This window comes from Brachybacterium sp. AOP24-D1-21, assembly GCF_052378665.1.
In the GTDB taxonomy this organism is placed as follows: domain Bacteria; phylum Actinomycetota; class Actinomycetes; order Actinomycetales; family Dermabacteraceae; genus Brachybacterium.
This window is the reverse complement of sequence record NZ_JBQSXX010000001.1, coordinates 2,091,214-2,204,623: the sequence shown is the minus strand read 5'-3', so window position 1 is coordinate 2,204,623 and position 113,410 is coordinate 2,091,214. Positions and strand designations below refer to the sequence as shown.

Genomic DNA, 113,410 nt, shown 5'->3' with positions numbered 1-113,410 from the left:
CCGTCCCCCGTTGACTTCTCCGAGTGCTCCGCGTGCTCGCCGTGACCGTCGCTCGCCGCCGCAGACCCGGTCTCACCCGTCGCAGCGGGCAGACTGGGGCTGACGGCCTGGGTGGTGAACCCGAACGCCTCCCGGACCGTGCCGATGTTCCCCCCGCCGTACTGGGACCAGGTGATTCCGGTGGCGGCGAGGAACAGAGCGCCCAGCAGCACCCAGATGCCGGCGGAGGAGTGCAGGGAGAGGGTCCGGCGATACCCGCGGGCCCGCAGCTTCGGCCGCACCAGGTCCCGCCGTCGACGGGAGCGCCGAGCGCGCCGGATCCACAGACCCAGCCCGGCCACGGCGATCACGCCGAGCCAGGAGGCGGAGAGCTCGCTGTAGAGGCGACCGGTGTCCCCCAGATGCAGATTCCGGTGGAGGTGGTCGATCCAGCCGCGCAGCGGGAGAGCACCGCTGGTGCCGTACACGGTGAGGTCACCGCGCACCTCGCCGGTCGCCGGATCGAGGAAGACGGCGCGGGTCTCGCCCTCGGCGAGCGTGTCGTCGCTGTACATCACGCGCGTGGTGCCCCCGGGCTGGGGGGCCGGCCGCACCGCGGTCGGCTGCGCGTCCACGTCGAGGTATGTCTGCGCTGCCTCCACCTGCGTTGCCAGCGGAAGCGGCGCCTCGTCGGACGGGGCGGTCAGGGCCTCGGCGTAGACGACCTTCTCGAGCTGGGGGCTCACGGCGTAGAGCGCGCCGCTGGCCGCGGAGATCAGCAGGAACGGGCCCACCAGGATCGCCGCGTAGAAATGCAGGCGCAACAGGAGCGGGCCGAGCCAGCCCTGCGATGATCGGGAGGCGGTCACGATCTGCTCTCAGTTCTCGATGAGCCGTGCGAAGATCACGGTGTTGTCCAGGTGGTGCTCATCCGCATCGAGGTCGCCGCTGCAGGTGATCAGCCGCAGCTCCGGCCCGTCGGTCTTCCCGTAGACGGCGACCGTGGGGAACTCGTCCTTGGGGTACCGGGCCAGGTCGTAGACCTCGAAGGTCGCGACGGTCCCGTCCTCCCGGTCCACCTCGATGCGGTCACCGCTGTCCAGGGCCCCGAGCTCGAAGAAGACCGAGGGGTCGCCGCGCCAGGTCACGTGGCCCTCGATGACGGCGGGCCCGGTCTCGCCCGGGGTGGGCGAGCCGTCGAACCAGGCGGCGAGATCTGCCTGCTCGCCGCGGGGGGCGAGCAGCTCCCCGTCGTCGCCGAGCCCGATCGGGAAGACCTGCTCGTCGACACCGATCGCGTCGATGTGCAGCCCCGTCGGCTCAGAGGCCGAGAGCGGTTCCGCTGCCGTCTCCTCGGGCGCGGCCGTGGCCGGCTGCTGCGAGGGTTCGGCCGCCTCGGTGGACGGCACGACCGACGGCTCGCCGCCCCCGTCGTCCGACGGCTCTGTGCCGCCGTCCGACATCGGGGCGCTCGTGCTCCGCGCGGGCTGCGGCGGGGCGCCGACCTGGCTGGTCAGCGCGAACACCAGCAGTGCGGCGCCCAGCAGGGCGAGGACCGCCAGAACGACGGCCGCCGTGCGACGGCCGCCGTTCCGACGGATTGCTCCGTGAGAGGTCATCTCACTTCTGGGTCCGGCGACGACGCAGTGCGAAGGCACCGGCGGCCGCAGCGGTCAGCAGACCGCCGCCGGCGAGCATGGCGCCGGACTGCTCGATGCCTGCGGTGGTGCCGTCACCGGTCTCGGCACCGCCCTCGGGCCACTGCTCCATCTGGGCCAGGTCGAGCGTGCCGCAGGCGGCGGGATCGGTGGCCTCAGAGGGCAGGCTCGGATCCAGGTCCGACATCTGGTCACCGTCGTAGGTGCCGTTGCCGTTGTGGTCCACGCCGTGCAGCACCACGGAGCCGTCGCCCTTCTCGAGGCTCGCGGCGACGTCGTCGCTGACCTCGAAGGTGCGCTCATAGCTCGCGTCCCCGACCGGGAAGCGATCCACGGCCAGAGCGCTGTCGGGGCTGGTGTCGCCGTCGTTCGTCAGCGAGACCTGCACGCCGCCGTAGGAATCGGCCGCATCGGTGGTGCGGATCGCTCCGTCGGCGCCGGTGCCCTCCATGCCCGGGTCCGGGCACTCGTTCGCCCCGCCGATGTGGATGTGCTGGGCGTGGGGTGCCTCGGCGAGCATGCCGGCGCTGTCGAGCTTCACGGTGACCTCGTTGCCCTCGAGCGTGATCCACGCCGTGCCGGAGGCCCCGGAGTCGTTCAGCTCGCTGAGATGGGCCTCGAGAGTGGTGGCTCCCTGTCCGCCGTCATGGTCGTCGGCGAGCGCGGCACCGGAGGCGCCGAGCGTGCCGAGGGCCATCGTGGCCGCGAAGAGGGGGAGCAGTCGCTTCGTCGTTGTACGCATCGTGACTCCTTCGTCGGACGCCGGACGACCCTTCGGCCGTCGTGGGCGGCGATCCAGAAGGGGTTCGGAGCGCGGCCGGGATCGGATGGGAGGCAATTCTCGACCCGGTGCGGGGAATCGCGCCCCGCCGGGTCACGGCCTCTCGAACCGGGTCGCCGCGATCAGCCGGGCCACTGCCTGCTCGCTTCCCGTGATCCGGAGCCCGGCCAGCTCCGTCACCGGCCGGCCCCCGAGTATCCAGGCCTTCCATTCGGCCGTCGTGGCGTGCACCTCCGCGGCCGGGGCGGGCGGCTCGGGCACCTTCTCGACCACCGACCGCTCAGCGCTCACGAGGGCCGAGTAGGTCACCGCCTCCGCGCCCTCCCGTCGGGAGTCGCGGAGGTGGAGGCTCACGCGCACTCCCTCCTTCTCGGCGTCGTGGTCCGCTCGCCCCTCCGGGCGGGCATGCGCCCGCATGGCCAGGACCAGCGTGTCCGGGCTCATGTCAGCCTCCCAGGGCAGATCCGGGGAGCCGACGGCCCAGGCCGAGAGCGCGGCGTTGACCGCCTCGAGCCGCCGACCCCACTCGGTGAGCTCGTAGACGTCCACCCGGGCCGGCGCGGGCAGAGTGCGCCGGGTCGCGATGCCCCGCGCCTCGAGCTCCCGCAGCCGGGTGGAGAGCACGGCAGGGCCGATGCCGGCGACATCGCGCTGCAGCTCGGCGAAGCGCTTGGGCCCCAGCAGCAGCTCACGGACCACGATGAGGGTCCACCGCTCCCCGATCAGGTCAAGGGCATGGGCCGAGGCGCAGCCGTCGTTGTAGGAGCTGTAGGAGCGTCGCGCAGTCACAGCACGGATCCTACCGCCGTCAGTACTTGCTCCATAGTTCATCTTCTTCTAGTGTACGTGGTACTTCTCTTATGAAAGTCAGGTGCCATGATGGAGTCAGGACCCGCTGACGTCTGGCCGCTGGTGCACACGGAACGCCGGCGCCTCGTCGAGGATCTCGCGAACCTCCCCCGCTCCGCCTGGGACACCGCCTCGCTGTGCGAGGACTGGTCCGTGCACGACGTCCTCGCGCACCTGCTGGAGAGCGCCATGACCACGCGGCTCCAGTTCGTCGCCGGCATGGTGCGGGCCCGGGGCGACTTCCACCGCGCCAACCGGGACGGCATCGAGCGCTGGCAGCGCGCCGACCCGCAGCAGACCCTCGCCGAGTACGGCCGGGCCGAGCGCGCCACCAGGACTCCCCCTGCCCATCCGGCGACCCGCCTGGTGGAGGTGTACGTCCACGGCGAGGACATCCGACGGCCGCTGAGCCTCCCGGGGCGCTATCCGCGCGAGGGGATCCATGCGGCGCTGGCCCATCAGCTGCGCACCAAGGTCTCCTTCGAGGGCGGCAGGGAGCGCGCCGAGGGTCTGCGCCGAGGAATGATCAGAACCTGTGGATGACTCCCGGCGAGGGGGCGTGCAAGGGGCGCACCTTCCCGAGGATGATCCGCAAGGAACGAACTCTCTGATCAAGGACCGGCGTTGGCGCGCTGGTTCGGGAAGGTACGCCCGATGCTCAAGATAGTCCCCGACTCCGACGAGGCCAATCAGAACGGGGCGAATCCGTCCGGCGAGTCGGTGCTCGACGCGCTTGCCCGTGACGGGGCGCGGCAGATGCTCGCGGCGGCGCTGCAGGCCGAGGTCGCCGCCTACGTCGATGCCGCGGCCGACGAGGTCGACGCCGACGGCCACCGGCTGGTGGTCCGCAACGGTCACCACGAACCGCGCGAGGTGACCACCGCGGCGGGCGCGGTGCCGGTCCGTGCTCCGCGGGTCAACGACAAGCGCACCGACGAGGCCGGGGAGCGACGTCGGTTCGCCTCGGCGATCCTGCCCGCCTGGGCCCGCAAGTCGCCGCAGGTGGCGGAGGTGCTGCCGCTGTTGTACCTGCACGGGCTGTCCAGCAACGATTTCGCCCCCGCGCTGGAGCAGTTCCTGGGCACCAGCGCAGGCCTGTCGCCCGCGACGATCACCCGGCTGACCGGCCAGTGGCAGGACGAGGCGACGGCGTTCAACACCCGGTCCTTGGCCGGCACGGACTACGTCTATGTCTGGGTCGATGGGATCCACCTCACCGTGCGGCTGTCTCAGGACAGGGTCTGCCTGCTGGTGATGATCGGGGTGCGTGCCGATGGCCGCAAGGAGCTGATCGCCCTGGCCGACGGGTTCCGCGAGTCCGCGGAGTCGTGGGCCGATCTGCTGCGTGACTGCAAGCGCCGCGGGATGGCCGCCCCGGTGCTCGCGATCGGCGACGGCGCGCTGGGGTTCTGGTCTGCGGTCCGCGACGTCTTCCCCACCACTCGCGAGCAGCGGTGCTGGTTCCACAAGATCGGAAACGTCCTGTCCGCGCTGCCGAAGTCCGCCCAGCCCGGGGCGAAGAAGGCCCTGGCCGAGATCTGGCAGGCCGAGGACCGTGCCCATGCCGAGACGGCCGCGAAGAACTTCGCCGACGAGTACGGGGCCAAGTGGCCCAAGGCCGTCGCGAAGATCACCGACGACCTCGCCGTGCTGCTGGAGTTCTACGACTACCCCGCCGAGCACTGGATGCACCTGCGCACCACCAACCCGATCGAGTCCACGTTCGCCACCGTGCGGTTGCGCCAGCGCGTGACCAAGGGTCCCGGCTCCCGCGCCGCCGGCGTCGCGATGGCATTCAAGCTGATCGAGTCCGCTCAGACCCGCTGGCGGGCCGTGAACGCTCCCCACCTGGTCGCCCTCGTCCGAGCCGGCGCTACCTTCGAGAAAGGCCGCCTCGTCGAACGCCCCGACGACCAGACCGATCATCGGCCAGGAGACCGCCAACAGGCGGCTTGATGCACCGAGCTATAGGGCTGGACATGCAGGCTCGAGGTGCGAAGTCACCCGTTGTCTTACCTACCGTCCGGTAGCCAGTGTCTCAACCGCCACGCTTTGGCATAGATCACGTTGTTCGTTATCCAAGTAGGTGCGCGCGAGCTCGCGGAATGGGGCTCGCACGCATCGCGCAAGAAACCGTCAACCGGAGGAATCATGGATCGGCGAAAGTTCTTCACCGCAACGTTCGTCGGGGCCGCCGCCGCAGAGATCGGCGAAGAAGCGGTCACAGTGCTCCAAGACATTCTCGGAGTGGGCGGCGTCGTCTCCGCCTGCTCTCTCTGACCCGTTCGTTGACCCGAAGGAATCCACTTTGATGGCAGATAACAGCGATGTCAGCGACTTCATTCCCCCGGCGTTCTCCTTCGCCCTCACGGGGCATCTTGCGACTGGGGCGGTCAAGGTTGTCGCAATTGCACTGCTGCTATGGGGGCTGGGTCTGACTGGGTGGACTGCAAGCTTTCCTGCTGGAACGGCGATCATCACGGCTGTGGTCGTGATGGTCGCCGTCGAGCTTGCCACGACCGGCGTGGAGCGAATCTTCGTTCTCCGTCACCGGCACCCGGACCCCGGAAGCGTCCCGATGACGGCGATTGTCGCCGTACTTCCGTTGCCGATCAGCTTCCTCATCGGACTGCTCTTCGGGCCGGCGTCCTCCGGGGCTCTGATCACGAGGGCTGTCACCACCGTGGTCTACTGGGCCGCCCTTGTCGTGCTAGAGCGCCCGTGGGTCGAAGGAGACACCCAAGCCGACATCCGCAAGAAGTACGAGCAGACGAACGCGATGACTGGGGAACAATTCCGGTCCGAGTGACCGGCGCTGACAGCGCCGGCCAGCAACTCCTCGGTCGAGTAGCGGAACACCGATGCGCAGGTCTTGGCAATTTCTCCGCCCGCAGAACGGAGAGCAGGCCCTTCGCGAGTTCTAGACCTCGGCGACCCTCACCCGCTGCACCCCGTCTCCCGAACTGTCCGGAGATCGCCATGTTTGCCGTTCACCATCCGGTAGCCATCTGGCCTCGGGCTTTCATCGTTGAGGTGTCCGAGGGTCGGGTCGTAATGGGTGAAGGTGCTCCTGAGCTGGAAGAATAGGGCTTGTCTAGAGTCCAGTTCATCGCAGTCCAAGGAGCACCTTCAGGGTGAATACTACCGGGTTGTATCCACGTCCTCGTGTTGACGTCGCGCCGGTGCCCGCCGTTGGTCAAGCCGGCGGGATCCTGCTGACGCAGACGCTGCGGGCGACGGGCCTGGCTAACGAGCTGTCCAGAGCGCTGGCGCCGTGGAGGAAGCAGTTCTCGCGGCATGATCCGGGGAAGATCCTCACCGATCTTGCGCTCATGCTCGCGGTCGGCGGGGACTGCCTGGCTGACGTCGCGACGCTGCGGGCGGAACCAGATGTGTATGGGCCCGTGGCCTCAGACCCAACGATCTCCCGCCTGCTCACCGCCCTCGCGGCCGACGTCGACACGGTCGAGAACGCGATCAGCACGGCCCGCCGGAAAGCCCGCAAGAACGCCTGGGCCCTGGCCGGGAACCACGCCCCCAATGCGAACGCAACGGCGAAGAATCCACTGGTCATCGACCTGGACGCATCACTGGTGACGTCTCACAGCGAGAAGGAGTTCGCCAGGCCTACGTTCAAGAAGGGCTTCGGATTCCATCCGCTGCTGGCGTTCGTCGACCACGGCACCGGCGGGAGCGGGGAGATGCTGACCTGCCTCCTGCGCCCCGGTAACGCCGGTTCGAACACCGCAGCGGACCACAAGAGAGTGATCGCCGATGCGCTGGCTCAGGTGGGGATGGGTTCGCGGCCGGGGCGGAAGGTGCTGGTCCGGATCGATGGTGCCGGCGGCACGAAGAAGACGTTGCAGGAGCTGGTAAAGCGGCGGGTCTCGTACTCGGTCGGGTTCACCCTGCCCGCGAACACGCCGGAGCTGTTCCGCTTGATCCCGAAGGACGTGTGGGAGCCGGCCTACAACTCCGACGGCGAGGTCCGGGAAGGTGCGGACGTTGCTGAACTGACCGGACTGCTCGATCTCGACGAAGACTGGCCGGAGGGGATGCGCGTCATCGTCCGTCGCGAGCGACCCCATCCTGGGGCGCAGCTGCGGTTCGATGATGTCGAGGGATACCGGCTCACCGCGTTCGCGACGAACACCATGAAGGGTCAGCTCGCGGACCTCGAGGTTCGACATCGTCGGCGTGCTCGTTGCGAGGATCGGATCCGGGTCGCGAAGGACATGGGCCTGCGGAACCTGCCCCTGACCTCTTTTGCGCAGAACCGGATCTGGTGCCAGATCGTGGCGTTGGCCAGCGAGATCACCGCCTGGATGGGGCTGCTCGGCTACGCCGACCAGCCCGCTCGGCGGTGGGAGCCCAAGCGTTTGCGCCACCGCTTGTTCCAGATCCCCGCGGCTATCGCTCGGCATGCCCGGCAGCGGGTCCTGCATCTCTCGGACCGGTCACTCTGGGCCGGGATCATCCTGGCAGGCCACGCCCGCCTCGCCCAGCTTCCCGACCCGGCCGGATAGCTTCCGGCCCGTCGTTGACCGCACTCCTTGAGGATCTCTGGAACTGGACACCCCGACCACCGCGACCGACACGCGGCGGAGCGTCACACCCTCATGCCAGAATCAACGCACGTACACCGGCAACGCCGCCGGACACCGCCGCTCAGCAGCACCGTGAAAGATCGAGGCTGGGCCAACGTTGTTGACATGTATCACACAATCACATATTGTGGAAGCGTGCAAAAAGGACGGACTTACCAGCGGGGGCGGCAATCTATGTTGTCACAACCACCCGAGGAAGCCTAACGTGAGGAGGGGTGACGGATACAGCGGTCCGAACAAGATTGTCTTTGAGTGTGCTAGCGTGGTTAACGATTATCGTATTGATGTTGGCGCTAGCGCCATCGCGGGCTGACGCGGAAACTACCGAGCACAGTTATACGCGCGACGGACTGACAGCAACCTGGAACTCAAGCGATTTTTCGGATCTAACTGTTACGGACACCCCCGCTACGGCCGACTCCTCTGCCAGCAGTAAAGATAGCTACGTTGGTAATGCAATTATCGATGCATGGGAGTATTCTACATCTGCGCTTCAAGGTAGCGACCACAAGATAACCCCCTACGCACCCCCTAATGGGTGCAGCTATTCGCCGGACAGTTGGGGGGCAGCGAATTTTCGGCCCACATGTGATTCGCACGATATTTGTTACTCGAGCACCTCGGACCTTTCTCGTAAGCTTTGTGACCAGCGACTTCGTTATGGCCTTAGGGCCGCCTGTGATGCCGCATACCCGGACGGGAATCAGCAAGAGACGGCATGTTTGGGGGCAGCCAACACCTATTATCGCGCCGTACGCATATTTGGTAGAAGTCACTACGAGGGTACTGGAGACCCTGCTTGAATGGGGTGGGCATGAAGGCTGCGACCAACGCTGGTTTGGTAATTCTTATTTTCGGGCTCGTCCTGGCACTCGTATCATGCCTTTTCAATATGGTCACATCGGCCGACGGTGGCGGAGCCAACATAGGCGCGGGTATAGGCTTCATTCTGGGTCTCGCGTTAACTGTGGTTGGAGTGCTTTGCATTGGTGGTAGCGCAATTGCTTCCAAGGCGAGGCGGAAATAAGTGCTACCTCGTGCCTTCTCGTGATCGTCGGCGCACCATGCGGAGTCGCCCCTATCTCTGGATTTACTCTGAGGCAACCGCGCGGGTGTTTCGGAAAGAAGAAGTAATTGGTTCATGAGCACTCCAGCAACTTCAAAGAGCTCCTCTAGCGTGAAGGCTATAATGCCGGCTGGCAACCATGGGGGCGAATCGACGTCGCGGAGGCCCCGCAACGCGGGCGAGGGCTGACAGAAGCGGTTAGCACTACCGAGGACAATCTGCAGATGGCGAGCGCCCTGCTGCTGTGGCGCAGGGCGCTGGCGCGGCATCACCCGGGCAGGCTCTTCACGGCCATGACAGTGGCACTCGGCGCCAACCGTCTCGCGGAGGTCTCCTCTCTGCGGGCCGGGATTGAGGCGTATAACCCGGTCGGCTCCGACACGACGCGCTCCCGACCGCTGACAGTGCTGGCAGGCGATGTGGATGCAGCGAAGGGGCCGATCGGTGCGGCCCGTTAAGCTGCGCGGACGACGGTTTTGTGCCTGGCTGGGAAGCGTGCGACGAGAGCGGCCCATCGACCGTCGATCTGGATGCGACGCTGGTGACCGCGATCTGTAGGAAGCACGAGCAGATGAAGAGCCTGCTGTTGCTCCGGTAGCTGAGCCCCAATCCACAGGTCTTGACAATTCCTCCCACAGCTACTAGTTCTAGTACAGAAGGTCTGTGGATGGAGGCATGGGGCGAGTTGTCCCTGCTCGCGAACGCGACCCCGATAGCCTCGCGGGGTGACCTCCCCTCGCCGCTCCACCGCCCGTCGACGCCGCAGGTCCCCGCGCCGCTCGGGGACGCGGACCGTGCAACGGGAGCTGCCCTTCGTCGGCCCCGGCGAGCGCATCTGGGTGCTGGACGTCCCGTACGGCACGCAGGTCGAGGGCGCCTCCTGGCATCCGGCCGTGAAGATGCACCTGCATGTGGGCCGCCATCTCCCCGAGCACCTCCAGCCCTACGCCCCCGGCCCCCACACCTTGGGCCGCTTCCTCGAGAACCAGCTCAACCCGAGTGACCCCGCGCCCGTCCCCGAGCCGGCCGAGGATCTCGAACCGCGCCGCCTCCAGTACGAGGCGGCCGACGCGATCGCCGAGCGCGCTGCGGCCGGCGGGCGGCAGTTCCTGCTGGCGGACGAGCCGGGCGTGGGCAAGACGATCTCCGCCGTGCTCGGCGCGAGCGCGGTGGGCGACCTCCGCGGTGCGCAGCGAGTACTGGTGGTCGCCGACCGGCCCGCCGCGATCACCATCGGGCACTGGTGCCGCACCATCACAGCGCTCGGCGATGACGGGCTGGAATGGGTGGTGATCACCTGGGACCGTCTGGAGAAGGTGAAGGACTACGACTGGGAGGTGATCATCGCCGACGAGGCCCACGCCCTGCGGCGCACGAGCACCAAGCGGTGGAAGCTCTGGGCGAAGCTCTCCGCGCACAGCTCACCGCACCAGAAGGCGCCGTTCGTCATCGCAACCACCGCCACGCCCGGGCACACCCCGCTCGAGCTGCCCTATCTCGCCCCCGCCTACGCCCAGCGGTACGACGAGCCGATGACGCAGTGGACCTCCGTGAAGCAGCCCGGCGCCGACTTCGCCACCGCCCTTCAGCGCCACGGGATCGGGGTGGAGAAGGGTCGCTACGGCGCCACCTGGACCACCGACGCGACCCGTCGGGCGGAGGATCTGGCGCTGGTGCGGGGCTGGCTCGAGGAGGCGCAGCCACCTGCGATGCTGCATCGCGCGGCACCGTGGGGTCCGGTGCCGATTTCCGGGATGCCGGTGTCGCTCACCCCCGCCGAGCGGGCGGCCTATGACGCCGAATGGGGCGAGTTCTGCCGCGAGATGGATATCGCCCGCCGCGGTCGGAACACCGCCAAGGGGCGCGCGGCGCTGCTGCGGTTCCGGCAGAAGGCCGGGCTGATCCGGGTGGATTCGACCGTGGCGTGGATCGCCCAGCAGGTCGAGGCCGAGCGGCAGGTGGCGTGCTCGGTCGAGTTCGTGGGCACCGCCGCGGAGCCGATCGTCGAGCGGCTGCAGGACTCGGGCCTGCAGGTCGCGACGACCTTCGGGCGGGACCGCTTCGACGTCGAGGCGGAGCGCCTGCGGTTCCAGACCGGGGAGGCGAAGGTGTGCGTGTTCACCACGGTCGCCTCGATCAGTCTGCACGCCGGCGAGACCCTCGAGAACGGTCGCCAGGCGAGCACCGAGCCGCGCATGGGCCTGTTCCACCAGGCCCGCTTCTCCGGCATCGCGGGCCGGCAGGTCACGGGCCGCACCCACCGCGACCACCAGGTCTCCCCCTGGCACATCGCCTATGCCCAGGGCACCGTCGAGGAGCAGGTCAGCAAGGTGATGGTGGAACGGATCGCTGCCGCCTCCGACACCGTGGGCGGCGATACCGCCGGCCTCACCGACGTGGCCCAGCTGCTCGGGGCGAACTGGCTGCCGGCGGCGAGCCTGACCGAGAGCGGCGCCTGAGCGGCACGCTCCGGCCACGGTGCTCGCGCCCTTCAGTCCTCGACGAGCCTCAACCCTCTGAACCGGTTCACCGCGGCGTGGACCTCGAGGGGTCGCGGCCGGGCGAGGTGGCCCGGGTGCCCTCGGTGCGGCGACAGGCTCTCCAGGCCTTCGGCGTCGAGGCGGTCGCACAGCGCGGTGATCGCCGCATCGAGCGTGGGGCGGGAGCCGTCCGGCCCGGGGCGCTCCAGCAGCTCGGCCAGGCGGTCCAGGGCGTGGGCGATCGCGGTGGTCTGCGCGGCATCGACCAGCTGCGAGACGGCCGCCAGGTCGATGTGCTCGCGCCCGAAGCGGATGGTGTCGTGTCCGCGGGCTGAGGCGGGCTTGGTCTTGCCCGTCGGCCGCAGAGAACCCGCGGCTGGGATCCGGGCTCGCGTCGGTCCGAAGACGGCGGTCTCGGGCTGCCCGGTGGGGTCGGCGAGCTCGCGGGCACGTGCGGTGACGTCGCGCGGCACATACTCCTGCAGCGCGATCACATGATCTGCGACGTCGAAGAACGCCCCGGACCCGCCCGCGACCAGCACGGTGGAGACCCCGCGCTCGGTGTGCAGCGGGCGGATCCGCTCCACGAACGGAGTGATGGGTTCGTGCTGGGCCGGGATCAGGGCTCGCATGCGGTCATCGCGGATCATGAAGTTGGTGGCCGAGGTGTCCTCGTCGATCAGCAGTGCAGAGGCGCCGGCATCCACCGCTTCGACGAGGGAGGCAGCCTGAGAGGTCGACCCCGAGGCGTTGGTGGTCGCGAAGCGCGTGGTGTCCGTGCCCGAGGGCAGGCCCGAGATGAACGGCGAGATATCGACCCCGGCCACGGCGCGACCGTCCTCGGCACGGACGGAGGCGACATCGTCGCGGGTGATCACCCACTCGCGGCCATCACCCTCCCGATGCGCGTAGACGCCCCGCTCGAGCGCCCGCAGCACCGTCGACTTGCCGTGGTAGCCGCCGCCGACGATGACGGTGATCCCCTCGGAAACGCCCATCCCGCTCACCCGGCGACCGCTGGGCAGGTCGAAGGAGGCGTGCAACGACTCGGGGCTGCGGAACGGGACGGCGCCCTGCTCGAGGGGCCGGTCGGAGTCCCCGGATCGCCGCGGGAGGATCGCACCCTCGCCCACGAAGGCCACCAGACCGCGGCCGCTCAGCTGCTCCCGCAATGCCTCCTGGTCCCGGTGGAGGGTGACGTGCGCTCGCAGGGCCTCGGCGTCGAGGCTCGCATGGCGCAGAGCCACCTCGGCGATCCTCGGCAGGTCCTCGGTGAGCAGCCGAGTCGCCTGGCGACCCCGGATCCGCCGACCGGCGGCGGGGAGCTGGACGGCGAGGCGCGCTTCGACCCCCTCGGCCGTGATCGCCACGCTGGTGCGTTCGAGGATCTCCTGCTGCGGGGTCCCGATGCTGACGCCTTCGCCGACCGTGCCCACAGCGGTCGCGACGGCGCGGGCCAGGTAGTCAGTCGTCGCGACGCATCCCGGGCGGTCGGTCAGGAGATCGTCCGGGAGGTCGGCGGTGTCGCGATCGATGACCAGGCGCATCAGGGAGGGCGGGGCGAAGGGATCCACCTGCACGTGGTCGATGATGAGGCGGCACGCGCCGAGGTCGTAGCTGCCCTTGAGCTGTTTGTAGGACCCGTAGCCGCGGCCGTCGATCGACTCCAGGATCCTGGTCAGGGTGTTCGCCTGCATCTGCGCCGTGATCCTTCCGCTCGGGTGTTCGGAGGCCTGCCTCGAGCAGGGCATCTGGCCAGCGTGTCACACGGGACCGGTCACGTACCATCGCGAGAATGGAACGGAATCGAGCTCGCGCCGGCATCGCCTGCCTCCTCCTCACGTCCACGTTTCTGCTGGGCGGCTGCACCAAGTTCGTCAAGGAGTCGTGCAGCGGCTCGGACCACACACAGGAGTGCACCGCCTCATTCGGGGAGTCCGACGGGAAGTGGAGCACCGAGCGCGAGGCCAACCACTGGCACTCCACCGTGGAGATCAGCGGCACCTTCACCATCGAATCGGGCAGCGGCACCCTCACCCTCGTCGGCGAGGACACCAGCGAGACGTTCGAGCTCAGCCCCGATGCGCCCGTCGTGATCGAGGACCTCACCCTGCCACTGAAGGCGCCGTACTCGAACGACGGCGAGAACGATCCCTTCTTCATCCTCCGGACGGAGACCGACTCGACCATCACGGACTTCGCGGCGGACTACACCTTCACGACCTCCTGAGGCCGGCGGGATGACGCCGCGGGAGTATCGACGCCGGCGAGGATGAGCCGACGGATGCGATAGAAGCTGCGCCCCCTGGCGGTCAGGCCCTCAGACCAGCAACCGCAGCAGCACCACGGGAAGACGCACCGCGAACGTCAGCACCAGCCAGATCAGGTCGCCGAGTTCCAGCGCCATGGTCAGCACGTTGCCTGTGGCGGACTGATCCGGCCGGGCGTGCCGGCTGCGTCGGCGTCGACTCATGGAGGCTCCATTCCTCGCAGCGCGGCAGCGCCACCTTCTCCAGTTTCCGTAGGTCGCATTCTACGCAGGGACCCGAGAAAGCCGCGGGAGACGGATGTGTTCAGGACACCTGACCTGCCTGAGCATTCAGCCTTCGAGGTCAGCTTTCAATCGGGCGAGGGTGCGCCGGATGTTGCCCGCCTGGAACTCGTCGAAGGTGCGGCCCCCGGTGACCAGCTTGTCGAAGCGCGCCGCCACGGCATCCGGCCACCGGGTGCGGTCATCCTGCCAGGTCTCGGTGACGCGGGTGCGCCCCTCGTCGGCCGGTTCGAAGGTGTAGGTCCAGGTCGCGATCCCTCCGCGCAGCACGGGCCGACGAACGCCGATCCGGTGGACGCGGAACGCGAACCGTTCACCGGGCTCCGCAGCGATCACGGTGCAGGCGGTGGACCAGCGGCCGGGGCCCCGACGATTGCGGCCCACGAACTCGTCCCCGACCGTCAGCGGGCCGTGGCCCGGCTCGGTCGTGCCCTGGTTCTCCGGGCTCCAGCGCCCCATCTGCGAGGGGTCGGCGACCTCGCGATAGATCGTCATCGGGTCGGCGGCGACCTCGACGCTGTCGGAGACGTGCAGGGGGCGGGACATCACGCCAGGATGTCACAGGGGGACGGGGCGCGTGGTGCTGCACCGCGGAGCCCCTGCCCGGTCACCACGGGCTGGGCTTGTAATCCTTCACGAAGCAGCCGTACAGATCCTCGCCGGCTTCACCGCGCACGATCGGGTCGTAGACGCGCGCCGCACCGTCCACGAGATCGAGCGGGGCGTGCCAGCCCTCCGCCGCGATGCGCAGCTTGTCCTGGTGGGGTCGCTCGTCGGTGATCCAGCCGGTGTCCACCGCCGTCATCAGGATCCGGTCGGTCTCGAACGCCTCCCCCGCGCTGGTGCGGGTGAGCATGTTCAGCGCGGCCTTGGCCATGTTCGTGTGCGGGTGGCCGGCGCCCTTGTAGCGGCGGGAGAACTGCCCCTCCATCGCCGAGACGTTCACGATGTAAGCACGGCGTGCCCCGGCCTGCACTGCGGCACGCATCGAGGGTCGCAGCCTGCTGATCAGCAGGAACGGTGCGGTCTCGTTGCACAGCTGCACCTCGAGCATCTCGAGGGCATCCACCTGGTCCACCGTCTGGGTCCAGGAGTTGGTGGTCTGCAGATCAGGGAGCAGGCCGCCGGCGTCGACTGCGGTGCCGGCGAGGTGCTCCTGCAGGCTCGCCGTGCCGGCGCGCAGCGCGAGCGCCGTCATCGAGGCGGCGGACTGTGCGGCCTGAGCGTGCTCGAGCGATTCGCCGTCATGGTGCGGCACGGACCGGTTCTGCAGCACGCCGGCGATCGCGGCGGGGTGCGCCTGGGAGATGCGATCGAATGCCGTCATCTCCGGCAGCGCACGATCGGTGGGCAGGGGGGCATCTTCCTGCTCGACCAGCGCCGAGTAGGCGCTCGGTGAACGACGCACCGTCTGGGCGGCGTTGTTGATGAGGATGTCCAGCGGTCCCGCGACGGCGACATCGTCGGCGAGCGCGATCACCTGGGTGGGATCGCGCAGGTCGATCCCGACGATCTTCAGCCGGTCGATCCACTCCGCCGAATCCTCCCTCTGGGCGAAGCGGCGCGCGGCGTCCTTGGGGAAGCGGGTGGTGATGGTGGTGTGCGCACCGTCGCGCAGCAGGCGCAGCGCGATGTACATACCGATCTTGGAGCGGCCGCCGGTGAGCAGGGCCCGCTTGCCGGTGAGGTCGGTGCGCTGGTCCCGCTTGGCGTGAGACAGCACCGCGCAGTCCGGGCACAGCCAGTGGTAGAAGGCATCCACCAGCGTGTAGTCGCTCTTGCAGATGTAGCAACCGCGGGACTTGTTCAGCTCGCCCGCAAAGGCACCCTGCGCGTGGGAGACCAGCGGGATCCCCTTGGTCTCATCGTCGATGCGCAGCGGGGACCCGGTGGCGGTCGCGGCGATCACGGCGCGGTCCGCCTTGCGCTGCGCCCACGTCTTCTCCCCGCGCTGGGACTTCGCGAGCTTCTTCTCGAAGTTGCGGGAGGCCCGTTTGAGGGCGACCAGATCCTCGCTGTCCCCGGCGAGCGTCGGCGCGCGTTGCAGCACCCGCAGCGCGGTGGCGATGTCTTCCGCGGTCAGCTCGGGCCCCTCGCGGCCATCGAGAGGGGACGAGGACGGGGCGGAATCTGAGGAGTCGTGCACCGATCGAGTCTATGGCGGCGGGGCCCGTGGGCGGGCGGGGAATCGGTCACGTACGGAGGCGACAGCCGAGCCGCAGAACTCGTAAGGTGGATCACATGAGCACTCCTCCTTCGATGTGCCCCGGGCGCGCCGCCATCTGCATCGCACATCTTTGACGGTCGGCATCATCCTGCTGGTCATCACCGGGCTGCTGCTCGCTCTGCCGGCGGTTTTCGCACAGTCCTCCAGCGGTGTCGTCGGCGGCATGGTGGGGGTCCTGGTCTTCACGGTGGTCCTCTGGATCCCCGGGCTCGTCCTGGCGATCGTCGGGATCCTCGGCGAGGTGAAGGCGCGACGGATCAATCGTGAGGACTGGGCGACCGCCACAGCGCTCGCGGAGCACATGGATGGGCTCCTCGCGCAGCCCGCCGCTCGCGCGTACTCCTCCGGGGCCGTCATCCAGCTGGACCCGCGCCGGGTGCTCGAGGTGGAGCGCCACTTCGATGAGAAGACCGCTGGCGAGGCCCGCGGGACCCTGATGCATCAGTTCAGCATGTTCGGGCAGTCGTTCGGGGTGGGGTATGCCGCCGGCGGGCGCACCTCTGTCGGCGCAGGCGTGCATTCCGGCGCGATCAAGGGGATGTCCGACGTGCATCTCGCCCTCGCCTCGACCACCCGGCACGACCTCATGGGCGATGCGCTCTTCGCCCTGTTCGAGACCCAGGACAGCATCGGCGCCGCGGACACCCTGCGCGTCACGGCGCTGTCGAACGGGGCCGTGCTCGAATGGATCCACGCACTGGTGACGCAGACCGCTCAGAGATTCGGCACGGACACCCACTCCGGGGCCACCATCCAGCAGTACGCACAGCGCCTCGCCACGCATTACGGACCGGCCGACGTCTCCTACCTCTCCGACCGCCTGCATCTCGCGCTCGCCCAGGAGAAGAGAGGCGAGCATGCTCCGATGATCCGCGTGGACGGGGTCCCCTCGGGCCGCGGGGCGATCGTCGCGACCAGCGCGAGGATCGGTGCCGCCGATGATCTGCGGGTGTTCCCGACCGCCTTCCCGGAGATGTGGGGCACGACCGTCGGAGGAGCCCTGGCAGCGGCGGCACCCTCCACGCAGATCGCGAGCTGACAGGGGCGTTCGGGGGAAGCGTCGGATGGTGCTCGTCGGCCGAGGCGGACCCACCGCTCACCTCGGTCGCGCTCACCGCGGTCGCTCGTCGTCGGTCGCGAATCCTTCGCGCGCCGTGCGCTCCTCAAGCGTCTCGAGCTCCTGGAAGAACGTCACCTGCCACCCGGACGGGCCCTGCACCCTCGCGTTGAGCGTGCGGAACGGGGTGCGGGTGGGCGGCGCCAGGAGCGCGGCGCCGTGCTCCTCGGAGGTGGCGACGGCCTGCGCGGTGTCCGGGACCTCGAGGGCGATGCGGAGAGTCGGGCCCTGCGTGCTCGGCGCGTTCTCGACCTCGTCGATCGCCCGAGCGTGCGCGGGGCTCGCGAGTTCGAGGGTGGCGGTCCCGGCGTGCAGGATCGCCACCCGGTCCTCGCCCTCGGTGGCGAAGGCGGGCTGCTCGGGCATGCCGAGCACGTCGCGGTAGAACCGCAGCGCTTCATCGAAGTCGTCGGTCTCGATGATCAGTCGCAGCTGGCTGGGAGTGTTCGTCGTCATGGTGCCCATCCTCGACGCTGACATGCGTGTCAGGGGCAAGTCCCAGGCGGTGCCGCAGCAGTCCGAGCTCCCTCAGCTCCCGATCGATCGCCTGCCTCTCGCCGCGCAGGCGGCGCTCCGCTGCGGCGAGCGCGTCCCCGAGCAGGGCGCCGTCCACCGCGGGAGCGCTCATCGCGGGCAGCAGCTCCTGGATCACGGCGCTGCAGAATCCGGCGGCGAACAGCTCCTGGATCTGCCGCACGGCGGCCTCGTGGGCAGGGGTGTACACGCGCTGACCGGACGGGGTGCGTTCGGGAGCCAGCAGCCCCTGCTGCTCGTAGTAGCGCAGCGAACGGGGACTGGCCCCGGTGCGCGCGGAGAGCTCTCCGATCCTCACTCGATGCTCACCGTCCCGCTCGCGCCGTCGATCGAGATCAGCTGCCCGGTGCGGATCTGCGTGGTCGCGCCCTGCACGCAGATCACGGCGGGGATGCCGTACTCGCGGGCGAAGGTGGGACCGTGGGCCATGGCCGCACCGGTCTCGGTGACGAGCCCCGCCGCCGTGAGGAACAGCGGGGTCCAGCCGGGATCCGTCGTGGGGGCGACCAGGATCTCGCCGGGATCGATGCGCGCCCCGCGGGGATCGGTGATCACCCGGGCGCGCCCGGTCGCCCGGCCCGGGGCGGCGCCGGCGCCCCGGAACCCGTCGGCGGGATCGGAGGCGGGGAGGGGGAACAGGCTGGTGATGGCCCGGGACTGCAGCAGCCAGAGGACGCCGTCGGCGTCGTAGGCCCATTCGATGTCCTGCGGCGCTCCGACGTGCTCCTGGATCCGGCGGCCGACGCTCCGCAGCTCGGTGAGCTGGGCACGGTCCAAGCAGCCCTCCACATCCGGCCCGATCACCTCGCCCAGCACGTAGTGGTCGGCATCGACGGTGCCGTCGACCACCGCCGCCCCCGACCCCGGAGCGGCGTCCACGACCATCTCGCCGCGGGTGCCGGTGAGCGGGTTCGCGGTGAACAGGACGCCCGCGGCCCGCGGCGCGATCATGGTCTGGACCACGACGGCCATTCGCGAACCGTCGATGCCGTGCGCCGCGCGGTAGGCGAGGGCCCGCTCCGAATCGAGCGACGCCCAGCAGGTCTCGATCGCGGCGAGCAGGTCCTCCAGGCCCGTGACGTCCAGGAGCGTGTCCTGCTGACCGGCGAAGCTGGCCCCGGGGAGGTCCTCCGCGGTGGCGCTGGAGCGGACGGCCACGGGCACGTCCTCCCCCAGCGCGGCATAGGCCGCCTCGACCTCCTCGCGCGGGATGCGACCGGCCCCGAAGGCGTCGGTGGTCAGGCAGAACCCTGCGGGGACCCGCTCCCCGGCGGCGATCAGCACGGCCAGCCCGGCGGCCTTCCCCCCGATCCGCTCGAGATCCGCCGGGTCCAGCTCGGTCAGCGGGATCACCGTCATCGCAGCACCTCTCTCCACGCGTTCCATGCGTCAGGGCCTCGGCCTCGGCGCGCATCGTCACGGCGCGGGCCTCTGCCTGACGACGCCGATCGTACGCTTCGGCGTCCTCCTCGGCCTGCTCGGCCTCCGCGCGGGCCGACGGCCGGTGCATGCTGGACGACTCCTTCCCCATGTGACAACATTGTTGTCATGATGGATCGTGGAGAGCTCGTCGACCAGGTCCTGGGCCTGGTCCGTCCCGTAGTGCTGAACTCCTCCCGGGTGGTCGAGTCCCGGGTTCGGGAGGAGGGCTGGACGGTAGGGATGCGCGCGGTGGCGCTCGAGCTGTCACGGCGAGGCCCGGAGACCGTGCCCGCGATCGGCGCGGCCATGGATCTTCCCCGCCAGGCGGTGCAGCGCCATGCGGACGAGCTGATCGCACGAGGGCATGCGGTCAGCACCACCAATCCACACCACCGGCGCTCCGTCCTGATCGAGCTGACGGAGCCGGGCAGGCGCGCGCTCGCACGCGCCCGGGATGCCGAGCGCGCCGCCATGTCCACGCTGGCCCCCGACTGCAGCGAGTCCGAGCTGCGCACGGCGCTCACCGTGCTCGCGACCCTCGATCGTGACATCCGGGCCCTGGCCCGCTCCGGAACTCGGCGCGGACAGGAGTGACCGTGCGCTCCAGACAGGACATATTCATCGCCACCACCAGGAACCGTCTGCACCTCGCCGACGTCCTGGACGGGCTGAGCGAGGACCAATGGAACCGGGACTCCCTGTGCGATGGCTGGACCGTGCGCCACGTCGCGGCGCACCTGCTGCAGCACGCCTTCGTCGGCTTCCCCCGGTTCTTCGCCGTCTCCCTGCGCTACCGGGGCAGCACGGACGCCACCATCGACCACTTCGCGCGTCGACTGGCCCGGCTGGACACCTCGACCCTGGTCCGCACGCTGCGTCAGCACGCCGAGGATCAGGTCGATCCGCCCCGCGTGGGCCCCTGGGGCCCCTTCGCGGAGACCTGCATCCACCTGCGGGACATCTCCCGCCCCCTGGACCTCGAGGCGGACGTCCCCTCGGAGGACTGGGCACACCTGCTCGGTCAGCTGACCGCGCCCGGTGCCCCTCCGGCGCTGGTCCGCCCCGGCCGCGGCGCGGGGCTCGCCTTCGTCGCAACGGACACGGGCTCGCGCCATGGTCAGGGGCCGCTGGTGAGCGGAACCGCCGAGGCCCTGTGCATGGCATTGGCCGGACGTCGATCCGCGCTGTCCGACCTCTCCGGGCCCGGCGTCGAGGTGCTCCGAGGCCGGTGAGACCCGGGACGATCAGATCGACGAGAGCGTGAGAGCCTGCTCGGTGCGCCCTCCGGGGCGAGCTCACCGGCGCCCCGTTCACACGCCGCCATGCACGAGACACCATCGCGGCGCCGGACTACTCTCAACCGGAACGGCCCGCCTGCCCGACCGACCACGGAGTACGACCATGCCCCAGAACCTCCTCACCGAGCGCCTCGACGCCGGCCCCGTCATCTGCGCGGAGGGCTTCCTGTTCGAGCTCGAGCGCCGCGGCTACCTGACCGCCGGAGAATTCGTCCCCGAGGTAGCCCTCGAGCATCCGGAGGCCCTGCGGTCCCTGCACGTGGACTTCCAGCGCGCCGGCTCCGACATCGTCGAGGCGTTCACCTACAACGGCCACCGCGAGAAGATGCGAGTGATCGGCAAGGAGGAGCTGCTGGAGCCGCTGAACCGCTCCGCGCTGCGCATCGCCCGTGAGGTCGCCGACGCGGTGCCCGGGAACCTGATGGCCGGCAACATCTCGAACTCGAACATCTGGGACCCGGCGGACCCCGCCCGGCAGTCCGAGGTGCGCGGCATGTTCGAGGAGATGGTCGGCTGGGCCGTCGAGGAGGGCGCGGACCTCATCATCGGCGAGACCTTCTACTACGCCGGCGAGGCGCTCGCGGCTCTCGAGGTGGCGAAGGCCTCCGGACTGCCCGTGGTGCTCACGCTCGCGCCGATGGCATTCCAGGAGATGGCCGACGGGGCAGGGATCGTCGAGACGGCCCAACGCCTGGAGCAGGGCGGGGCCGACGTAGTCGGGCTGAACTGCTTCCGGGGCCCGGCGACCCTGATGCCGTGGCTGCGGCAGATCCGCGAGGCGGTCTCCTGCCACGTGGGGGCGCTGCCGATCCCCTACCGGACCACGCAGGAGGAGCCGACGTTCTTCAACCTCTCGGACGCCGCAGCGACCGTGCCCTCCCCGCACGGACGCACCTTCCCCACGGCCCTGGACCCCCTGCTCGCGAATCGCTACGAGATCCGAGCCTTCGCCGAGGAGGCCTACGCACTGGGCGTGAACTACCTGGGCGTGTGCTGCGGCGCCGCCCCGATCCACATCCGCGAAGTCGCCGAGGCCGTGGGCCGCACCCCGGAAGCCAGCCGGTTCTCCGAGAACATGGCGAACCATTTCATGTACGGCAGCAATGAGCGGCTTCCCGAGCACGTGGTGGGGCTCGGCGGGCGAGCCTGACCGGGGGCGGCGTGTGCGCGTCGGGGCCCGCCGTCGGGCTCTCGGCGGGCCCGCCCTGCTGCCGGCGCCGCCGGGCGGGTCCTACGCCCCCGCTGCTCGCGCGGCCCGACGGTAGAGCTCGCGCAGATCGCTCCCGGGCTCCCGGATCCACGCCTGCCCCGCGACGTCAAGACAGGCGATGGCACTGGCGACGATGGCGTCAGCAGCGGGCGGCCGTGCGTCGCCGCCGCCCGCCTCGAGCCGGCGCTGGATGTTCGGCACCATGAGCTCCTGCCACTGGAGGTGCTTCTCGATGCTGCGGGCACGGAGCGACGGCGTCCCGTACAGCATCTCCGCTTCCTTCCTCATGGCCTCATCGCCCGGAGCCTGCTCGGCGACCCGCCAGAAAGCCTCCTCGATCGCCTCCCAGGGCGGCACGTCCAGAGGGACCGCCTCGAGTGCCTCCTGCACCTTCGCGCCTTCCCCGGCGAGGTCCCCCAGAACCACATCTTCCTTCGTCCCGAAGTACCGGAAGAAGGAGCGTCTCGAGATGCCTGCGGCGGCAACGATCTGATCGATCGTGGTGTTCTCGAACCCCTGCTGCAGGAACAGCCCCATCGCCGTCCGCGCGATCTCGGCATGGGCGGCTCGCCGCGCCCGCGTCCACAATCTGTCGTCCTTCATGCCCGCATCGTATCCTCCGTGCCCCGTTGACACTCAGTGCCACCTAGACATAGCGTGCCTCATATCGTTCGCGCACCCGCTGTCGCCGGAGGAGGCACGATGCCGTCGCACCGGAACCTGCAGAACCACACCGTCGCCGTCACCGGGGCGAGCTCGGGGATCGGCGCCGCCTTCGCGCATGCCCTCGCCGGGCGCGGCGCGGGTCTGGTCCTCATCGCGCGACGACGCGACCGCCTCGAACAGCTCGCCGGCACGCTGCGGGCGGAGCACGGCGCAGCTGTCACGGTCGTGCCGCTGGACCTCGCCTCCCCCGACGCAGTGACCGAGCTCCGCAGCGCGCTCGATGCCGCCGGAGTCGCGGTCACCTCGCTGATCAACAACGCCGGATTCGGCAGCTTCGGCGAGTTCCTCCACGACGACCCCGCGCGCCTAAACGAGATGATCGCGGTGGACATCACCGCTCCGGTGCAGCTCAGCCGCGCTTTCCTGCCCGACATCATCGCGGCGGAGGGGTTCCTCATCAACGTCGCCAGCATGGCCGCCTACGCGCCGACGCCTCGCATGGCCGTCTACGGCGGGGCGAAGGCTTTCGTGCTGAGCTGGACAGAGGCGTTGTGGGCGGAGACCCGCCACACCGGAGCGACCGTCTTCGCGCTCTCCCCCGGCGCCACCAGCACGGAGTTCAACGCCGTCGTCGGCACGGACGACGCGACGGCGGGCGCCTCGATGCGCACGGCCGAGGATTTGGTCGCGACCGCCATGGCGCATCTCGAGCACCGCTCACCCGGGCCGAGCACGATCGATGGCCGCCAGAACCGTCTCGCCGCCCTTGCCGGTCGCGTCCTGAGCCGGCGCACCCTCGCCGTGATGACGCACCGGCTCACTGCTGCCTCCGACTGAGCTGTGGCGCGGACCCGAGATGATCGGCGCCGCTGCGGCTCGTCGGCCCGGGCGAGCGCCTGTGGGTGCTCGTCGTAGATCGACCGAATCCCTCCACTTTGGCACCCGTGAAGCTCAGTGGACCGCGGTGACTACTGCCCCCGCCCCGCAGCCGTCCGGATCACCTCGGGATCGATCCGCCGCACCGCCTCCCCTGTCAGGCCGCGCGCGGCGACGTGGTCGCTGTGCAGCGCCTCGATCCTCTCGGCGAAGTTCCGGGCCCAGCGGCCGTTGGAGCGATCGTGCTCGGGAAGGTTTTGGTACGCCTCGGCCGCGGCCTCCTCGAGCAGATCGCCGTCGAACTCCCAGCGCGGGGCGAGGGTCGCCGAGACGATGCGCGCCACCTCCTGCGGGGAGAAGTCGGGGAACTCGATGACCAGCGGGATGCGTGAGCGCAGTCCCGGGTTCGCGGCGAGGAACTCGTCCATCGGCTCGGTGTATCCGGCGAAGATCGCCACGAATCGGTCGCGGTCGCTCTCCAGCCGGGTCATGAGGGTCTCGACGGCGAGCTTGCCGAAGTCGTTCGGTGTGGCCTCGACGGTGAGCTGGTACGCCTCGTCCACGAACAGCACCCCGCCCATCGCCTCGTCCACGGCGGCGGCGGTGCGCTGCTCGGTGTGCCCGATCCACGAGCCCACCAGGCTGCTGCGCTCCACCACCTTGACTTGCGGGGTGGAGAGGACCCCGAGGTTGTGGAACAGCTGCGCGATGAGCCGGGCGACCGTCGTCTTGCCGGTGCCCGGGTTGCCGGAGAACACCATGTGGTAGCTGGGCCGCTGGGTGTCGCCGTCGAGCTCGAGGCGCTGCCGGTCCAGCGCGACCCGGTTGACGAGGCTGCGCACCCAGGTCTTCACCGGGGCGAGGCCCACCATCTGGTCGAGCTCCTCCAGCAGCGCCTCCACGGTGCGCTCCTTGTGCTCGCTGCTGCCGCCACCGATCGCGGCGAGGTCCTCGTCGCGGATGTGAGTGAGGTCCTCCACCGCGGAGCTCGGCGCGGCCATCACGCGGCGCACCATCTCCTTGACCAGGCTCTCGTTGAGGTTCCGCACCCAGCGACCGTTGCTGCGATCGGTGCTGCGCCCGTAGAGCGCGGTGACGGTGCGGCGGTAACGCTCCTCATCGACCACGTAGTCGTTGGAGAGCAGGTCGCGGTACCCGATCTCCGCGATCTGCCGCGGCGAGTAGTCCTCGAAGTCGAACCGGTTGGGGACACGGGACTGCAGGCCGGGGTTCATCCGCAGGAAGTCCTGCATCCGATCCGCATATCCAGCGAAAATCACCACCACGCCGTCGCGATTGTTCTCCATGAAGGTGATCAGCGCATCGACCGCCTCCTGGGCGAACTCGTTGTTCTTCTCCTGGTACAGCGAGTAGGCCTCGTCGATGAACAGCACGCCGCCGCGGGCGGATTCGAGCACGTCCACCGTCTTCTTCGCCGAGGCGCCGATCCGGTCGCTGACCAGGTCACGCCGCCCCACCTCCACGAAAGTGTCGGAGCTGATCGCCCCTGACTCGTGCAGCACCCGGCCCAGCAAGCGGGCGACGGTGGTCTTCCCGGTCCCCGGATTGCCCAGGAACAGGGAGTGCATGCTCATCCCCGTGGTGCGCAGTCCGCTCTGCGCCCGGATCTGGTTGAACCGGACCATCTGGGTGAAGCCCTGAATCTGCTCCTTCACCGTCTCCAGGCCGGTGAGTGCCAGGATCTCGGCGAGCGCGTCCGGCGGCGCCGCGTCGGTCTCGCCGCTGTCGGCGTCGGCCGGGACGGGGTCCCCCGCGCCGACGGAGGCGGGTGCCGGCCCGGCAGGTTCGAGCGCCCCCTCCCCCGCGGCGGCCTCCGCCGTCTCGACGGAGGCCGCGGCCTGGGGCGCGGCCGTGGTGACGCTGCCCTGCGGGGCCGCGGCGGCGGGTTCGTCATCGAGGTATTCGACACCGCGGCCGGTGACCGTGGCCTCCCCGCCGTCCTCGCGCACCACATAGGTGCTCGCTCCCGGCGGTGTGCGGAGCTCGTCGATGCGCAGCTCGGCGGCGCTGGAGTACATCTCGAGCTGCTCGAACTCGGCATCGACCCTCCCCAGATGGACGGTGGCGCCGCCGAGCGCGACCACCTGGCGCTTCTCGTCCTCGTTGTCGTGGAGCGTCACGTCGCCGGTGACATCCGCACCGCTGCCGGCCAGGACCATCAGGGCATCGCAGTTCGTGAGCCGCGCGGTGCCACCGCCGACGACGCGCAACCAACCGAGCGCGCTGTCATCGGCCACGAGATCCGCGCCGTCGACGTCGACCACCCCGCGCTGCTGATCGGACGCCGCCGCCACGGTGCAGCCGGTGAACGTGGCGGAGGCACCCCTGCCCAGGTAGACGGCAGCCAGTTCGGTCCCGTCGGAGGGTTCGAGGAGGACATCCTCGAGGGTGAGGGTGCTCCCCTGCGCGGCCTGGACCGCGTTCGAGGTCGCACGGGCCCGCAGCGTGAGGCCGGAGATCGAGGCCTCGGCATCCTCGTAGGTGGCGAGGCAGCCGTGCAGCACCGTCCGGTCGGAGCCGCTGCCGCGCAGATGCATGCGGATCGACAGCATGGCGCCGACATCGTCGAGGTAGTACTCGCCCGGATCGAGCACGATCGTGTCGCCGGCCTTGACCTTCGGCTGGATCTCCCGCATGAAGGCTCGGGCGGCCGAAAGCGGCCAGTGGACCTCCTTGGGGACGGGAGGGGCATCGGGGTCATGGATCCGCACCGAGGGGCTGTCGCTGCGCACGAGCCCGGCGCCCTTGGCGATGACGAGGTACTCCTCCCCTGCCGGCAGGATCGCCTCGCCGATCTCCAGCGAGCTCTCCTCGCACAGCGCCTCCCACTCCCCACGAGGTGCGTCGAGCCTGCCGATCCGGCACACCGTCTCGCCCTCGAGCACCAGGGAGCGCTTGCCCGGCCCGGGCGCCACCTTGAGAACGTCCGCATCGATCCGGGAGCGGCTCGACGCGATGATCGAGCTGGCCGCCGTGTGGGAGAGCGTCGCAGTGCTGGCGGTGGCCCAGACGTGCCCGAGCGTGGACTGCTCCGCCGTGAACGTGGACCCCGTCTGCAGGGTGATGGTCTGCGCTCCGGGAGCGCCGCGCACCTCGCACTCTCGCAGGCTGAGCAGGCCGCTCTTGCAGTAGAGCGCCGGGTACTTGCCGGCCGGATCGCCGACGATGATGCAGCGATCGAGCGTGGCCCGCGCACCCGGCTTCGGCATGTGCACGGCGTTCGAGAAGTGCGGCGCGCGCAGGGTGAGGTCGCGGAACGCCGCGTTCCCGGTGACATCGACACGGGTCTGGAGCACCACCTCCGACGGGTCGCTGCCGACGCCCTGGAAGGTCAGGTGGTAGATCGGGATCGTCTCGATCACGTACTCCCCCGGGGCGAGCTGGATCTTGTCCCCCGGCTTCGCGAGGTGCAGCGCCTCGCCCAGGGTCTTCCCGAACATCCCCGACTTCACCTTGATCGTCGCCATCGTCGACGTCCTCCCCCTGGTCGTTTCCGGCACGGGGTCGCACCACTTCCCGTCGACGCCGGCATCGCGTCACCGACGGGTCAAGGCGGTCCCTCCGAGGGCCACCCTAGAGCCGGATGTCGACGCGTGGCGGGGTCTGATCGGATCGCAAGCCAACGGGGTCGCCGCGCCCGCACGCTCTCCCGGTCACAGCTGGCCCTGCTCCTTCGACCCGGCCGGGATCAGGGCCATGCGGGTGACCAGCGTGGGCTTGTCGAGCAGATCCTCGACGTCACCTCGCAGGATGGCCTCCGCCGCGCCGCCGGCGTGGGCACCGGGCTTCTCGCGCAGCTCCGGGCCGATGTCGCTGACCACCACGCCGACGCCCGCAAGCTCCTCGGTGATGGGCCGGGCTGCGAGTCCACCCGATGGATGACATCCAGGGTCGCGAGGCCCGCGAACACCCCACGGGGTCTGGGCTCAGGCACCTCCAGCCGCCTCCCTCCGCTCATCTCCGATACCCGGAGTCCAGATCACTCCGGGTGCTCGTGCCCGGCCAACGCGTCCAGGGCGAGCGTGGAGTGCGCATAGGCTCGTGGGCGACGGCCACCGCGATGAGCTGTTTCGTCTTCCCCGGGAGGGCGCCTTCCTCGAAGACCGCCTTGCTGAACGCCTCGAATGCGTCGTCGATCTTTGGGGCCAGGCGAGGCCCGTCACTGCGGCCGACTATCGTGCGGGGCAGGGCAGTCCTGGTGCTGCCTCGTCCGCTGAATCCGCCCTGGAAGGACGACGCCATGCAGAGTCCCGAGGATGCGGTCCGTGCGACCGCGGCCGAGATCCCATCCGGCAACGTGATGACCTACGGAGACATCGCCGTGGAGACCGGCCTGCACCCACGCCAGGTGGGACAGATCGTCGCCCGAATCGCCGAGGAGATCCCCTGGTGGCGCGTCGTCCGCGCCGACGGAACACCCGCCGCGTGTCACGGCGGCACAGCTCCTTCGCTGCTGGCGCAGGAGCACGTCCCGTTCGTGGGCGACAAGGTGGACCTGCGCAGACTGCGCACTCCGCGCTCGAACTAGTCCTGATCCGGCGGCGCAGCGTCGTGCTGGCTGAACCCGCTGGATCAAGCTCACCCTGTGTTGAACGCTCACCGGCCGGTCGCCACCCTCACGCCCACCGCTTCCGCGGCGACGACTCCCCCACCCCGGCGTTGAACATGTTCAGCGGGTCGAGCTGCTGGAAGTGCTCGATCATCGGTTCGGGCGCCGGGTAGATGCGCCCGAAGTTGTGCTCGGCCGGCACGGCGGCGCCGCGGCTCTCGAGCAGCGCCGTCATCGTCTTCTTCAGCGCCACCGGGTCCACGCCCTTCCTGGCCACGTGGTCCTGGTGCAGCACGTGGCAGAAGAAGTGCCCGAAGTAGACGCTCTCGAGCAGCTGATCCGCGATCTCCGGGGGCAGCACCTCGAGCCAGTCCTGGTCATCCCGGCGCAGCGCGACGTCGAAGGTGACCATGGCCGAGGCCTCCGCGCGGTGCATGACGAAGAAGCGACTGGCGGCGCTGGCCACGCCGAAGCGGATCAGCGTGGCGCTCTCGGCCTCGCCGGCGTCGCACTCGAAGAACCCGCCCTCATGCTCGGGAGCGGCGAAGAACTCGGTGAGCAGCTGCTCGGTCGCCGCCTTCTGGTTGCCGCTGACCACCAGCAGCAGATGATGCTCGAAGCGGTCGCGGTACTGGACGAGCCGCGCCGGGATCTTCTCCGGCACCAGCGAGAAGAGCTTCTGGGAGATCGCATCGGCGACCGACGACCCCAGGCCCGGCACCTTCGCGAACACGCCGTTCGCCCAGCCCTTCAGGGCGAACATGCGCACCAGGGTGCGGGAGCCGGCGTGCTTGAGGGAGACGTACGTGTCCTTCCCATAGGTCACGGCCAGATTGAAGGCGTGCGCGCTCATGTACTCCCCCGAGATCGGCAGCGGACCGTCCGCGGCGAGGAAGGCGCGGCGCAGAGCCTCGAGGTACGCGGGATCGTCGGTGCCGATGTAGAAGGTCGCCTTGTCCTTCTCGAGCGGGAAGGTACGGGTGCGCACGGCGAACACCATGAGCTTGCCGGCGTTGCCGGAGGCCTCGTGGAGGAACGTCGGATCCGCGTTGAAGCGGGCCGGGGTGTCCGCGAGCTGGCGCACGTGCTCGGCGTAGGCGGTGCCGGTGGAGTCGGGCGGGGGCGGCGTGACGTCGGCAGCCTCCCACTCGCCGCGCTGCAGCCGGTCGAGGATGTGCGTGGGATCGGTGCCGAGGTCGATGCCCAGGTGGTTCACGAGCTGGATCTGCCCGTGCTCGTCGACCCGCGCGAAGATCGCCTGCTCGGTGTAGGCGGGGCCCTTGCGGATCTGACTGCCGCCGGAGTTGTTCGCGATGCCGCCCACGACGCTCGCCCCGATCGAGCTCGAGCCGATCACCGAGTGGGGTTCGCGGCCGTGCGGGGCGAGCATCTCCTCGAGGGCGAAGAGGGTGGAGCCGGCCAGGCAGATCGCCTCGCGGGCGTCGTGGAGCAGGTGGATCTGGTCGATCCGCAGCGTGGAGAGGATGACGATGTCGCGGTCGTAGTCCTGGTCACCGGGACCGGAGCCCCCGGTGAGTCCGGTGTTCGCGGCCTGGGTGATGACGATCAGGTCATGGTCGACGCACACCTGCAGGGCGCGCCACATGTCCACCAGCGACCCCGGTCGCAGCACGGCGAGCACTTCGCCCGCGCCGAAGCGATCCCCGGTGGTGTAGCGGGCCGTGGCACGCGCTGAGGTGAGCACGTGCTTCCGTCCCATGATCTCGGTGAAGGCCTCGACGGCCCCCGCCGATCGGTGGTTCTGCGGTGCGTGCATGTGCGGATGCTCCTTTGCCTCGGGTCAGCATCCCGATGCTACTCGCGGCCGACTATCGTGCGGTGCAGGGCAGCCACCGTGCTGCCTCACCCCGCTGGATCCTCCCTGGAAGGACGGCACCATGCAGAGCTCCGAGGATGCGGTCCGTGCGACCGCGGTCGAGATCCCGCCCGGACGCGTGATGACCTACGGGGACATCGCCGTGGAGACCGGCCTGCACCCCCGCCAGGTGGGACAGATCGTCGCCCGCATCTCCGAGGAGATCCCCTGGTGGAGAGTCGTCCGCGCCGACGGAACACCCGCCGCGTGTCACGACGGCACGGCTCCTTCGCTGCTGGCGCAGGAGCACGTCCCATTCGTGGGCGACAAGGTGGATCTGCGCAGGCTGCGCGTTCCGCGCTCGAACTGATCCTGATCCGGCTCAGGCCGTAGTCGCGCCCCCATGCTCAGCGCATCCGCAGGATCGTCGCCGGATCAGGCGGGTCTTGACGACCAGCTGCTCCACTGGGAGGGAGTGGTCGTCCAGGCGTGCGAACAGCCGCTCCGTCGCAAGCTCACCGAGCCGAGCCGGATCCTGGCGGACGACAGTCACCGCAGGGTCCAGCAGATCCGCGTGCCCGAAGTCGTCGAAGCCGATCAGTGCGATCTCGTGCTGCTGGCCGCGGCGCTGGAGCGCCCGCACCACGCCGACAGCGATCGCGTTGCGCGCGGCGAACACCGCAGTCGGCGGGTCATCCCCCTCCAGCAGGGCATCCAGGATGCGGGCTGTGTCCTCAGCGGTGGATATCCCGTCGACCACCTGCAGGGAGTCCGCAGGGAGGCCAGCGTCGGCCCAGGCGCTGCGCGCACCGGCGATCCGCTGCGCGGACGTCACCAGGGTCGCCAGATGCGCCAGGACCACGACCCGCCGGTGCCCGTGCTCGATCAGGTGCGTGACGGAATCGCGGGCTCCGATCTCGTTGTCGACCATGAGCGTGTCGATGGAGATGCCCTTCGGCGGGCGGTCCACGGCGATCACCGGTGTGCCGAGGTCGAGCTCGTGCCGCAGGTAGGAGAGGTCGCCGCTCGAGGGCATGAGCACGAGCCCGTCGACCCTCCGTGCCAGGAGCGTGACGGCGCGCTGGCGCTCACGATCGGCGTCCTCGTCGGTGCTCGAGGAGAACACGCTGACGCGGCGCTCCTGGGCGGCGTCCTCGACGGCGCGGTGCAGCTTCGCGTCGAACTCGTTGTCGACGCTCGCGACGAGGAGGCCGATGCTGTCGGTGCGCCCCGCGGCACGGCGGAGGTTCCCGGCAGTCATATCGCGCCGGTAGTTCAGTTCAGCGGCGGCTCTGCGGACCTTCGCCGCCGTCTGGTCGGAGACCCCGGCTTCGTCGTTGACCACCCGGGAGACGGTCTTGAAGCCCACCCCGGCACGTGCCGCGACGTCCTTCATGGTGGCGCGCTTCTTCGTCATGCCGTCTCTTCCGATCCGCAGCACGGGGTGGTGGCCCCGAGGCGACGAGCCCCGGGGCCACCAGCGTGTCCTGTCTCAGCCTTCGAGGAGCGCGAGACGGTCGGGATCGTCTGCGAAGATCTCCTCCGCGTTCGCCTCGGTGACGACGATCGGATCCAGTGCATAGATCGGCACGTCGATCACGCCGTTGTTCTCCGACTCCTCGGTCGCCGGAGCCTCCTCACCCTTCTGGAAAGCGGTGATGATCTCGACGGTCTTGGCCACGAGGTCCTTCGTCGGCTTGTGCACGGTCGAGTACTGCTCGCCGGCCCAGATCGACTTGATGGACTCAGTCTCAGCGTCGAGGCCGTCGACCACCGGGATGTCCTGGCCGGCACCCTTGCACGAGGTGATGATCGCGCGGGCGATGCCATCGTTCGGGGAGAGCACGCCGTCCACGGGCTTGTCCGAGTAGTTCGCGGCGAGCAGCGAGTCCATGCGGGTCTGGGCCTTGCCGTTGTCCCAGTCCTGGGTCGCGACCTGCTGGAAGTCCGTCTGCCCGGAGACGACCACGAGCGTGCCGTCGTCGATCTTCGGCTGGAGGACCGACATCGCGCCCTCGAAGAAGTTCGGGGCATTCGGATCGGCGGGACCGCCGCCGAACAGCTCGATGTTGTACGGGCCTTCGCCCTTGCGCTCGGCGAGGCCGTCGAGGAGGGACTGGCCCTGCAGCTCACCGGTGCGGATGCTGCCGAACTGCACCACACCGTCGACGGCGTCGGTGTTCTCGATCAGACGGTCGTAGCCGATGATCCGCACGCCGGCGTCCTTCGCCGCCTTCAGCGCGCTGCCCAGCTGGGTGCCGTCGATGGGGCCGACGACGATCGCCTTCGCGCCCTGCTGGACCATCGCCTCGATCTGCTGCTGCTGCTGCGGCACCTTGTTGTCCGCCGCCTGGATCAGCGGGGTGAAGCCGGCGCTCTTGAGCTGCTCCTCGAACATGGCCTGGGCCTCGGCCCAGTTCTGCGTCCCGAGCCACGGCAGGGACACACCGATGGTGGCATCGGCGGGGAAGCCGCTGCCGGCTTCTTCACCGCCGGCCGTCTCGCCGCCGCCGCGGCCCTCGCCGCAGGCTGCCAGGAGCAGTGCACCGGCCGCGGCTGCGCCGCCGAGCGTGAAAGTCCTTCTCTTCATGATTTCTCCTCAGGTGATGTGGAGGCCCGCCATCGGGCTCCAGGGTGGGTTGAGTGGGTCAGGTGGGTTCAGTGGCGGGCGCCGCGGGCAGGATCCCGACTGTGGGAGCGTGCCCGGGTGCTGGAGCGTGCCCGGGTGCCGAAGGGTCAGTTCTTGGCAGTTCCCGGCGCGGTCGGCGCGGTCGGCGCGATCTGCGTCGAGTCGGTGGTGCTCTCCGACGTCTTCCGGTCGCCGAAGAGCCGGCCGGTGATCGAGGGGCGGCCCTGCTGCTTGTTGTAGACGTCGAACGCGACGGCGGCGAGGAGCACGAGGCCCTTGATCACCTGCGTCTTGTCCTGGCCCACGCCCATCAGGAACAGTCCCGAGTTCAAGGTGGCCATGACGAGCCCGCCGATCATGGTCGCCGCCACGGTGCCGATCCCGCCGGAGACCGCGGCCCCGCCGATGAACACGGCCGCGATCGCGTCGAGCTCCCACATGTTGCCGTCGGTGGGTCCGGCGGAGGTCGCACGGGCGACGAAGAGGATGCCCGCGAGCGCCGCGAGGAACGACATGTTCATCATGACGAAGAAGTGCACCTTGGCGACGCTCACGCCGGAGAGCGCGGCGGCCTGCTTGTTGCCGCCCACGGCGTAGATGTGGCGACCGAACGTGGTGCGCTGGGTGATGACGTGGTAGACGATCACGAGGACCACCAGGATCAGCCCGGGCACCGGGAAGGAGGTGCCGGGACGGCCGCTGCCGAACAGGTACGTGACGTAGCCGAGGACCGCGCCGACGAGCACCAGGCGGATGATCACGGCAGTGAAGTTCAGGCCGGTCTCACCGTCGGCGACGCGCTGGCGGAAGGTGCTGATCTCGCTCCAGGCATAGAGGGCGATCGCGAGGATGCCCAGCAGCAGCGTCGAGTTGTTGAGGTTGGTGAAGGCCGGTCCCCACTCGGGCAGGTAACCCGCGCCGAGCACGTTCAGCTCCGGCGGCACAGGAACGCTGACGGAGCCGCTGATCCAGATCACGCCGCCGCGGAAGATCATCATCCCCGCGAGGGTGGTGATGAATCCGGGGATGCCCACCTTCGCGAGCCAGAAGCCGTGCCAGGCGCCGATCGCGATGCCCACGACCAGGCCGGCGAGCAGCGCCGCCCACCAGGGGAAGCTCAGGTCGCGGGCGGACAGCGCCACGCACATCCCGACGAAGCCGGCCACGGAGCCGACGGAGAGGTCGATGTGGCCGATGACGATGACCATCACCATGCCGATCGCCAGGATCAGCACGTAGGCGTTGCCGGCGATGAGGTTCTGCATGTTCCCCGGCGTCAGCATGTTGCCGCCGGAGGCGATGTGGAACCCGAGGAGAAGTGCCACGAGGGCGAAGACCATCGTGAACTGACGGAAATCCGTCCCGAAAATCTGCTTCACAACATTCATGAGTGTGCTCTCTCGTTACTGCGTCGGTCAGGCGGCGGAGCCGACGGTGGTGGTCATCATGCGCATGAGCGTTTCCTGGTCGGCGTCGGCGCGATCCACCTCACCGGTGATGCGCCCTTCGCAGATCGTGTAGATCCGATCGCAGATCCCCAGCACCTCGGGCAGCTCGGACGAGATGACGATGATCGTCTTGCCCTGGTCGGCGAGGTCCTGGATGAGCTTGTAGATCTCGAACTTCGCTCCCACGTCGATGCCGCGGGTGGGCTCGTCGAGGATCAGCACGTCAGGCTCGGGGAAGAGCCACTTGGCCAGGACGACCTTCTGCTGGTTGCCGCCCGAGAGGGTGGCGACGCCGACGTCGATGCCGGGGGTCTTGATGCGGAGCGACGTGCGGTACCGCTCCGCGACCGCCCGCTCCTTCGAGCCGTCGATCAGCCCGCGCCGCACCACGGCCGGCAGGTTCGCGGAGACGATCGTCTGCTTGATGTTGTCCAGGAGGTTCAGCCCGAGCAGCTTGCGGTCCTCGGAGACGTAGGCGAGGCGGTGCCGGATGGCCTGGCGCACGGTGTGCAGCTCGACGGGTTCGCCGTGGAGGTAGATCTGGCCGGAGCGGTGGATGCCGTAGGAGCGACCGAACAGGGAGCGTGCGAGCTCGGTGCGGCCAGCCCCCATGAGCCCGGCGAATCCCACGATCTCCCCGCGGCGCGCGACGAAGCTCTCGTCATCGCAGACGAGCTTGCCGGGCACGTTCGGGTGCTCGACGGTCCAGCCCTTCACCTCGATGACGGTCTCGCCGCCGAGGTTGGGCTCGTGCTCCGGGTAGCGGTTGTCCAGCGAGCGGCCGACCATCGCGCGGATGATGCGGTCCTCGTCGACGTGGCCCGCCTCGACCGCGTAGGTCTCGACGGTGCGGCCGTCGCGGATCACGGTGACGGCGTCGGAGACCGCGGCGATCTCGTTGAGCTTGTGGGAGATCATGATCGAGGTGATTCCGCGGCCCTTGAGACCCTTCATCAGCAGGAGCAGGTTCTCCGAATCGTCCTCGTTCAGCGCGGAGGTGGGCTCGTCGAGGATCAGCAGCTTGACGTTCTTCGACAGCGCCTTGGCGATCTCGACCAGCTGCTGCTGGCCCACGCCCAGGTACTTCACCGCCATGTCCGGGTCGACCTCGAGGCCCACGCGAGCGAGCAGGTCGCGGCAGCGCCGCCGGGCCTCGCGCCGGTCGATGAGCCCGCCGGCGACGATCTCGTTGCCGAGGAAGATGTTCTCGGTGACGGAGAGCTCGGGGATGAGGGCGAGCTCCTGGTGGATGATGACGATGCCGGCGCCCTCCGAGGACTTGATGTCCTTGAAGGCCATCTCCTCGCCCTCGAAGATGATCTGCCCGCTGTAGGTGCCGTGGGGGTACACCCCGGAGAGCACCTTCATGAGGGTGGATTTCCCGGCGCCGTTCTCCCCGCAGATCGCGTGGATGTCGCCCCGGCGCACGGACATCGTCACGTCGTCGAGCGCCCGGACTCCCGGGAATAGCTTGGTCATGTTTCGCATCTCGAGGATTGCGTGCGCTTCGCCCATCGTTACCTCCGACTCCTCATTGAGTGCCGCCGTACGGCGGCGTGCCGTCCGATGACGGCGGAACGCGGCTGCCTCCCTCCGGACTCCCTCCGGAAAGACAACGTTGTCAGTGTAGGACCAGCAGGCCGGTCCGGACGCCACGTGCACATCACGATCCCATAACGCGCACAGCCCCGCTGGTCGGGGACGCGCGGGCTGCATCCAGGGGCCGACGGGCGGGCCCCGCGCCCCCGGCGGGCGGGACTTTCGTGCCCCTGCGGGCGTTCCTTCTGCGCCCCCTGAGCGGCCTGCGAGCTCCATGAGCGACCTGCGGGCCGTGCCCCGGGACCGGCAGCCGGGCCAGGCCCCGGGGCCGTCATGCAGCCCCGGGGCACAGCATTCTCGTCAGAGCCCGCGGCGCCGGAACCTTCCGATGAGCACCGCCGCCGCGCCGGCGACGACCAGCGCGAGCGCCGCCACCGCCCCAGTGACGGCGTTGACGCCGGTCAAGGCCAGGCTTCCCCCCGCCTGCGGGGGTTCGGAGCTCGACGCAGCGCCGCCCTGGGACGGCTCTCCCGTGCCGGGACCGTCGTGCGGCACCGGGTGGTCGGAGGGCCCGGTGGGCTCTACCGGCTCGGTGGGCTCCGCGGGCCCGGTGGGCTCGGTGGGCTCCGCTGGGGCCGTCGGCGCTGCGGGGTCGGTGGGCTCCACAGGCTCGGTGGGCTCCGAGGGATCAGTCGGATCAGTCGGGTCGGTCGCCCCTGCCCCGAACATGGTCTGCGCCACCGGGGCCACCGTCGCGTCGACGATCTTCGCGTCGCCGCCCTCGGCGAAGGCGAGCACCTGCTGAGAGTCCGCGCCGGGGAAGATCAGCTCGGTCATCGTCCTGGTGCCGTCCTGCGCGAACACCTCGACGGAGGAGCGGTCCAGCCAGATGCTGAAGGAGACCGTGCCGTCGTCCTCGAGCGTGACCGGCGCCTCGACCTGGCCGGGGAACGCGCTGTGGAAGTCGACCTCGCCCGAGCGCGACCGGTCCACGAAGGCCTTCCCGCGCTCGGCGTCGTAGCCCACGAGGGTTCCCTGCGCGTCGTCGGCGCTGGCGGCCGGATCGGCGGTGAATCCGTCGGACGCACTCACCACGACCCCCGCGCGAGTCGCCGAGCCCGGATCGAGACGCAGATCGATGCGGAGCATGTCCCCGCTGATCGTCTCGCCGTCGGCGCTGAGCGGAGCGGTCCCCTCTGCCACGGCGACATCGGCGACGCTCTGGCGCGATTCCTCCACGAGCGAGTCCTCGGCCTGCTGGACCGGAGCATGAACCAGCTCGATGCCGTGGTCGGTGCGGCTCAGCCCCACCTCACGCGGCAAGGTCATCGCGGAGACCCAGGGAGAGACGGGGACGTCACCGGCGTAGAGCCAGTTGTTCATCCAGCCCTGAGTGATTCGCTTGCCGTCAGGGGCATCGGAGTAGGAGACGGTCGCGTAGTAGTCGCTGCCCCAGTCCATCCACTGATAGTTCTCCAACGAGGAGGCGATCGGCGCGTCCGTGGCGACGAAGTGATCGACGAGGATGTGCCCCCACCCGCCGCTGCTGTTGTCGACGATGCGGAGCGAGGCCTGCTGGCCCTCGAACTCACCCACCTCCCAGTTGTGCCAGTCCAGGTTCTCGCTGTCGGAACCGGTGGCGGTGCGGACCACCTCGCCGTCGACGACGAGGTTCACCGTGGTCTCGTCACCCCGGGGCAGTGCGGCCTCGTCGCCCATGACGACGTGGTCGAGGGTCAGGTGGCCCCAGCCTCCCGTGGCCTCGTCGACCACGCGCAGCTGAGCGGTGCGGCCCTGCAGCTCGGAGAGGTCCCAGTGGCGCCAGTTCAGCGCGCCATCCTCGGGCCCGGTCTGACTCCGCACCACCTCGCCGTCGACCATGAGCTGCACCTCGAGGGTCTCGTCGGACGCCTCCGTACGCGCTCCCCCGCCCACCAGCATGTTCAGGTAGTCACCGTCGATCGTGAATTCGGGAGAGGTCAGCGTCCCGAGGTTGTCGTCGCCCTTGGGGCCGCCCTCCCAGGTGTTGATGCGCTTGTCGCCGAGGGCGTACTCGCCGCCCGCGGTGGACGGGCTGCCTGTGGCGGCGAGGTCGCCGCTGCCGGTCCAGCCCATGTCCGCGAGGGTGACTGCGCCGTCGGCCTCCTCGAAGCCGTTCCAGAGCGCGGTGCCCGCCGGCGGGTCGTTATCAGGCCGAGTGCCCTCCCGATGCGGATTGTTCCCTCCGCCGACGAGGAAGCCGAGATGTTCGCGCTCGATGGTGAACGGCTCGGATTCCATCGCGCCGACCGGCCCGTCGCCGCCGTGGAACGAGTTGACGAAGCCTCCACCCTCGACACCGTTCACGGACTGCTGGCCGCTGACGGGCCCCTCTGCTGGCGCACTCCCGAAGGGGCCGCTCTCGGCCTGACCCTCTTCGTTCGCAACGTCCCATCCGGAGAAGTCCCCGTTCTCGAAGTCCCAGAGGACCTCGCCGTCCGGGGCAGGGATGTCATCCACGATGTTCTCTGCAGTGAAGGTGGTGCCATCGAAGTCGCCCACGAAGTACTGGCCGCCGCTGCCCCCGGCGACGGAGCCGGGGTTGAGGTTCACGATCATGACCCAGCGGGTCTCCTCGGGGTTCCCGTCCACCGGGAGCTCGAAGAGGTCCGGGCACTCCCAGATGCCGCCGACCGCATTGGCGGGCCCGAAGTCGGAGGCGAACTCCCAGTTCAGGAGATCATCCGAGGTGTAGACGACGACCTGGTAGTCGGTCGCCTCGACCGCCACCATGACCCAGTGGGACTCTGCCGGAGTCGCCCCCTCGTACCAGAACACCTTCGGGTCGCGGAAGTTGCCCGAGTCGCGATCAGCGACGGGATTCCCCTCGTACTTCTCCCAGGTGAACCCTCCATCCGTGGAGAACGCGAGAGACTGCGCCTGCTTCCCGGCATGCTCAGGATGGCTGCCCGTATATGCACTGGTGTACAGCGCGATCAGCGGGTCCTCGTCGCCCGTGCCGAGCCCGCTGGTGTTGCCGTGATCCACGACCACGGACCCCGAGAAGATGTCCTCGATGCTGTTCCCGTCATCATCGAAGCTCTGCCCGATCGCGAGGGTCTGCTCGGTCCAGGTCATGAGATCGGGGCTGGTCGCATGCCCCCACGACATATTCCCCCAAACGCTCCCCTCGGGGTTGTACTGGTAATACAGGTGGTAGAGACCGTCGTGGAACACCATCCCGTTGGGGTCGTTCATCCAGTTCCGCTCGGGCGTGTAGTGGTAGCCCGGACGGTTCGGCTCGGAGCCGATCGTGCCCTAGGAGAAGCTGGGCGCCGCGCCCAGCCCGAGGATCAAGGTGGCAGCGGCGCCAGCGCACAGGAGGCGCAGGGCGCGAGGCGGAGCTGTGGTGTGGAGCATGAGTCGGTTCCCTCCATCGGGAGTAGCCGGGATGGCGTCGTAGCGTCCAGGTGCCGTGGACGACGCAGTCGTGACGGACGCTCTGACAACGTTGTCTATTTGGTGCCGACTGCACCCTACTGAACGTTCTGCCCGGTGTCCACCACGTCACGGCACGACGCCTGCCGGATCCGAGCTGGCACTGCAGCGTCGGGCGACAGCGTGCCCCTGACGGCACCTGCGCAGGTCGGACCGGACAACTGCGATGCCTGACCGCGCGAGACCCCCCTGCTCGAAGCAGCCGAGGAGCCATGCTCTATCGTCGTGAACCAGGGGCCACCAGGCGCCCGGAAACGGACACACGTGCAGCCTTCCCAGAATGGCCATGGCGGATCGGTCACCGATGCCCCGCTCACCCTCGGACTGATCGGGGCCTCGCGCAAGCCGGACGAGCGCCGGGTGCCGGTGCATCCCGCGCATCTGGACCGCATTCCCGAGCACCTGCGGCGCCGCATCCTGGTCGAGGAGGGATACGGGCTCCCCTTCGGGATGTCCGACGCGAAGATCGCTGCGCTGGTGGGTCGCGTCGGCACCCGCGAGGAGGTGTTCGCCGCGGCCGACGTGCTGGTGCTGCCGAAGCCGCAGCACGAGGACATCCGCGCGATGCGCGAGGGACAGATCCTCTGGGGCTGGCCGCACTGCGTGCAGGACCGTGAGCTCACGCAGCTGGCGATCGACAAGCGCCTCACGCTGATCGCGTTCGAGGCGATGAACCACTGGGGCCCCGACGGCTCCTTCACGCTGCACGTGTTCCACGCGAACAACGAGCTGGCGGGCTACTGCTCGGTGCTGCACGCCCTGCAGCTGCGGGGCACGACGGGGAACTACGGACGGCGTCTCACCGCCACGGTGATCGGCTTCGGCGCCACGGCGCGGGGCGCGATCACGGCGCTGAGCGCCCACGGCATCTCCCAGGTGCGGGTGCTGACCAATCGTGCGGTCGCGGCGGTCGGCTCCCCGATCCACTCGGTGGACATCGTCCAGTTCGGTCACGAGGAGGGCCCGTACCTGAGCGAGGTCATCACCGACGACGGGGTGGTGCCCCTGGCCCCGTTCCTCGCCGAGAGCGACGTGGTGGTCAACTGCACCCTGCAGGATCCCAACGCCCCGCTGCTCTACCTGCGCGAGAGCGATCTGCCGAAGTTCCGGCCCGGGAGCCTGATCGTGGACGTCTCCTGCGATGAGGGGATGGGGTTCGCCTGGGCGCGCCCCACCACCTTCAAGGCGCCGATGATCGAGCTGGACAACAACATCCACTACTACGCGGTGGACCACAGCCCCTCGTACCTGTGGAACTCCGCGAGCTGGGAGAACAGCTCCGCGCTGCTCCCCTTCGTCGAGACCGTCATGGCAGGGCCCGCGGCCTGGGCCGCCGAGTCCGTCATCGATCATGCGATCGAGATCCAGGACGGCGTGATCAGGAATCCTGCGATCGTCGAGTTCCAGGGCCGCGAGAGCGAGTACCCCCACCGCTGAGCGGCGGGGCATCGCGTCGTCGCGCAGCGCTCAGCGAGGACCCGCGGCCGACCCGCCTCTCAGCCGACGTGCGGCAGGGTCCACCGTGCACCTTGCCCCGCTCCCGGCCCGAGCACCCTGTTTCACCTGCTCCCTGCCACGACCTCGAGCCCGAGCCGCTGCGCCGCCTGCGCGAGCTCACGGTCGAAGGTCGCGAATCCGATCATCGCGTCCCCGTAGAGCAGGGCCGTGGAGAGGTGCAGTGCGTCCATGGCGCGCAGACCTGAGCCGAGCGAGAGGGCGTGGTCGATCACCTCGTCGTCGACCGCGTCGAGGCCGGTCCGGGCGAGGATCGCGTCGACATCGGCATGAGAACCGCCACGGCGATCCACTGTCGCGTGCAGCTCGACCTCGAGCAGCCGCGAGGAGAGCAGCTCCGTCGTTCCCGCGAAGAGGGCCTCGACCTCGACCACCCCCGGTTCTCGGCTGAGGAGCTTGTAGGCCGCCGAGGTGTCGAGGTAGATCATGCGCGGTCCCCGCGCATGTCCTCGATCATCTGCTCGGTGCTCCAGCCGTGGATAGGTGAGGCGACCGTCGGTATCCCGCTCTCGGTGGCGGGCCGCAGCGCACCGCTGGCGAGGCGCCGGGAGCGCCGATCAGACTCGACCCTGGTGATGCGGGCGATCTGGCGGCCACGGTCCGTCACGGTGACCTCCTCCCCCTCCTGCACTCGCGCGAGGACCCGGGCGGTCTGCTGGTTCAGCTCGGTGCGCGTCACGTCAGCCATGGGACCACGGTACGCCTAATACTAGTTCTAGTACAGATGCGATGTGGACGACGAGGGCGCGGGCTTCCTCTCCCCAGGGTCGCAGCACTGTGAAAGAGGAAGTGCAGCCGGTCGCCGCGCTCACCGCCGGGTGATCGCGAAGGCTCCTGCCGGTACGCTCCTGCCCCCGCGGTTCGCAGGGCCCACTCGCATTCCGTCGGCCCGGTACGCACTGCCCGTCTGCCCCGGCACGAGCGCCAGCTTCGCATCAGCCGACACCACGTGAAGCGTCAGCGAATCTCCCCGCTCCACCGCGAGCTCCACTGTGGTCACCGCCGGCAGCAGCATCAGCTCGTCGAGCTCGAGCCTCCCCTCGGCGATGACCTCGATGGCCACAGCGCCCGCCGGGATCGGGACGTCGAGCCGCACGGGCCTGAGCACCCCGTCCCACTCGGTCACGCCCGGATCCCCGGCACCGCCCAGCTCGAGCGTGCCCAGCACTGTCCGTGCTCCGGCCGCGTCGATCGCACTCCAGTGCGCCACACCCGCGTCCTCGGCGAGCCGGTGGATCAGCGGATGCGCCGTCGCGCTTCCGGCGGAGACTGCGGCGAGCGCCTCGGCATCCAGCGTGAAGCGCACTGTGCCGCCGTCACCGGCGAGCACAGAGGATCCGCGCCAGTTCGACTCCCCCGTCCACGCGCTCTCCGGCGTCACGACCGCGGCGTCGCCGCTGAGCTGCGCCGACTCGGCCGGGAGCCACTGCATGCCGTGCACCTCGGGCGTGCCGTTGAGGCTCCGCGCGGTCCGCGCGAGGTCCCGGTCCTGGTCCAGCGCGATCATCGCCAGCAGGGCGTGGATCGTGGACTCCGCGCCGGAGTTGCGGTTGAGGCGCCCGTCGGGCTCGATCCCGTCGACGGTCACGCCGGTGGCCGGATCGTAGACGGGCTCTCCCGCCGGGTTCGCGCCGAAGAACCAGCCGGCGACGAGTGCGGCCAGCTCCCGCAGGCCCTCGCCACCGGTGACATCGGCCGTGCGCAGCAGGGACTCGATGCGGCTCTGGACGCCGTAGGCGATCTGCGACTCCCCGGGTACGGGTGACCAGGCGTTGTACGGGCCGCCGGAGGTGAGCAGCTGCGGGGTGAACACGCCCACGTCGGCCACCGCAGCATCGAGCCCGCGGCCCGTGACCGCGGAGGCGACGGCGAGCGCGGCCGGGGCGAGGCCGCCCCAGGCGTGCCAGAGGCTCTGCGAGCCGGTCCACGGCATGATCGCACCGAAGGGCCAGACGCCCACGGCGCCGGAGGGCATCGCCTCAATACCCTCGGCGTAGCGGTCCAGGGCCTGGGCGACGCGCTCGTCGTCGGGTCGCACCGTGAGGGCTGCGGCGAGCCCGAGCACGGCCTCGCCGGTCGCGTCGGCACCACCGGCGATCACCCAGCCGGGCACGGGGACCCCGTCGGCCGAATCCCACTGCCCGTATCTGCCCAGCGAGGCGCGCTCGAGCGCGGTCAGCGCCAGGTGCAGACGCTCGACCAGGAACGCGGTGAAGTCAGGGTCGACCGCGGCGAACACGGCGATGCTCTCTCCGAGCGCCCAGACGGTGCGGGCCAGCCAGTAGGACTCGTCGGAATCCGAGGGGTCGGGCAGCTCGATGGGGATCGCGCTGCAGTTCAGGGCGCCGTCGGGCTGCATCCACAGCACCACGTTGCCGGCGTTCTGCCCGGAGGTGACCTGGAGGTAGGTGAGGGTGCGCAGCAGCTCCCGGGCGGTCGCCAGATCGGCGTTGTCCCTGAATGCGGAGTGGGCGCGCAGGAACACGATGGCGGTGCGGGAGATGTCGTCGGCGTTGTAGGCGCCCTGGGACCAGTGGCCGGTGGCGGCGTCGAGATCTCCGCCGCCGATGCGGGTGAAGGTGCCGTCCTCTGCGCGGTCGGCGTAGGTCCACACGGCGGTGGCGCGCGGCCTCTCCTCGGCCTGGTAGGTGGTGTGACCGGCGGTGATCGTGCCGCAGCAGATCGACGGGACGTGGTGGATGTACTTCGGCGAGGGCGGGATCTACTGGGCCACCAGCGACGATCTGATCCACTGGACCCCCGGTACCACGGACGACTCTCCGATGTACCTCCCCACCCCCGGCACCTTCGACGAGGCGCTGGTGGAGATCGGCACCTCCCCCGTCCTCACCGACGACGGCCTGCTGCTGATGCTCACCAACGGCGCCACCCGCGAGGTCCACGAGGACGGCACCGTGGACGTCGACTACCGCTGCGGCCAGATCCTCATCGACCCCGCCGCGCCCACCACGGTCATGGCCAGACTGCAAGAGCCCTGGCTGCGCCCCCAGACCTACGAGGACACCCACGGGCTGATCTCCAATGTCACCTTCGTCGAAGGACTCGTGAAGTTCCGCGGGAAGTGGTTCGCGTACTACGGGCAGTCCGATACGACGCTGGCTGTGGCCGTGGCGGATCCGGCGGACGGGTTCGGGGTGGGGCTGCGCGCGGACGGGTGAGGTGAGCCTCCTCATTGCCCCTTGAGGGCGGCGTAGGCCGCGAGCGCTTCCCGTCGCGAGGCCTTCAGATCGACGATCGGCGCCACCCGTTCCGCGGACTCGTCGTCCACCTCGGGCACCCACCGGCGCACGTACTCGCCCTGGGGGTCGAACCGCTCCTGCTGGCGCTCGGGGTTGAAGACGCGGAAGTACGGGGCGGCGTCGTCGCCCGTGCCGGCGACCCATTGCCAGTTGAACGGGTTCGAGGCGTCGTCGGCGTCGACGAGGGTGTCCCAGAACCATTCCTCGCCGAGCCGCCAGTGCAGGCGCAGATTCTTGGTGAGGAAGGAGGCGACGACCAGCCGCACCCGGTTGTGCATCCAGCCGATCGCCCACAGCTCCCGCATCCCCGCGTCGACCAGGTCGATGCCGGTGCGCCCCTGCTGCCAGGCCCGCAGAGCGTCATCGTCCTCGCGCCACTCGAAAGCGTCGAACTGGGGCCGGACGTTCTGGGTCGCGAGGTCGGGCAGGTGGAAGAGCCGGTGCCAGGCGAACTCGCGCCACAGCAGCTCGGAGCGGAAAGTCTCCGGGCCCGTTCCGCGCCCCGCGGACAGGCTGTGGTGCCAGACCTCGTGAGGAGAGACCTCGCCGAAGCGGAGGTGCGGCGAGAGGCTCGAGGTGCCCGCGGTGCCCGGCCGCTCCCGATCCTCGGCGTAGTCGGTCAGCAGGTCCCCGAGCTGCGCGAGCCGCTCCCGAGCTCCCGCCTCGCCGGGGGTCCAGTTCTCGCGCAGCCCGCCGGCCCAGTCGGGCGCCGTCGGGAGCCATCCGCGACCGGACAGCTCCTGCTCGAAGGTCTCCGTGCGCAACCAGCTGCGCACCTCGTGGCCGCCGGCACGGACCTGCTCCTGGGGGCCGGCGAGATGATCGGGCAGGCCGTGCGGTTCACGCGGCGGCCTGCTCTCCCGGCATACGCGGGCGAACGGGGAGTAGACCTTGTACGGTCCGCCGCTCTGGGTGGTGATCGTCCATGGCTCGTGCAGCAGGTAGCCGTCGAAGCTCTCCACGCGGACATCCCGCCTGCGCAGAGACGCCTTCAGCCGCGCATCCATGGCCCGCTTGGGTTCGTGATAGCGGCGGTTCCAGAGCACCGCGGTCGCGTGCACCTCCTCGACCAATGCCGGGATCTGCTCTTCGGGATCCCCGCGGAGCAGGACCAGCGGCACCCCGTGCTCGCGCAGGGCCGCGGCCAGGGCGCTCAGCGAGTGGTGCAGCCACCAGCGCGCCGCGCCGCCCAGCGGGCGCACGCCGCTGATCTCCTCGTCGATGTGCACCGCGAGGACCTCACCATCGGCCGCGGCGGCATGGAGGGCCGGATTGTCGTGAAGGCGGAGGTCATCCCGGATCCACCAGATGCTGGTCATCTGTCCCTGCTCTCGTTGGCGGTGGCGGGCCCCGGCCCGTGGGGCCCGGCCCCTGTGGCGTGCGGCGGCCGGTCCCGGACGACCTCACGCACGTACGTAGCCTAGCTAAGCAAGCTCTTACCGTGCACACGGGCGAGGTCTCGCTCTACTGCGTCACACCGGGCGCGGGCGAGCCGTCCCCCGATCCGCTGCGCGTGCTCGATACCCTCGCGGAATGGCTACCCGTCGACGCTCCAGCACCCGTCGGCGAGGCGGCTCCTCCCGGAGGAAGGGCACCCGCCAGGTGATGCGGGAGCTGCCGTTCGTCGGCCCCGGCGAGCGCACCTGGGTGCTGGACGTCCCCTACGGCACCCAGGTCGAGGGCGCCGCCTGGCATCCCGCCGTCAAGATGCACCTGTACACGGGGCGCACGCTGCCCGCGCACCTCGCGCCCTATGCTCCCGCTCCGCACACCCTCGGGCGATTCCTCGAGAACACCCTGAACCCCGAGGATCCGACGCCGAACCCCGAGCCGGCCGAGGACCTCGAGCCCCGCCAGAACCAGTACGAGGCGGCCGACGCGATCGCGGCACGCGCCGCAGCCGGTGGGCGACAGTTCCTGCTGGCCGACGAACCGGGCGTCGGCAAGACGATCTCCGCCGTGCTCGGAGCCAGTGCAGTGGGCGACCTCCGCGGAGCGCAGCGCGTGCTCGTGGTCGCCGACAGGCCCGCCGCGATCACCATCGGGCACTGGTGCCGCACCATCACCGCGCTCGGCGACAGCGGCCTGGAATGGGTCGTGATCACCTGGGACCGCCTGGAAAAGGTCACGGGCTACGACTGGGACGTGATCATCGCCGATGAAGCCCACGCGCTGCGCCGCACCACCACGAAGCGGTGGAAGCTCTGGGCACAGATCGCCGGCCACCGGCAGCCGCACGAGCAGGCGCCGTTCGTGATCACGACGACCGCGACGCCCGGCCACACGCCGCTCGAGCTGCCCTATCTCGCGCCGGCCTACGCCCAGGCGCATGACGAGCCGATGAAGGAGTGGCTCACGGCGACCCAGCCCGCCGCCACCTTCAACACCGCGCTCGAGCGCCACGGGGTCGGCGTGGACAAGGGCCGCTACGGCGCGTCCTGGACCACCGACCCTGCCCGCCGGGCCGCGGATCTCGCGCTGGTGCGCGGCTGGCTCAAGGACGCACAACCACCTGCCATGCTGCACCGTGCGGCGCCGTGGGGGCCGGTGCCGATCTCCGGAATGCCGGTGACGCTCACGCCCACAGAACGGGACGCGTATGAAGCGGAGTGGGGAGAGTTCTGCCGCGAGATGGACATCGCCCGGCGCGGTAGGAACACGGCCAAAGGGCGCGCGGCGCTGCTGCGCTTCCGGCAGAAGGCCGGACTGATCCGCGTGGACTCCACCGTCGCGTGGATCTCCCAGCAGGTCGAGGCCGAGAGGCAGGTGGCGTGCTCGGTCGAGTTCGTCGGCACCGCCGCCGATCCGATCGCCGAGCGGCTGCGGGACTCCGGCCTCGAGGTCGCCACGATCTATGGTCAGGGCCGGTTCGACGCCGAAGCCGAGCGGCTCCGCTTCCAGACCGGGCAGGCGAAGGTCTGCGTGTTCACCACGGTCGCTTCGATCAGCCTGCACGCCGGCGAGACTCTCGAAGGCGGCCACCAGGCGAGCACCGAGCCGCGGGTCGGGGTGTTCCACCAGGCCCGCTTCTCCGGCATCGCGGGCCGACAGGTCACCGGCCGCACCCACCGCGACCACCAGGTCTCCCCCTGGCACATCGCCTACGCCGAGAGCACCGTCGAGGAGCAGGTCAGCAAGGTGATGGTGGAACGGATCGCCGCCGCCTCCGACACCGTGGGCGGCGACACCGCGAGTCTCACCGACGTGGCGCAGCTGCTCGGGGCGGACTGGCTGCCAGCGGCAAGCCTGACCGGCGATGCGGACTGAACGACGAGGATGACCGCTCCCCCGCCGTCCGGAGGAGCCCGGCGATGTTCAATTTTCCTTAGAATTCCAGTATGTTGAACACATGGACTCGATTGAACTTCCGAGGAGTGCCACGGGCGCCGTCATCAAGGACGTGCTTCACCACCTCGCCGAGCTGGGCATCAGACCAGACTGGCGGTACGAGGAGAATCTTGAGGACCGGATCTGCACCGGCACTCTCCTGCTCGACGACGGAACCGGCGTGCACAAGTTCCCGGCCGTGGCCAGCGCGACTGTCAGCCCTGCCGGGCTCACCCTGCTGCCTCATGACGAGCAGACGGTCCTGCTGACCAGCCGTATCACTCCCGCACGCGCACAGGCACTCGCCTCACGAGGCTGGGGTGGATACGCGGATTCGGCGGGCAACGCGTCGCTGAGGTCACCGGGACTTCTCATCGAGATCGCAGGCAAGAGCGACGCCGAAGAACGAAGGGCACCCACCGCAGCTCCCTTCTCGCGCGCGGGTCTGCCTGTCACCTTCGCCGTACTCGTCGCGAACCAGCAGGAGCATCGAGTACTGCAGCGCGAGTTGGCAGCGTCATCAGGGGCATCGATCGGCACCGTGAACCGTGTCGTTCGGGCTCTGCGCGAGCGCACGCCCCCGATGCTCGACAAGAACTACCAGGTGTTGCGCCCCGCCGCGCTCGAAGACGAGTGGGTCGCGGCCTATACGGCCTTGCAACCCAGCACGTGGCCCGAGGAACGGTTCACGAGCGACGTCTGGAAGAACCCCTCGGACCTCCTGAAGGAGAAGCTCCCCGACGGAGCGCTGCTCGGCTCGGAACTGGCCGCAGCACGCCTCGGCGCACCGATCCGGCCATCACAGGCCCTCATTCATCTTCCTCCCGAAGCCCGACGGGACCTCATCCGCCAGGGGCGCCTGCGCAGAGCACAGGACGGCCCGGTACGGATCCGCCCGACCTTCTGGAACATTCCGCCGAACGGAGAGGATGGCGTCGCTCCCAGACCGCTGCTCAGGGCGGACCTGCTGCTCGAGGACGATCCCCGGCTCGATGAGATACGTGCACAGCTGTTCGGTGACACGCGATGATCGACCTCACAGGACGCACTGACGTACCAGTGGCCGAAGAGGTCCTCACCGAGCTGGCAGGCATCTGTCACGGCTTGGAACTCGAGTTCCTCGTCGTCGGCGCCGCAGCTCGCGATCTCGTCATCCATGCCCTTCAGCACAACCAACCGATCCGCGCGACTGAAGACATCGATATCGCAGTCGCAGTCCGTGTCAGTGAACAGTTCGCCGGCCTGACGGATCGCCTGACGCGGAAGGGGAACTCACAACACAAGTTCGAGGTGCTCGGAGTCGAGGTCGATGTCGTTCCCTTCGGGGGGATCGAGCAAGGCCGCAGCGTTCACTTCGCTGATGACCATCTCCTGGATGTCAACGGACTACAGGAGGCGCACGCCACGTCGACCCTGGTCCGGATGCCCCATGGCACTGAGCTCCGTGTCGCCAGCGCTCCCGCGCAGACCGCGCTCAAAGTGCTCGCGTGGAGGGACCGGCATCATGACAATCCCAAGGATGGGCTCGACCTGCAAGTCATCCTCGCGGCACTCTCCGAGGACCCGTTCGTCGACGAGGTATGGGAAGACCACACGGCGCTCGACGCCACCGATGACGACATCATCGCCGCAGCCAGCTACCACTATGCGCGTCGTGCCGCGGAGGCATTCGCCCCCATCGACGGAACAGCGGTACTCGATACGCTCCTCGATGCCCAGCTGCGACCGGTGTTGCTGCGGCACATGCGGAGCGAACTCGCCGCCGATCTGATCGACGGGTACACGAAAGGATTCGCAGCCGGGCTCAAGCGCTGAGCATCCACGGGGCGTGCCTGCCTGACAGCACTTTCTACGCTTTCGGTCGCCAGCTGTACGACGTCACGACGTCGTCGAAGACGTCAACCGCCGATGACCGTGGGCGATCCATTCCCTCTCAGAGCAGGAGCTTCACCAGCAGCACCGGAATGCGCACCACCACATTCAGCACCAGCCCGAGCGCATCGCTCAACTCCAGCAACCCGGACAGAAGGTCACCCCTGATGAACCGATGTCGTTTGTCGCGTCGTCTCATCGGTGCTCCGTTCCCTGTGGTGGAGTGGTGCCGCCCTCATTGACTCGTGGCCGCCGACCCTACACAGGCGACTCTCTCAGGTCATCGCGCGGTCTTGGGCGAGATTGCCCGATCCTGGTCAGCGAGGGCCGCAGAGCGTCGGTCCCGCACCATCGCGATCGCGCCACGCATCGCCACCGGAGCGCGATAGTGCACCATCGGCGTGAGGTAGCTGTCCTCCGGATACTGCCCGTACTCCGCCCACCTATCGTCAGCTCCCTCCAAGGCCCCCTCCCGATCCGTTCGCTCTTCCTCCCGGAGGAGCAGCCCGCTGTCGCGGAGCCGTCCCATGGTGCGTGAGAGCCGCTCGAGCGCACCCAGTCCACGAGCCAGCGGATGCCCTGTCCTGCGGTCGATCGGCACCTCTCGGATGTAGGGATGACGCAGCAGCTGGAGCATGAACTGCACGACCTCGCCGCAGTGGATCAGCTCGCCGTCAGGCGGGATTGTGGGCAGCATCAACCCTTCAGGGCCACTCGCCACGAGCAGCGCGTCCAGGCAGTCCTCATCCAGCCCTTCGTTCCAGTCGGCGAACCCGGCGCTGGTCGCGGACGACTCCAGGGCTGCCGCGAGCAGGCTCCGTGCCCTCCACAGCGCATTTTCCGCACCCTCAGCGCTCTCCTCGTCTCCGGCATGCCCCATTGCAGGTTCCACGTGCCCCTCGCGCTTGACGAGGAGACCACTGCTGAGCAGAACGCTCCAGGCCACATGGAGGATCTGGCTGTTGCTGTACCACTCCCAGGAACGGTGATCGTCGACTGCTGGCTGGATTCTCTCCAGCTGGCGCCGGTCCACCGCGAACAACTCCCCCTGCTTGGTGAGCCGCCGACCTTCCCCGACGAAGGTCACCACCTGATCGATCGCCAACAGGAAGGGCAGTCGGTCGAGCTCGGCGAGCATCTCCGCTCGACCCTCCTCGTCCGTCGGCTCGCTCATCGGGGCGGGGGCGTCGGCGAGACACCAGTGGAGAGGGCGGCTCTGACGTGGGGGAACATCGAACTCAAAGAATTCGGTGGCGTCGGCAGTCATGCCCAGAGCCTGGAGGACTCCCCGCCCGCGCACCACAGCACGATGCGCATTGTGGACAACCGACCGCTGTGGAGGAGAGAAGGCCGGTGGCACCGCGGGCCGGCAGGTCACCGGCCGCACCCACCGCGACCAGCAGGTCGCCGGACCGCGTCACCAGGGGCTGGGCTTGTAATCCTTCACGAAGCAGCCGTACATGTCTTCGCCGGCCTCGCCGCGCACGATCGGGTCGTAGACGCGGGCTGCGCCGTCCACCAGATCCAACGGGGCGTGCCAGCCCTCGGCGGCGATGCGCAGCTTGTCCTGGTGGGGGCGCTCGTCGGTGATCCAGCCGGTGTCCACGGCGGTCATCAGGATCCGGTCGGTCTCGAACGCCTCGCCCGCGCTGGTGCGGGTGAGCATGTTCAGCGCGGCCTTGGCCATGTTCGTGTGCGGATGGCCGGCACCCTTGTAGCGGCGGGAGAACTGGCCCTCCATCGCCGAGACGTTCACGATGTAGGCGCGGCGCGCCCCGGCCTGCACGGCGGCACGCATCGAGGCGCGCAGCCTGCTGATCAGCAGGAAGGGTGCCGTCTCGTTGCAGAGCTGCACCTCGAGCATCTCGAGCGCGTCGACCTGGTCCACCGTCTGCGTCCAGGAGTTGTTGGTCTGCATATCCGGGAGCAGGCCGCCGGCGTCGACCGCGGTGCCCGCGAGGTGCTCCTGCAGGCTCGCCTTGCCGGCGCGCAGCGCGAGCGCCGTCATCGAGGCGGCGGTCTGCGCGGCGCGAGCATGCTCGAGCGATTCCCCGTCATGCTGCGGGACCGCGTCATTCTGCAGAACCCCGGCGATCGCGGCGGGATGCGCCTGGGAGATGCGGTCGAACGCCGACATCTCCGGCAGCGCGAGGTCGGTGGGCAGCGGGGCGTCCTCCGCCTCGACCAGCGCCGAGTAGGCGCTCGGGGAGCGGCGCACCGTCTGCGCGGCGTTGTTGATGAGGATGTCCAGCGGGCCCGCGGCGGCGACATCGTCGGCGAGCGCGATCACCTGGGTGGGGTCGCGCAGGTCGATCCCGACGATCTTCAGCCGGTCGATCCAGTCCGCAGCATCCTCCATCTGGGCGAAGCGCCGCGCCGCATCCTTGGGGAAGCGGGTGGTGATGGTGGTGTGCGCACCGTCGCGCAGCAGGCGCAGCGCGATGTACATGCCGATCTTGGAGCGGCCGCCGGTGAGCAGTGCCCGCTTGCCGGTGAGGTCCGTGCGCTGGTCCCGCTTGGCGTGCGACATCGCTGCGCAGTCCGGGCACAGCCAGTGATAGAACGCATCGACCAGGGTGTAGTCGTTCTTGCAGATGTAGCAGCCGCGGGACTTGTTCAGCTCTCCCGCGAAGGCGCCCTGCGCGCTCGAGACCAGCGGAATCCCCTTGGTCTCGTCGTCGATGCGCAGCGGGGAGCCGGTGGCGGTCGCGGCGATCACGGCGCGGTCCGCCTTGCGCTGCGCCCAGGTCTTCTCTCCGCGACGGGACTTCGCGAGCTTCTTCTCGAAGTTCCGGGAGGCGCGTTTGATCGCGACGAGATCCGCGTCGTCATCCGGCATGGCCGGGGCGTGCCGGAGCACGCGCAGGGCGGTGGCGATGTCCTCCGCGGTCAGTTCTTGGCTCTCGCGGTGACGGGGCGTCGAGGAGGCAAAGGAATCAGAGAGTTCGGGCACCGATCGAGTCTATGGCTCCGCCACCGGCCGACGGGCGGGGCATTGGTCACGTGCCCGCCGCCATGGCGCTCGCTCTAGGCTCGCCCATGAAATCGGCGTCCCTGACCTCCGGTGTCAGATCCAGCCTCGGCACCGAGTGGATCCGAAAGCTCACCCTCTACGGTGAGCACCTGGTTCTCGTCGCCCGCGAAACGGCCCGGCTCGAGCATCTCGCCGCCGAGCTGACGGGTGCCGACGCCTCGGAGGTCGAAGTGCTCAGCGCAAGTCTCTCCTCCCCCACGGGCATCACCGCCGTCATCGAGCGGCTCACGGACGAGGCCCGGCCCATCCAGACGCTGAGCGACAGCGCCGGGTTCGGGCTGCCGCCCGCGTTCGAGAGGAACTACATTGAAGACGAGGCACGCCACCCGCGGCTCCACGTCGAGGTGCCGCTGCGGCTAATGCACACCGCACTGCCGGGGTTGCTCGCGCGACGCTCCGGCACGATCCTCAGTATCGCCTCGGCCCCTGCCGCCATGCCCTGCTCCACGTACAGGGCAGCAAAGTCGTGCCAGGTGACGTTTTCCCGATGGGCCAGCAGCCAGTACCGCTCCCGCGGCGTCACCGTCACCGCAGTGTGCCCGGGCTGCACCCACGCCGACTTCCATGCCCGCCTGGGCCTGCCCGAGGGCAAGGAGGGCACTTCGGGCTGGCCGTGGCTCGAGACGCTTCGGGAGGTCTCCGAGTCGCTGCGCGACGTGGAGAAGGGCGAGGCAGTGTCGATGTCGAGCAAGAGGTACAAGGCGATCTACACCGCTGCGAGGCTGGCGCCCACCGGGCCGATGGCGAAGCTCACGGCGCGGGGGCACTGCGCGGACTGCGCACAGCACGCGCGACCGCCACGGCGTTTGTCCTAGCCGCACCTACGGTATAACGCCCACCGTGCTCTCGCGGATGATCAGCTCCTGCGGCACCTCGACCACAGCTGGGGAGGCGTTGGGGTTCTCGATGCGGCGGATGACCATCTCCACGGCCTCTCGGGCGACGTGAGAGACATCGACGGCCACCGTGGTCAGGGCAGGATTCGAGAATTCACCCTCCAGAATTCCGTCCCAGCCGAGCACTGCGACGTCATCCGGAACGGTTCGGCCGCCTCGTCGGAGCGCCCGCATCGCACCCACGGCGATGAGATCGGTCGCGCAGACGAGGGAATCGAACTCGACGCCGCTGGCCAGGATGCCCTCAACCACGTGGGCGCCGCCGGCGCGGCCGTACGAGACCACATCCACCAGCTGCTCCGATCGGCAGGGGAGTTCGGCTTCGGCGAGCGCTGACCGGAATCCCACGAAGCGGTGCCAACCGGGCCCAAACTGCCTGTCCTCTCGGGCTCCCAGGAAGAGAGGCGCACGCCTCCCCAGGGAGAGGAGGTGCTCCGTCGCCTCCTTTCCGGAGCGGGTGTTGTCGAGCGTGACATGGTCCAGCTCGACCTCCTTTGTACCCTCACCGAGGAGGACCAGGGGCATCGCCTCCGAGGAATCCAGCACCCGCTCGCTGTCGAGGCTGTCCGGTCGAAGGATGATTCCGTCAGCGAGCTGAGTGTCGAACCCTCGGGCCGCGTGCCGCTCCCTCTCCGGATTGCTCTTGGTCTCGGCGATCAGGACCGTGTATCCGCGAGTCTCGGCGACGTCGATGATCTCGTGCGCAAGGCTCGCGAAGTACGGAGTACGCAGATCGGGGACGGCCAGCGCAAGGATGTTCGTGCGTCCGGAGCGCAGCTGCTGACCTGCGCGGCTCTTGCGGTACCCGAGCTCGCTGATGGCCGCTTCGACCTTCTCGCGCGTTGTGGGGCGGACGCTCGGTTTCCCGTTCACCACGTTGGACACCGTCATCCAGGACACGCCAGCGCGGAGAGCGACGTCCTTCACCGTCGGCGGTCGCCGGCGCTTGTTCTCCTGGGTCATCTGTCTACCTCTTTTCTCTCGTCTACCGCCGGTGATGCGAACTCGCCCCGCGGGATACACCGACCGCCTGTCCAGCAGACATGTTGACGACCCGGTGCAGACAATCTACTCTGCCGTGTAACGTGAAAATTTAACGTTAGAAGTGACAGAGAACCACGTTCGAGCCCGCCACTGCTGTCGGCCCATTCGGAGGTAAGTCATGTCCGCAACCACTTTTCACATCCCGCGCCGTCCGGTGCTCGCCGGTGTTGCACTGGCAGGAGCGTCGTTCGCCCTCGGGGGGTGTGCACTCGAACCGGAAGAGGGCGGCAGATCTGGCGGGATTCGGGCAGCCTGGTGGGGAGGAGATTCGGAGAACGGCGCCGTAAACGCAGCCTTGGACGCGTTCACCGAGGAGACCGGCACCGAGATCGCTCGGGAGCCGCAGGCGTGGGACGGGTACTGGGACCGCCTCGCCACCCAGACCGCAGGCGGCAACGCCCCTGACTTCATCATGCAGGCCGGAAGCCAGATCCCTGACTACGCAGGGCGCGGCACCCTGACGGACCTGAACTCGCTGGAGTCACTGGACGCCGAGGCCGTCGACGAGGGGCTGAAGGAGTTCGGCCAGGTGGAAGACGCCCTCTACGGTGTCGTCGCCGCCTCCAACGCGATGAGCCTGGTGGTCAACCAGGGCCTCGCTGGCGAGGCAGGACTGGAAGTCCCCGACGGCGAGTACGCCTGGGAGGAGCTGGCCGAGATGGCCACCAAGTCCTCGGAGTCCTTGGGCGACGACGTCTGGGGGCTGCAGGACGGAGGCGGCGACCTGATCCTATTCATCCTGAAGGTCCGCGACGACGGCCGGCAGTTCTACGCCGATGACGGCACGCTGAACGCCACGGCTGACGACCTCACCAAATGGTTGGAGTACTGGGAGGAGCTCCGTCAGAACGGAGGCGTCCCGCCCGCCGACGTCACCGCCGAGGCGCAGGGCGAGATGGCCAGCAACCCGATGGCGACGGGGCGGGCAGCGATGAGCTTCGGATGGACGCAGGACTTCATCTCCTACACCCGCCTCGTGGACAGCCCCCTGACGCTCCACATACCTCCCTATGTTCAGGCGTCGCCGAGCCTGTGGATGAACGCCGCCAGCCTGTGGTCGCTCTCCTCCACCTCAGCGGACGCCGAGAAGGCCGCCGAGATCGTGAATTTCATGATCAACAGCGACACCGCCATCTCAGCGCTCGGCGTCTCCCTGGGCATGCCGCCGTCGCAGGGAGCCCGCGACCAGCTCGCAGGGACGCTGTCCGATCCGGAGCAGATGGCGATGGACTTCATGGACAAAGTCGCCGAGACCTCCACACCGTTGAACCGGCTCTGGCCCGCAGGTTTCGCGGAGCTGCGTTCCCTGCTCGGAGACCTCAACGAAGCCGTCGCCTTCGGCGAGACCCCGATCGCGGAGGCGGTCGAGCAGTTCTTCACGACTGCGGACAGCTTCGAATGAGTATGGGAAGGACGAAGCTCGCCTCCCCGACATCCCCACAGAGTGGCCCTCCTGCAGAGCAGGAGCCTCTGGTGAGCCCACCTGTCAGGCAGGGGCAGCGTCGAGGCACCAAGCGACGGCGCTCGGCGACGGTCGCGGGGTACCTCTTCCTGGCCCCCTGGTTCATCGGCCTGTTCGGCCTGGTCCTCGGACCCATGGTGGCCTCGGCCTACCTCTCCTTCACCGAGTACGACCTGTTCACCACAGCGCGCTGGGTGGGCCTGGACAACTACGTGACCATCCTTGGATCGGACACGAAGTTCCAGCAGTCGGTCGGTGTCACGATGACTTACGTGCTCGTCTCGGTGCCGCTGAGGCTCGCATTCGCGCTGGGCCTGGCCATCGTCCTTAATCGCGCACTGCGGGGGATGAGCTTCTATCGATCAGTCTTATACCTGCCCTCCTTGCTTGGCGGGAGCGTGGGCGTCGCTATCCTCTGGCGCCAGCTGTTCGGTCGGGATGGAGCAGTGAACAGCTTCCTGGCGATCTTCGGCATCGACGGACCGAACTGGATCGCAGACCCGGATTACTCGCTCATGACGATCATCGTCCTGGCGGTGTGGCAGTTCGAGGGTGTTTCATTAGCTGTGTAAGGGTCCGGTCTCTAACCGAGGTGTGACCTGCGGGCTCGCCTCTGAAAAGGACCGATGACATGACCGAGATTGCTGATGCCCAGAACCCTCTTGCGGGCGTGCTGAGCGCCGACCAGGTCGACGCCCTCGTCAACGCCGCCGAAGACCTCGGAGAGGGCCGCCACGGGGTCGAGGAGCTGCTGTCCCGGATGACCCAGGCCGTGCTGGAGCGGGCCCTGGAGACCGAGATGAGCGACCACCTCGGCTACGAGTCCGGCGACCCTGCCGGCGCCGGAACGGGCAACTCCCGTAACGGCAAGACCACCAAGTCCATCCATACCCTCCAGGGCCCAGTGCAGCTCACCGTCCCCAGGGACCGCAACGGCTCGTTCGAGCCCGTGATCGTGCCCAAGCGGACCCGCCGACTGGGCAGGGTCGAGGACATGGTCCTGTCGCTGTATGCCCGCGGGATGACCACCCGCGACATTGGCTCCCATCTCGAGGAGATCTACGGCTCGAAGGTCTCCGCCGCGACGATCTCCAGGGTCACGGACGTCGTCACCGACGAGGTCGCCCAGTGGCAGTCCCGGCCCCTGGAGTCGGTCTACCCGATCGTCTACATCGATGCGATCTGGCTCAAGATCCGCGACGGCGGAGTCGTGACCAACAAGGCCTGCCACGTCGCCGTAGGCGTCGATATGGAGGGCCGCAAGCAGGTCCTGGGCCTATGGCTGGGGGCCACCGAGGGCGCGAAGTTCTGGGCCAACGTCCTCACCGAGATTCGCAACCGTGGCACCAAGGACATCCTGATCCTGTGCTGCGATGGGCTGACCGGGCTGCCGGCCGCGGTTAACAGCATCTACCCCGAGACCGTGGTCCAGACCTGCGTGGTCCACCTGCTGCGCTCGGCGATGAAGTACGCCTCCTACACGGACCGCAAGACCATGGCCAAGGACATGCGCCCGATCTACACCGCGGCCACCGTGGCGGCCGCTGAGCTGGCCCTGGAGGCCTTTGCCGAGGCCTGGGGCAGCAAGGCGCCGGGGGCGGTGCTGGCGTGGCGGAACGCGTGGGAGGACTTCATCCCGTTCCTGGCGTTCACCCCCGAGATTCGGAAGGTCATCTACACGACCAACCAGATCGAGTCGATCAACTACCAGCTCCGGAAGATCACCAAGACGAGGGGCTCATTCCCGTCGGACGAGGCGGCGATGAAGCTGGTCTATCTGGGGATCCGGAACATCGAGACCCGCCGCGGTGGCCAGCTCGGAACCGGCACTCAGGGATGGCATCAAGCCCTCAATGCTTTCGCCGTTCAGTTCCCCAACCGACTTCCGCTCTGACCACCCGGCAGAGAGGCTGTTCGACCGGCCCCTTACACAGAAAACTTGACACCTCCGGCAGTTCGGCTCTCCCATGATCATCTTCCTGGCTGGCCTCAGGAATATCCCGGCGGAGCTCGTCGAAGCCGCAGTGGTCGACGGCGCCGGCACTATCCGGAGATTCCTCTCGATCACAATCCCCCTGCTCACGCCCATCATCTTTTTCAACGTCGTGATGCAGACGATCGTGGCATTCCAGGCTTTCACGCCGTCTTTCATCATAAGCAACGGGTCAGGCGGCCCAGTGGGATCGACCCTCTTCTACACGCTGTACCTCTACCAGAAGGCGTTCACCCAGTTCGAGATGGGATACGCATCCGCACTGGCATGGATCCTCGTCGCGATCATCGCCGCGTTCACCGCGGTGGCGTTCCTGAGCTCACGGCGCTGGGTCTTCTACTCGGATGAAGGGCGGTGAGAACCTTGGTCACGCTCGATGAACGACCCACCAAGAGCACACCGGCCCCCCGGCTGCGCCGGAAGGATGCGCTGCGGCTGAAGCGCATCGCTCTGCATGCCTTCCTCATCATGATCTGCATCGGGATGCTGTACCCGCTGCTGTGGATGATGCGCAGCTCGGTCCTCCCAGAGAATCAGATCTTCTCGAGCAGCTCGATGATCCCCAGCGAGATAGTGCTCAACAACTACGGGGAGGGATGGGTCGCCAACCCGCCGGGGTTCGGCCGCTTCCTCCTCAACTCAGCAGTCGTCGCCGGGGCCGCAGTGGTCGGGAACCTCGTCGCCTGCACCCTGGCGGCCTACGCGTTCGCTCGCGTCGACTTCCCCCTGAAGCGATTCTGGTTCGCGCTCATGCTGGCGACGGTGATGCTCCCGGGCCACGCCACCCTCATCCCCCAGTACACGATCTTCACCGCAGTGGGATGGGTGGACACTTACCTGCCGCTGATAGTTCCGAAGTTCCTCGCCACCGACGCGTTCTTCATCTTCCTCCTCGTGCAGTTCATGCGGAGCATCCCGCGGGAGCTGGACGAAGCTGCGGAAATCGATGGGTGCAATCACTTCCAGAGGTTCTATCGCGTGCTGCTGCCGGTGATGACTCCCGCCCTGGCGACCACGGCAGTCTTCACGTTCATCTGGACCTACGAAGACTTCATGGGCCCGCTCATCTATCTGGCCGATATCAACCGCTACACGGTCCCGCTCGGCCTGCGCATGTTCATGAACAGCATGGGCGAATCCTCGTACGGTCAGCTGTTCGCGATGACGACGCTATCCCTCGTGCCCGTTTTCATCATCTTCATGATCTTCCAGCGACGCCTGATCGAAGGCATCGCGACCACAGGCCTGAAGGGCTGATGCCATCCGACCGGAGTGTTGCTCTCGAGAATTCTGCGCCAAGGATCGACCACAGGACTTCAGAAAGAGGCAGTCGTGGAACCCGAAAACAACCACTTTGAGCTCGTCGTGTGCGGAGCAGGCTTGGCAGGGTTCGCCGCCGCCGTCTCTGCTGCGCGCGCCGGCATCGATGTGTGCCTGGTCCAGGATCGCCCGGTCCTCGGAGGCAACAGCTCCTCAGAGATCCGTGTATCCCCCCGCGGCGCCAGCACCTATCACGCCTACGCACGGGAAGGCGGAGTGCTGGCCGAGCTCATGGCGTCCGAGAGGATGAGAAACCATGAGCCGATCTTCGAGAACGGCTGGACGAACAGCGTCTGGGACCTCGCGCTGTACGACATGGCGGTGCGCACGAAGAACCTGACTCTCATGCTGAACACGTCCGTGCGCTCCGTGACGGTGCAGGACGGTCGGATCGTATCGGCGACGTGCTGGACCGCTGCGGCCGAGACCGAGACCGAGGTCCACGGAGAGATCTTCGTGGACTCCACGGGAGACGGGGTCATCGCGGTCCTCGCGGGATGCGAGTTCCGGAACGGCGAGGAGGCTCGGTCGGAGTTCGACGAACCGCATGCACCGCTCACCTCATCCCCCGACACCATGGGCAACTCCCTGCACTTCAAGACGAAGGATGTCGGCAGGCCGGTGAGCTTCGAGCTTCCCGACTGGGCAGTGGAGTACGACGACCCCGAGTTCTTCTACAAGCAGGGCCGGGTGCCGAACGATGTGCGCGGCGGGTACTGGTGGATAGAGCTCGGGAAGCCGTGGGACACGATCACCGACTCCGAGAAGATCCGCCATGAACTCACCCGCCACACGCTAGGGGTCTGGGACTGGATCAAGAACAAGGATCCGCGTACTCGGGAGAAGACGAAGAATCTCGCGCTGGATTGGCTCGGCCAGGTGCCCGGCACCCGCGAGAGCCGACGCATCATGGGCCTTCACCTGATGACCGAGCACGACCTCTTCCGGGAGGAGCCGTTCGAGGATGAGGTCGCCTATGGCGGATGGAACATCGATCTGCACACGCCCGGCGGGCTGCTCGCACCGACCAGCGAGCCGACGGCCGCCGCGGGGTATAACCTGCGCTCCGAAGAATCAGTGCGGGCCTACGTCGGCCCGTTCGGCATCCCCTTGCGATCCCTCATCGCCAAAGACGTCACCAACCTGATGATGGCAGGACGCAACATCTCCGCCACCCACGTGGCGCTCGGCTCGGTCCGCGTACAGGCGACCACCGCCACCATGGGACAGGCCGTGGGAACGGCCGCTGCATTAGCCCTGTCCCGCGACGTCGCTCTGCACGATCTTCCCTTCTCCCACGCGAGCGATGTCCAGCAGCAGCTGCTCAAGGACGGCTGCTTCCTGCCCCACGTGATAAATAAGGATCCCGAGGACCTCGCGCGTCATGCGGAGGTGTCCGCTTCCTCGGATGCGCCCTACCTGGGGGCATCGCCCGGCGACACCTGGGTCGCCGGCGGACTTCGCGAAGGAGGTCGGCAGCGGGAGGATCACCTCACATCCCTGCGCGGCCAGTGGTTCCCGGTCGAGACCGGAGCCGACGCGCCCGGACTGAGCTCAGTGCGCGTGAGGCTCCGGAACCACGGTTCGTCGCCCGTCAGCATCCCGGCAGTCCTCTCCCAGGTCGAGCACATCTGGGATTACCGCGTCGACACCGACATGGCCCTCGAGAAGACGGTACTCGAGGTCGAGCCCGGAGAGCACTGGGTCACGTGGGATGTCGCCATCGATCCCGCACGTCTGCGGCACGGTGAGCCCGGCGGGCAGTACCTCCGCCTCGACCTCAGCGCTTCTCCTGACGTCGAATGGATCCCCGCCGGACGGATTCTCCCTGGCGCGGTCTCCGCCTTCGAGATGACCCCCGGACGCATGCGTCGCTTCGGTGCCGGAGTGACACTGAGCCACCGTATAGAGCCTGCTCAGCATGCCTATCCCGCGATGAGCGTCATCTCGGGCACGGCGCGTCCCCACAATGCTCCCAATGCATGGCGCTCGGATCCCGGCCATCCCCTGGAGCAGTGGCTCCAGCTCGACTGGCACGAGCCCCAGGAGATCGGGTCGATCCACCTGAGTTTTGCGGGGAACCTGCTTCGCGAGTACGACCAGACCCCGGAGATGTGGTCAGACCCCCAGACCGTGCGGGACTACTGCATCCTCGCGAAGACCGAGACCGGGTGGCACGAGGTCGTCGCTCAGACGGGAAACGGGCTTCCGCGGAGAGTCCATGAACTCCCCCACGCAGTCACGACGACCGCGCTGCGTCTGGTCGTCCAGGCCACCAACGGGGACCCCTCGGCTGCCGTCTACGAGGTCCGTTGCTACGGACCGGACCAGTGACGTTCCCCTGCTCAGGGTCGGCCGCTAGACCAAGCATTCCTGGCTGACACTGAACGCGGTCGGATCCCGGCTGACGCAACCGGATGTCACCGATCCGCGCCGTCCACGGTGCCGAAGAACTTCCGCGCGGAGTCGGCGAGGCGGAGCGCTCCCGCCGGCGCAACATTCGGTATCCCCAGGCCGAGCGGCGTGATCGCACAGCCCTCCGTGCAGAAAGCGCCGCCGCCGGTGGGGAGGAAGATCCTCGTCGCGCAGCGGCGCCGGGACCGTCAGTGGGCTGCGGAGCCCGAGGTCCGAGGGACCCTGGTCGTGAACGCCTTGTGCGTCGCGTCCGTGCGATAGTCATCGCGCCGCCCGGCATCGCCGTCCTATCGTACTGACTCATCGTGTCGCACTGACTGAACACTTGGGCCGCTCCATGAGGTGAGGACCATCAAGCCTGCCTCCTCCTCGCAGCAAACAGGAGACACAGTCCCCGTAAGCCGCCGACGATTCCTGCGCCTCACTGCCGTCATCACCGCCGCCGGCCTCCTCACCACTGCCTGCAGCCCCCAGAACACGGAAGACCCCCGATGGACGGTGGCCAGATTTTCGCCGAGGCCGGCTTCGAGAGCCCGGAGGTCGAGACCCAGGTCGCAGTCGAGCATCTAGGCGAGGGCGTGCAGAAGCAGAGAGACCGCCTCGCATACGGCACCCAGGGCGCAGTGACCTTCGTGGTCGTGGTGGGCCACGAGCCCGAACTCTCCGTGCTTGTCGCGGTGCGACGCTCTGGACGCTGACGACCGCGGCTCAGCCTCTCAGCCGGTGATCTTCCGCGTCAGCGTCACGAGGCCCGGCCCGTCATACCGGCTCTTCGCGGTTCGTGGTGAATGACCCTGCTGTGGCGGGTATTCACGCTACGGTTCTCGCGGCGCTGGTCAGCAGGATACGGGTCCGGTAGTTCTCCGGGTTGCGGAATCCGCGGCCGGTGCGTTTGATGTTCTTGATGCCGGTGTTGCCCGCTTCGACCTTCGCGGTGGTTGCGCCGGTGACGATGAGGACCTCGATCGCGTCCCACCAGGCCACGACGGTGTCGTAGAGCTTCGTCGTCTCGGGCATGTTCGCGATCTGGGCGAAGTAGCCCATCCGCATCCGTTCGTCCCAGGCCTGGGCGAGAGTGTCGGTGGCCAGCAGGCGGCGGAGCTGCTCCTTGATGCCCCAGGAGGCCGAGAGCTCGTCAGTGGGGTCATCGGTGCGGAACACCGTCTCCAACCGCTCCCACGCCCTCGGGGTCAGGGTGTCGCCGCCGCGCAGCAGCAGCATCCGGTGGGCCCAGGCCGGGTCGTCCTTGCGACCCCGCCGCCCGCGATGGGTGCGGGCCAGGCGCTGCCGGACGGTGGTGACCATGTCGTTTCCGAGCTTGACCAGGTGGAACTTGTCGACCGAGACCGCGGCGCGAGGCAGCCAGGTCCGCAGCGCCTTGCGGAACGCGGCCGAGGGATCGATCGCGACGATCTCGATCCGCTCCCGCCACAGCTCGGAACGCTGGGCCAGCCAGTCCCCGACGGCCCTGGAGTCCCTGCCGTCGACGATGCCGAGGACCTGCCCGGTGGCCAGGTCGACCAGTGTCGTCATCCACGGCTCGAACCGTCTCCAAGCGCCCTCGTCGGTGCGGAACCAGCGCACTGACCGGTAGCGGTGCTCATCGACCCCCAGACGCCTTACCCGCACGTCGTCGACGTCAGGCAGGACCACAGCGGCGGCGCTGAGGGCGGACTGGACCAGCCACCACGAGACGCCGTGGGCCCGGGCCACCTCGGAGGCTGCTCGGCCCGAGGTGATCACGGCCGAGACGACCTCTTCCCGCAGTCGGGTCGTCGAGCGTGCGTAACGAGGGATCTGCTCGGTGGCCTCGGCGAACGTGCCCCGGGCACAAGCCGGCTCCAGGCAGAACCAGCGCCGCTTGGCCCACACCACCACCGCCGCGCCAGCGACGGGAACGTCCCGGACCTGCTGTGACCGGCGGGAGTGGACCTTCGTCGCGAGCACCCCGCAGGACGGACAGCCGGGTGGGACGGTCGAGGCGATCACCACTCGACGACCTCCGTCGGGCAGGTCGATGGCGTCGATGACGCGGTAGTTGGGCAGGTTGAAGATCGTGCTCGCAGCATCCCGCTGCGAACCAGTATTCTCGTGCACAGGCTCGTGGTCCTCTGGAATGTGGATGTCTTGACAACACCCATCACAGCAGGGCCACGAGCCGTTCTGCGCCTACGACGCGACGCTCCCCATCACCACGAACCGGGAAGAGCCGTCATACCCCGGCCAGCCGTGCACCACGTCGGTCCACTCCTGCGGTATCTCCTCGGCGCCGGTCCAGGTCCCCAGCAGCGAGCCGGCGATCGCGGCGATGGTGTCGGTGTCGTCGCCGAGCGCGACGGCTGCGGCGATGCCCGCACGGAAGGTCTCCGTCGGCCCGTCGGCCGTGGCCGCCTGCTCCACCGCGTGCAGGGCGGCGTAGAGCGCGGTGACGGTGAACCCGTTGGGAGACAGGGACGCTGGAGCGCCCGAGCGCCAGGTCCCGTCGGCGAGCGCCACCCACGTCTCGCGGTGCTCTGCCGGGAGCAGTTCGATGCCGTCCTCCGGCCGGCCATGCACGGCGTCCACGACGGAGCGCCGGATCGCTTCGCACCACAGCACGCAGGAGTCTCCGGCCAGCGGGTCCGCGTGGGTGAGCTCGGCGATGGCTCGTGCGGCGCGGGCGGTGCGCTCGGGATCGTCCGGGAAGGCGAGAGCCACGGGGGCGGTGCGCATCAGTGCGCCGTTGCCGGCGGTCCGGCCGGAGCGGGCGTGCAGCTCCGCGGCGACGGAGGTCATCCGCTGAGCGAGGCCCGGGCCGCCGCCGTCTCTGAGCATTGCGCTGAGCACCTGGCGAGTCTGGGTTCCCACGTCGCTCGCACCGCCCTGCAGCCAGTCCAGGAAGCCCTGGGCGATCGCGTCGAGCCCCTCGGGAGAGTCGATCGGGACCTCGGACGCGGCGACGTGGGCGATGCACAGCGCCATCTGGGTGTCGTCGGACCACTCCCCCGGCGTGTACGGGCCGAGCCCGCCGCCGATCATCTGCGGACCCTTGCACGGGTCGTAGGGGGCCGAGGCGAACTCGTAGGGGACGCCGGCGGCGTCCCCGCAGGCAAGGCCCAGCAGGGCTCCGGCGGCGCGGTCAGCAGCGGTGGTGGTGGTCGTCATGAGGGAACGGTAGCGCGGGGGTGCGACGATCCGACCGTCCTTCACGCCGGTCGGCGCCCAGGCTCAGCGACCGGAGCTGCCGGTGGCCTGCGCGGAGACGGCGATCGGCGCCGCGTCCCGGCCACCCAGCACGATCTCGACGCCATCCTCCGGCCAGTCGAAGCCGACGGGCAGATCCGCCGCAGCAACTTGCAGCGTCCCCGCCTCCCCCGACACGAACACATGACACTGCCCGTCCTGCTCCACTGCACGCGCCCACTGGGCTCCGGGGATCTCCAGCTCGCCGAGCCCGCGCGCACCGGACAGCACCGCCTTGTGCTCGGCCATGAACTCTCCGAGTGTCTCGAGCACCTGGACCTGCAGCTCAGGCAGTGACCCGTCGGCCCGGGGCCCGAGGTTCAGCAGCACCCGGCCACCGCGGGAGACGGCGTCGACCACATGCCGTACCGCCTGCGCGCCGCTGATGTACTGGGCGGCGTCCTCGACCTGGTTGTAGCCGAAGCTCAGTCCGATGCCGCGGCAGTTCTCCCAAGCCTGGCCCTCCGGGATCTCCCCCGACTGGTATTCGGTGGTCATGAAGTCGTGGTGCGCACCGGAGAAGCGGTCGTTGATCAGCCCTTCGGGGCGTTCGCGGTAGAAGTGCTCGAGCAGCTCGCCGAGGCCGCCCGGGCCGAAGTGCAGGTTCTGGTCCGGCCAGCCGATGTCGTTCCAGAACACGTCCGGGCCGTAGCGGTCGATGAGGTCGCGCACCTGGGCGCTGCAGTACTTCCCGTAGTCGTCATCGCGCGGCCGTTTCGAGCCCTCCACCTCGTGGAGCTCGACCAGGGGTGGCGTCGGCCGCTCGTGCCAGTCCAGTCCGCCGGAGTAGTAGACCCCGAAGTGCATCCCGGCCGCGGTGGTGGCCTCGGCGATCTCGCCGACGAAGTCTCGGCGGGGCCCGCGCTGCACGGTGTTGCGTTCGCCGGTGCCGGGGGCGGCCCACAGGGTGATCCCGTCATGATGCTTGGTGGTCAGCACGACGTAGTCCGCGCCAGCACGAGCGAAGAGGTCGCTCCAGGCGGACGGGTCGAAGGCGCCGACCTGCCACTGGTCGAGGAAATCGTCGTAGGGCGCTCCGCCGTGGACGCGCCGATGATGCTCGGCAGCCGGGGAGCCCTCGAGGCGCATGGTGTTGAAATACCACTCGGCGTAGGGGTTGTGCGTGAGCCGGTCGGCAGCGTCGTCGGCCGCACCGAGCTCAGCGGTGGGCTCCGCCCAGGCGGGCACGGAGTACGCGCCCCAGTGGAGGAAGATCCCCAGCGGGGCATCGCGGAACCAGTCGGGCAAGCGCTGTGGGAGTGCGTCCCAGCGTGCGGGGTCGTCCATGGCGGGGCTCTTCGCTCTCTGAATCGTTCCCTCGAGGGGCCCGCACCACGCTACGGGCTCAGGCGCCCTTGCGCACCGTGATCGTCCATCCCGCCTCGCCCACGCGATCGAAGGCGACCACCTCGTGGCCGTCGTCCGCGGCCCACTGGGGCAGGGAGTCGGTGGCCTGGGTGCAGTCGAAGCCGATGATCAGGTCATCGCCCGTGGTCAGCTGCTCCATCGCATTCTTGGCGTCGATCAGCGGGAAGGGGCAGACGGCGCCGTTGGTCTGGAGGGTGTAGGCAGGCATGAGAGGTCCTCTCTGTCGGGGTGAGGTTCTAGCGGGGTGAGGTCAGGCGGCGGGGCTGAGCACGGGTGCGGGGCGGTTCTTCGCGGCGGCCTTCTGCGGGCGCACCAGGAAGAACCAGGCGGCAGCCCAGGTGCCGAGCATGATCGCGGCGAAGGAGACCCAGCCCTGGTAGCTGAACAGGCTGGTCTCCACGAGCGAGTTGCCGATGGTGCAGCCGCCGGCGAGCGCGGCGCCCACACCCATCGCGACACCGCCGCCGGCGCTATTGAGGATGGTTCGTGCATCCGGCACCCGCCAGCGGAACTCGCTGGCGAGCTTCGCGGCGATGAAGGAGCCGACGAGGATTCCGAGCACGAGCATCACGGACCAGTCCACGAGGGTGACGTCCCCGGTGGTGAGGAAGGTGATGATCTTGGCCGACGGGGTCGTGATGCCGAGGCCGCCGTTGCGGCCGGCGGCGGTGGAGAGCACCCAGGCCGCGATCGCGATGAGGCCCAGCAGCACACCGCCCACCCACGGGTTCCAGGGGATATCGGCGAGGTAGTGGCCGAGACCGCTGCGACGGGCGGGCAGGCGCACGCTCTGCTTGCCTGCACTGCGAGCGGCACTCCTGCGCACCTGGCGCACCACGAGCACGGCGACCAGGGCGGAGAACGCGATGGTGGGCACCCAGACGCTGACCCCGAGGGTCTCCTGGATGGTCGCGTCACCCATGGTGCGAGCGCGGGCGGCCTCGGTGAAACCGCCGAGCGGGCCGAACTTCATCACCGCCGCGAACAGCATGTAGAAGATCAGCGCCACCCAGGATCCGATGAGGCCCTCGCCGGCGCGGTAGTAGGTGCCGGTCGCGCAGCCGCCGGCCATGATGATGCCGACGCCGAACAGCAGGCCACCGCCGATCACCGCGAGCGGGGCGAAGGATGCGGGTTCGGGGGCGATCACGCCGGCGCCGGTGAGCGCGGCGACGCCGACGGCCTGGATCGCGATGGCGAGGAGGAAGGGGGTGAAGTAGCGCGCGGAGCGCGTCAGGTAGAGGTCGCGGAACGCGCCGGTGACGCAGAACCGCGAACGCTGCAGGACGTAACCGAGCACGGCGCCGAGGAACAGTCCGGTGAGGATCATGCCGGCCACGCTAACTTATGGACCCCATAAGTAGAACCCCTGATGAACGCAGAATGCGCGACGCACTCAGCTCATGGTCCGCTTCCCGCGCTGGGCGGCCTTGTCCTTGAGACCCTGCACCACGCGGCCCAGGCCCGAGGTGCTCTCGTCCTCGGCGGGGGTCTCCACGAAGTCGACGATCGAGCGCATGGTCGCAACGTCGATGCTGGGCATCCCGCCTTCGAGGAGGGTGCCGATGCGCTCGCCGACCAGGACCTCCAGGGCGTCGGCAGCCTCATCGCCGCGCTTCTCGCGGACGGTCTCGAGACGTTGCCTCAGGAGTCGCTCCGCGACAGCGGAGGCGGGAATGGGCTCGGGGTGGCCGGCGACGGTGATCTTTTCCATGGGGGTCCCCTCAGATCGAAGACCCGCTCGCCGGATCCACGGGCGTGCGGGTGCCGGGCTGCTGCGACCGGCTCACCCGCACAGTACCGGGAAGCCCTCTCCTGCCACCGATGCTTCCACCGCTTGCACCGCCGCCTCGACGAGCAGCTCCGCCGACCCCTGGGCGAACGGCCCCGGCATGCCGTAGTAGCGGTGGGCGTCCTCCACCTCGTAGCCGCCGAACGGGTACTCCCCCGCGCTCGGGAAGTAGCCGGGGCAGCCGTCGGCGTATCCCAGCACCAGGCAGGGCCCCGCGAACTCCGCACCGCAGGCAGCGACTCTCGCCGTGATCTGCTCGGCGACCTCGAGGAACGGCTCCCCGGGCAGCGTCACCACGGTGACCTCGCCGAGCCTGAATGCGCTGACCCGGCCGGACCATTCCGTGTCCTCCGGAACGGCGGCGGCCCAGTCCAGCCAGAGTTTCAGCAGGGCGGCTCGGCCCGGTTCCGCCTCGGTCAGCTCCTGTGTCCAGGCGGCGCGATCTGCGGTGAGCTGTGCGTCAGTGGGCCGGTCGAGCTGGAGGGTCACCGGCACCGAGGCGAAGCGCACCTCGCCTGCGTCGATGGGCTCTGGTGCCGCTGCCAGCACCGAGTCCGCGATCCGGGTGCCGACCCGTTCGGCCTCGGCGAAGGTCCGCGTGGAGGAACCGGTCAGGGAGTAGGACGCCTCCGCGCGGTGTCCGGTGTTGAGGTCTCCTGCGCAGCCGGTCGTGAACACGGCCAGCGATCCCGCGTGCTCAGCCTCGATCCGCTCGCGCAGCGGATGGATGTAGTCACCGGACAGCAGGCGGTTGGTGCCATCAAGCACCACCGGATGGCAGGGATAAGTGAGCAGGCTGGCCACGACATGGCTGTGCTCCCGGGCCCCTCCGTCGGCCGCGTCACCGGTCACCCCCTCCGCCTGCGAGGCGAGGAACTGCAGCATCTGCACCGGCGGATCCATGGCCTGGCCCGCGTGCCGACGGTTCGAGGCGACGCCCACGCCCCGCGCGCAGCGGTGCTCCACTCGGCAGGGGTGCCGGGCTGAGCGCGCCGTCTGGCCGGCGATGATCGCCGCAGAGATGATCTGCTGCTCGATCTCCGGCGTGCAGCGGGCGAGCCGGGTCGGGGTGGAGCAGGGGCCGGCGTGGGTGTGGGTCGCGGTGACGATCACCTGCGCCGGTGCCTCGGGGTGCACTCCGGCAGCGATCCGCTGGCAGGTGCTCTCCTCGAGCGCGCATACGTCCACCGTGATCAGCACCAGCTCGTCCAGGGCGAGCGCGCGGGCGCCGAGCTCGTCATGCTCGCCGGTGCTCGGCGCGGTGCGGGCGGCGAAACCCGACATCGGCACCGGGGAGGTGACCCCCAGCGCCTGGACAGATGCTCCCACCTGGATCATGCGCTGGATCATGCGCTCGTTCCTGCTCCCGATCGTGCGGGCGTGAGCTCCGTGCCGTGCTGCCAGATGCCCTGGATGGCCCCGTCGGCCTCGAGCGTCACCAGATCCGCGGGGGCGCCCACGCGCAGCGTGGTCTCACGGCCGAGGACCGCGCCCGGGGTGCGGGTGACCAGCACGAGCGCCTCTCGCAGGGACAGGCTGGTCGCGCGCAGCACGAAGCGCAGGCCCGCGGCGACGTCGGACGCTGCCCCGGCCAGCAGCTCTGTGCCCACATAGGACAGGCGACCGTCGTCGCTCAGCTCGACCGTGCCGCCCACGGCGGTCTCGTACCGGCCGGGCAGTCTGCCGGCGAGCTCGGTCGCGTCGGAGACCAGGAAGGCCCGGCCGATGCCCTTGGCGCGGAGCATGACCTCGAGCGTCTCCGCGGGGAGGTGGTGCCCATCGGCGATCAGCCCGCAGGTGAGACGGTCCTCGGCGAGCTGGGTCCACAGCGGGTTCGGGTGGCGGGCCAGCTGCGGGAAGATCCCGTTTCCCAGGTGCGTGGACAGGGTCGCGCCGGCGTCGACCGCGGCGATGAGCTGGGGGCCGCTGGCGTGGGTGTGGCCGAGGGCGACCTGGATCCCGAGCGCGGCGATCCGGGTGATCTGTGCGGGGGCATCGTCCGTGTGCGGGGAGAGGGTCACGATGCCGACAGGCCCGGCCTGCTGCCAGCGCGCGACTTCCTCGGCGTCGATCGGGCGGATCTGGGCGGCGTCGTGGACCCCGCGCGGGCCGTCCTGCGCCGAGAGGAACGGGCCTTCGACGTGCGCGAAGGGGATCGCGTGGGCGAGCTGGGGCGAGGTGGCGCGGGCCTCGGCGACAGCGCGCAGGGAGCGGCAGATCGCCTCCTCCGAGCCGGTGATGACGGTGGGCACCCACGTGGTGACCCCGCGCCGAGCGAGCGCCCCGGTGATCTCCACGATCCGCTCGGCGGTGACCTCCGGCCCGTTCACATCGATCCCGGCGAAGCCGTTGACCTGCAGGTCGATGAACCCCGGGGCGAGATAGGGAAGCACCTGCCCGGGCTGCGCGGGCCGACGGTCGATGCGGGTGATCACGGTGTCCATCGTGACCTCGAGCAGCTGACCGGTGGCCGGGTCGAGTCCGCGCACGAGGGTGCTCACAGCGACGTCACCCTTCCCTTGAACTGGGCGATGAACTGGCCGTTCGCCTCATCGCCGCCGGGAGCATTGCCTGAACGCCAGATCGGCGGGTCGATGCCGCGCTCGGCGAGCGCGGCGACGGTGCTCATCATCAGCCAGTTCATGGCGAAGGCGCTCGCGAAGGTGGAGACGGCGCCGGTGCGCTCGGCGACGCCGTCGATCTCGATCACCGCGTCCCCGACGGGGACCTTGGTGTCGATGTGCAGATCCACCACGTCGTGGAGGTCCTGCCTGGAAGGGTGGCGGGCGGGATGCTCCGGGGCGGTGGAGTCGGCGTGCTCCCGGCTGGAGACGCCGATGAGGGTGCAGCCGCGCTCCTTCGCGGTGAGCGCGGCGTCGATCAGGGCGGCGTTGATCCCGTAGGCGTTGACCAGGATCAGCAGGTCGCCTTCGCCCAGCTGGTGGTCGTCGATGACGATCCGGCCGTAGCCGGGGGTGCGCTCGATCGCCATGGACCGCAGCGCTCCGCTGGAGAGCAGGGTGCCCTCGTCGAGGATCGCGGAGACGTGCATGAGGCCGCCGGCGCGGAAGAACACCTCCTGCGAGGCGAGGTTCGAGTGCCCGCCCGGACCGTAGACGTGCACCAGGCGGTCCCCGGCGATCTGCTCCGCGAGCAGCCCGGCGGCCTCGGTGACCGCGGCCTGCTCCTCGGCGCGGATGCGGCCCATGAGCGCGGTGATCGTCTCGAAGTACTCCGCGGCGAGCGCGGCAGGATCGGCGGGGCCAGCGGGGCCGGCGGGACTGGTGGGTTCCTGGGTCATCGGGGATCGGCCTCCGCGTCGACGAACAGGTGCACATCGGGATGGGTGCGCAGCGCGGTGCCGGGGTGCGCACCGGAGATCGGCTGGTTCACGGTGTCGTGGACGGCCTGGCGCTTGACCGCCGTGGGGACGGAGACGACGATACGGCGCGCGTTCAGCAGCCGCGGAATGGTGACGGTGATGGCGTGGACCGGCACCGCGTCCAGGTCCGGGAAGTGCCCCTCGTCGACCTGCTGCTGGCGGGAGACCTGATCGAGCTCGACCACCCGCGCGCTCAGCGGGTCCGTGAAGTCCGCGGGCGGGTCGTTGAAGGCGAGGTGGCCGTTCACGCCGAGCCCGCACAGCGTGACGTCGAAGGGCTCCTCCCCCATCGCCTCGCGGTAGGCGGCGGCGGCGTCCTCCGGTGCGGCGGTGACGTCGATGCGATGGAAAGCGCGCGGGGTGACCAGGGTGAACAGCTCGTTCGCGAGCCAGTTGCCGAATCCCTGCGGGGCATCCGGCCTCAGGCCGATGTAGTCGTCCATGTGGAAGCAGTCGATCTTCGTGAAGTCGAGATCGTCCGTGGCGGCGAGCGCCTGCAGGGTGGCGGACTGGCTCGGGGCGGCGGCGAGCATCAGGCGGGCGCTGCCTCGTTCGGCGATCGCCTCGCGCAGGATCGGGGCGGCGGCCGCAGCGGCGGCGGCGCCCATCTCCTGGCGGGTGGGGTAGGTGTGGATCTCCAGCGCGGTCTCAGCAATGCTCACGGTGTCTTCTCCTCAGTCGGTGCGGGGTCGTGCTCCAGGGCGTTCAGCAGCAGGAGCGAACGGGCGATGTGCATGGGGTCCTTGACGGGCAGGGCGACCACCTCGTCCAGCGGGCTGCCGTCACGGCGGCGGTTCTGGAGCCACTCCTGGCCTGCCGGGTCCGGGAAGGTGCCCAGCGTGTACTCACGCACCCGCTGCGCCCAACGGGCGAGCTCCGGGGAGCCGGTGCGGCGGGCGAGCAGGGCGGTCGCGTACATCGCTTCGGCGTGGACCCACCAGAGCTTGGTGTCCCAGGTGCGCTGCACGAGCGCTTCGTAGGGGGTTTCGAGCAGGCGGCCGACGGGCGCGCCGCCGGCCTCCCGATCCACGTAACGCAGCAGGCCGCCCTCGGCGGCGTCCCAGCCCGTCTCGAGCGCCCGCAGCGCAAGCGAGGTGAGCGTGGCATCTGGGACTGCGAGCTGCGGGTGCTGGTCGCCGACGTGCACCAGCATCCACAGCAGCTCGAGCAGGTGACCGGGAGTGACGTGACGGGCCAGCAGGGTGTTATGGTCCCGCGCATGGTCAGGGCGGAACTCCCACCAGGTCTCGGTGCCGAGGAAGGGGTTCTCGTCGCCTGAGGTCGCTCCCTCGTCGCCGAGAAGGGTGTTCCGGGCACCCGTGCTGACTGCGAGCACCTCGTCGCTCGGCGCCGCCCGGTGCAGCTCACCGGCGACGTGGACGAGGGTCATCGGCCCCGCGAGGTCCGTGAACCCGGCGGGGACCGGATAGGGCGCACTCTTCGCGGTCCGGGCGCGGATCGAGGTCTCGGCGCCGAGCAGAGTGCGGCGAGCCTGTGCGAGCCAGCGCTCACGGCCCTGCCCTGCAGTGCCTGACTCCGTAGTGCCTGAGTCTGCCCCCGGTCTCGACGTCAGGCCCGCTTCCGACCCAGGCGCCGTGCGTGCAGCGCCGGCGAGACCGAGCACCGCGAAGAGGTCGGCGAAGACGCTGGTCGCGAGTTCTCCGTCCTCGTCCGCGAGCTGCTCGCCGTGTTCGCTGAGTCGGAAGCTGGTGCGGCCGTCCGGGAGGAAGGCATGGTCGACGAGGAAGTCGGCAGTCTGGAGGGAGCGTCGGCGCCAGAGAGCGCTGTCGCCGCTCAGCCGGCCGGCTTCGATCTCCTCGGCCACCAGCGCACACGTCCAGGCCCAGCGGCCCTGCGACCAGGTGTACTTCTCGCGGCTGACGGGCTCTCCGCGGTTGGTGAAGCAGGTGCGGACACCGCCGAGGCGGTCGTCGGCCCCCTCCCGATCCCACCAGCCGAGCACATCGCGTTCGAGGTGGGTGCGTAGCTCGAAGTGTTGCCGCGGCGAGTTCATCGCACCGCCTCCTGCCCGTCGGCCGCGGCGGTCTTCTCCACGAGCGGTCCGTCATAGCCCAAGGAGTCGACCAGCGCATCGACCTCCGCGCTATGAGCGGGGCGGATCAGCCCGTAGCCGATGAACACCACGATCGAGCAGAGCACAGGAGTGGCCACCGTGATGGTCTGTGCGCTCGCGGTGCCCAACGACTCGATCGGGCCGGCGAGCAGGTACTTGTTGGTCGCGAAGACGACCAGGCCCACCGCCCAGGAGGTGATCGCAGCAGCAGAGCCGGAGCGTTTGAAGGCGGGCAGCAGGCCCAGCAGCATCGGCACCGCGATGGGGCCGACGAGTGCACCGAACCAGGCGATGAGCAGGCCGAGCACTCCCCCGAAGCTGTCTGCCGTAAGCGCTATGCCCATCGACAGGACGATGAACAGAAAAGTGGTGAGGCGGGCCATGAACAGCTCCCGCTTGGCGGGCAGGAAGCTGCGGTCCCGGCGCAGCGCCGGGATGATGTCGCGCACCACCACCGAGGAGATCGCGTTCGCATCCGAGGCGGTCATCGCCATGGTGTGCGCGAACATTCCCGCGAGCACCAGGCCCACCAGACCGGCGGGCAGGAACTGCTGCGCCATCAGGGCGTAGGACTCCTCGGGGTTCGCCAAGCCCGGCAGGAAGATCGGCGCGGCCCACATCGGGATGAAAAGCACCAGCGGCCAGAGGAGGTAGAGCACGCCGGAGAGGATCATCGAGCGGCGAGCCGCGGCGCCGTCGGCGGTGGAGATCATGCGCATCGCGAGGTTCCAGGTGCCGCCGTTGTAGGACAGGGTGGAGATGATGATGTAGGCGAGGAAGAACCAGAGCGTGAGGTCGTTGTTGAACGGCGAGGAGTGTCCCTCGGGCAGCCGCTCCCACATGGTCCACAGCGAGGAGATCCCGCCGAGCTGGACCACCACGATGCCGAGCATCGCGATCGCCGCGACGAACTGGATGATGAACTGGCCGAGGTCGGTCAGGACGTCCGCCCAGATCCCACCGATGGTGGAGTAGATCATGGTGACCCCGCCGACCACGAGGATGCCCCACACGATCGGCAGGCCCGCGAAGACCTGCAGCAGGATCGCGCTCGCGACCCACTTGGCGGCCACGTCGAACACCTTCAGCGCTGCGCCGGACCAGGCGAGCAGCTGCTCGGTGGCCACATTGAAGCGCTTGGCCAGGTACTCCAGCGGGGAGATGATGCCCAGACGCTGGCGCAGGCGCGGCCAGCGCGGCGCGAACAGCCAGGCACCGATGCTGCAGGCCACGGTGATGCTCAGCGCCCACCAGACGTAGACGGCGAAGCCGGTGGTGTAGGCGAGCGCGGCGTAGCCGACGAACACTGCAGCGGAGTAGCCGGACATGTGGTGGGAGATCCCGACCAGCCAGGCGGGCAGCTTGCCCCCGGCGACGTAGAAGTCCGACGCGTCGGAGATCTTCGATTTCGCATAGAGCCCGATCACCACCATCACCACGAAGTAGCCGGCGATGACCACCCAGTCCAGAACAGCCATTGTTCTTCCTCATCTCTCGAGATCGATCATGCACAGGCTGACATGCAACCGATTGCAAGTCGAGAGATCCCGGCGTCGTTACCGAAACGTGATCGAGGTTGAGCTCAGCGCAGCAGGGCCGAGAGCGTCGATCAGGGCGGTGAGGATCTCGGGCCCGCGGGAGTCGGCGATGACGACCTGGTGGCCCTGCGCGATCACTGCGCGGACCAGCTGGCCGCCCACTTCCCTGCGCCGATGATGCCGATGATGGTCATGCGGTCACGCCCCGCGTGCGCGCGGCGCGCATGCCGTTGGCGATGACGACGACCTCGGCCACCTCGTGGATCAGCACCACGGCAGCCAGGCCCAGCGCCCCGAACAGGGCGAGCGGGAAGAGCACGACGATGATCGCGAGGGCGAGGGCGATGTTGCCGGTCATCAGGCGGCGGGTGCGGCGGGAGTGCGCGAGCGCGGCGGGGAGCTGGCGCAGATCCGTGCCGGTGAAGGCGACGTCCGCCGATTCCACGGCGGCGGCCGTGCCGGTCACGCCGATCGCGATCCCCACGGTCGCAGAGGCGAGGGCGGGGGCATCGTTGATGCCATCGCCCACCATCGCCGTCGGCGCCTCCTTCGACAGCCGACGGATGTGGGCGGCCTTGTCGGCGGGGAGCTGCTCGGCGTGGACTTCGTCGATCCCCGCCTCCTGAGCGATCGCGCGGGCGGTGAGGGGGTTGTCGCCGGTGAGCATCACGGTGCGGATCCCCTGGGCATGCAGGGCGGCGACTGCTTCGGCGGCCTCGGGCCGCAGCTCGTCACGCACTCCGAGCGCCCCGATCGCCAGGCCGTCCTCCTCGACCACGATGAGGCTCATCCCTCGCGCGGCCATCCCCTCCGTGCCCGCGGCGAGGTCGCCGGGGGCGATCCAGCGGGGGCTGCCCACTCGGATCGTGCGCCCGGCGACCTGGCCGGTGAGGCCGTGACCTGGAGCTTCCTGCACCTCCGTGGCCTCCGCGGTGGCCCCTTCTGCGGCCTCGGCCGCGGCGAGCACGGCGGCGGCCAGCGGGTGGGAGCTGGTGGCTTCCAGGGCGGCGGCGAGCGCGAGGATCTCCTCGCGGCGGCGGCCGTCGGCGGTAACGACCTCGACCACCTGCGGTTCGTTGCGGGTGAGGGTTCCGGTCTTGTCGAGCGCGACGGTGCGGATCGTGCCGAGCTGTTCGGCGGCGGCTCCGGACTTGATCACCACGCCCAGCTTGCTGGCCGCGCCGATGGAGGAGATCACGGTGACCGGCACGGCGATCGCCATGGCGCAGGGCGAGGCGGCGACCAGCACCACCAGTGCCCGCTCGATCCAGGTGGCGGGGTCGCCGGCGACGACGCCTACGAGGGCGACCAGTGCGGAGACCACGAGCACGACGGGCACCAGCGGACGAGCGATCCGGTCGGCCAGGCGCGCTCGCTCTCCCTTGGCGGCGTGGGCCTGATCGACCAGGCGCACGATCTGGGTCAGCGAGTTGTCCCGTCCGTCGGAGGTGGCGCGCAGAGACAGGGTGCCGGAGCCGTTCAGGGAGCCGGCGTGCACCTCGTCCCCGGGGCCCGCTTCGACCGGGATCGACTCGCCGGTGATCGCGGAGGTGTCGAGCCAGGAGCGGCCCTCGACGATCACGCCGTCGGTCGCGACCCGGTCGCCGGCGCCGAGCAGGAGCACGTCGCCAGCGCGCAGGTCAGCGGCCGGGATGAGCTCGGGACCGGCGGGTCGGGACACGCGAGCGGTCTCGGGGATGAGGGCGAGCAGGGAGCGCAGGCCCTGCTTCGCACGGTCCATCGAGCGGTCCTCGAGAGCTTCAGCCAGGGAGAACAGGAAGGCGAGCGCGGCGGCTTCCCAGATATGACCCAGCAGGACCGCGCCAAGGGCCGCGATCGTCATCAGCAGGCCGACGCCGAGTCGGCTGCGGCCGCGGCCCTGGACCAGTCGGCGCAGGGTGCCGGGCACGAAGGTCCAGGCGCCGGCGACGAGCGCCAGGACGTGCGCGATCAGCGCGGGGAGGTCCGTTCCTGCCCAGCCCAGCAGCAGGCCGGCGACCCACAGCACCCCGGCGGTAAGCGGGAGGGCCAAGGAGCGGTCCTGCCACCAGGGGGTGGGCTGCTCGACCTCGAGCACGGCAGAGGGGACGGCCGGGGCCACGGTCCCGCAGCAGGCGTCCTCGACGACCGGCGCGGGCGGCGCCTCCGTCACGACCGGGCCGCAGCAGTCGTCGCTCATCGGGAGACCACGCCGACCTCGGCAGTCTTGCGAGGCTCGGACGCCCCAGCGATCACAGCAGTCGCCTCGCAGCACAGCGGAACCGTGCAGTGCTCATCGACGCAGGGCGCTCCATCGTCCACCGCGAGCACGGTCTCGACCAAGGCCCCCAACGTCGCGGTGAGGTGGGCGTCGGCGATCTCGTAACGGGTGCGTCGGCCTTCCGGGGCGGCGACGACGATTCCGCAATCGCGCAGGCAGGCCAGGTGGTTGGAGACATTCGTGCGGGTCAGGTCCAGCTCCGCGGCGAGGGCGGCCGGATAGCCCGGCTCCTCGAGCAGGGACAGCAGGATGCGGGAGCGGGTGGGGTCGGCCATCGCGCGGCCCAGCCGGTTCATCACGTCAAGACGGGAAGCTCTGGTCAGCATGTGCTGACTATACAGCGAGGACTGACCATATCGGCACGCACGCTCAGCACACCGCACCCACCGATACCGCACCGCTCGATACCGCACCGCTCGATACCGCACCGCGAGTCTCGCGATAGGCTCCGAGTCATGGACACGGAGTGGGAACCGCTGGCCGGGGGGACGACACGACGCAGCGATGAGCTGGCGCGATATCTGCACGACGGCAGGATCGACTCTGCTCGACGTCTGGTGAGCGAGCTCCTCGACACCGGCTCGACGGATGAGGCGCTGGAGGTTCTCGCGCGCCTCGCCCCCACCCGCCCCGAGGCGCTCGAGCTGCTGCTCGAGGCCCTCGAGGGGTCTGGTGTGGTGCGACGGTTCGCCGGCGCCGCACTTCTGGACCCTGCCGCAGTGGAAGACGTCGCCCAGGACTCCTTGATCTCGATCGCACAGTCGATCGGCGGGTATGACCACCGTGCGAAGGTGACCACCTGGGTGCACACCATCGTCCGCCGGCGCGTGGCCGATCACCTGCGCCGCCAGCGCGAGACCGTGGAACTGCACGAGCAGCATCGCCCGGCGGCTCGGATGAGCTCGCTGATCGCGGACCGCGTCACGGTACGTCAGCTGCTGGCCGAGCTGCCGGAGCTCTACCGGATCCCCGTCGAACTCCGCGACCTCGACCAGCTGTCGTACAAGGACATCGCCGCGCGGCTGGGTCGCAGCGTCGGGACCGTGAAATCGCAGATCAGTCGCGGCCGTGCGATGCTCGCCGGCAGGCTCGGCACGGAGAGCTCCGCGCTCGCGGCCCGTCCCCGGCCCGGGCTCCGCTGATGGGCGACCTGGTGGGCCACTACCGACTGCGGAAGGTGGTGGGCGTCGGCTCCTTCGCCACCGCGCATCTCGCGTACGACGAACGACTGGACGCGGCCGTCGTGGTGAAGATCCTGGCCGAGAACCACAGCCTGAACCCGGAGATCCGGGAACGGTTCATCGCCGAAGGGCGCAGCCTGCGCCGGGTGGACAGCCTGCACGTCGTCACCGTCCACGACATCGGGCAGACCTCCCGCCAACAGCCCTACCTGGTGCTCGAACATGCCGACCGCGGAACCCTGCGCGACCGGGTGGAGGCACTGCGCGCACAGGGCTGGACGGCGAACGGCGAGGACGTCCTGGCGCTGGCGCGTCCACTGGCCGCCGCCGTGGATGCCGTGCACCGGGCCCAGCTCGTCCACCGCGACCTCAGCCCCGGAAACCTGCTTCTCACCAGCACTGGCGGCACCGTCAGCGAGGCCCGGACGGGGACCGGCCGAGTCGGCTCCCGGCTGCTGGGCGAGGACGAACGGCTGCTGGTCGCAGATCTGGGGATGTGCAAAGACCTCGCCGTGAGCTCCGGACTCACCGTCGCCGCCGGCACCGAGGGGTTCCGACCTCCCGAGCAGTCCAGCCCCGCCGTGGTCGACATCCGCGCCGACATCTGGGCGATGTCCGCTCTGCTGCGCTGGCTGGGCCGGGATGCTGCCCTGCCCGCCGCGCTCATGGAGGTCATCGAGCAGGGACTCGCGGAGGATCCCGACGCCCGGCAACCCGACGCCCGGTCCTGGCTTGCCGACGTCGAGCGGGCCCTCGCCCCGTCGGCCTCCGCCCCGGCAGGCGCTGACCCCGCACCCGGAACGGGTCCCGGGAGCGGAGGCTGGAGTGAGACCGGGGCTGAGGCCGCAGCGCCCGAGGCCGCGCCGGCCTTCCGCCGGCGCAGCGCCCTGACGGCGCTGGTGATCACGCTGGCCCTGCTGCTCGGTCTGGGCGCGGGGGTGCTGCTGGGTGGCGGCGATGCCCTGCCGTCGGCTGCCGACGGGGCGTCCCTCGCGATCGAGGGTCCCGAGGAGGTGACTGTCGGTGAGGAGGCGGTGTTCACCGCTGTGGCGGAGGGGGTCGACTCCTGGGTGTGGTCGCTGCCGACCGGCTCGCACCTGGTCGATGCGGAGCAGGCGGTGCTCACCGCCTCCGCACCCGGCACCGCCCAGGTGGTGCTGCGCGGCCGCACCGCCGACGGCCAGGAGCTCGAAGCACGCACCACCGTGACGGTCGCGGAGTGAGCGCAGTTCATCTTCCGGAAAGATTCGTGGGATGGGATGCAACCATTCCGCTCCCCGCGACGACGTACGGGTGACACCAGCTCAAGGACGGCCGCTGCGACGGCCCTCGATCACAGGAGAAGAACGATGAACCACCCCCGCGAGGTCCGGCCCACCCGTCGACAGGCCGCACTGGCCCTGACCGCTCTCGCCGCGTTGACCCTCAGCGCGTGCGGCGCTGCGGAGGAGGCCGAGTTCGAGGACGGCACCACCGAGCCCGCGCCCGAGGGCTCCGCGTCGCCCGCGCCCGACACCTCCGACGACGGCGGGGAGGACCCGCAGCCTGAGGCGGAGAACGCGCCCGCCGGCGAGGTGGTCGACCCCGGCGATGCGGTCTCCACGATCAGCTACACCCTGCCCACCGACGAGATCGACGGGACGATGACCGTGGGCCTTCACCACCTGCGCCAGCGCGGCAAGACCATGGAGCTGCTGCTCACCTTCACCCCCGAGTTCAGCGGGAGCGGCGCGTTCTCGCTGTGGGAGCTGCAGGGCGAGGACCACTCGAATGTAGGTCCGGCGCTGTTCGATCGCACGAATCTCAAGCGCTACGACATCCTTCGCAACGGCGGCGCCTGGGACGGCAAGACGGTCTGGAACAGCAAGCAGGCGGTGCACAAGCTCGCCTCCGGCGACACCCAGGCGTACTGGGCGAACTTCGCCACGCCCGAGGATGACATCGAGACGATCAATGTCGCCATTCCCGGAGCTCCCGAGTTCGAGGACGTCCCGATCGAGCAGGACACGTCGGCCGACGGCGACGCCGCCACGGACGGGAAGGAGTGACCATGACCCTCAACGCTGCCACCACTGCCCGCCGCCGGGTCGCGCGGCTCACCGCCGGCTCCGCGACCCTGCTCGCCCTGGCACTCCTCGCCCCACACGCCCTCGCCGAGGTGATCTCGGACGGGCCGCCCGAACAGGGCTTCGAGATCACCGAACAGGTGCTCGACGACTCGGTCACCCGGTACGACGCTGCTGAATCGGTCACCTCGCTCGGCAGCAGCGAGCCTGCCGAGGACCAGGTGATCGTGCTGGAGACCGACATCCTCTTCGCCTCCAACACCTGGGACCTGCCAGCACCCGCCGCCACGCGGATCGCCGAGCTCGCCGCCGAGGTCCCTGAGGGGGCGACGGTGCAGGTCAGCGGCCACACCGATTCCCGGCCGGTGGACCGCTCCCGCTACGACTTCGACAACCAGCAGCTCTCCGAGCATCGCGCCCAGGCGGTCGCTGACGCGCTGGCCGCGAAGCGCCCCGATCTCATGTTCGAGGTGGAAGGGCTGGGTGATCAGGACCCGGCCGCCTCCGAGAATCCCGATGATCCCGCGTCGTTCGCGGCCAACCGCCGCGTGGAGCTGCACTACGGAGAATGAGGCGCTGGGCGCTTACGGCACCCACCCGGTCACGGCCCCAGCAGCCCCTCCAGGTCCGAGGCGTCCACCAGCGGATCATCCAGATCCACGGTGAGCTTCGAACGCGCCATCAGTCGCGCCGAGCCGGTGGTCGTCGAGTTCCAGGCGGGGAAGTCCCCCACGTCGGTCTGCCCGAGCACGGTGCCGACGAATCGGTTGCCGCGCGGGGAGATCGTCTCCAGCGTGTCCCCCGGTGAGAGGAGTCCGTCGCCGGCCAGCAGCGCGAGTCGCGCGGAGGTGCCGGTGCCGGTCGGGCTGCGACAGATCACGCCCGGATGCACGTAGGTCGCCGAGCGGGACTCGACGCTGCCGTCCTCCAGGGTGCGTACCCGACCCATGAAGTGGACGAAGGGCAGCGGCCCCACGTCCCCCAGCGACGGATGCTCCTGGCGCAGCCCTGGCCGGGCGGTGCGCACGAAGGCGTCCCCGAAGGCGGCGAGCGCGATCTGCTCGTCCGCGGTGAGCTCGAAGCCATGCGCGGCGGCGGAGATCATCGCGTAATAGGCGCCGCTCCAGACCAGATCGAAACCCACCGGCCCGTACTCGGGGACCTCGACCGAGAGCCCCCGTTCAGCGACGAAGGCGGGCTCGCCCCGAGTCGTGATCGACTCGACCCGCCCGTCGGCCATGCGGGCGGTGATGTGGGCGAGGCCCGCTGGGGACTCGAGGGTGATCCGCTGCTCCGCGCCCGTCATCTCGATCATCCCGCTCTCGAGCAGGGCGGTCGCGACGCAGATCGTGTTGGAACCGGAGTACAGGGGGTAGCCCATCGCCTCCATGATGATGTAGCCGGCCTGGGCCTCGGGATGGTGTGGCGGGACGATCAGGTCCACCGACATCGCAGGGTCGCCGTAGGGCTCCGAGAGCAGCAGCCGGCGCAGCCCGTCACCCTCGCGCTGCAGGTAGCGGGCCTGCTCGCGCACGCTCGCCCCGGGTAGCGCCCGGATTCCGGCGGTGACCACACGGCTCACGTCTCCGCCGGACTGGGTATCGATCAGCGTGATGCTGCGTTCACGGCGCATGGGGCGCTCCGACCGTGCCCCAGTGGCGATCCGGGACCACCACCAGCTTGCCGACATAGGACTTGGCCTGGAAGGCGCGCTGGGCCTCGTGCAGCGCAGAGAGGCGGAAGGTGCGATCCAGCAGCGGCCGGATCTGCCCGGTCTCGATATAGCCGACGAGCCGACGGAATGCGGTGCGGGTGCCCTGCGAGGAGCCGTGCAGCTCGAGATGCTTGAGGTAGACGGTGCGCAGGTCCAGCTGCACCACGGGCCCGCCGATCGCGCCGGCGGTCGTATACCGACCCTCGGGGCGGAGGATCCGCAGCAGGTCGTTGAACAGGGGCCCGGCGACCAGATCGGCGACCACATCGATCGGCCCGTCGGCCACGCGGGCGACCTCGGAGACCAGGTCCTCGGCCTCCCGCAGGACCACGTCCTCGGCGCCGATCTCGCGCAGCGCCTGCTCCTTGCCGGCGCTGGTGACCGCATAGGGGATCGCCCCGCGCACCCGGGCGAGCTGGAGCAGCGCGGAGCCGACTCCGCCCGAGGCCCCGGTGATGAGGATCCGCTCCCCCTCGGCCAGGCGGGCCCGGTCGAGCATCTGCTCGGCGGTGAGATAGGCGCAGCAGAAGGTCGCCAGCTCCGCATCGGTGAGCTCGGCGGTGATCTCGTATGCATTCTCTGCGGGGACCGCGACGTACTCGGCGTAGCCGCCGTCGCGGCCGTGGCCGATGTAGTCGATGTCGGCCAGGGAGCCATCACCTTCGGGGCGGTGGTAGAGGCTGAAGTCGACCATCACCCGCTGGCCGATCCGCCGGGCGGGGATCCCCCCGCCGACGGCGGCGATGCGGCCCACGATGTCCGCGCCCTGGATGCGGGGGAAATCGAGCGTGGGGCGGCCGCGTCGCCAGGAGGACACCGCCGACGGGTCGGTGTCGCTGCCGTAGGCACCCTCGCGCACCCAGAGGTCGGTGTTGTTCATCCCGCAGGCATGGACGTCGATCAGGACCTCCCCCGGCGCCGGGACAGGGGTCCGCGCTTCGCGGGTGTGGACCAGCTGGTCCAGGCCGCCGTGGCCCATCAATCGCATGGCCTGCATGGTCCTGGGGATCGCCGTCATCGGGGCCCCTCCTGTCCACCGGGGCGCATGAGCACGCGCTCGCGCCACTCCTCGCCAGCCTGCCAGTGCAGAACGATTCAGGTCCAGGGGCCAGGAAAGCTCGCAGGGCCAGGCTGCGGCCGACGGGCACCCCATGCCTGCGTCGCTCACCTTCCCTGGCCTCGACCCCACCTCCGCCACTACGATTGTGGGGTACTTCCCGCTTCCAGCGTCGGCAGCGAGTCTCACCCGACCCCCGCGCTGGAGCTGTCATGACCTCGTCTCCCACCCCTCCGCTGTCCCCCGGGCGGCTGCGCCTGGTGATCCTGGCGATGTCGCTGGGGGCCTTCGCGATCGGTACCACCGAGTTCGCGAGCATGGGACTGCTGCCCCAGATCGCCCGTGACCTCGAGGTGTCCATCCCGCAGGCCGGCATGCTCATCACCCTGTACGCGCTCGGAGTGGTGGTCGGTGCGCCGCTGGTGACGATCGCGGCGGTGCGGATCCCGCGTGCGCGACTGCTGGTGCTGCTGATCGGCCTGATCGGGCTCGGGAACCTGCTCTCGGCGATGGCCCCGGACTTCACGACGCTGGCGGTCGCCCGCTTCGTCGCCGGGCTCCCCCACGGCGCCTATTTCGGAGTCGCCTCGCTGGTCGCCTCCCGTCTCTCCCCTCCCGGCCGCCGTGCCCGGTCGGTGTCTCTGGTGATGCTGGGGCTGACGATCGCGACCATGATCGGGGTGCCGGCTTCGACGGCGCTCGGCCAGATCGTGGGCTGGCGTTCGGCGTACGTGATCGTGGTGGTGATCGCCGCGGCGACCACACTGGCCATCTGGCGCCTGGTGCCCGAACCTGAGGGCGCCGGCTCGACCAGCTCGATCCGCGGGGAGCTCGGTGCGCTCCGCCGCGCCCAGGTGTGGTTCGCTCTCGGCATCGGCTCGATCGGCTTCGGCGGCATGTTCGCGGTGTACAGCTACATCGGCGAGATCGTCCCCGGCGTGATGGGCCTCGGCGAGCGCGCCGTGCCGCTCGCGCTGTTCGTCTTCGGTCTCGGCATGACGCTCGGGAACCTGCTCGCAGGGCGTCTTGCTGACCGCAGCATCTACGGCACCATCTTCTTCGGCCTGACCGGCATGGCGATCAGCCTCGCCGTGTTCGGCCTGGTCGCCCAGAACGCGATCGCCGGGATCCTCCTCCTGCTCGCCATCGCCGTGACCTCCCAGATGATGGGCCCCTCGCTGCAGCTGTTCCTGCTGGACGCCTCCCCGGACGCCCCGTCGCTGGCCGCTGCCCTGCACCACTCGGCGCTGAACATCGGCAACTCCCTCGGCGCTGCGCTCGGCGCGGGCGTGCTCGCCGCCGGCTGGGGCCTGCTCGCTCCGGCGTGGACCGGCGTGGTGCTGGCCGTGCTGGGCCTGGGGATCGCCGGCTGGTCGTACGCGGTGCACCGCCGCCAGCAGACGCGGGCCGCAGCAGAGGTGCCGCACATGGCCGAGGTCCCCGCTCCCTGCTGAGCAGGCCGATCCTCAGACGATGCTCGCGGGCTCCCGCAGGGAGGCGGCGCGCCCGCTGAGCATGTGTACCCCGGTACTGGTCAGTGCCGGAAGTCCGCACCGCAGGCCGATGTGCGGGATGCGCGAGCGCCCGTAGCGTCGGCCAGGACGAAAGGTGCTCACATGATCCGGGTTCACGCCCTCACGAAGCAGTACGGCAAGAAGGTGGCGGTCGACGGGATCGACTTCACCATCGCACCCGGAACGGTGACCGGCTTCCTCGGCCCCAATGGTGCCGGGAAGTCGACGACGATGCGGATGATCATGGGGTTGGACCGCCCCACCAGCGGCACGGCGACGGTCAACGGCACGGCCTACCGCGACCTCGCCGCGCCGCTGCACGAGGTGGGAGCGCTGCTGGATGCCCGCGCCGCGCATCGCGGCCGCAGCGCATACAAGCACCTGCTCGCCCTGGCCGCCACCCACCGCATCCCCACCGCCCGGGTGCACGAGGTGATCGGGCTGGCCGGACTCGAGTCCGTGGCGCACAAGCGCGTCGGCGGATTCTCGCTCGGGATGGGGCAGCGCCTGGGCATCGCGGCAGCGCTGCTCGGCGACCCGCAGACGGTCATCCTCGACGAGCCGGTCAACGGTCTGGACCCCGAGGGGATCCTCTGGATCCGCGCGCTGCTGCGTCAGCTCGCCGCCGAGGGACGCACGGTGATGCTCTCCTCGCACCTGATGAGCGAGATGACCCAGACCGCCGATCACCTCATCGTCATCGGGCGCGGCAGGATCCTCGCCGACGGGCCGATGCGCGAGGTCATCTCCGGCGCCACCCGCACCCTGGTCCGGGCCCGCTCCCATGACGGGCCGGAGCTGACCGCCGCGGTGAGATCCTCTGAGGTCTCTGCTGGAGTCGCCGTCTCGCACACGGCCGACGGCGCCGTCGAGATCTCAGGGCTGACCGCTGAACAGGTGGCCGGCATCGCCGCCACCGCGGGCGTGGTCCTGTTCGAGCTCACCACCCTCGAGGGTTCCCTCGAAGAGGCCTACCTGTCCCTCACGGCGGATTCCGCCGAGTACCGTGCGGTGACCACCGCAGCGAATGGAACGACGCGATGACCACCTTCGACCCTCTGACCAGCACACTTCAGCGCGGCGCCGCCCTTACCCGTCGGCCCTCCTTCGGCGACGCCCTGCGCTCGGAATGGATCAAGCTGCTCAGCCTGCCCTCGGCCGTCCTGGCACTTATCGGGATCTTCGCCGTCGGCCTCGGCGGCAGCCTGTTCCTCGGCGCCACCCTGGAATCCTCCGGGGTCCCGTCGGTCCCATCGCTCGAGCGGACGATCGGGGACGTGACCATCCCGATGGTGGTGCTCGGCCAGATCATCGCCGGGATTCTCGGGGTCATGTCCGTCGGCGCGGAGTACTCCTCCGGCTCGATCCAGACCACCCTGATGGCGGCGCCGACGCGGCTGCGCGTGCTGTGGGCGAAGGCGTCCGTGCAGTTCATCGCCGTGACCGCCACTGCGCTGGTCACCGTGTTCGGGGCGTGGGCCGCGACCTACCCCTTCTATGTGAAGCACGGCCTGGAGGCTCCGCTCAACGGCCAGGGGGTGCTGGTGGCGCTGCTCGGTGCCGCGGCCTATCTCGGCATGTGCGCGGTGGTCGGCGTGGGCATCGGGATGCTGGTGCGCTCGACCACCGTCGGCGCGATCCTCATCTTCGCTGCGACCCTGCTGGGTCCGATCCTCGCCTCCGCGCTCCCCTACAGCCTGCTCTCGCGCGTCGCCCGGGTGACCCTGCTCGGCAATGCCGGAGACACCATGGCGCGGGTCGAGACCCCCGGCGGTCCGTTCCTCGACATCTGGAACGGGCACATCAGCACCGCTGCGGGCTGGCTGATCGTCTCGATCTGGGTGGTGCTCGCGCTGGCGGCGGGAGCGATCGCCCTGCAGAATCGCGACGCATGAGCACCCCTCCAGACGCGGACCGGCTCCTCCCCACCCCTGGGGTGCGGTGGGGCCGGACCGACGTCGTGATCCTGCCGGCCTACCTGCTGCTCGCGATCGCGCTGGGGTTCCTCTCCCTCGAGTCGTCTCTGCGCGCGCCGGCGTGGGCGATCATGCTGCTGGGACTGGCCGGGGTCACCACCGTGCTGGTCCGGCCCCGGCATCCCGGCGCGGCGTTCACGGCGATGCTCGTGCTGCTGCCGCTCACGGCCGCGGTGGGCAGCATGGCCGAAGCATTCCTGGTGCTGCCTGCGCTGTATCGCGCCGGGGTGACCCGCAGCGCCCGTCAAGCGTGGGCATGCTTCGGCCTCACGTCCGTGGTCGCGGTGATCGCCGCACTGGTGCTCGCCCTGCGCACACGGCTCGGTCCGCCGCTGCTGGGCCTGGCCCCGCGGGCCGCGGTCGAGGATTGGCCGCTGGACTGGTTCAGCCTCACGCTCCTCTTCCTCGCCTTCACGCTGATCACAGCCCTGCTGGGGATCAACATCGGGCACCGCCGGCGGCACATCGCCGCGCTGGTCGAGCGCGCCGAGCAGATGAAGCGTGAGCGTGACCAGCAGGCGAGCATCGCCGCGGCCCTGGAACGGGAGCGCATCGCCCGCGAGATGCACGACGTCATCGCGCACTCCCTGTCGGTGATGATCGCCCTGGCCGACGGCGCTGAGGCCTCCGCCTCGCAGCACCCTGAGGAGTCGCAGCGGGCGATCGGTCGAGTTGCCGAGACCGGGCGTCGCACCCTCGGCGAGGTGCGCCGGCTGCTCGGACCGGTGCGCGGTCTGGAGGGTTCTGGGCAATCCTCGCTGCCGGCAACCCTCGGGGTCGAGGAGCTTCCCGCACTGGTGGAGGAGTTCCGGGCGGCGGGCCTGCCGGTACGGCTGGAGTGCCGCGGGGAGCTGGATCCGGGCGCGGTCATCGGCCTGACGATCTACCGGATCGTGCAGGAATCGCTCACCAATGTACTGCGTCACGCGCGCGAGGTGCGGGGCGTGCTGGTGCGGATCCTGATCGGGGCGGACGAGGTGACGATCCTGGTCGAGGACACCTCGGCGCCGGCTCTTCCCGCCACCGATCCGGGACGCGGCCTGGTCGGCATCCGGGAACGGGCCGCCTTCTACGATGGGCACGTCACAGCCGGCCCTCGCGCCGGCGGCGGGTGGCGGGTGGCGGTGCGTCTGCCCGCCGAGAACCGATGAGCGAGGAGACTGCCATGGCAGACGGAGCCGACCCTGCTGACGCGGCTGCGGCAGCTGACGTGGCTGGCGTGGCTGGCGTGGCTGGCCCGGCCGATGCGGCTGCGAGCATCCGTGTGCTGCTGGTCGATGACCAGGAGCTCATCCGGTACGGGCTGCGCCTGGTGCTCGATGCCCAACCCGATATCGAGGTCGTGGGCGAGGCGTCCGACGGCATGGAAGCCGTGCGCACGGCCCGCCAGCTCCTGCCCGATGTGGTGCTGATGGATGTGCGCATGCCCGGGATGGACGGCATCGAGGCCACGAAGCAGCTCTCGGTCGCGGTGCCGGACGTCCGAGTGCTGGTGCTGACCACCTACGATCGCGACGAGTTCGCCTTCGGGGCATTGCAGGCAGGCGCAGCCGGGTTCCTGTTGAAGAACACCCGGCCCGACGAGCTGGTGGCCGCAGTGCGCACGGTGCAGACCGGCGATGCGGTGATCTCACCGCGGGTGACGGCAAAGCTGATCGAGCTCGCGGTGCCGCATCTTCCCGGGCCGACGAGCCGTGAGGTGGAGGACCAGCTCTCGCTGCTGTCCGAGCGCGAGCGTGAGGTGTTCCTCCTGGTGGGTCGAGGTCTCACCAATTCGGAGATCGCCCAGACGCTGCACCTGAGCGAGTCCACGGTCAAAGCACACTTCGGCCGGATCCTTCTCAAGCTCGATGTGCCCAGCCGCGTCCAGGCTGTCATCCGGGCCTATGAGCTGGGAGTGGTGAGCGTCGGCGAGTAGGCGACACCGGGACGTGGCCGGACGACGTGCAAGCGTCCCGCGCTCACGCCGGAGATGCGGGCCCGGGCGCATCAGGTGGGTCTGCCGCCTGGCCCTTCGGCTGGTCCGAGCCGCCCTCATCGGAGGGTCTGTCCTCAGCCGTCGATGTATGCGGGGCCACCAGCGGCGGTGTCGGAGAGATGCCCTGTGCGCCATGTGGACTGGTCCAGATCCAGGCGGCCGGCGGTGACTGCGAGGGCCAAGAGTTCTCTCGCTGCGATGCCGCCGTCCCCCGCGTTCGCGGTGCTGCCTGCGGCCTCGGGCTCGACTCGGCAGGGCTCGGTTCGACGGGACTCGGCCTGACACGGATGGGCTCGGCAGGGCTCGGTTCGACGGGACTCGGCCTGACACGGATGGGCTCGGCAGGGTTCGGTTCGACACGGCTCGGTGTGACGGGATTCGGCGTGATCGCTGTCGTCGCGACGCGGCCATCCACGTCCCCGATATCGTCACCTTCCACTGACGTGACAGCCGTGAGCACCCACAGCCCGAGCTCCTTGAGCAGGTTGCAGCGCACACACAGGCCTTGGCCGTTCGCAAAGCTGGTGGGCCCGCCGCGGTGATACGGGATGACGTGGTCGCTCTGGCGGATCACAGCGTTGCACCAGGGCGTACGGCAGGTCGTGTCCCGCCATCGAATCATCCTCGCAAGGCCTGCAGGGAATGCTCTCGCCTGGGACTCCATCGCGACCAGCTCGCCTGTGCGGGGGCTGGTGTAGAGACGGCGGAACACCGCGGAGACCTCGTCGTCGGGGTGGAGTTCAGCGGCTGGTTGCACCTGGCCAGGAGGCCTGCCCAACAGAGTGTCGGACACGATGTGGGCAGGGATCGTCCCGTATCCCTCGAGCTGTGCGCATTCGGCATCTCCATCACGGCCCAGCAGAGCGGTATCGGTGATGACGATTCCGATGTCGAGATTCGGGGTCGGGCGAGGCTGGCGGGGTGCCGAGGTCGTCGGTGCCGGAGACTGGGCGTCGCCGTGATCCGGAGACTCTTCGGAAGTTCGCTCCTGGGAGTCGGAGGAACTCCGCTCTTGCAACTCAGTCGGGTGCAGGTGCGGGTGCGGGTGCGGGTGCGGGTGGAGGATGACGTCGACCATCAGATCTGCCTCAAGGGCCGGGGTCGGGGTCCGATCCCCCGCAGCTTTCAAGGACCTGGCCTTGGCGGCGAGCGCACGCATCATGCCAGCGGCGTCGATCCCGCGCAGCACGGCCGTCACGCGCGCCATCCCATCTGCCAGCGGAGTCATCGTCACGTGCCGGGCCCGGGCAGCGCGCTCCGCACGTGCACGGGAAGTTTCGGGCTCGAGCTTCTGGATCAGCTTGTCGATGTCTGAGCGGAGGCGCTTCTTGCCCTTCCCCTCCAAGAGATGGGGGTTCTCCTGGATCATCTCGTCGATCCGTGCACAGGTGTCGGGGCTCGCCCCCGCGAGAGCGGCTGCCACCACGGAGGCTTGCTGCTCGGCGACGGAGCCCTCCCACAGGCTGTCGACCATGCCGGGCATGTGCTGGGTGAGACGCCGCGCCGAGGCGAGCGAGAAGGCCGAGGCGGCCGGCGAGACCCGACGTGCCAGGCCGAGTTCCTGGTTCGCCCCCTTGCCCTGCTTCGACGCAGGGATCCCGCGGCCCTGATCGGCCGCGCGGATCCGCTGCTCCGCGGCGACCTGCCAGGTGGCATCCACCGCGGCGAGAGAGGCGCGCAGATGGTCGAGCCCCGCGAGGACGGCCAGTGCTTCCTCCGGGGAGCCGGGTGCCGTCTCTGGCAGCGGATCGCGAACCGCGCGGGTATCGGTGAAGGCCACGAGCGTCGCGGCGAGCACCTGCGCCAGCAGTACCCGCGCGGGTCCACTCGCATCGATATCTGCGTACTGGGTGGCGACGGAGCTCAGGACGTCCGCTGACGGCGAGGCAGCACCATGGCGGGGCTCGGCCCCACCGGGGCTGTCCCCATCGTCGTTCGGCATCTTCGCGTCCATGCCTCGATCGTACGGAGGTTCGAATCGCAGAACCAGCACCCCTCCATCCCTGTGGATAACTCTGGCGGGCCCCCTAACGCTGTGGATAAGAATGTGGACAACCAGGCGCTGTGGAGGAACGGTGACAACCAACAGCCATGGCCAGGCCCACATCTGCCCACCACTCAGAAATATCGGAATCTGACCACATCCCGCAGCCCACAATTCCTCAACGCCGACTCTGAAAAAGACGCAACAACGTGCACATCCCTCCCGGTGCGCTCCACGAGCAGCAGCAGACCCCCGCACTCGAGTCAGCCATCCCCACCCCTTGACGTGCCGCCCCGACCGCGCCAGACTCGTCAGTGAATCACCATTCATTTCTGATGAATGATGTTCACCCAGCTCGCTCACCCACCGAAGGGGAGGTCATGCTCCGCGCTGACACAGCGATCGCTCCGGAGGAGGCCGCCCGCGCCGCCAGGTCCGATGCGCGCCGACGGCAGATCCTGCACGCGGCCGTCCCGCTGATGGAGCGGAGCGGCTCGCAGGCGGTCTCGATGCAGTCGATCGCCGCCGCGGCCGGCGTCTCCGTCGGCCTGATCTACCGGTACTTCGCGAACAAGCAGGAGCTCGTGCAGGCCGTCACCGAAGGGGTGCTCGACGAGATGGGGCGGCTCCTCTCGGAGGCACTGAAACCCGAAGACGATCCGGTCCGCCAGATCGCCGGCGCCTTCGCCGCCTACTGCACCGTCATCCGGGAGAACCGCCAGGCGGTGATGCTCACCTATCGCGAGTCGAACACCCTGGATGAGGCAGGGCGGGCGGTCGTCAAGGAGCTGGAGATCCGCACTGTCGAACCCCTGCGCAGCGCCGTGGACGCCGCCATCGGGCAGGGGCTGCTCCGCCCCGTCCACGCCGAGCTGTACTCCTATGACCTGCTCACAGTGGCCCACTCCTGGGCGCTGAAGCACTGGTACTTCGCACCGCGGATGACGTTCGAGGAGTTCCTCCGCACCCAGACCGCCCTCCTCCTCTCCACCGCGATCCGCCCCGAACATCGCAGCCACTACCCCGACCTGCTCGGCGACCTCACGTAGCTCACCGCTCCTTTCACTCCAGCCCGAAGCCCCAGGAGGCCTCATGGATTTCGTCATCGACGACGCGATGCAGGGCTATATCGACGCGGCCGCCGAGGTCGCCGCTCAGATCGCCCCCGACTACCCCCAGCGAGAGAAGAACCAGATCATCGAGCCGGAGCTGCGCCTGCTCATGGGGGCACGCGGGCTGATCGCCCCGGAGCTCCCGACGGCGCTCGGCGGCCGCAGCGAGCGCGCGCTCACCACCGGAATGCTCACCGAACAGATCGCGCGGGGCGACCTCACCGTCGCCTACGTCCAGGTCATCGGCTCCCTCGTCGGCCAGATCCTGGCGCGCACCGCACGCAGGGAGGTCGCAGCACGGTGGGTTCCCCGGATCACCAGCGGCGAGGACATCGTGGCGATCGGACTCTCGGAACCGGGCGCCGGATCCGATGCCGGAAACCCCTCCATGACCGCCAGGCCCCAGGCCGACGGCTGGGTGCTCAGCGGCACCAAATCCATGTCCTTCGCGATGCACGCGAGCGCCGCCGTGGTCTTCGCTCGGACCGAGGAGGGACGCCGCGGCCGTGGCATCAGCGCCTTCCTGGTGGAGCTGGACCGCGGCGGGACCGAGCGCCGCGTCGCCCCCGACATGGGGACCAGAGCCGTGGGCCGCGGGCTGGTGGAGTTCACCGACACCTGGATCCCCGAGGAGAACCTGCTGGGAGAGCTGGGCACGGGGTTCACCCAGGTCATGCAGGGGTTCGACTTCTCCCGCGCTCTGATCGGCCTGCAGGTGATCGGCGCCGCCCAGGTCACCCTCGAGGAGACCTGGGAGTACACCAGCGGGCGCATGGCCTTCGACCGTCCGCTGAGCTCCTTCCAGGGGGTGGCGTTCCCGCTGGCCGAGGCGGAGACCCTGCTGGAGGCCGCCCGGCTGCTCTGTCAGAAGACCCTCTGGCTGAAGGACTCCGGACTGCCGCACACGAAAGAGGCCGCGATGTGCAAGTGGTGGGCGCCGAAGACGGCCTACGACGTCATCCACCAGTGCCTGCTCAGCCATGGCCAGTACGGCTACCTGACCGACCGGCCGATCGAGCAGCGCCTCCGCGACGTGCTCGGGCTCCAGATCGGTGACGGCACCGCCCAGATCATGAAGCTCGTCATCGCCCGCCACAGCGTGGACCGCGAGCTCGCCCCATGAACGCACCCCTGACCCGAGGAGAATCGTCATGACACAGCCCCCAGCTCCCGCCACCAACGACCAGGACCTCACCGGGCGGATCTGCATCGTCACCGGCGCCGCGAGCGGCATCGGCAAGGGGATCGCGACCCGGCTCACGGCCGACGGGGCCATCGTGGTCGTCGCCGATCTCGACGAGACCGCAGCCCGGCGCGTCGCCGCAGAGCTCGGCGGCGACACCCTCGCCGTCCCGGTCGACATCTCCGACCGCGTGAGCGTGGATGCGATGACCACCCAGGTCATAGAACGCTTCGGCCGGATCGACGTGCTGGTCAACAACGCCGGCTGGGACAAGGTCGGCCCGTTCCTCGAGCAGGATCCCGCGCTCTGGGATCGCATCATCGGCATCAACCTCTACGGCACCCTGCACTGCTGCCAGTCGGTGGTGCGAGTGATGACGGAGCAGGGCCACGGCACCGTCGTGAACATCGCGTCCGACGCCGCCCGGGTGGGTTCGAGCGGCGAAGCCGTGTACTCGGCCTGCAAGGGCGGGATCGTCGCGTTCACCAAGACGCTCGCCCGCGAGAGCGCTCGCGCCGGCATCACCGCGAACGTGGTGTGCCCCGGCCCGGCGGACACCCCGCTGTTCGCCTCGATCTCCGAGGACAGCCCGACACTGCGTGCATCGCTCGAGCGGGCGATCCCGCTGCGCCGTCTCGCTCAGCCGGAGGATCTCGCGAACGCCGTCGCCTTCCTCGCCTCCCCCGCCTCCGGCTACATCACCGGTCAGACCCTGTCCGTCTCCGGCGGGCTCACCATGGCCTGAGCCCACCCCGCGATCTCACCACCGACGCAGAGAGCAGGCGAGCATGACCGAGCAGCAGCCCCGCACCTTCGAGACGATCCGCGCCGAGGTGACAGGCCCGATCGGGACGATCACGCTCCACCGCCCGGAGCAGCGCAACGCCCTCACCGCGACCATGCAGGCAGAGATCGCCCAGGCGCTGGATGCCTGGGCGGCCGACGACGCCGTGCGCGGGGTGATCATCACCGGCAGCGGCCCGAAGGCCTTCGCCGCCGGGGCGGACATCTCCGAGCTCGCCGCCTGGAAGACCGTCGACGGGCTGGCTGCCACGATGCAGAAGCTCTTCGACCGGATCCAGGACTTCCCGAAGCCCACGATCGCCGCCCTGAACGGTGTCGCGATGGGCGGCGGCCTGGAGCTCGCGATGAGCTGTGACATCCGCATCGCCGCGGAGAACGCGAGCATGGGCCTGCCCGAGGTGGGGCTCGGGGTGCTGCCCGGCGCCGGCGGCACCCAGCGGCTCTCCCGTCTGGTGGGCGTCGGCCGAGCGCTCGAGATGATCCTCACCGGCCGAGCCCTGACCGCCGAGCAGGCGGAGCACTACGGCCTGGTCACCACGGTGGTGCCCGCCGCGGAACTGCTGCCCACGGCCGCGGAGATCATGGCGAGCATCCTCGCCAAGGGCCCGCTCGCGATCCGACTCGCGAAGCTGGTCGTCGGTCCGGGAGCGGACGCGGATCAGCGGACGGGACTGCTGCTGGAGCAGCTCGCGCAGACGCTGCTCTACACGACGCAGGACAAGGCCGAAGGTGCTGCGGCGTTCTTGGAGAAGCGGGCGCCGGGGTTCGAGGGGCAGTGACCCGCGGTGGGAGCCGACGGCCCGGCGGCCGCCCGCCTCAGGATGCGGCGGGCTGCGGGGTGGTCTGCACGGAGCTCTGCGGGAACCGCTTGGCATTCCGGGCCCGGGCCTTCTCCCGCTCCTCCTCGCGGTCCTTCGGCGGGGCGGCGGTCACCAGCTCAGCCAGCAGATGCTCGGTGGCATGCGCGATCTCGGCGACCGCTCGCTCGAATGCCTCGGTGTTCGCCTGAGACGGCTTGGTCATCCCGCTGACCTTGCGCACGTACTGCAGCGCGGCATCGTGCACCTCCTGGGAGGTGGCCTCGGGCGCGAAGTTGTGGAGGGGCCTGATGTTGCGGCACATGGGACAAGGTTGGCACGGGAGCGAGGGCCGGGCAATGCCCGGCGGAGACTGCACGGCACCCTCCCCGCCTCACCCCCGCCCCCATCCGGGACAATGGACCCATGCCCACCCAGCTCACGATCACTCCGGAGTTCCAGGATGCCCTGGACCACCTGCACGCCGGCGACCACCTCTTCCTCACCGGCCGGGCAGGCACGGGCAAGTCCACGCTGATCAGGCACTTCCTGGAGACCACGACGCGGTCGACGATCACGGTCGCGCCCACCGGGATCGCGGCGCTGAACGTGGACGGCTACACGATCCACCGCCTGTTCTCCTTCCCGCTCGGGGTGAGCGAGGAGATGGTGCGCGGGGGCGGCTACTACCCGGGCCGCTTCGCGAAGGCGCTCGCGGAGCTGGACACGCTGATCATCGACGAGGCCTCGATGGTGCGCGCCGACCTCTTCGACGCCCTCACCGCGGCGCTCGAGCGCTTCGGTCCGCGGCCCGGGGAGCCGCTCGGTGGGGTGCAGCTGGTGCTCGTCGGGGACCTGTATCAGCTGCCGCCGGTGGTGACCGACGCGGAGGCGTCCTTCATCGAGGAGCGCTATGGCACACCCTTCTTCTTCTCCGCCCGCTCGTTCGACCGGGAGACCTTCCCGGTCGTCGAGCTCGCCACCGTGTTCCGCCAGCTCGGGGATGACCGACTGGTGGATCTGCTGAACTCCGTGCGCGACGGGGCACTGCTGGAGGACGCGCGCGCGGAGCTGAACCGTCGGACGGATCCGGAGTTCGAGCCCCCGCTCACGGAGTTCTGGCTGACCCTCGCCACCACCAACCGGATCGTCGGCGCCCGCAACCGGCAGCTGCTCGAACGCCTGCCGGATCCGGCCAAGACCTTCCCCGCCGTCCTGCGCGGTGAGACCGACGGATTCGAGCGCCCCACCGAGGCGCAGCTGGAGCTCGCCGTCGGTGCGCAGGTCATGATGCTCACCAACGATCCGCTGGACCGCTGGGTCAACGGCACCCTGGGTCGCATCTCCGCGATCGGCAGCGATGAGGACGGGCCCGTCATCGCCGTCCAGCTGCGTGACGGCAGCACCGTCCAGGTGCCGCCGCACACCTGGGACATCACCCGCCCCAGTGTGCAGGGCGGCGCCCTGGTCCACGAGGTGATCGGCACCTTCACCCAGCTGCCGATGAAGCTGGCCTGGGCGATCACCATCCACAAGTCCCAGGGCCAGACCCTCGAGCGGGTGGTCGTGGACCTCACCGGCGGCACCTTCGCCAATGGTCAGCTGTATGTGGCGCTCTCGCGCTGCACGAGTCTCGAGGGTCTGGTGCTGAAGCGCGATGTGCTGCCGCGCGACCTGAAGTCCGACACCCGGGTGCGACGCTTCCTCGCCTCTCAGGCGGCGACGGCGGATGATCTGGGCGAGGTGTATCTGGCAGCGCTCACCGTCGGCAACGACGGCGACCGCTACCGTCCCCGATCTGTCGAGATCGCGCTGGTCACCGACGAGGGTGACGAGGCGACCACGGTCATCAACCCCACCAGCGACCTGTTCGCCGCCCGCACCGAGTTCGGGATCACCACGCGGGACGTGCAGCTCGCGCCGCTGCTGGTCGAGGCCTGGCGGGCGCTGTCCCCGCTGCTGGCCGGGCGGGTGCCGATCGGGGCGGGGGTGGACCAGCAGCTCTCCCGCATCGATTTCGAGCTCAAGCGCAACGGGATCGTGCAGCCCATGCCGCTGGGGATCGATCTGCCGACGGGTGACCTCACCTCCGCCGAGCGGGCCGGGCTGCGAGCTGCGACGGCGCTCGAGCGGGCCCGCACCGTGCGTGCGGCAGTGCAGCGGCTGCGCGCCGACGGGGCGATGCCGGCGACCGGTGGGACCGCGTTCCCCCAGCTGGTGCGCGGGCATGGCTTCCTGCTCGCCCGCAGCACCGGGGCCGACGGGATGGAGGGCCCGGAGGGATTCGTGGTGGGTGGCAACCTCTCTGCCGAGGATGACGCCGCACTCGTGCTGGCCCAGGCGCTGGAGACCGCATGGGAGCGGGTCCTCCACCCGGATTCGCTCGTGGTGGAGCGGCTGCGCGCTGTTGAGGCGCACTACGGGGTGCGGGTGCTTCCCGACGGCTTCGAGCTCGAGGAGAAGTCGGTGTTGGACGAGGTGCTCGTGCCCGGAGCTCGGGTGTGCTTCACCGGGGAGGTCGTCTCCCCCGCCCTTGGCTTCGTGAGCCGTGACCGGCTGGAGCGGCTCGCCGAGGATCGCGGGCTCGTGGCGGTACCGAACGTCACCAAGACCAAGAGCGACGTGCTCGTGGTCGCCGAGCTCGGCACCCAGTCGAACAAGACCAAGAACGCGGTGAAGTGGGGCAAGCCGGTGATCGCGGCCGAGGAGTTCCTGGAGTGGGCCGGGCAGTGAGGACGACGTCCGCGGTGATGTCCCGCACCGCATTGTGCGGCGCCGTGCCAGCGGTCGGTCAGGCTGGGTCCCGATAGCCGATTGCAGTATCGAGCGATCGACTCAGCCCTGAATTCGAGGCAGGTCATTGCGAGCGTGCACAGCGGATAGCACACAAGGCCCTTAGACCAGTACTTCATCGCTCGTTGGCGGGCCCCTGTTTTTGGGCATGAAAAAAGGGAGTGGGAGGAGCGAGACCCCTTCAGGGTCTCAAGCTCACTCCCACTCCCACAAAGATGTCCGGCGGCGACCTACTCTCCCACACCCTCCCGAGTGCAGTACCATCGGCGCAATCGAGCTTAGCTTCCGGGTTCGGAATGGAACCGGGCGTTTCCTCGACGCTATGACCGCCGTAACACAATGAGACAACCAGACCACCAGAACACCAACCCCTCAAAAAGAGAGCCGACGTTCTGAGGAGTTGTTCCTCGAGAACCGCACAGTGGACGCAAACACGCATAAACAATAAAAATGTTGTAGTAAGTCATCAGCCATTAGTACCAGTCAGCTCCACACATTGCTGTGCTTCCACATCTGGCCTATCAACCCAGTCATCTACTGGGGGCCTCTCACACCCGAAGGTGTATGGATATCTCATCTCGAAGCAGGCTTCCCGCTTAGATGCTTTCAGCGGTTATCCCTTCCCGACGTAGCCAACCAGCCATGCCCTTGGCAGAACAACTGGCACACCAGAGGTCAGTCCATCCCGGTCCTCTCGTACTAGGGACAGGACTTCTCAAATATCCAACGCGCGCAGCGGATAGGGACCGAACTGTCTCACGACGTTCTAAACCCAGCTCGCGTACCGCTTTAATGGGCGAACAGCCCAACCCTTGGGACCAACTCCAGCCCCAGGATGCGACGAGCCGACATCGAGGTGCCAAACCATGCCGTCGATATGAGCTCTTGGGCAAGATCAGCCTGTTATCCCCGGGGTACCTTTTATCCGTTGAGCGACACCCATTCCACAATGAGGTGCCGGATCACTAGTTCCTGCTTTCGCACCTGCCCGACATGTCTGTCTCGCAGTCAAGCTCCCTTGTGCACTTACACTCAACACCTGATTGCCAACCAGGCTGAGGGAACCTTTGAGCGCCTCCGTTACTCTTTAGGAGGCAACCGCCCCAGTTAAACTACCCATCAGACACTGTCCCTGATCCGGATCACGGACCGAGGTTAGGAATCCAAAACGACCAGAGTGGTATTTCAACAATGACTCCACACTCACTGGCGTGAATGCTTCCAAGTCTCCCACCTATCCTACACAAGCCGTTCCGAACACCAATATCAAACTATAGTAAAGGTCCCGGGGTCTTTCCGTCCTGCTGCGCGTAACGAGCATCTTTACTCGTAATGCAATTTCGCCGAGTTCGCGGTTGAGACAGTGGAGAAGTCGTTACGCCATTCGTGCAGGTCGGAACTTACCCGACAAGGAATTTCGCTACCTTAGGATGGTTATAGTTACCACCGCCGTTTACTGGGGCTTAAATTCTCAGCTTCGACACCGAAGTGTCTAACCGGTCCTCTTAACCTTCCAGCACCGGGCAGGCGTCAGTCCGTATACAGCGTCTTACGACTTCGCACGGACCTGTGTTTTTAGTAAACAGTCGCTTCTCCCTGGTCTCTGCGGCCCTCACCGCTCTCACGGTTCGGGCCCCCCTTCTCCCGAAGTTACGGGGGCATTTTGCCGAGTTCCTTAACCACGATTCTCTCGAACGCCTCGGTATTCTCTACCTGATCACCTGAGTCGGTTTAGGGTACGGGCGACCGTATTCGTCACGCCGGAACTTTTCTTGGCAGTACAGGATCACTCACCTACGCCCATACGGGATCCCCATCACGTCTGACCCTTGATGACCCCAGCATTACCCGGGGTCGGGCTGCACGCTTAGACGGACTATTCCATTAAGTCCGCGGAAGCTACCTCTCTGCGTCATTCCTCGCGCTGACCTACTACAACCTTGGTTCCCAGCCTCGTCAACCTCCACACCCCGAAGGGCATGGGGAAAACTCGGGTGGTTAGCATCGACTGCCTCGGTATGGGTCCTCCTACGATCGGTTCGGGAATATCAACCCGATGTCCATCGACTACGCCTGTCGGCCTCGCCTTAGGTCCCGACTAACCCAGGGCGGATAAACCTGGCCCTGGAACCCTTGATCAATCGGCGGACGGGTTTCTCACCCGTCTTTCGCTACTCATGCCTGCATTCTCACTCGTACAGCCTCCACCACTGGGTTCCCCCGCGGCTTCGCTGGCTGCACGACGCTCCCCTACCCATCCAGCCACAAGGACTGAATGACACAGCTTCGGCGGTGTGCTTGAGCCCCGCTAAATTGTCGGCGCAGAATCACTTGACCAGTGAGCTATTACGCACTCTTTCAAGGGTGGCTGCTTCTAAGCCAACCTCCTGGTTGTCTCAGCAACTCCACATCCTTTTCCACTTAGCACACGCTTAGGGGCCTTAGCTGATGTTCTGGGCTGTTTCCCTCTCGACTATGAAGCTTATCCCCCACAGTCTCACTGCTGCGCTCTAGCGTACCGGCATTCGGAGTTTGGCTAAGGTCAGTAACCCGGTGGGGCCCATCGCCTATCCAGTGCTCTACCTCCGGTACGGAACACGCAACGCTGCACCTAAATGCATTTCGGGGAGAACCAGCTATCACGAAGTTTGATTGGCCTTTCACCCCTATCCACAGGTCATCCCCTCCATTTTCAACTGAAGTGGGTTCGCGCCTCCACGCGGTCTTACCCGCGCTTCACACTGCCCATGGATAGATCACTTCGCTTCGGGTCTAGAGCCGGCGACTGAACGCCCCGTTCAGACTCGCTTTCGCTACGGCTACCCCACACGGGTTAACCTCGCCACCGACCACTAACTCGCAGGCTCATTCTTCAAAAGGCACGCCGTCACCCCTAAAGGCTCCGACGGATTGTAAGCACACGGTTTCAGGTACTATTTCACTCCCCTCCCGGGGTGCTTTTCACCTTTCCCTCACGGTACTTGTCCGCTATCGGTCAAGAGGTAGTATTTAGGCTTACCAGGTGGTCCTGGCAGATTCACACCAGATTTCACGGGTCCGGTGTTACTTGGGAACAGCATCGCGCCGTACATCGATTTCGTCTACGGGGGTCACACCCTCTACGCCGTCGCACTCAACACGACTTCGACTATCGCTATACGTCCACGCCGAGCTGCCGGCAGACAGCCCTGATACGTCCCACAACCCCCAACCTGCAACCCCTGCCGGGTATCACACAGACCAGGTTTAGCCTCATCCGAATTCGCTCGCCACTACTCACGGAATCACTTTTGTTTTCTCTTCCTGCGGGTACTGAGATGTTTCACTTCCCCGCGTTCCCTCCACACCGCCTATACATTCAGCGGTGGGTACCACGACATGACTCGTGGTGGGTTTCCCCATTCGGACATCCTCGGATCACAGTTCGGTTGTCAACTCCCCGAGGCTTAACGCAGACTCCCACGTCCTTCGTCGGCTCCTCTTGCCAAGGCATCCACCGTGTGCCCTTTAAAACTTACGGCAACACACAAAGACACAAAATCTTTAAAATTGCTTACAAGATGCTCGCGTCCACTATGCAGTTCTCAAGAAACAACCCCACACCAACCCCACCCACGCATTCGCGCCAGGCAAGATCAGGGAGGACCAGCCACACACCCCAAAAAAGACCCTCCCGAAGGACGGTCCCGTTGGGGCTGCGTGCAGCCTCACAACCCAATAGCGTGTCTCCACCTCAAACCACCCAGCACACCCGCTTTCCACACCCCCAAAAGGAGCGGTACTCACAAGCCATGCCAGCTGATGAAGCGCCTATTCGTTGATGTTCCACCCTTGAGCAACCACCCCCACCACACTCGGGCAGGAAAATGGCCACCATAATTGGTGATGCTCCTTAGAAAGGAGGTGATCCAGCCGCACCTTCCGGTACGGCTACCTTGTTACGACTTAGTCCCAATCACCGATCCCACCTTCGACAGCTCCCTCACGAGGATGGGCCACTGGCTTCGGGTGTTACCGACTTTCGTGACTTGACGGGCGGTGTGTACAAGGCCCGGGAACGTATTCACCGCAGCGTTGCTGATCTGCGATTACTAGCGACTCCGACTTCATGGGGTCGAGTTGCAGACCCCAATCCGAACTGAGGCCGGCTTTTTGGGATTCGCTCCACCTCACAGTTTCGCAACCCATTGTACCGACCATTGTAGCATGCTTGAAGCCCAAGACATAAGGGGCATGATGATTTGACGTCGTCCCCACCTTCCTCCGAGTTGACCCCGGCAGTCTCCTATGAGTCCCCACCATGACGTGCTGGCAACATAGAACGAGGGTTGCGCTCGTTGCGGGACTTAACCCAACATCTCACGACACGAGCTGACGACAACCATGCACCACCTGTGCACCAGTCCGAAGAAAACCACATCTCTGCAGTCGCCCGGTGCATGTCAAGCCTTGGTAAGGTTCTTCGCGTTGCATCGAATTAATCAGCATGCTCCGCCGCTTGTGCGGGCCCCCGTCAATTCCTTTGAGTTTTAGCCTTGCGGCCGTACTCCCCAGGCGGGGCACTTAATGCGTTAGCTACGACGCGGAAAACGTGGAATGTCCCCCACATCTAGTGCCCAACGTTTACGGCATGGACTACCAGGGTATCTAATCCTGTTCGCTACCCATGCTTTCGCTCCTCAGTGTCAGTAATGGCCCAGAGACCTGCCTTCGCCATCGGTGTTCTTCCTGATATCTGCGCATTTCACCGCTACACCAGGAGTTCCAGTCTCCCCTACCACACTCTAGCCTGCCCGTACCCACCGCACGCCCGAGGTTGAGCCTCGGGTTTTCACGGCAGACGCGACAAGCCACCTACGAGCTCTTTACGCCCAATAATTCCGGACAACGCTTGCGCCCTACGTATTACCGCGGCTGCTGGCACGTAGTTAGCCGGCGCTTCTTCTGCAGGTACCGTCACTTTCGCTTCTTCCCTACTGAAAGAGGTTTACAACCCGAAGGCCGTCATCCCTCACGCGGCGTCGCTGCATCAGGCTTTCGCCCATTGTGCAATATTCCCCACTGCTGCCTCCCGTAGGAGTCTGGGCCGTGTCTCAGTCCCAGTGTGGCCGGTCGCCCTCTCAGGCCGGCTACCCGTCATCGTCTTGGTGAGCCATTACCTCACCAACAAACTGATAGGCCGCGAGTCCATCCCTCACCGATAAATCTTTCCAACAACCACCATGCGGTAGAAGTTCATATCCGGTATTAGCCACGATTTCCCGAGGTTATCCCGAAGTGAGGGGCAGGTTACTCACGTGTTACTCACCCGTTCGCCACTAATCAGGCAGTGCAAGCACCACCGTCATCGTTCGACTTGCATGTGTTAAGCACGCCGCCAGCGTTCGTCCTGAGCCAGGATCAAACTCTCCATGAAAAAACATGAAAAACAGTATCCTGACAACATAAACAAACAACCAGCATATAACTGCTGTATCATCCGTATTATAATTGCCATTCAAAATAATGGCATCAACAAACAGACACGCTATTGAGATATCAAGCAACACGCGCACTCCGGGCTTCGAACCTTTCGGCTCTCCGTCCCGAGGCAACTCCGCTAACTTACAACTTCCAGTTCTCCGAGTCAAATCGCTGCGGTGTGATCCGCGCCGCAATCTTCTTTCGGAAGACCTTCCGTGCCAGGTCAGTGCGGGAATTTCGGTCTGGCACGCTGGCCGTTCCTTGTTCCCGTTGTCCGGGGCACGAGGAAGAACATTACGGGCCTGACGCACCCCCGTCAAGCCAGAACGACCATTTCCGAAGTGGCCTCGACCACACCGACTTTCTGCGCATCTGTCGAGGTCAGCGCCTGGCTACTTGACGGTAGGTTTCCGGCCCGCCTGAGCGCCCTCAGGCTTCCCGCCTCAGCCGGCCACCGGATCTGGGTCGGCCACCGGGCGCAGGCGCCACAGGGTCGTGACCTCCTGAGAGCGGGCGGCGTGCAGCAGATCGTGCGGATCCTGAGAGCGGGGGTGACGAGGAGAGGTGGAGACCTTGCCGATGACCTCCAGGCCGGCCGTGTCGATCAGTCTCAGGAGCTCGTCACGACTGCGCAGCTTCAGGTGCTCGGCGAGGTCGGAGAGGATCAGCCACCCCTCCCCTCCGGGTCGCAGATGGGCGCTGAGGCCGTCGAGCACTCCTCGGAGCATGCTCGAGTCCTCGTCATAGATCCCCAGCTCGAGGGCCGAGGTCGCCGTCCCGGGGAGCCAGGGCGGATTGCAGACCACCAGGTCCGCCTGCCCGGGCGGGAACAGGTTCGCTTCGAGCACCTCGACGCGGTCCTCGAGGCCCAGGCGCTGGATGTTCTCCCGGGCGTTGTCGACTGCGCGGGGATTGATGTCGGTGGCGACCACACGTGCCGCACCCCGTCGCGCGAGCACTGCTGCCAGCACGCCGGTTCCTGTGCCGAGGTCGAAGGCTTCTGCCCCTCCCTCGACCTCGGGCATGGGTGCCTGCGCCACGAGGTCCACGTACTCCGAGCGCACCGGGGAGAACACGCTGTGGCGGGGATGGATCTGGGCCTCGAGGGCTGAGATCGGCACGCCCTTCTCCTGCCACTGGCGGGCGCTGAGCACTCCGAGCAGCTCCGAGAGGGAGATGAGCATCGGTTCTGTGAGCTCTCCGTATGCCTGCTGGCAGGCCGCGGCGACGTCCGGGGCTCGGCGCAGAGCGAGGCGGTGCCCCGGCTCGAGCATCACCACCACCCCGCCCAGCAGCCTGGCGCGCTCCGCCCGCGCTGCTCGGTGCGCCTGGAACAGTCGTGCGACGTCGAGGTTCTTGGGCAGCGCGCGCCGATCTGCCCGGCGCCCGATGGCTGTGAGCAGCTGGCGGGCGTTGTGGTAGTCACCGCGCCAGAGCAGGCCGGCGCCGGCGCGGATGCTGCGCAGGGCGGCGTTCGCGGTGACAGTGTCGTCGACGATCTCGAGCCGTTCGGGCGGCGGAGCGCCGTTCTCGGAATGCCATCGTGCGGTGCGCGGTGTGCTGTTCTCGGTCCAGCTGATCGTGGACATCGGATGCTCCCTGGACGTCGACGTCACGAGGAACCGGCATCACATCGGTGTCGGAGCACGGGGTGGGTCCTCGCGACGAGGCCCTCTCGTCGGAACCCCAGTATCCCACCTGGCCTCACCGACCCGCCTCGGGTGCCGCCGCAGAGCTCGGACCCTCAGGTCCCGCGCTGCGTCAGCTCCGGCGGTGCCGCTTCGGCGTCGAGCTGCTCCGCCATCGCCTGCAGGAATGCGATGGCGGCCGCCCTCGCCGGGGCCGGCACCTGCTGTGCGATCTCGAGCATCCGCTCGTGCATGTGCCCCAGGCGCTCCCGCACCTGGGAGTGGGCATGGTCCGTCGCGATCACGATCCTCGACCGGCCATCCTCGGGGTGGGGCACGCGCCGCAGGTGACCCGAAGCGGTCAGCCGGTCGATCAGCTTCGAGGTGGACGGGCCGGAGATGCGCAGGTTCGCCGCCAGTCGCAGGGGTGTCACCGGTTCTGCCGAGAGCTCATTGGCGATCACGAATCTCAGGGCAGCGAGATCGGTGGTGTTCATGTCCATTCCCTCGCTCATCCGACGGCGCAGCTCCTGATCCGCCACACGGAAGGCGCGCAAGGCACTGAGGAGGGCGACGGGGGAGTCATTCCCGTCGTACCAGTAGCGGTTGCTCCGCCCCTCGTCGGGGTTCCTTGGCGTGTCGGTCATACGTGGATGCTACAGTGAAATTAGATAGCCCGGCTAACTAGAGGATGCAGGCATGGTGAGCGCACGACAGAGCACCCACCCAGGCACCACCGCACAGGATCAGGCGACCGCAGAGGACCACGTGATCCTCATGGAGGAGGACGGAACTCCTCGAGGGCTGGCTCCGCGCGCCACGGTCCACTCCACCGCCACTCCCCTGCACCTGGCCTTCTCCTGCTATGTGGTGCGGCCCGACGGACGGGTCCTGCTCACCCGGCGCGCACTGACCAAGCGCACCTGGCCGGGGGTATGGACGAACTCCTTCTGCGGCCACCCCCGCCAGGGCGAAACCTTCGCCGAGGCGATCGCGCGGCATGCCATGCACGAGCTGGGCATGGAGGTCGGCCCTCCCCGGGAGGTCCTGCCCGACTTCCGCTACCGGGCCGTGGACGCCTCCGGCATCGTCGAGAACGAGATCTGCCCGGTCTTCGTCGCTGCAGCCGGGAGCGAGCCGGTGCCCCATCCCGCGGAGGTGATGGATCTGCGATGGGTCGACCCCGCGGAGCTCGCCGCTCTCGTGGAGCTGTCGCCGTGGACCCTCAGCCCGTGGACGACAGCCCAGGTCCCGCAGCTCCGCGAGGTCCTGGAGCGCATCCCCGCGAGCACCTCATGAGCACGGTGCACCACCGGGCCGTCGAGCAGGAGATCCAGCGACAGCTGCGCCTCGGAGCGACCAGGCCCGGCACTCTGCCGCTGCCCGACCACGATGACCTGTGGGCAGCCTTCTCCCGCGCCACAGGCGGCGGCAAGCGATTTCGGCCGAACCTGCTGCTCGCCACCCACGAGGCGCTCGGCGGATCCCGCGGGCCTGCTGCGGTCCAAGCCGCCGCCGCCCTCGAGCTGATGCATACCGCCTTCGTGGTCCAGGACGACGTGATCGATGGCGACCAGGTGCGCCGCGGGGCACCCAGCCTTCCGGGCGGGATCGCGGCCGACGCCCGACACCGGGGAGCCGGTGCGAGCGAGGCGCAGCGGCTCGGGGAGGCGGCCGGCATCCTCGCGGGCGATCTGGGGCTGGTGGCGGCACTGCGCGCCATCGTCAGGTGCGAGGCCCCTGCTCCCGTGGTCGAGCGCCTGCTCGACCTCTTCGAGAGCACCCTGCACGCCACGGCCGCCGGTGAGCTCGCCGACGTGCGCCTCCAGCTGGGCCCGGCAGATGGTCCCGTGGTGCTCCGCGAAGCGCTCGCGGTGGCCGAACTGAAGACCGCCCTGTACTCCTTCCAGCTGCCGCTGCGCGCCGGCGCGATCCTGGCCGATGCCTCCCCCGAGGTGCTCAGCGCACTCGACGAGATCGGGAGCCTGCTCGGCATCGGGTTCCAGTTGTTCGACGACCTGCTCGGCATGTTCGGCGACGAGCGACGCACTGGCAAGAGCGCCCTCGGCGACCTGCGGGAGGGCAAGCGCACGGCGCTGATCGCCCATGCCTCGACCACGGATATCTGGCCGTCACTGGAGCCCTTGCTGGGGCGCGAGGACCTGGGCGAACAGGAGGCGCAGCGCGCCCGGGAGCTGCTGACCGCCGGCGGATCCCGCGCCTGGGTCGAGGACCTCGCCCGGTGGCACGTGAGCAGCGCCGCAGAGGCGGCCGCGCGTCACGACCTGCCGCCCGGCCTCGTCACCTCCCTCGACCTCGCGACCGCGGAGATCCTCCGCGCCGCGGAGCTCACGCTTCCCACGTCCGCCCCTCAGCACGCACCGCCATCGCCCGCTCCCCGCAGACGGGCAGAAGAGGAGCTTCCCGCATGAGCACCCCCGCTCCACATGCTGCCCCGCTGGTCCTGGTCACGGGTGCCAGCGGGTACATCGGCGGCCGCCTGGTCCCCGCACTGCTCGACGCCGGATTTCGCGTGCGCGCGATGGCGCGCCACGCCGACCGACTCCAGGACCGCCCCTGGCGGGACCGGGTCGAGGTGGTGGAGGCCGACGTCCAGGACCCGGCGAGCCTGGAGGCCGCGCTCGACGGAGTCGACGTCGCCTACTACCTGATCCACGCGATGGGCGGCGGCCGCAGCTTCGCCGACCGCGACCGGCAGGGCGCTCGTTCCTTCGCCGACGCCTCCGCACGGGCCGGCGTGGGGCGCATCGTCTACCTCGGCGGCATCCATCCCGACGGCGAGGAACTCTCGACGCACATGGCCTCCCGCAAGGAGGTCGGCGACATCCTGCTCGCCGGCGCAGTCCCCGCGGTGGTGCTGCGAGCGGCAGTGATCCTCGGCTCCGGCAGCGCCTCCTTCGAGATCATGCGCCACCTCGCAGAGCGCCTGCCGGTGATGATCGCCCCGCAGTGGCTGCGCAATCGGATCCAGCCCATCGCCGTGCGCGACGTGCTCCACTATCTCGTCGGCGCGGCCCGGCTCGACGGCGCACCGAATCGCACCTTCGACGTCGGCGGGCCCGACGTGCTGACGTTCGCCGAGCTGCTCCAGGCCTACGCCCGAGCGGCCGGGCTCCCGCAGCGGCGGATCCTCACTGTGCCGGTGCTGACCCCGCGGCTGGCCAGCCACTGGATCGGCCTGGTCACGCCGGTGCCCACCGGCATCGCGCGCCCACTGGTCGAATCGCTCATCCACGAATCGGTCGCCGCCGAGGCGGATCTGCGCGCGCTGATCCCCGCCCCCGAGGGCGGCCTGACCAGTGTGGATCGTGCGATCGAGCTGGCCCTGGCTCGCGTCCGGGAGCTCGACGTCGCCACCGCCTGGCACTCCGCCACACCCGCCGGCGCTCCGTCCTCCCCGCTGCCCGAGGACCCCGAATGGTCCGGCGGCATCGTGCGAGGGGACGAGCGGCAGCGCCCCGTCGACGCCTCCCCCGAGACCCTGTGGGCAGTGCTGGAGGGCATCGGCGGCCGACGGGGCTGGTACTCCTGGCGCCTGGGCTGGATCTCGCGCGGGCTGATGGACCGCCTCGTGGGCGGGCCCGGCCTGCGCCGCGGTCGCCGCCACCCCGACAAGCTGGCCGTCGGCGACGCCCTGGACTGGTGGCGGGTCGAACGCCTCGAACGGGGCCGCCTGCTGCGCCTGCGCGCCGAGATGAGAGTGCCGGGACAGGCGTGGCTCGAGCTCGGCGTCCAGGAGGCCGACGACGGCGGCTCGATCCTCCACCAGCGCGCGATCTACCATCCGCACGGACTGCTCGGCGACCTGTACTGGTGGGCCGTCTGGCCCTTCCACGGGATCGTGTTCGGCGGCATGCAGCGAAATATCGCCCGCGCCGCAGAGGCCGCGCCGCCTGATAGCCGCCGCGCCGTGAATACCGACACCGACACCGACACCGACACCGAGGAGACAGCATGACCCGCCCCCCGCGTCCGCTCGCCCGTCAGCTCGCCGTGACCGTCAGCTTCCTGCTGGCGATGGTCGGCACCGCGATCGGCGTCGGCGCCTTCGGTGGCGACCCGATCGCCGAGGCCGCAGGCGGTCTGCTCGCCGCAGACTCCACCCACCTCGCGCCTGCCGGCTCCGCCTTCACGATCTGGTCCGTGATCTACGTGGGCCTGGGCGCCTACACCCTGTGGCAGTGGTGGGACCGGCGCGATGCGCGCGGCATCGCTCCCGGCGCGATCCTCTCGCTGCTGCTGAACGCGGCGTGGATCCTCACCATCCAGGCCGGCTGGGTGGCGCTCAGCGTGGTCGTCATCGCGCTGCTGCTGGTGGTCCTCGCCGACCTCTTCCGTCGGATCGCGGCCACGCCGCCGGGCGGACTGCCGGAGCGGATCGTCGTGGACGGCACCTTCGGCCTGTACCTCGGCTGGGTGAGCGTGGCGACCTGTGCGAACATCGCTGCAGCGCTCAAGGGCGCCGGATTCCTGGGGTTCGGCGTCCCCTCGCTTCTGGCCGTCGCGGTGCTCGCGGTCGTCGCCGTGATCGGGGTGGGGCTCACTCTCGCCGGCCGGCGGCCGGTCGCGGCACCGCTGGCGATGATCTGGGGCCTGGCGTGGATCGCCGTCGGGCGGGCGACGGACGAGCCCCATGCCCCGGGCGTGGCGATCGCCGCCGCGGCGGTCGCGACCGTGATCGCCCTCGCGGCCGCCGCGCAGTGGCTGCGCCCGCAGCGCGGAGCGTCCGCACTCGCCGGTCGGAGCGAGCGATGAGCCGGCACACCACGGTGGAGATGCCGACCAGCCGCTACGACCTGGTCGCCCAGCGCAGCGCCGGCTGCGTGATCGCCGGGTACTCCACCTCCTTCGGCTGGGCGACCCGGCTGCTGGACGAGCCGGTGCGCACCCACGTGCGCAGCATCTACGCGCTGGTCCGCATCGCCGATGAGACGGTCGACGACCCGGACCCCTCCTTCTCGGTCGCGGAACGGTCCCAGCTGCTGGAGGACCTCGCCGCCGAGACCGCACGCGCGGTGGCCGGCGCCCGCTCCACCAACCTCGTGGTGCAGGCCTTCGCCCTCACGGCCCGGCGCTGCGGCATCGGCCCCGACCTCCTCGACCCCTTCTTCGCGTCCATGCGCGCGGATCTCGCGGTCTCCACGCACGACGAGGCGAGCCTCGCGGAATACGTGCACGGCTCCGCCGAAGTGGTGGGGCTGATGTGCCTGCGGGTGTTCCTGGGCGGGGACGAGGCCGCCTACGCACGGCTCGCCCCGGCGGCGAGCGCACTCGGCGCCGCCTTCCAGAAGGTGAACTTCCTGCGAGACCTCGCCGAGGACCATGATGAGCTGGGGCGCACCTACTTCCCCGGCCTGGAGATCGAGCAGTTCGGCGACGCCGAGCGGGACCGCCTGCTCGACGACATCGACACCGACCTCGCCCATGCCGCCACCGCCATCCCCCATCTGCCCGCCTCGAGCCGTCGCGCGGTGGCCGCCGCCCACGGCTTCTACAGCGCTCTCTCACGCCGGCTGCGCGCCACCCCGGCGCAGCAGATCCGTCGCGCCCGGGTGCGGGTCGCCGACTACGAGAAGGCAGCGATCCTCGCCCGCACCCTGCTCGGGGTGAGCCGATGAGCGCCGCATCCGGGACGCGCCGGACCGCCGTGGTGATCGGCGGCGGCATCTCCGGCCTCGCCACCGCTGCCCTGCTCGCCCGCGATGGCTTCTCGGTGGATCTGGTGGAAGCTCGTGAGCAGCTCGGCGGCCGCGCCGGCAGCTGGGAGCGGGACGGATTCCGCTTCGACACCGGCCCCTCCTGGTATCTGATGCCCGAGGTCTTCGACCACTTCTTCCGCCTGCTGGGGACCTCCGCCGCCGAGCAGCTCGATCTGCAGGGACTGGATCCCGGCTACCGGGTGTTCTTCGAGGGGCATGAGGATCCGCTGGACATCCGCGCCTCCGCCGCGCGCAACGCCGATGCCTTCGAGGAGATCGAACCGGGCGCGGGCCTGCAGCTGGCGAAGCATCTCGACTCGGCCGCCCGCACCTACGACGTGGCCCTCGAACGCTTCCTCTACACCTCGTTCACCTCGCTGCGACCCTTCCTCTCCGCGCGGGTCGCGCTGCAGGCACCGCGTCTGCTGCAGCTGCTCACCGAGCCGCTCGAGCGCTTCGTCGCGCGCAGGTTCCGAGACCCGCGGCTGCGGCAGGTGCTCGGCTACCCGGCGGTGTTCCTGGGGTCCTCCCCGGACCGCACCCCGAGCATGTACCACCTGATGAGCGCCCTGGACCTCACCGGCGGGGTCAAGTACCCGCAGGGCGGGTTCACCCATCTGATCGGCGCGATCACCGACCTCGCTGCCCGTGAAGGCGTGCGGATGCACACCTCGACCCGCGCCACCCGGATCCTCACCACCGCTGATGCTGCGCGGCTCGGTGGTCGGCGCCGACCGCGGGCGAGCGGCGTCCAGGTGCAGGGGCCCGATGGGAGAACCCGCACGCTGCCCGCCGACGTGGTGGTCGCCACCGCCGACCTGCACCGGGTGGAGACCACCCTGCTGCCGCGGGACCTGCAGACCTTCCCCGACTCCTGGTGGCGGCGACGCACCCCCGGGCCCGGGGCGGTGCTGGTGATGCTCGGGGTGGAGGGCGCGCTGCCGCAGCTGGCGCACCACACCCTGCTGTTCACCCGCGACTGGCATGAGAACTTCAGCGCCCTGCGCGAGGGGCGTGTGCCCTCCCCCGCCTCGACCTATGTATGCCGCCCCTCGGCCACCGATCCGTCGGTCGCCCCTGCCGGGCACGAGAACCTCTTCGTGCTGGTGCCCGTTCCCGCTGATCCCGGGCTCGGGCGCGGCGGGCTGGACGGCGCCGGCAGCGTGGCGGTGGAGCGGGTGGCCGACGAGGCCATCACGATGCTCGCCGAGCAGGCCGGGATCCCGGATCTGGCCTCCCGGATTGTGGTGCGCCGCACCGTGGGCCCCGCCGAATTCTCCGAGGATCTCGGCGCCTGGCAGGGCAGCATGCTCGGCCCCGCGCACACGCTGCGCCAGAGCGCCTTCTTCCGCGCCGGCAACGCCTCGAAGAAGGTCGACTCGCTGCTCTACGCCGGATCCAGCACGATCCCGGGCATCGGGCTGCCGATGTGCCTGATCAGCGCGGAGCTGGTCGCCAAGCGACTGCGCGGCGACCGCTCCGCCTCCCCGCTGCCCGAGCCCGAGTCCGAGTCCAAATCCAAGCCAGAGTCCGAGCCCGAGCCCGAGCCCGCCGAGGAAGTCATCGCATGACCTCATCGGTGTACCTGATCGGCCTGCTGGTCCCGTCGCTCTGCATGGGGCTGCTGGACCGACGCTTCGGGCTGGCACTCTGGCGCGCGCCGCGCCGCACCCTCCTGGTGCTCGCCCTGGGCATCGGATACTTCCTGCTGTGGGACCTCGCCGCGATTGCGGCCGGACACTACGGGATGGGGCAGAGCGCGCTGATGACCGGGATCATGCTCGCCCCCGAGCTGCCGCTCGAGGAGCTCGTGTTCATCACCTTCCTGTGCTACTTCACCCTGGTGACGTGGGGACTCCTGGCGAGGCTGGGCCGGCGCCTCAGCGACCCCGCCCGGCGCACGGCCCTGTCGGCCCTGTCGGCCCCGCCGGCCCCGCCGGCCCCGCCGGCCCCATCGGCCCTTTCGGCCCCGCCAGCCCCGACCCTCGAGGAGGAGCGATGAGCTACGCAGCCCTCGCCGGCCTGTTCCTGATCGGCCCCATGCTGGCCACCGCCCTGGCAGTGGTGCTCCGCCGCCCCGGCTGCCGCTGGTGGCTGCTCACGGGCGCCACCATCGCTGTGCTCCTGGTGATGACCGTGCTGTTCGATTCGCTGATGATCGCGGTCGATCTGTTCCGCTTCGAGGAGTCGCTGCTGCTGGGCCCGCGGATAGGGCTGGCCCCGGTGGAGGACCTCGCCTGGCCCCTCGCGGCCGGGCTGCTGCTGCCCTCGCTATGGCTGCTGCTGACCCCGGAGCGTGAACGATGAGCGGCGCGCCCGCCGGCATCCGGGCGGCGACGCAGCTGCTCGCCTCTTCGCGCCCGCTGAGCTGGATCAACACCGCCTACCCCTTCGCCGCCGCGTACCTGCTGGCCGGAGGGAGGGTGGATGCGCCGCTGGTGATCGGCACGCTGTTCTTCCTGGTGCCCTACAACCTGCTGATGTACGGCGTGAACGATGTGTTCGACCACGAATCCGACCTCCGCAACCCCCGCAAGGGCGGCGTCGAGGGCATCGTCCTGGACCAGCGCTGGCATGCGGTGACGCTGTGGTCGGCAGGGCTGCTCGCGCTGCCGTTCGTGGTGGCGCTGCTGGCCTGGGGCGGGCTGACCTCCGCGGTGGTGCTGGTGATCGTGCTGGTCGCGGTGGTCGGCTATTCCGCACCGGGGCTGCGGCTGAAGGAGCGGCCGGTGCTGGACTCGATCACCTCCTCCACCCATTTCATGGGTCCCGCAGCGTTCGGACTGGCCCTGACCGGGGCACCGGTGGGAGTGACCGCGGCGGCGAGCCTCGCAGCATTCTTCTTGTGGGGCATGGCCTCCCATGCCTTCGGCGCGGTCCAGGACGTCCAGCCCGATCGGGCCGCGGGCATCGGCTCGATCGCGACCGTGATCGGGGCTGCGGCGACGGTGCGGGTCTCGATCGGGCTGTACGGCGCCGCCGGCCTGGTCATGCTGCTGGCCGGCTGGCCGGCAATGCTCGCGGGGCTGCTCGTGCTCCCCTATCTCCTCAGCACCTGGCCCTTCCGCTCGCTGCCGGACGAGCACGCAGTGCTGGCCAATCGGGGCTGGCGCCGGTTCCTGTGGCTGAACCTGATCACCGGGTTCCTGCTCACCCAGCTGCTGATCTGGCTCGCGCTCACCCGCTGACCGGGATCCGCCCTACCGTGGCAATGCCCGATGATGGCACCGTGCCCCGCCGCTGCCGGGCACCGCCGCCAGGACAGGAGCCACACGATGAGATGCGCATTGGTCACGGGAGCCTCCCGCGGGATCGGCCGTGCCACCGCGATCGCGCTGAGCGAGCGAGGGGAGCGAGTGGCCGTGCACTACGGCACGAATCGGGATGCTGCAGAGGAGACCCTCACCCTGCTCCACGGGAGGGGCCATGTGCTGGTGGGCGGGGATCTCTCCGATCCGGCGAGCGCGCAGCGGGTCGTCCAAGAGGCGCAGGACGGGCTGGGACAGATCGACATCCTGGTCAACAACGCCGGCATCGCCCCCGGCGAGAGCACCGACCACCCAGTGGCCGACGTCGACTACGCCACCTGGCAGCAGCGCTTTACGCGGATGCTCGACGTCGATCTCACCGCGCCCGCGAACCTGTCCTACCTGGTCGCCCGGTCGCTGATCGCCCGCGAGGCACCCGGAGTGATCGTGAACGTCGGCTCGCGGGGTGCCTTCCGCGGAGAGCCGGACGCCCCCGCCTACGCCGCAGCGAAGGCCGGGCTGCACGCCCTGGGCCAGTCGCTGGCCCTCGCACTGGCGCCGCAGGGCATCGCGGTCGCCTCGGTGGCGCCAGGGTTCATCGCCACCGAACGCCAGCAC

The 113,410-nt window shown here is 68.9% G+C and carries 101 protein-coding genes, 3 rRNA genes and 2 pseudogenes (2 of these 106 running past the window's edge); 54 read left to right on the top strand and 52 right to left on the bottom strand.

What is annotated here, in order from left to right:
- The 4 genes and pseudogenes from ACT3UF_RS09870 to ACT3UF_RS09855 form a co-directional block, all read right to left on the bottom strand.
- Positions 1-773: pseudogene (locus ACT3UF_RS09870) on the bottom strand (PepSY-associated TM helix domain-containing protein) (it extends 639 nt beyond the left edge of the window).
- An 84-nt stretch (positions 774-857) separates the two neighbouring features.
- A complete protein-coding gene (locus tag ACT3UF_RS09865) occupies positions 858-1,598 on the bottom strand; it encodes a class F sortase (RefSeq protein ID WP_441459006.1) in 741 nt (246 codons plus the stop codon).
- Between the two features lies 1 nt (position 1,599).
- The gene (locus tag ACT3UF_RS09860; RefSeq protein ID WP_441459005.1) at positions 1,600-2,379 is read right to left on the bottom strand and encodes a CHRD domain-containing protein; all 780 of its coding nucleotides are present in this window, start codon (positions 2,377-2,379) and stop codon (positions 1,600-1,602) included.
- A gap of 132 nt (positions 2,380-2,511) precedes the next feature.
- The gene (locus tag ACT3UF_RS09855) at positions 2,512-3,207 is read right to left on the bottom strand and encodes a winged helix-turn-helix transcriptional regulator (protein ID WP_441459004.1); all 696 of its coding nucleotides are present in this window, start codon (positions 3,205-3,207) and stop codon (positions 2,512-2,514) included.
- Positions 3,208-3,294: 87 nt separating this feature from the next.
- On the opposite strand from ACT3UF_RS09855, the gene ACT3UF_RS09850 reads away from it, so the two are divergent.
- The 8 genes from ACT3UF_RS09850 (at position 3,295) to ACT3UF_RS09815 (ending at position 11,399) form a co-directional block, all read left to right on the top strand.
- Positions 3,295-3,810 (top strand): maleylpyruvate isomerase family mycothiol-dependent enzyme, encoded by a 516-nt coding sequence (locus ACT3UF_RS09850; protein ID WP_444502691.1) that lies wholly within the window; start codon positions 3,295-3,297, stop codon positions 3,808-3,810.
- Between the two features lie 111 nt (positions 3,811-3,921).
- Positions 3,922-5,223, top strand: coding sequence for an IS256 family transposase (locus ACT3UF_RS09845; protein WP_444607969.1), 1,302 nt, complete (start codon positions 3,922-3,924; stop codon positions 5,221-5,223).
- Between the two features lie 195 nt (positions 5,224-5,418).
- Complete coding sequence (locus tag ACT3UF_RS09840) at positions 5,419-5,547, top strand: hypothetical protein (protein ID WP_443335418.1); 129 nt, start codon at positions 5,419-5,421, stop codon at positions 5,545-5,547.
- 31 nt (positions 5,548-5,578) lie between these two features.
- Positions 5,579-6,076 (top strand): hypothetical protein, encoded by a 498-nt coding sequence (locus ACT3UF_RS09835; RefSeq protein ID WP_429179881.1) that lies wholly within the window; start codon positions 5,579-5,581, stop codon positions 6,074-6,076.
- A gap of 325 nt (positions 6,077-6,401) precedes the next feature.
- Positions 6,402-7,793, top strand: coding sequence for an IS1380 family transposase (locus ACT3UF_RS09830; RefSeq protein ID WP_444599912.1), 1,392 nt, complete (start codon positions 6,402-6,404; stop codon positions 7,791-7,793).
- A 365-nt stretch (positions 7,794-8,158) separates the two neighbouring features.
- On the top strand, positions 8,159-8,677 hold the full coding sequence (locus ACT3UF_RS09825; protein ID WP_443352271.1) for a phospholipase A2: 519 nt from the start codon (positions 8,159-8,161) through the stop codon (positions 8,675-8,677).
- A 487-nt stretch (positions 8,678-9,164) separates the two neighbouring features.
- Positions 9,165-9,398, top strand: a complete 234-nt coding sequence (locus ACT3UF_RS09820) for a hypothetical protein (RefSeq protein WP_114359129.1) — start codon at positions 9,165-9,167, stop codon at positions 9,396-9,398.
- 267 nt (positions 9,399-9,665) lie between these two features.
- Entirely contained in the window at positions 9,666-11,399 is a 1,734-nt protein-coding gene (locus ACT3UF_RS09815; RefSeq protein ID WP_444502614.1) for a helicase, read from the top strand.
- 32 nt (positions 11,400-11,431) lie between these two features.
- Here ACT3UF_RS09815 and ACT3UF_RS09810 read toward each other — a convergent pair whose 3' ends face one another.
- Positions 11,432-13,117, bottom strand: coding sequence for an ABC-ATPase domain-containing protein (locus tag ACT3UF_RS09810; protein ID WP_441460264.1), 1,686 nt, complete (start codon positions 13,115-13,117; stop codon positions 11,432-11,434).
- A gap of 98 nt (positions 13,118-13,215) precedes the next feature.
- Between ACT3UF_RS09810 and ACT3UF_RS09805 the strand changes: the two genes are divergently transcribed.
- On the top strand, positions 13,216-13,650 hold the full coding sequence (locus ACT3UF_RS09805) for a hypothetical protein (protein ID WP_444502615.1): 435 nt from the start codon (positions 13,216-13,218) through the stop codon (positions 13,648-13,650).
- Between the two features lie 90 nt (positions 13,651-13,740).
- Here ACT3UF_RS09805 and ACT3UF_RS09800 read toward each other — a convergent pair whose 3' ends face one another.
- The 3 genes from ACT3UF_RS09800 to ACT3UF_RS09790 form a co-directional block, all read right to left on the bottom strand.
- The gene (locus ACT3UF_RS09800) at positions 13,741-13,893 is read right to left on the bottom strand and encodes a hypothetical protein (RefSeq protein ID WP_441460262.1); all 153 of its coding nucleotides are present in this window, start codon (positions 13,891-13,893) and stop codon (positions 13,741-13,743) included.
- A 126-nt stretch (positions 13,894-14,019) separates the two neighbouring features.
- Complete coding sequence (locus ACT3UF_RS09795; protein WP_441460261.1) at positions 14,020-14,517, bottom strand: SRPBCC family protein; 498 nt, start codon at positions 14,515-14,517, stop codon at positions 14,020-14,022.
- A gap of 61 nt (positions 14,518-14,578) precedes the next feature.
- A complete protein-coding gene (locus tag ACT3UF_RS09790; RefSeq protein WP_444502616.1) occupies positions 14,579-16,117 on the bottom strand; it encodes an SDR family NAD(P)-dependent oxidoreductase in 1,539 nt (512 codons plus the stop codon).
- A gap of 151 nt (positions 16,118-16,268) precedes the next feature.
- Between ACT3UF_RS09790 and ACT3UF_RS09785 the strand changes: the two genes are divergently transcribed.
- Positions 16,269-17,237, top strand: coding sequence for a hypothetical protein (locus tag ACT3UF_RS09785; protein WP_441460259.1), 969 nt, complete (start codon positions 16,269-16,271; stop codon positions 17,235-17,237).
- A gap of 72 nt (positions 17,238-17,309) precedes the next feature.
- On the opposite strand, the gene ACT3UF_RS09780 is transcribed toward ACT3UF_RS09785, so the two are convergent.
- Genes ACT3UF_RS09780 through ACT3UF_RS09770 form a run of 3 tightly spaced genes read right to left on the bottom strand, consistent with a single transcriptional unit; the run spans position 17,310 to position 19,235 of the window.
- On the bottom strand, positions 17,310-17,771 hold the full coding sequence (locus ACT3UF_RS09780) for a VOC family protein (RefSeq protein ID WP_444502617.1): 462 nt from the start codon (positions 17,769-17,771) through the stop codon (positions 17,310-17,312).
- On the bottom strand, positions 17,713-18,147 hold the full coding sequence (locus ACT3UF_RS09775; RefSeq protein ID WP_441445217.1) for a MerR family transcriptional regulator: 435 nt from the start codon (positions 18,145-18,147) through the stop codon (positions 17,713-17,715). The genes ACT3UF_RS09780 and ACT3UF_RS09775 overlap by 59 nt, the downstream gene beginning before the upstream one ends.
- Positions 18,144-19,235: a PEP/pyruvate-binding domain-containing protein gene (locus ACT3UF_RS09770; protein ID WP_444608286.1), complete on the bottom strand. Its 1,092-nt coding sequence runs from the start codon at positions 19,233-19,235 to the stop codon at positions 18,144-18,146. The genes ACT3UF_RS09775 and ACT3UF_RS09770 overlap by 4 nt, the downstream gene beginning before the upstream one ends.
- 162 nt (positions 19,236-19,397) lie before the next feature.
- Here ACT3UF_RS09770 and ACT3UF_RS09765 point away from each other — a divergent pair, with 162 nt between their 5' ends.
- The 3 genes from ACT3UF_RS09765 (at position 19,398) to ACT3UF_RS09755 (ending at position 21,719) form a co-directional block, all read left to right on the top strand.
- Entirely contained in the window at positions 19,398-19,865 is a 468-nt protein-coding gene (locus tag ACT3UF_RS09765) for a MarR family winged helix-turn-helix transcriptional regulator (protein ID WP_441445219.1), read from the top strand.
- A gap of 2 nt (positions 19,866-19,867) precedes the next feature.
- Positions 19,868-20,503 carry a maleylpyruvate isomerase family mycothiol-dependent enzyme gene (locus ACT3UF_RS09760; protein ID WP_441445220.1) on the top strand — a complete coding sequence of 212 codons (636 nt, stop codon included), beginning with the start codon at positions 19,868-19,870 and terminating at the stop codon, positions 20,501-20,503.
- Between the two features lie 169 nt (positions 20,504-20,672).
- Positions 20,673-21,719 (top strand): homocysteine S-methyltransferase family protein, encoded by a 1,047-nt coding sequence (locus tag ACT3UF_RS09755; protein ID WP_444502620.1) that lies wholly within the window; start codon positions 20,673-20,675, stop codon positions 21,717-21,719.
- Between the two features lie 81 nt (positions 21,720-21,800).
- On the opposite strand, the gene ACT3UF_RS09750 is transcribed toward ACT3UF_RS09755, so the two are convergent.
- Positions 21,801-22,382 carry a TetR/AcrR family transcriptional regulator gene (locus ACT3UF_RS09750; RefSeq protein WP_441445222.1) on the bottom strand — a complete coding sequence of 194 codons (582 nt, stop codon included), beginning with the start codon at positions 22,380-22,382 and terminating at the stop codon, positions 21,801-21,803.
- Between the two features lie 99 nt (positions 22,383-22,481).
- On the opposite strand from ACT3UF_RS09750, the gene ACT3UF_RS09745 reads away from it, so the two are divergent.
- Entirely contained in the window at positions 22,482-23,282 is an 801-nt protein-coding gene (locus tag ACT3UF_RS09745) for an SDR family NAD(P)-dependent oxidoreductase (RefSeq protein ID WP_441445223.1), read from the top strand.
- A gap of 131 nt (positions 23,283-23,413) precedes the next feature.
- Here the strand turns inward: ACT3UF_RS09745 and ACT3UF_RS09740 are convergent, their stop codons facing one another.
- Together ACT3UF_RS09740 and ACT3UF_RS09735 are read right to left on the bottom strand one after the other, a co-directional pair.
- A complete protein-coding gene (locus tag ACT3UF_RS09740) occupies positions 23,414-26,809 on the bottom strand; it encodes an AAA family ATPase (protein WP_441445224.1) in 3,396 nt (1,131 codons plus the stop codon).
- Between the two features lie 186 nt (positions 26,810-26,995).
- Positions 26,996-27,166 (bottom strand): hypothetical protein, encoded by a 171-nt coding sequence (locus tag ACT3UF_RS09735; protein WP_441445225.1) that lies wholly within the window; start codon positions 27,164-27,166, stop codon positions 26,996-26,998.
- Positions 27,167-27,582: 416 nt separating this feature from the next.
- Here ACT3UF_RS09735 and ACT3UF_RS09730 point away from each other — a divergent pair, with 416 nt between their 5' ends.
- Positions 27,583-27,870 (top strand): MGMT family protein, encoded by a 288-nt coding sequence (locus ACT3UF_RS09730; RefSeq protein ID WP_441445226.1) that lies wholly within the window; start codon positions 27,583-27,585, stop codon positions 27,868-27,870.
- An 88-nt stretch (positions 27,871-27,958) separates the two neighbouring features.
- Here ACT3UF_RS09730 and dld read toward each other — a convergent pair whose 3' ends face one another.
- Positions 27,959-29,668 carry a D-lactate dehydrogenase gene (dld, locus tag ACT3UF_RS09725; RefSeq protein ID WP_441445227.1) on the bottom strand — a complete coding sequence of 570 codons (1,710 nt, stop codon included), beginning with the start codon at positions 29,666-29,668 and terminating at the stop codon, positions 27,959-27,961.
- Positions 29,669-29,789: 121 nt separating this feature from the next.
- Here dld and ACT3UF_RS09720 point away from each other — a divergent pair, with 121 nt between their 5' ends.
- Entirely contained in the window at positions 29,790-30,077 is a 288-nt protein-coding gene (locus ACT3UF_RS09720) for an MGMT family protein (protein WP_441445228.1), read from the top strand.
- 12 nt (positions 30,078-30,089) lie between these two features.
- On the opposite strand, the gene ACT3UF_RS09715 is transcribed toward ACT3UF_RS09720, so the two are convergent.
- From ACT3UF_RS09715 to ACT3UF_RS09695, 5 genes are all read right to left on the bottom strand, one after another.
- Complete coding sequence (locus tag ACT3UF_RS09715) at positions 30,090-31,124, bottom strand: LacI family DNA-binding transcriptional regulator (RefSeq protein ID WP_442332808.1); 1,035 nt, start codon at positions 31,122-31,124, stop codon at positions 30,090-30,092.
- A gap of 75 nt (positions 31,125-31,199) precedes the next feature.
- The gene (locus tag ACT3UF_RS09710) at positions 31,200-32,297 is read right to left on the bottom strand and encodes a substrate-binding domain-containing protein (protein WP_442332807.1); all 1,098 of its coding nucleotides are present in this window, start codon (positions 32,295-32,297) and stop codon (positions 31,200-31,202) included.
- 146 nt (positions 32,298-32,443) lie between these two features.
- Positions 32,444-33,724: a sugar ABC transporter permease gene (locus ACT3UF_RS09705; protein WP_441445231.1), complete on the bottom strand. Its 1,281-nt coding sequence runs from the start codon at positions 33,722-33,724 to the stop codon at positions 32,444-32,446.
- Between the two features lie 27 nt (positions 33,725-33,751).
- On the bottom strand, positions 33,752-35,299 hold the full coding sequence (gene mmsA / locus ACT3UF_RS09700; protein ID WP_441445232.1) for a multiple monosaccharide ABC transporter ATP-binding protein: 1,548 nt from the start codon (positions 35,297-35,299) through the stop codon (positions 33,752-33,754).
- Positions 35,300-35,683: 384 nt separating this feature from the next.
- On the bottom strand, positions 35,684-38,614 hold the full coding sequence (locus ACT3UF_RS09695) for a GH32 C-terminal domain-containing protein (RefSeq protein WP_444502622.1): 2,931 nt from the start codon (positions 38,612-38,614) through the stop codon (positions 35,684-35,686).
- A 450-nt stretch (positions 38,615-39,064) separates the two neighbouring features.
- Between ACT3UF_RS09695 and ACT3UF_RS09690 the strand changes: the two genes are divergently transcribed.
- On the top strand, positions 39,065-40,237 hold the full coding sequence (locus ACT3UF_RS09690) for a N(5)-(carboxyethyl)ornithine synthase (RefSeq protein ID WP_441445233.1): 1,173 nt from the start codon (positions 39,065-39,067) through the stop codon (positions 40,235-40,237).
- Positions 40,238-40,359: 122 nt separating this feature from the next.
- On the opposite strand, the gene ACT3UF_RS09685 is transcribed toward ACT3UF_RS09690, so the two are convergent.
- The 3 genes from ACT3UF_RS09685 to ACT3UF_RS09675 form a co-directional block, all read right to left on the bottom strand.
- Entirely contained in the window at positions 40,360-40,743 is a 384-nt protein-coding gene (locus ACT3UF_RS09685; protein WP_441445234.1) for a type II toxin-antitoxin system VapC family toxin, read from the bottom strand.
- Positions 40,740-41,003: a type II toxin-antitoxin system Phd/YefM family antitoxin gene (locus tag ACT3UF_RS09680; protein ID WP_299305800.1), complete on the bottom strand. Its 264-nt coding sequence runs from the start codon at positions 41,001-41,003 to the stop codon at positions 40,740-40,742. Before ACT3UF_RS09680 ends, ACT3UF_RS09685 begins: the two co-directional genes overlap by 4 nt.
- A 120-nt stretch (positions 41,004-41,123) precedes the next feature.
- Entirely contained in the window at positions 41,124-42,929 is a 1,806-nt protein-coding gene (locus ACT3UF_RS09675) for a hypothetical protein (RefSeq protein ID WP_441445235.1), read from the bottom strand.
- A 49-nt stretch (positions 42,930-42,978) separates the two neighbouring features.
- Here ACT3UF_RS09675 and ACT3UF_RS09670 point away from each other — a divergent pair, with 49 nt between their 5' ends.
- Positions 42,979-43,494 carry a glycoside hydrolase family 130 protein gene (locus ACT3UF_RS09670; RefSeq protein WP_441445236.1) on the top strand — a complete coding sequence of 172 codons (516 nt, stop codon included), beginning with the start codon at positions 42,979-42,981 and terminating at the stop codon, positions 43,492-43,494.
- Positions 43,495-43,505: 11 nt separating this feature from the next.
- On the opposite strand, the gene ACT3UF_RS09665 is transcribed toward ACT3UF_RS09670, so the two are convergent.
- On the bottom strand, positions 43,506-44,894 hold the full coding sequence (locus tag ACT3UF_RS09665) for a cryptochrome/photolyase family protein (protein WP_441445237.1): 1,389 nt from the start codon (positions 44,892-44,894) through the stop codon (positions 43,506-43,508).
- Positions 44,895-45,108: 214 nt separating this feature from the next.
- Here ACT3UF_RS09665 and ACT3UF_RS09660 point away from each other — a divergent pair, with 214 nt between their 5' ends.
- From ACT3UF_RS09660 to ACT3UF_RS09650, 3 genes are all read left to right on the top strand, one after another.
- Positions 45,109-46,842 (top strand): helicase, encoded by a 1,734-nt coding sequence (locus tag ACT3UF_RS09660; protein ID WP_441445238.1) that lies wholly within the window; start codon positions 45,109-45,111, stop codon positions 46,840-46,842.
- Between the two features lie 82 nt (positions 46,843-46,924).
- Positions 46,925-47,932 carry a type IV toxin-antitoxin system AbiEi family antitoxin gene (locus tag ACT3UF_RS09655; RefSeq protein WP_299305792.1) on the top strand — a complete coding sequence of 336 codons (1,008 nt, stop codon included), beginning with the start codon at positions 46,925-46,927 and terminating at the stop codon, positions 47,930-47,932.
- Positions 47,929-48,717, top strand: coding sequence for a nucleotidyl transferase AbiEii/AbiGii toxin family protein (locus ACT3UF_RS09650; protein WP_441445239.1), 789 nt, complete (start codon positions 47,929-47,931; stop codon positions 48,715-48,717). The genes ACT3UF_RS09655 and ACT3UF_RS09650 overlap by 4 nt, the downstream gene beginning before the upstream one ends.
- 118 nt (positions 48,718-48,835) lie before the next feature.
- On the opposite strand, the gene ACT3UF_RS09645 is transcribed toward ACT3UF_RS09650, so the two are convergent.
- The 3 genes from ACT3UF_RS09645 to ACT3UF_RS09635 form a co-directional block, all read right to left on the bottom strand.
- Entirely contained in the window at positions 48,836-48,973 is a 138-nt protein-coding gene (locus ACT3UF_RS09645; protein WP_299305790.1) for a hypothetical protein, read from the bottom strand.
- 81 nt (positions 48,974-49,054) lie between these two features.
- Positions 49,055-49,948 carry a hypothetical protein gene (locus tag ACT3UF_RS09640; RefSeq protein WP_442332498.1) on the bottom strand — a complete coding sequence of 298 codons (894 nt, stop codon included), beginning with the start codon at positions 49,946-49,948 and terminating at the stop codon, positions 49,055-49,057.
- 243 nt (positions 49,949-50,191) lie between these two features.
- Positions 50,192-51,613 (bottom strand): SDR family NAD(P)-dependent oxidoreductase, encoded by a 1,422-nt coding sequence (locus tag ACT3UF_RS09635; protein ID WP_441445247.1) that lies wholly within the window; start codon positions 51,611-51,613, stop codon positions 50,192-50,194.
- A gap of 164 nt (positions 51,614-51,777) precedes the next feature.
- Between ACT3UF_RS09635 and ACT3UF_RS09630 the strand changes: the two genes are divergently transcribed.
- Positions 51,778-52,623: an SDR family NAD(P)-dependent oxidoreductase gene (locus tag ACT3UF_RS09630; RefSeq protein ID WP_441445241.1), complete on the top strand. Its 846-nt coding sequence runs from the start codon at positions 51,778-51,780 to the stop codon at positions 52,621-52,623.
- Between the two features lie 6 nt (positions 52,624-52,629).
- Here the strand turns inward: ACT3UF_RS09630 and ACT3UF_RS09625 are convergent, their stop codons facing one another.
- A complete protein-coding gene (locus tag ACT3UF_RS09625; protein WP_441445242.1) occupies positions 52,630-53,667 on the bottom strand; it encodes a LacI family DNA-binding transcriptional regulator in 1,038 nt (345 codons plus the stop codon).
- 199 nt (positions 53,668-53,866) lie between these two features.
- Here ACT3UF_RS09625 and ACT3UF_RS09620 point away from each other — a divergent pair, with 199 nt between their 5' ends.
- The 8 genes and pseudogenes from ACT3UF_RS09620 to ACT3UF_RS09585 all read left to right on the top strand — a co-directional run bounded on the left by ACT3UF_RS09620 (position 53,867) and on the right by ACT3UF_RS09585 (position 61,636).
- Positions 53,867-55,150, top strand: coding sequence for an ABC transporter substrate-binding protein (locus ACT3UF_RS09620; RefSeq protein ID WP_441445243.1), 1,284 nt, complete (start codon positions 53,867-53,869; stop codon positions 55,148-55,150).
- A gap of 71 nt (positions 55,151-55,221) precedes the next feature.
- Positions 55,222-55,782: a carbohydrate ABC transporter permease gene (locus ACT3UF_RS09615; protein WP_444608285.1), complete on the top strand. Its 561-nt coding sequence runs from the start codon at positions 55,222-55,224 to the stop codon at positions 55,780-55,782.
- Between the two features lie 59 nt (positions 55,783-55,841).
- Complete coding sequence (locus ACT3UF_RS09610; RefSeq protein ID WP_193119625.1) at positions 55,842-57,104, top strand: IS256 family transposase; 1,263 nt, start codon at positions 55,842-55,844, stop codon at positions 57,102-57,104.
- Between the two features lie 61 nt (positions 57,105-57,165).
- Positions 57,166-57,561, top strand: a pseudogene (locus ACT3UF_RS09605) (carbohydrate ABC transporter permease); the annotation flags it as partial.
- Positions 57,558-58,460 (top strand): carbohydrate ABC transporter permease, encoded by a 903-nt coding sequence (locus ACT3UF_RS09600; RefSeq protein ID WP_444502639.1) that lies wholly within the window; start codon positions 57,558-57,560, stop codon positions 58,458-58,460. The pseudogene ACT3UF_RS09605 and the gene ACT3UF_RS09600, both read left to right, overlap by 4 nt.
- A gap of 15 nt (positions 58,461-58,475) precedes the next feature.
- Positions 58,476-60,857: an FAD-dependent oxidoreductase gene (locus tag ACT3UF_RS09595; protein WP_444601599.1), complete on the top strand. Its 2,382-nt coding sequence runs from the start codon at positions 58,476-58,478 to the stop codon at positions 60,855-60,857.
- A 423-nt stretch (positions 60,858-61,280) separates the two neighbouring features.
- Entirely contained in the window at positions 61,281-61,508 is a 228-nt protein-coding gene (locus ACT3UF_RS09590) for a twin-arginine translocation signal domain-containing protein (protein WP_444502641.1), read from the top strand.
- Positions 61,430-61,636: a hypothetical protein gene (locus ACT3UF_RS09585; RefSeq protein WP_444502648.1), complete on the top strand. Its 207-nt coding sequence runs from the start codon at positions 61,430-61,432 to the stop codon at positions 61,634-61,636. The genes ACT3UF_RS09590 and ACT3UF_RS09585 overlap by 79 nt, the downstream gene beginning before the upstream one ends.
- Positions 61,637-61,748: 112 nt before the next feature.
- Here the strand turns inward: ACT3UF_RS09585 and ACT3UF_RS09580 are convergent, their stop codons facing one another.
- The 15 genes from ACT3UF_RS09580 to cmtR form a co-directional block, all read right to left on the bottom strand.
- The gene (locus tag ACT3UF_RS09580; RefSeq protein ID WP_444608284.1) at positions 61,749-63,035 is read right to left on the bottom strand and encodes an ISL3 family transposase; all 1,287 of its coding nucleotides are present in this window, start codon (positions 63,033-63,035) and stop codon (positions 61,749-61,751) included.
- A gap of 72 nt (positions 63,036-63,107) precedes the next feature.
- Positions 63,108-64,082, bottom strand: a complete 975-nt coding sequence (locus ACT3UF_RS09575; RefSeq protein WP_444608283.1) for an ADP-ribosylglycohydrolase family protein — start codon at positions 64,080-64,082, stop codon at positions 63,108-63,110.
- Between the two features lie 63 nt (positions 64,083-64,145).
- Positions 64,146-65,447: an alpha-L-fucosidase gene (locus tag ACT3UF_RS09570; protein WP_441446148.1), complete on the bottom strand. Its 1,302-nt coding sequence runs from the start codon at positions 65,445-65,447 to the stop codon at positions 64,146-64,148.
- Positions 65,448-65,505: 58 nt separating this feature from the next.
- The gene (locus ACT3UF_RS09565; RefSeq protein ID WP_345083094.1) at positions 65,506-65,736 is read right to left on the bottom strand and encodes a sulfurtransferase TusA family protein; all 231 of its coding nucleotides are present in this window, start codon (positions 65,734-65,736) and stop codon (positions 65,506-65,508) included.
- A gap of 42 nt (positions 65,737-65,778) precedes the next feature.
- Positions 65,779-66,858 carry a YeeE/YedE family protein gene (locus tag ACT3UF_RS09560; RefSeq protein ID WP_441446147.1) on the bottom strand — a complete coding sequence of 360 codons (1,080 nt, stop codon included), beginning with the start codon at positions 66,856-66,858 and terminating at the stop codon, positions 65,779-65,781.
- A gap of 66 nt (positions 66,859-66,924) precedes the next feature.
- Entirely contained in the window at positions 66,925-67,242 is a 318-nt protein-coding gene (locus ACT3UF_RS09555; protein WP_441446146.1) for a hypothetical protein, read from the bottom strand.
- A gap of 72 nt (positions 67,243-67,314) precedes the next feature.
- A complete protein-coding gene (locus ACT3UF_RS09550; protein ID WP_442332368.1) occupies positions 67,315-68,670 on the bottom strand; it encodes a hypothetical protein in 1,356 nt (451 codons plus the stop codon).
- Entirely contained in the window at positions 68,667-69,821 is a 1,155-nt protein-coding gene (locus tag ACT3UF_RS09545) for an N-acetylglucosamine-6-phosphate deacetylase (protein ID WP_441446144.1), read from the bottom strand. Before ACT3UF_RS09545 ends, ACT3UF_RS09550 begins: the two co-directional genes overlap by 4 nt.
- Entirely contained in the window at positions 69,818-70,621 is an 804-nt protein-coding gene (locus tag ACT3UF_RS09540) for a sugar isomerase domain-containing protein (RefSeq protein ID WP_441446143.1), read from the bottom strand. The genes ACT3UF_RS09545 and ACT3UF_RS09540 overlap by 4 nt, the downstream gene beginning before the upstream one ends.
- Complete coding sequence (locus tag ACT3UF_RS09535; RefSeq protein WP_441446142.1) at positions 70,618-71,364, bottom strand: 6-phosphogluconolactonase; 747 nt, start codon at positions 71,362-71,364, stop codon at positions 70,618-70,620. The genes ACT3UF_RS09540 and ACT3UF_RS09535 overlap by 4 nt, the downstream gene beginning before the upstream one ends.
- A complete protein-coding gene (locus ACT3UF_RS09530; RefSeq protein WP_442332365.1) occupies positions 71,361-72,716 on the bottom strand; it encodes an AGE family epimerase/isomerase in 1,356 nt (451 codons plus the stop codon). The genes ACT3UF_RS09535 and ACT3UF_RS09530 overlap by 4 nt, the downstream gene beginning before the upstream one ends.
- The gene (locus ACT3UF_RS09525) at positions 72,713-74,254 is read right to left on the bottom strand and encodes a sodium:solute symporter family protein (RefSeq protein WP_442332364.1); all 1,542 of its coding nucleotides are present in this window, start codon (positions 74,252-74,254) and stop codon (positions 72,713-72,715) included. The genes ACT3UF_RS09530 and ACT3UF_RS09525 overlap by 4 nt, the downstream gene beginning before the upstream one ends.
- A gap of 78 nt (positions 74,255-74,332) precedes the next feature.
- Positions 74,333-74,476: an NAD(P)-binding domain-containing protein gene (locus ACT3UF_RS09520; protein ID WP_441446139.1), complete on the bottom strand. Its 144-nt coding sequence runs from the start codon at positions 74,474-74,476 to the stop codon at positions 74,333-74,335.
- 28 nt (positions 74,477-74,504) lie between these two features.
- Positions 74,505-76,493 carry a heavy metal translocating P-type ATPase gene (locus tag ACT3UF_RS09515; protein WP_442332363.1) on the bottom strand — a complete coding sequence of 663 codons (1,989 nt, stop codon included), beginning with the start codon at positions 76,491-76,493 and terminating at the stop codon, positions 74,505-74,507.
- A complete protein-coding gene (gene cmtR, locus ACT3UF_RS09510; protein WP_442332362.1) occupies positions 76,490-76,900 on the bottom strand; it encodes a Cd(II)/Pb(II)-sensing metalloregulatory transcriptional regulator CmtR in 411 nt (136 codons plus the stop codon). Before cmtR ends, ACT3UF_RS09515 begins: the two co-directional genes overlap by 4 nt.
- 129 nt (positions 76,901-77,029) lie before the next feature.
- Between cmtR and ACT3UF_RS09505 the strand changes: the two genes are divergently transcribed.
- The 4 genes from ACT3UF_RS09505 to ACT3UF_RS09490 all read left to right on the top strand — a co-directional run bounded on the left by ACT3UF_RS09505 (position 77,030) and on the right by ACT3UF_RS09490 (position 80,393).
- A complete protein-coding gene (locus ACT3UF_RS09505; protein ID WP_442332361.1) occupies positions 77,030-77,716 on the top strand; it encodes an RNA polymerase sigma factor in 687 nt (228 codons plus the stop codon).
- Positions 77,716-78,978 carry a serine/threonine-protein kinase gene (locus tag ACT3UF_RS09500; RefSeq protein WP_442332360.1) on the top strand — a complete coding sequence of 421 codons (1,263 nt, stop codon included), beginning with the start codon at positions 77,716-77,718 and terminating at the stop codon, positions 78,976-78,978. Before ACT3UF_RS09505 ends, ACT3UF_RS09500 begins: the two co-directional genes overlap by 1 nt.
- A gap of 126 nt (positions 78,979-79,104) precedes the next feature.
- Complete coding sequence (locus ACT3UF_RS09495) at positions 79,105-79,803, top strand: hypothetical protein (RefSeq protein WP_442332359.1); 699 nt, start codon at positions 79,105-79,107, stop codon at positions 79,801-79,803.
- Between the two features lie 2 nt (positions 79,804-79,805).
- Positions 79,806-80,393 (top strand): OmpA family protein, encoded by a 588-nt coding sequence (locus ACT3UF_RS09490; RefSeq protein WP_442332358.1) that lies wholly within the window; start codon positions 79,806-79,808, stop codon positions 80,391-80,393.
- A gap of 29 nt (positions 80,394-80,422) precedes the next feature.
- On the opposite strand, the gene ACT3UF_RS09485 is transcribed toward ACT3UF_RS09490, so the two are convergent.
- Together ACT3UF_RS09485 and ACT3UF_RS09480 are read right to left on the bottom strand one after the other, a co-directional pair.
- Positions 80,423-81,454: a proline racemase family protein gene (locus ACT3UF_RS09485; RefSeq protein WP_442332357.1), complete on the bottom strand. Its 1,032-nt coding sequence runs from the start codon at positions 81,452-81,454 to the stop codon at positions 80,423-80,425.
- Positions 81,444-82,553, bottom strand: a complete 1,110-nt coding sequence (locus ACT3UF_RS09480; protein ID WP_442332356.1) for an alcohol dehydrogenase family protein — start codon at positions 82,551-82,553, stop codon at positions 81,444-81,446. The genes ACT3UF_RS09485 and ACT3UF_RS09480 overlap by 11 nt, the downstream gene beginning before the upstream one ends.
- A 251-nt stretch (positions 82,554-82,804) precedes the next feature.
- Between ACT3UF_RS09480 and ACT3UF_RS09475 the strand changes: the two genes are divergently transcribed.
- From ACT3UF_RS09475 to ACT3UF_RS09455, 5 genes are all read left to right on the top strand, one after another.
- The gene (locus ACT3UF_RS09475; RefSeq protein WP_444601378.1) at positions 82,805-84,046 is read left to right on the top strand and encodes an MFS transporter; all 1,242 of its coding nucleotides are present in this window, start codon (positions 82,805-82,807) and stop codon (positions 84,044-84,046) included.
- A 162-nt stretch (positions 84,047-84,208) separates the two neighbouring features.
- Positions 84,209-85,150 (top strand): ATP-binding cassette domain-containing protein, encoded by a 942-nt coding sequence (locus ACT3UF_RS09470; protein WP_444601379.1) that lies wholly within the window; start codon positions 84,209-84,211, stop codon positions 85,148-85,150.
- A complete protein-coding gene (locus tag ACT3UF_RS09465; protein WP_444608282.1) occupies positions 85,147-86,001 on the top strand; it encodes an ABC transporter permease in 855 nt (284 codons plus the stop codon). Before ACT3UF_RS09470 ends, ACT3UF_RS09465 begins: the two co-directional genes overlap by 4 nt.
- The gene (locus ACT3UF_RS09460) at positions 85,998-87,233 is read left to right on the top strand and encodes an ATP-binding protein (RefSeq protein WP_444601381.1); all 1,236 of its coding nucleotides are present in this window, start codon (positions 85,998-86,000) and stop codon (positions 87,231-87,233) included. Before ACT3UF_RS09465 ends, ACT3UF_RS09460 begins: the two co-directional genes overlap by 4 nt.
- A 14-nt stretch (positions 87,234-87,247) precedes the next feature.
- Positions 87,248-88,000: a response regulator transcription factor gene (locus ACT3UF_RS09455; protein WP_444601382.1), complete on the top strand. Its 753-nt coding sequence runs from the start codon at positions 87,248-87,250 to the stop codon at positions 87,998-88,000.
- Between the two features lie 43 nt (positions 88,001-88,043).
- Here the strand turns inward: ACT3UF_RS09455 and ACT3UF_RS09450 are convergent, their stop codons facing one another.
- Entirely contained in the window at positions 88,044-90,014 is a 1,971-nt protein-coding gene (locus tag ACT3UF_RS09450; RefSeq protein WP_444601383.1) for a DUF222 domain-containing protein, read from the bottom strand.
- A gap of 410 nt (positions 90,015-90,424) precedes the next feature.
- On the opposite strand from ACT3UF_RS09450, the gene ACT3UF_RS09445 reads away from it, so the two are divergent.
- Genes ACT3UF_RS09445 through ACT3UF_RS09430 form a run of 4 tightly spaced genes read left to right on the top strand, consistent with a single transcriptional unit; the run spans position 90,425 to position 93,922 of the window.
- Positions 90,425-91,093, top strand: coding sequence for a TetR/AcrR family transcriptional regulator (locus ACT3UF_RS09445; protein ID WP_444601384.1), 669 nt, complete (start codon positions 90,425-90,427; stop codon positions 91,091-91,093).
- Positions 91,094-91,136: 43 nt separating this feature from the next.
- The gene (locus ACT3UF_RS09440) at positions 91,137-92,279 is read left to right on the top strand and encodes an acyl-CoA dehydrogenase family protein (RefSeq protein ID WP_444601385.1); all 1,143 of its coding nucleotides are present in this window, start codon (positions 91,137-91,139) and stop codon (positions 92,277-92,279) included.
- A 28-nt stretch (positions 92,280-92,307) separates the two neighbouring features.
- Positions 92,308-93,084 carry an SDR family NAD(P)-dependent oxidoreductase gene (locus tag ACT3UF_RS09435; protein WP_444601386.1) on the top strand — a complete coding sequence of 259 codons (777 nt, stop codon included), beginning with the start codon at positions 92,308-92,310 and terminating at the stop codon, positions 93,082-93,084.
- Between the two features lie 43 nt (positions 93,085-93,127).
- Positions 93,128-93,922, top strand: a complete 795-nt coding sequence (locus tag ACT3UF_RS09430) for an enoyl-CoA hydratase/isomerase family protein (RefSeq protein WP_441446230.1) — start codon at positions 93,128-93,130, stop codon at positions 93,920-93,922.
- 37 nt (positions 93,923-93,959) lie between these two features.
- On the opposite strand, the gene ACT3UF_RS09425 is transcribed toward ACT3UF_RS09430, so the two are convergent.
- Entirely contained in the window at positions 93,960-94,265 is a 306-nt protein-coding gene (locus ACT3UF_RS09425; RefSeq protein ID WP_441446229.1) for a DUF2277 domain-containing protein, read from the bottom strand.
- Between the two features lie 101 nt (positions 94,266-94,366).
- Between ACT3UF_RS09425 and ACT3UF_RS09420 the strand changes: the two genes are divergently transcribed.
- The gene (locus tag ACT3UF_RS09420) at positions 94,367-96,673 is read left to right on the top strand and encodes an AAA family ATPase (RefSeq protein ID WP_444601606.1); all 2,307 of its coding nucleotides are present in this window, start codon (positions 94,367-94,369) and stop codon (positions 96,671-96,673) included.
- A 277-nt stretch (positions 96,674-96,950) separates the two neighbouring features.
- On the opposite strand, the gene rrf is transcribed toward ACT3UF_RS09420, so the two are convergent.
- The 5 genes from rrf to ACT3UF_RS09395 all read right to left on the bottom strand — a co-directional run bounded on the left by rrf (position 96,951) and on the right by ACT3UF_RS09395 (position 104,471).
- A 5S ribosomal RNA gene (rrf, locus tag ACT3UF_RS09415) occupies positions 96,951-97,067 on the bottom strand.
- A 120-nt stretch (positions 97,068-97,187) separates the two neighbouring features.
- Positions 97,188-100,253, bottom strand: a 23S ribosomal RNA gene (locus tag ACT3UF_RS09410).
- Positions 100,254-100,629: 376 nt separating this feature from the next.
- Positions 100,630-102,149 (bottom strand): 16S ribosomal RNA (locus ACT3UF_RS09405).
- Together the 16S, 23S and 5S rRNA genes form the textbook arrangement of a ribosomal RNA operon.
- 490 nt (positions 102,150-102,639) lie before the next feature.
- A complete protein-coding gene (locus ACT3UF_RS09400; RefSeq protein ID WP_441446334.1) occupies positions 102,640-103,785 on the bottom strand; it encodes a 50S ribosomal protein L11 methyltransferase in 1,146 nt (381 codons plus the stop codon).
- Between the two features lie 155 nt (positions 103,786-103,940).
- Positions 103,941-104,471 (bottom strand): MarR family winged helix-turn-helix transcriptional regulator, encoded by a 531-nt coding sequence (locus ACT3UF_RS09395; RefSeq protein WP_441446335.1) that lies wholly within the window; start codon positions 104,469-104,471, stop codon positions 103,941-103,943.
- A gap of 52 nt (positions 104,472-104,523) precedes the next feature.
- Here ACT3UF_RS09395 and idi point away from each other — a divergent pair, with 52 nt between their 5' ends.
- From idi to ACT3UF_RS09345, 10 genes are all read left to right on the top strand, one after another.
- A complete protein-coding gene (gene idi / locus ACT3UF_RS09390) occupies positions 104,524-105,123 on the top strand; it encodes an isopentenyl-diphosphate Delta-isomerase (protein WP_442332169.1) in 600 nt (199 codons plus the stop codon).
- The gene (locus tag ACT3UF_RS09385) at positions 105,120-106,256 is read left to right on the top strand and encodes a polyprenyl synthetase family protein (protein WP_442332168.1); all 1,137 of its coding nucleotides are present in this window, start codon (positions 105,120-105,122) and stop codon (positions 106,254-106,256) included. The genes idi and ACT3UF_RS09385 overlap by 4 nt, the downstream gene beginning before the upstream one ends.
- A complete protein-coding gene (locus ACT3UF_RS09380) occupies positions 106,253-107,803 on the top strand; it encodes an SDR family oxidoreductase (protein WP_444601027.1) in 1,551 nt (516 codons plus the stop codon). Before ACT3UF_RS09385 ends, ACT3UF_RS09380 begins: the two co-directional genes overlap by 4 nt.
- Positions 107,800-108,600, top strand: coding sequence for a tryptophan-rich sensory protein (locus ACT3UF_RS09375; RefSeq protein WP_442332166.1), 801 nt, complete (start codon positions 107,800-107,802; stop codon positions 108,598-108,600). Before ACT3UF_RS09380 ends, ACT3UF_RS09375 begins: the two co-directional genes overlap by 4 nt.
- Complete coding sequence (locus ACT3UF_RS09370) at positions 108,597-109,463, top strand: phytoene/squalene synthase family protein (RefSeq protein WP_345081829.1); 867 nt, start codon at positions 108,597-108,599, stop codon at positions 109,461-109,463. Before ACT3UF_RS09375 ends, ACT3UF_RS09370 begins: the two co-directional genes overlap by 4 nt.
- The gene (gene crtI, locus ACT3UF_RS09365) at positions 109,460-111,115 is read left to right on the top strand and encodes a phytoene desaturase family protein (RefSeq protein WP_444599100.1); all 1,656 of its coding nucleotides are present in this window, start codon (positions 109,460-109,462) and stop codon (positions 111,113-111,115) included. Before ACT3UF_RS09370 ends, crtI begins: the two co-directional genes overlap by 4 nt.
- A complete protein-coding gene (locus ACT3UF_RS09360) occupies positions 111,112-111,546 on the top strand; it encodes a lycopene cyclase domain-containing protein (protein ID WP_442332164.1) in 435 nt (144 codons plus the stop codon). Before crtI ends, ACT3UF_RS09360 begins: the two co-directional genes overlap by 4 nt.
- Entirely contained in the window at positions 111,543-111,851 is a 309-nt protein-coding gene (locus ACT3UF_RS09355) for a lycopene cyclase domain-containing protein (protein ID WP_442332163.1), read from the top strand. Before ACT3UF_RS09360 ends, ACT3UF_RS09355 begins: the two co-directional genes overlap by 4 nt.
- On the top strand, positions 111,848-112,732 hold the full coding sequence (locus ACT3UF_RS09350; protein WP_442332162.1) for a prenyltransferase: 885 nt from the start codon (positions 111,848-111,850) through the stop codon (positions 112,730-112,732). The genes ACT3UF_RS09355 and ACT3UF_RS09350 overlap by 4 nt, the downstream gene beginning before the upstream one ends.
- An 87-nt stretch (positions 112,733-112,819) precedes the next feature.
- Positions 112,820-113,410 carry the 5' portion of an SDR family NAD(P)-dependent oxidoreductase gene (locus tag ACT3UF_RS09345; protein ID WP_442332161.1) on the top strand. Its footprint extends 171 nt past the window's final position, so only the first 591 of its 762 coding nucleotides appear in the window; its start codon is at positions 112,820-112,822; the stop codon falls past the right edge of the window.

Bases quoted from the DNA above. Each gene is read 5' to 3' on its own strand.
- ACT3UF_RS09865 (WP_441459006.1), bottom strand. From the start codon at position 1,598: ATGACCTCTCACGGAGCAATCCGTCGGAACGGCGGCCGTCGCACGGCG.
- ACT3UF_RS09860 (WP_441459005.1), bottom strand. From the start codon at position 2,379: ATGCGTACAACGACGAAGCGACTGCTCCCCCTCTTCGCGGCCACGATG.
- ACT3UF_RS09850 (WP_444502691.1), top strand. From the start codon at position 3,295: ATGATGGAGTCAGGACCCGCTGACGTCTGGCCGCTGGTGCACACGGAA.
- ACT3UF_RS09845 (WP_444607969.1), top strand. From the start codon at position 3,922: ATGCTCAAGATAGTCCCCGACTCCGACGAGGCCAATCAGAACGGGGCG.
- ACT3UF_RS09840 (WP_443335418.1), top strand. From the start codon at position 5,419: ATGGATCGGCGAAAGTTCTTCACCGCAACGTTCGTCGGGGCCGCCGCC.
- ACT3UF_RS09835 (WP_429179881.1), top strand. From the start codon at position 5,579: ATGGCAGATAACAGCGATGTCAGCGACTTCATTCCCCCGGCGTTCTCC.
- ACT3UF_RS09825 (WP_443352271.1), top strand. From the start codon at position 8,159: ATGTTGGCGCTAGCGCCATCGCGGGCTGACGCGGAAACTACCGAGCAC.
- ACT3UF_RS09820 (WP_114359129.1), top strand. From the start codon at position 9,165: ATGGCGAGCGCCCTGCTGCTGTGGCGCAGGGCGCTGGCGCGGCATCAC.
- ACT3UF_RS09810 (WP_441460264.1), bottom strand. From the start codon at position 13,117: ATGCAGGCGAACACCCTGACCAGGATCCTGGAGTCGATCGACGGCCGC.
- ACT3UF_RS09805 (WP_444502615.1), top strand. From the start codon at position 13,216: ATGGAACGGAATCGAGCTCGCGCCGGCATCGCCTGCCTCCTCCTCACG.
- ACT3UF_RS09800 (WP_441460262.1), bottom strand. From the start codon at position 13,893: ATGAGTCGACGCCGACGCAGCCGGCACGCCCGGCCGGATCAGTCCGCC.
- ACT3UF_RS09795 (WP_441460261.1), bottom strand. From the start codon at position 14,517: ATGTCCCGCCCCCTGCACGTCTCCGACAGCGTCGAGGTCGCCGCCGAC.
- ACT3UF_RS09780 (WP_444502617.1), bottom strand. From the start codon at position 17,771: ATGACGACGAACACTCCCAGCCAGCTGCGACTGATCATCGAGACCGAC.
- ACT3UF_RS09770 (WP_444608286.1), bottom strand. From the start codon at position 19,235: ATGGAACGCGTGGAGAGAGGTGCTGCGATGACGGTGATCCCGCTGACC.
- ACT3UF_RS09765 (WP_441445219.1), top strand. From the start codon at position 19,398: ATGATGGATCGTGGAGAGCTCGTCGACCAGGTCCTGGGCCTGGTCCGT.
- ACT3UF_RS09755 (WP_444502620.1), top strand. From the start codon at position 20,673: ATGCCCCAGAACCTCCTCACCGAGCGCCTCGACGCCGGCCCCGTCATC.
- ACT3UF_RS09750 (WP_441445222.1), bottom strand. From the start codon at position 22,382: ATGAAGGACGACAGATTGTGGACGCGGGCGCGGCGAGCCGCCCATGCC.
- ACT3UF_RS09745 (WP_441445223.1), top strand. From the start codon at position 22,482: ATGCCGTCGCACCGGAACCTGCAGAACCACACCGTCGCCGTCACCGGG.
- ACT3UF_RS09740 (WP_441445224.1), bottom strand. From the start codon at position 26,809: ATGGCGACGATCAAGGTGAAGTCGGGGATGTTCGGGAAGACCCTGGGC.
- ACT3UF_RS09730 (WP_441445226.1), top strand. From the start codon at position 27,583: ATGCAGAGTCCCGAGGATGCGGTCCGTGCGACCGCGGCCGAGATCCCA.
- dld (WP_441445227.1), bottom strand. From the start codon at position 29,668: ATGCACGCACCGCAGAACCACCGATCGGCGGGGGCCGTCGAGGCCTTC.
- ACT3UF_RS09720 (WP_441445228.1), top strand. From the start codon at position 29,790: ATGCAGAGCTCCGAGGATGCGGTCCGTGCGACCGCGGTCGAGATCCCG.
- ACT3UF_RS09715 (WP_442332808.1), bottom strand. From the start codon at position 31,124: ATGACGAAGAAGCGCGCCACCATGAAGGACGTCGCGGCACGTGCCGGG.
- ACT3UF_RS09710 (WP_442332807.1), bottom strand. From the start codon at position 32,297: ATGAAGAGAAGGACTTTCACGCTCGGCGGCGCAGCCGCGGCCGGTGCA.
- ACT3UF_RS09705 (WP_441445231.1), bottom strand. From the start codon at position 33,724: ATGAATGTTGTGAAGCAGATTTTCGGGACGGATTTCCGTCAGTTCACG.
- mmsA (WP_441445232.1), bottom strand. From the start codon at position 35,299: ATGGGCGAAGCGCACGCAATCCTCGAGATGCGAAACATGACCAAGCTA.
- ACT3UF_RS09685 (WP_441445234.1), bottom strand. From the start codon at position 40,743: ATGATCTACCTCGACACCTCGGCGGCCTACAAGCTCCTCAGCCGAGAA.
- ACT3UF_RS09680 (WP_299305800.1), bottom strand. From the start codon at position 41,003: ATGGCTGACGTGACGCGCACCGAGCTGAACCAGCAGACCGCCCGGGTC.
- ACT3UF_RS09665 (WP_441445237.1), bottom strand. From the start codon at position 44,894: ATGACCAGCATCTGGTGGATCCGGGATGACCTCCGCCTTCACGACAAT.
- ACT3UF_RS09660 (WP_441445238.1), top strand. From the start codon at position 45,109: ATGGCTACCCGTCGACGCTCCAGCACCCGTCGGCGAGGCGGCTCCTCC.
- ACT3UF_RS09655 (WP_299305792.1), top strand. From the start codon at position 46,925: ATGGACTCGATTGAACTTCCGAGGAGTGCCACGGGCGCCGTCATCAAG.
- ACT3UF_RS09650 (WP_441445239.1), top strand. From the start codon at position 47,929: ATGATCGACCTCACAGGACGCACTGACGTACCAGTGGCCGAAGAGGTC.
- ACT3UF_RS09645 (WP_299305790.1), bottom strand. From the start codon at position 48,973: ATGAGACGACGCGACAAACGACATCGGTTCATCAGGGGTGACCTTCTG.
- ACT3UF_RS09640 (WP_442332498.1), bottom strand. From the start codon at position 49,948: ATGAGCGAGCCGACGGACGAGGAGGGTCGAGCGGAGATGCTCGCCGAG.
- ACT3UF_RS09635 (WP_441445247.1), bottom strand. From the start codon at position 51,613: ATGCCGGATGACGACGCGGATCTCGTCGCGATCAAACGCGCCTCCCGG.
- ACT3UF_RS09625 (WP_441445242.1), bottom strand. From the start codon at position 53,667: ATGACCCAGGAGAACAAGCGCCGGCGACCGCCGACGGTGAAGGACGTC.
- ACT3UF_RS09620 (WP_441445243.1), top strand. From the start codon at position 53,867: ATGTCCGCAACCACTTTTCACATCCCGCGCCGTCCGGTGCTCGCCGGT.
- ACT3UF_RS09610 (WP_193119625.1), top strand. From the start codon at position 55,842: ATGACCGAGATTGCTGATGCCCAGAACCCTCTTGCGGGCGTGCTGAGC.
- ACT3UF_RS09585 (WP_444502648.1), top strand. From the start codon at position 61,430: ATGGACGGTGGCCAGATTTTCGCCGAGGCCGGCTTCGAGAGCCCGGAG.
- ACT3UF_RS09575 (WP_444608283.1), bottom strand. From the start codon at position 64,082: ATGACGACCACCACCACCGCTGCTGACCGCGCCGCCGGAGCCCTGCTG.
- ACT3UF_RS09570 (WP_441446148.1), bottom strand. From the start codon at position 65,447: ATGGACGACCCCGCACGCTGGGACGCACTCCCACAGCGCTTGCCCGAC.
- ACT3UF_RS09565 (WP_345083094.1), bottom strand. From the start codon at position 65,736: ATGCCTGCCTACACCCTCCAGACCAACGGCGCCGTCTGCCCCTTCCCG.
- ACT3UF_RS09560 (WP_441446147.1), bottom strand. From the start codon at position 66,858: ATGATCCTCACCGGACTGTTCCTCGGCGCCGTGCTCGGTTACGTCCTG.
- ACT3UF_RS09555 (WP_441446146.1), bottom strand. From the start codon at position 67,242: ATGGAAAAGATCACCGTCGCCGGCCACCCCGAGCCCATTCCCGCCTCC.
- ACT3UF_RS09550 (WP_442332368.1), bottom strand. From the start codon at position 68,670: ATGATCCAGCGCATGATCCAGGTGGGAGCATCTGTCCAGGCGCTGGGG.
- ACT3UF_RS09540 (WP_441446143.1), bottom strand. From the start codon at position 70,621: ATGACCCAGGAACCCACCAGTCCCGCCGGCCCCGCTGGCCCCGCCGAT.
- ACT3UF_RS09530 (WP_442332365.1), bottom strand. From the start codon at position 72,716: ATGAACTCGCCGCGGCAACACTTCGAGCTACGCACCCACCTCGAACGC.
- ACT3UF_RS09525 (WP_442332364.1), bottom strand. From the start codon at position 74,254: ATGGCTGTTCTGGACTGGGTGGTCATCGCCGGCTACTTCGTGGTGATG.
- ACT3UF_RS09515 (WP_442332363.1), bottom strand. From the start codon at position 76,493: ATGAGCGACGACTGCTGCGGCCCGGTCGTGACGGAGGCGCCGCCCGCG.
- cmtR (WP_442332362.1), bottom strand. From the start codon at position 76,900: ATGCTGACCAGAGCTTCCCGTCTTGACGTGATGAACCGGCTGGGCCGC.
- ACT3UF_RS09505 (WP_442332361.1), top strand. From the start codon at position 77,030: ATGGACACGGAGTGGGAACCGCTGGCCGGGGGGACGACACGACGCAGC.
- ACT3UF_RS09500 (WP_442332360.1), top strand. From the start codon at position 77,716: ATGGGCGACCTGGTGGGCCACTACCGACTGCGGAAGGTGGTGGGCGTC.
- ACT3UF_RS09495 (WP_442332359.1), top strand. From the start codon at position 79,105: ATGAACCACCCCCGCGAGGTCCGGCCCACCCGTCGACAGGCCGCACTG.
- ACT3UF_RS09490 (WP_442332358.1), top strand. From the start codon at position 79,806: ATGACCCTCAACGCTGCCACCACTGCCCGCCGCCGGGTCGCGCGGCTC.
- ACT3UF_RS09485 (WP_442332357.1), bottom strand. From the start codon at position 81,454: ATGCGCCGTGAACGCAGCATCACGCTGATCGATACCCAGTCCGGCGGA.
- ACT3UF_RS09480 (WP_442332356.1), bottom strand. From the start codon at position 82,553: ATGACGGCGATCCCCAGGACCATGCAGGCCATGCGATTGATGGGCCAC.
- ACT3UF_RS09475 (WP_444601378.1), top strand. From the start codon at position 82,805: ATGACCTCGTCTCCCACCCCTCCGCTGTCCCCCGGGCGGCTGCGCCTG.
- ACT3UF_RS09470 (WP_444601379.1), top strand. From the start codon at position 84,209: ATGATCCGGGTTCACGCCCTCACGAAGCAGTACGGCAAGAAGGTGGCG.
- ACT3UF_RS09465 (WP_444608282.1), top strand. From the start codon at position 85,147: ATGACCACCTTCGACCCTCTGACCAGCACACTTCAGCGCGGCGCCGCC.
- ACT3UF_RS09460 (WP_444601381.1), top strand. From the start codon at position 85,998: ATGAGCACCCCTCCAGACGCGGACCGGCTCCTCCCCACCCCTGGGGTG.
- ACT3UF_RS09455 (WP_444601382.1), top strand. From the start codon at position 87,248: ATGGCAGACGGAGCCGACCCTGCTGACGCGGCTGCGGCAGCTGACGTG.
- ACT3UF_RS09450 (WP_444601383.1), bottom strand. From the start codon at position 90,014: ATGGACGCGAAGATGCCGAACGACGATGGGGACAGCCCCGGTGGGGCC.
- ACT3UF_RS09445 (WP_444601384.1), top strand. From the start codon at position 90,425: ATGCTCCGCGCTGACACAGCGATCGCTCCGGAGGAGGCCGCCCGCGCC.
- ACT3UF_RS09440 (WP_444601385.1), top strand. From the start codon at position 91,137: ATGGATTTCGTCATCGACGACGCGATGCAGGGCTATATCGACGCGGCC.
- ACT3UF_RS09435 (WP_444601386.1), top strand. From the start codon at position 92,308: ATGACACAGCCCCCAGCTCCCGCCACCAACGACCAGGACCTCACCGGG.
- ACT3UF_RS09430 (WP_441446230.1), top strand. From the start codon at position 93,128: ATGACCGAGCAGCAGCCCCGCACCTTCGAGACGATCCGCGCCGAGGTG.
- ACT3UF_RS09425 (WP_441446229.1), bottom strand. From the start codon at position 94,265: ATGTGCCGCAACATCAGGCCCCTCCACAACTTCGCGCCCGAGGCCACC.
- ACT3UF_RS09420 (WP_444601606.1), top strand. From the start codon at position 94,367: ATGCCCACCCAGCTCACGATCACTCCGGAGTTCCAGGATGCCCTGGAC.
- ACT3UF_RS09400 (WP_441446334.1), bottom strand. From the start codon at position 103,785: ATGTCCACGATCAGCTGGACCGAGAACAGCACACCGCGCACCGCACGA.
- ACT3UF_RS09395 (WP_441446335.1), bottom strand. From the start codon at position 104,471: ATGACCGACACGCCAAGGAACCCCGACGAGGGGCGGAGCAACCGCTAC.
- idi (WP_442332169.1), top strand. From the start codon at position 104,524: ATGGTGAGCGCACGACAGAGCACCCACCCAGGCACCACCGCACAGGAT.
- ACT3UF_RS09385 (WP_442332168.1), top strand. From the start codon at position 105,120: ATGAGCACGGTGCACCACCGGGCCGTCGAGCAGGAGATCCAGCGACAG.
- ACT3UF_RS09380 (WP_444601027.1), top strand. From the start codon at position 106,253: ATGAGCACCCCCGCTCCACATGCTGCCCCGCTGGTCCTGGTCACGGGT.
- ACT3UF_RS09375 (WP_442332166.1), top strand. From the start codon at position 107,800: ATGACCCGCCCCCCGCGTCCGCTCGCCCGTCAGCTCGCCGTGACCGTC.
- ACT3UF_RS09370 (WP_345081829.1), top strand. From the start codon at position 108,597: ATGAGCCGGCACACCACGGTGGAGATGCCGACCAGCCGCTACGACCTG.
- crtI (WP_444599100.1), top strand. From the start codon at position 109,460: ATGAGCGCCGCATCCGGGACGCGCCGGACCGCCGTGGTGATCGGCGGC.
- ACT3UF_RS09360 (WP_442332164.1), top strand. From the start codon at position 111,112: ATGACCTCATCGGTGTACCTGATCGGCCTGCTGGTCCCGTCGCTCTGC.
- ACT3UF_RS09355 (WP_442332163.1), top strand. From the start codon at position 111,543: ATGAGCTACGCAGCCCTCGCCGGCCTGTTCCTGATCGGCCCCATGCTG.
- ACT3UF_RS09350 (WP_442332162.1), top strand. From the start codon at position 111,848: ATGAGCGGCGCGCCCGCCGGCATCCGGGCGGCGACGCAGCTGCTCGCC.